Raw genomic sequence first — 115,343 nt, 5'->3', positions numbered from 1 at the left:
TTTACCGTCATCACGAAATGACTGATAAAACCGACGGCATTCAAGGTGGCGAGCGTCTGCGTACCCCGATCAAGTTCCTACTGAGCTACTCAGGCAACATGATCATGAACCAACATGCCGACATCAATAAGCACCGCAAACTGATTGAAGATGAAACCCAAGCGGAATTTATCGTGGTGTGTGATAACCACATGACCTCTTCTGCCCGCTTTGCAGACCTTCTGCTGCCCGACGTGACCACCATCGAAAACAACGAAGTGAGCTCTGACGGTTACTCATCAGGTTCATTGGGCGGCGTGTTCCCGCTGGTGCGCGCTATCGAGCCATTGTACGAAACACGTTGTGCCTACGACATGTGTGTGGGTCTGTCTGAGCGCCTTGGCGTGAAAGAAGCCTTCACCGAAGGCCGTACCCGTGACGGTTGGTTGGAATACCTTTACGACGGTGCGCGTCAAAAAGATGCCAACCTGCCAACGCTCGAAGATCTTCGTAAAAATGGCCCTTACACGTTAGCTGCGCCAAAAGAAGGCCGTATCGCGCTGGAAGATTTCCGTAACGATCCAGAGAAGCATGCCCTAGGCACGCCTTCAGGCAAGATTGAGATCTACTCCACCAAGCTGGAAACCATCGCGAAAGAGTGGACGTTGGCAGACGATGAAATCATCACGCCGATCCCGCAATACGTGACCACGTGGGAAAGCCACTTGGATCCAAAAACCGAGCAGTTCCCGCTGCAGTTCTTTGGCTATCACACCAAAGGGCGCACGCACTCGACGTACCACAACATTCCGTGGCTGCGCGAAGTGGTGTTCGACGGTATTTGGATGAACCCAATTGATGCGAAAACGCGTGGTCTTGAAAGCGGCGATTACGTTCGCGTGTTCAATGATCGTGGCGAAATTCGCGTTGCCATCAAAGTCACGCCGCGCATCATGCCGGGCGTGACGGCATTGGGCCAAGGCGCTTGGTACTCCCCAGACAAAAACGGTATCGATTTGGGCGGTTGTATCAACACGCTGACCTCACAGAAGAACACACCACTGTCGAAGGGGAATCCTCAGCACACCATCCTAGTCCAAGTGGCCAAGGTTTAAGGGGAGATAAATAGATGACTCAATACGGATTCCATGTAGACACCAGCAAGTGTACAGGCTGTAAAACCTGTCAGGTTTCATGTAAAGACCGCAGTGACCTGCCTGTGGGCGTTAACTGGCGTCGTGTTTACGAATACGCCGGCGGTGACTGGGTACAAAACGACGACGGCACAGTGAACCAGAACGTTTACGCCTACTACATGTCGATTTCATGTAACCACTGCTCAAACCCAGCGTGTGTGAAAGCTTGCCCAACGGGCGCGATGCACAAACGTACTGAAGATGGCCTTGTGGTTGTCGATAAAGACGTGTGTGTGGGTTGCCAATACTGTGGCATGGCGTGCCCTTATGGCGCACCTCAATACGACCCTGCGAAAAAACACATGACCAAGTGTGATGGTTGCTACGAGCGCATTGCAGAAGGCCGCAAGCCAGTGTGTGTCGAGTCTTGCCCATTGCGTGCGCTGGATTTCGGTCCAATGGACGAACTGCGCGAAATGTACGGCACGAAAAACGACGTTGCGCCGCTGCCCGATCCACGTTTGACATCGCCAAACCTGATCGTCACCACCTGCCGTAACTCTCGCCCCACTGGCGACACCACAGGCAGCATCCAAAACCCGACAGAGGTATCGCTATGAGTGAATTATCGCTGGTCTTCTTTACCGTATTAGCGCAATCCGCCGTCGGTATGTTTATCGCCCTAGGTTTGGTGGAAATGTTCCTCAAACCCGAGCGTAAAAGCATGAACATCGCGTTTATGGCATCACTGACACTGTTGGGTCTGGGCGCGATTGCGTCAGTGACGCACTTAGGTCAGCCATTTCGCATGTTCAACGTGATGTTCGGTCTTGCACACATGTCTGCACTGAGCATGGAAATCGTCGCATTGTCACTGTTTGGTGGCGCGGCATTTACCTACACCGCACTGCGCGTGTTGAACATTCAACCTACCCTGCAAAAGCTCACGCTACCTGCGGCAATGGCACTGGGTGTTGTGTTCATTCTTGCGATTGTGAACGTGTACCGTTTGCCAACCGTGGTGAGCTGGAACTCGCATTGGACCACGTTCCAGTTTTTGATGACTGCAGGTGTCGTTGGCCCAATTGCAGCCGCATTGGCACTGCGCGTTCAAGCTGCAAAAATTGGTAAGGTTCAACAATGCGCTGACCGTTCACTGGCCATGGCCGCACTGATCACCATGGCAATGTCATTGGTTGGTTTTGGTGGCTACGCAGTCTGGTTAGGTCAGCTAAATGCTTACGCCAACCCCTTCGCGATGGCGAACGCAGAAGCCTTCACCATGGCGCGTATCGGTTTGATGGCATCAGGTGTTGTACTGTTTGCATCTCAAGCATTGCGTGGCAATAACAAAAACGCTGGCATCGCGATTGCGGCGTTTTTGATGGTTGTGATGGCAGAACTGTCTGGTCGTGCGTTCTTCTACGACGCCTTCATCAGCGCTAGCTCTGGTATGTAATATCCCGATTTTTGGGTCAAAAAGGGGCTGGAATGTCAGCCCCTCTTTTTGAATGTTAACGCGTTACCTTTTCTTTTTGTCACCCCTTTTTATTTTTTAAAACACGTTCTTTTTTACCTCATTAATTTTAACCGAATAAGCCCATTGCCATGAATGACTCTCGCTACGAAACGCTTGCAAGCCTGACCATCGCCAGTCACTTTTTCTATCGTGCATTGCATCAAGCGCCAGATGCACACTTCATTAACGCTCTCTATGACGAGCCGATGTTCGATGAATGGCCCGTAGACATGGCGAATGCCAAGGTGGAACAAGGGTTAGCGTTGCTTAAACAACGACCTAATCTACACGCGGCCAGCCGTGATTACGCACAATTGTTTGTCGGACCAAATACCCTGACAGCAGCGCCTTGGGGCTCTGTGTATCTGACGGAGGAACAAACTACCTGTGGCGCTGCTACGCTGGCGATTCGCGCGTTTTACGCGGAGCATGGCATTGCTATCGATACAGGCGAACGTGAACCCGAAGATCATATTGGTTTGGTGTTTTCCTTCATCACTTATTTGCTTGAGACCGCATTTAACGCACAAGTGGTTGAAGCCACTCACAATGAAAGCTTGGCATCATTAAAGGCCTTTTTGAGCGATCATGTGCTGACGTGGGCACCGCGCTTTTTCGCGATCATGCGCGAAGGTGCACAAACCGAGTTTTACCAAGGCATTAGCTATCTTGCGGAAGGCACGCTAGAGCAATTGGCGTCGCAGGTGAACGCGCAATACAACAGCGTAAATCTCTATCGTTAATCGCTAGCGTGAATATCAAACGTTACTCAGAACCGCACATGTTTACCGACAATCAGGGTTAGGCACCATGTCAGACAGAGACGAGCGCTATTACAACGCACAATTGAACATGCAACAGTGCAGTCGCCGGGGGCTTTTTCGCGCCTTGTGGTCTGGTGTCAGTAAGCCTGTAAAAGCGTCTACTCAGATAGCCGCTATTCGCAGCGTTCCCCGCCCGCCCACAGCGGTAGAAGAAGCGTTGTTAAATCGCCTCTGCGATGGGTGCGGAAAATGTGAAGAGGTGTGTCCACAGCACGTCATTAGCATGCTCGAAGAGAAACCCACGCTTACGCTAGATGGCGGTTCGTGCACAGAGTGTGGTGAATGCCAACGCGTTTGCCCAACACTTTCGCTCGCAAATACATCGGCCAATGGCGTGCCATCGACAGGCGCTGTCGCCGCACTTTCAGGCATGTGTGTTCGTCAAATGGGGGCACCTTGCCAATCGTGCGAAGAGGCTTGCCCACATCAAGCGATTGACACTGTAAATCGAAGTGTTTCAATCAAAACGGAGCTTTGCTCTGGCTGTGCGCAATGCCGTGTCGCCTGCCCGTCTCATGCCATTCAGATGGTGATGCGTTAACGCATAGCGATTGTCATCCACCACAAAAACGAAAAAGAGCGGGACTAGCCGCTCTTTGATTGTTCATTTGGCCGTGTATCAACCTAATCGCACTGGCTTCACATTGATATGCTGGCTAAGTACATTGATGGCGGCCGCTTTGTAGCGCGGGTTCGCATCAAGGTTCTCAAATAGCCATTTGCAGCTAAACACCATTTTAATGGCATGCACTTCTGGCACTTTCACTATGGCACTGGCAATGTCTTCCCATGCAAAAGCATCAACGTCACTTCGTGATTCTTCAACAACACTTGGCAAGGCCTCTGGAACGCCTTTTTCAATATAAAGCGCCGTCAACCAAATCCAGTAACGTTGCCAAAGTTCAGCTAACAACGGGCGAAATCTGTCACTGTCACCAAGCACTGTCTGGGTAATGTCCACCAGCGCTTGAAACGCCGTCACGCCATGTAAGGTCGTGAGTGCGGGTTCAAACAGGTACAAGCCAATAGCACGATCACCGATTTCTTGAATTTTCAGCTCGAGATTTTCTTCGGTGATAAAGAAATTCTCCGCCACGGCGATATCGTGAAGCACAGGCTCAGAACACAAACGCTCGCACACATTCAGGCTACCACCTCGAAAACTCAGCTCGGGTTTCGCAGCATGTAATGTCGCCCAATTGTCTTCTGCACTGACCGAGATATTGGTGAAATCAGTGCGCGGCGGCAACATGCGTTTATACAGATCTTCATAACGTATCGCCCAATACGCCAGCGCATCAGCGATCAACCCTTTATCGCCATGCATCATGGCGAAGCTTAATCTGATCAAGGGATGAAACAGTCCCATCGGCAGCGCATATTGCAGCTTATCGAGCGCAGACATGATGTACGCATTTTGATCGTCCGTTGCTTGTAAGCCGTCGAAAAACATACGCTGAAAATCTGCCAGCAGGTTTGCTTGTCCTACATAATCAGGCCAGTTTTCTTGCGTCACCACGCCCTTGTCACGAAGACGCAGATCATCAGTAATTTTTGAGCGATAGCGCGGCCATGCAGCACGAAAATCCCTGATATTTTCATCACTGGCACCCAGTGCTTGCAACGACATAATGGTCATCGGGTAATGATTCGCCATGCCGCCTTTTGTCACACCACCAAGGTTGGGGTGAAACGCGCTGTCTTTCAGCATTTCATCATTTACCAACGCAGATATGTCAGCAGCTGCGTTGAATTGTCGTGTCGCAGTATTTGATGGATTAAATAACATGGTGACTCCTCCTTGCGTTGATAATGTGTTTGTTGCTGTACCTGCCTAGCTAAAATGCTTATCAAAAGTCCACATCTGGTGCGACAGGCACAATGCCGTGCGGATTACGCAACGGACTTTTTGAGTTGTAGCCGCGGCGATACACATCCAGATCGATAGTGCCTCGCACGCCCGGCTGTTTAACCAGTTCTTTCAAATACGCCGAGATATTTGGGTAATCTCGCAGCGCTTTGAGGTTGCATTTGAACGCGGTGAAGTAACCCACATCAAAACGCACCAGCGTCGGCAGCAATCGCCAATCCGCTTCGGTGATCTGATTCCCCAGCAAATACTTGTGATTCCCTAAACGGGTTTCTATTTCCTCCAACGACGCAAACAACGTCGTCACCGCTTCCGTATACGCCTCTTGCGTTCTGGCAAAGCCCGCTTTGTACACGCCGTTATTCACGGTGTTGAAAACCCACTCGTTCATCGCATCAATGCGGTGCGCCAATTTCGACGGATAGAAATTTTGTTTATCACCTGTCACCTCGTTAAACGCACTGTTGAACATACGGATAATCTCAGACGACTCGTTACTCACGATGGTCTGTGTTTTCTTGTCCCACAGCACAGGTACCGTCACGCGACCTGTAAAATCGGGATTGGATTTCACGTAAAGCTGGTGCATCGCATCGAGCCCAAACAGCTCATCAGTAAATCTCGGCGTACTTTTATCAAACACCCAACCTTGATCGGTGCGAAGCGGCGCAACCAGCGACAACCCGACCACATTCTGCAATTGCTTGACGTTGCGATAAATCAAGGTGCGATGCGCCCAAGGGCAATTCAACGCCGCGAACAAATGGTAGCGCCCAGCTTCTGCTTTAAAGCCTGCGTCACCGCTGATGCCTGCCTCTCCCGTTTCCGTGACCCACGAGCGAAATTTCGCCGTGCCGCGTTGAAATCGGCCATTGGCCTTCTCATATTCTTTGGTCTCCAACTCAAGCAATGCATCGTCGGTGAGCCAGCGTCCTTCAACTAATTTCCCCATCACTTCATTCCTTCTCAGCATTGCTTCTCAGCGTTGGCGTATATCACTGGTTGCCAATCTGCTCTCGCCCATGTGGCGTCGTAAAATCCAACGCTGGGCCAATCGGCACAATGCGTGTCGGGTTCACCGTTTCGTGGCTACCGTAGTAATGCGCCTTGATATGGTCGATATGAACCGTGTCAGCAATACCCGGTATTTGATAAAGCTCGCGCAGGTATCCAAACAAATTTGGGTAATCGACAATACGACGGCGACTGCATTTGAAATGCCCAACATAAACAGCATCAAACCGAATCAAGGTGGTGAACAAACGCCAATCGGCCTCGGTTAAAGCGTCACCCAGCAAATAGCGCTGTGTGGCAAGTTTCACTTCCAATGCATCGAGTGCATGGAACACATCTTCTACCGCTTCGTCATACGCTGCTTGTGTGGTTGCAAACCCAGCGCGATATACACCGTTATTGATGTTGGGATAAACATAATCGTTCACCTCGTCGATGGCCTCACGCAGTGCAGTCGGGTAGTAATCGCCTGGCTTGGCGCCCACTTCATCAAATGCGCTGTTCAACATGCGAATGATGTCCGCCGATTCATTGCTCACAATGGTGTGAGTTTTCTTATCCCACAGCACAGGCACAGTCACGCGTCCGGTGTAATCGCTCATCGCCTCGGTATAGATTTGATGCAAATGCGTTTTACCGTTCACGGTATCTGGCACCACATCATCGCCAGGCAAAAACGTCCAACCGTCATCGCCCATAAAGGCACTAACAACCGACACGGAGATCATGTCTTCGAGCCCTTTTAACGCACGAAAAATCAACGTCCGATGCGCCCAAGGACAAGCCAGTGACACATACAGATGGTATCTGCCCGGTTCAGCGTTAAACCCTGCATCACCGCTTGGCCCTGCGCCGCCATCTTGGGTTATCCAGTGACGAAAACTGGGTGCTTTCCGGGTAAAACGTCCGTCTGTCTTGCTGGTGTCATACCAATCGGTTCGCCACTTTCCATCTACTAATAAGCCCATTACCTGTCATCCTTTGCCATCAACTTTCGATGAACAAACAATAATCGACCTCAATACATCAATAAACAGTGAGAACATGAATTGATTATTCTCGATAAGAGAACAATGAGCAGAAAAGAAGGCTCACCTTTTCTCTTGAGTTTTCACATGCCGATGAGGAATACTGGCAGCTATAAAAATCCCCAATAAATGAGCATGCTAGCGATGAAAATTGATTTAACTCGATTGGTCACAGAAAGCCGTAACCCAGCCAGTGCAAACATCGACACACTTTCCACGCTCGATATGCTGGCTGTGATGAATCAGGAAGATCAACAAGTGGCACTCGCTGTCAAAGCACAACTGCCTCACATCGCGAAAGCGGTCGATGCCATTACGACGGCATTTGCCCAAGGTGGCAGGTTGATTTATATGGGGGCGGGCACGTCTGGTCGATTGGGTATTCTAGACGCCAGCGAATGCCCTCCGACATTTGGCAGCAAAGCCGAGCAGGTCGTAGGATTAATTGCAGGGGGTCATCCTGCCATTCTCAAGGCGGTCGAAAATGCAGAAGACAATACAGAACTCGGTGAGCAGGATTTAAAAGATCTTAAGCTCTCAAACAAAGACGTACTTGTCGGTATCGCAGCCAGTGGACGCACCCCGTATGTATTGGGCGGCATGGCGTACGCCAAAACATTAGGTGTCACCGTGGTGGCCATTGCCTGTAACCCACAGTGCGCCATGGTGGATGAAGCGGATATTGCTATCACGCCGATTGTTGGCCCTGAAGTTGTCACCGGATCTTCACGCATGAAAGCAGGAACAGCACAAAAACTTATCCTGAACATGCTCACCACAGGCGCGATGATTCGAAGCGGCAAAGTATATGGCAACTTAATGGTCGATGTAGAAGCCACCAACGCCAAACTGGTTCAGCGCCAAGTCAACATTGTAGTGGAAGCAACAGGCGAATCGTCACAAGCGGCTGAAGCGGCGCTTAATGCCTGCAACCGCCACTGCAAAACCGCCATTCTCATGCTTCTAGCAGGCATTAATGCAGAACAAGCGAAAGCACGATTGGAACAACATGATGGCTTTATCCGCAACGCATTGAACAAACACCAATAACTGCACTCTTTTAGTGCATTCTCGCACTATTTCTGCACAGCTTTGAAGCGAAACGTTTCAAAGCTGTTGTGCCAACTATTCAATCATTCCTTTTTAGTGCAGAACTAAATAACACTATTTCAGTAAGTTATAGAAAAACCGCACTCACTTGGCGCCCCTCTGCCCCTTATTGGAACAATCAGGCATGTTTTGTGCTTTATTGCCCCCAATGGAATTTTGTTCTCATGGAAGTAGAGGAATAACAACGTGGAAAACATCAGCAGCGCGATTCAAACGCTAACAGAAAGCGCGAACACGCTCTTTATCTTGATGGGTGCCATCATGGTACTCGCCATGCACGCAGGCTTTGCCTTTTTGGAAGTCGGCACCGTCAGACATCGTAACCAAGTGAATGCCTTGGTCAAAATCATGTCAGACTTTGGTTTCTCAGCGCTTGCATACTTCTTTATTGGCTACTGGGTAGCCTATGACACCACCTTTTTTAGCAGCGCAGAAACACTCTCCGCCAACAACGGCTATGAACTCGTTAAGTTCTTTTTCTTGATGACATTTGCCGCCGCTATCCCCGCTATTATCTCCGGTGGTGTGGCAGAGCGCGCGAAGTTCACCCCTATGTTAATTGCCGCCGCGGCCATCGTGGCCTTTGTTTATCCTTTCTTCGAAGGCTTAATCTGGAACGGTAACTTTGGCTTCCAAGATTGGCTAGACGCCTCGTTCGGTGCGCCTTTCCATGACTTCGCAGGTTCTGTTGTTGTGCATGCTGTCGGCGGTTGGATTGCCCTCGCTGCCGTTATGATCCTTGGCGTGCGCAAAGGCCGATACCGTGGCGGTAAACTTATCGCTTTCGCACCATCAAACATTCCGTTTCTTGCACTTGGCGCATGGATCCTCACCATCGGTTGGTTCGGCTTTAACGTCATGTCTGCACAAACGCTGGATGGCATCAGCGGTTTAGTAGCGGTCAACACCTTGATGGCGATGGTTGGCGGTATCGTCGCATCACTCATCGTGGGTAAAAATGACCCCGGTTTCCTACACAATGGTCCCCTTGCTGGTCTTGTCGCTGTGTGTGCGGGCTCTGACCTGATGCACCCAATTGGTGCGCTAGTGACGGGTGGTGTTGCTGGCGCCTTGTTCGTTTGGTTATTCACCTTGACCCAAAACCGTTTGAAAATTGATGATGTTTTGGGTGTTTGGCCGTTGCACGGCGTATGTGGTGTTTGGGGTGGTCTCGCCGCCGGTATTTTCGGCTTAGAAGCACTTGGCGGCTTGGGTGGCGTGAGCTTTATGTCTCAGCTTATCGGCACCATTGCAGGTGTTGTGGTGGCCTTCGTGGGCGGTTGGATTGTCTACACCGCCGTCGATAAAGCCGCAGGCATTCGTATGACGGAAGAAGAAGAGTACAACGGCGCAGACTTGGCGATTCACAAAATCGCCTCGACGTCAGAAGACTAATCACGCACCTTGCTGAAGCAGTTTGAAAAGCCCATCTCTGCCTGTGAGATGGGCTTTTTTTGTCGCGGAGAACCCGCGGAAGTAGGAGTACAAACAAGAAACAAATGATTGTGTAGTGAGCTATTTCTGTAAAAAGTGTGATTGATAAAACTTCGGTGTGACGGCGAGTTTCTTTTTGAATTGGCGCTGGAAATGGGCTTGATCAGAAAAACCAAGCTGCAGCGCAACGTCTGAGATGTCTTTGCCCGATTTCAGCATCACTTTGGCGCGCTTAATTTTCTCATCCATCAAATAAGCGTGAGGCGGCAAACCAAATTGACTTTTGAATGCCCGAAGTAGCTGATAGCGACTCATCCCCGCCTCTTCAGCAAGATCATCCAGTTGATGAGTATGATCAATGTCATCGAGCATCTTTTCACGAATGTGAGTCAAATACGGTTGCTGGGCCATTTTCCCAATGTGATCGAGCGCTTGCTTCCCGAGCATCACTTCGATGAACGCGTACAAACAGACCTGCGCCTGCAGTGCACTGGAATCCGCTTGAAGCGCATCGAAAAGAGCTCGGAAGCGTTGTTTGATGAAAGGACTTCGTTCCAAGTCGTTCAAAAATGGTGTGTAATCACTGCTATCGCGTTGAAGGACATCTCGCTGCACATCGCCCATCTTTAACGTATCAACAAACAACATGCTGTAAGACCACGTACCCGCATTGGGGTTACACGCATGGACATCCGCGGGGTTAATCGTCACCACATCACCTTCGCCAATAGGGTGGGTTTGCTGACGATTTCGATAGTACGCATGGCCTTGATTAATGATGCCAAACGAAAACTCATCGTGAGAATGCGCGTCATAACAGGCATGACTTTGGTTGGCGACTCGCAGTTCAACCCAAGGCAACACAGTGCTTTGTTTGAAGCTGGCACTCCCGTCCTTTTTCATCGCAATCCTTTTGCCTGTTTGCCGTTATCACTTAGGTCCATATCATTAGCACAGAAACGGCCAACAACACACCCATCACACGATTAAACTGACGTTGTTGCCTTGGATTCTCGAGACGGCTTGCAAGCACAGTGCCCAGCACAGCCCACACACCCACGCCAATTAAACACAGTACCAATGAGACGCTGGTAAAAATCAGCAAATACAGGTTTTCATCACCACGCCCAAACACAAACAAACTGATTCCTGACATAGCAACTAACCACGCTTTGGGGTTGAGAAGTTGCGTCAATGAACCTATCCACAGTCCCGATCGCGCCGTATGTGAAGCCGCTATTCTTGTCACTGGTGCAGTGAAAATTTTATAGGCTAAGTAAAAAAGATACAGGCTGCCAACGACCTGCATGACCGCTTCAAGTTTAGGTAAAACGTGCAGCAACCCCTGCATCACGTTCCCCGACAGATACACCACAAAGGCATAGGCCAACGATGCGCCCAACACGTGTTTTGCTGCTTCCTTCACGCCCGCGTTTACCGCTGTGCTGGTGGCCAGAATATTCACAGGCCCCGGTGTTACGGCCCCCACAAAGGCGAAGGTCGCCATCGCTAAAATCACACTTCCCATCTACTACTCCCTTTTCAATGAACAGAGAGTATTCGATACCGCAGAAAAGGTATTGAACGATATTGCAGGCGCATACTCACCCGACAGTTATGCCCATTTTTTGAAAAATAATGACTCCATCTATGTTGGCATAAAATGACCTATTTAGTTTATGCATTGAACCGTAAGATTACTTACATCAACTCAATGGAGGCAACATCATGAAACTTAAGCCAATTGCTATCGTATGTTCATCACTCATATTCTCATCGGTTACCTTTGCAGATATCAATCCTGTTGAAAAAGCACTGAGCGTTGAAGGTGCACAAGTCACCTTGCCGGTCCAAGCAGCCAAAGGCGCGTTTTCGCCAGAATTCATCGATGCTGCAAGACAAAACTTGTCCAACTTCCATTGGCAAATGGGTGGCGACCACGCGCTTTACTACAACATGCACATGAGCGAATTTGTGCCGACCGCCGTGTCATCGCCAGCTGAAGAGTACAAGCCATTGGCCCGTAACATTCAGCACCAACTCGACAACTTGCTGGTTCAAACTGATAGTAAAGGCGAACTGACAATGGCGGAGTATCTCGCCGACCCACAGTTTCGCACCCAAGGATTTGTGCTGATCCATGAAGGCAAGCTGGTTTATGAAGCCTATCCCGGCATGAAGCCAACCGATCGTCATATTTGGGCGTCAGCCGCCAAAACGACCGTCGGCACTGTCATCGCCATGATGGTGGAAGAAGGTAAGGTGGACCCTCAAGCGCCGATCACCAACTACGTGCCAGAACTCAAGGGGACGGTATGGGACAAAATCAGCGTGTTGAATGTTTTGAACCATGCCACAGGCCTCGACAATGAAGAAACCGCTGAATCCATCATGAACCCAGATTCCGCCGTTGTTCGTTTCTTTGCCGCAGCATTTGGCTCACCGCGATATGCAACAGGGGAATTGGAAGGCTGGCTTGATGTCGCGAAAGACACAAAAGAGGTAGACGATGAAAATGCCGGCGAGCGTTTCAGCTATGCATCGATGAACACGATGGTATTGACACAACTTATCGAAAACATTGAAGGGGAAACATGGGCGAAAGTCTTTGAAGATCGCGTTTGGTCTAAAGTGACGGCACGGCAGCCTATGTTGACCAACCTTACTCCCGATGGCATGGCCATTTCTGTTGGTCTGATGTCGAGCACCATGGAAGACATGGCACGCTGGGGAGCCCTGTTTACACCAAGCTGGAGTGCGGTCGCCACTGAGCCCGTCGTGTCTCAAGCCGTCATAGATCGCATTCATCAAGGCGGTGACGCCAAGGCATACATCGGCACCACCAAAGAAGCCAGCTCTCAACATGCTTTTAACGAGAAGGCGCAATATAACTCGTATCAATTTGACTACATCTTCGACGATGGTGCGATGGCAAAAAGCGGCAACCTTGGCCAATTCATCTACATCGATCCGGCCAGAGATTTTGTCGGCGTCATGTACTCCAACAACCCTTATCACTCAGGGTTTGGCGAAAACAAAGGTCCAGCACTGATGCGTGCTGCAGCCAAAGCACTCGCTGACAAATAGTCCGTATTCAGGCCACCTTTCCTTTTGCTTCAGGGACGAAGCGCACTTTTAAGAGAAATTAATGATGAAAAAATTTGCGCTAGTCCCTCTCGCTATTCTCCTCGCTGCGCCTGTCTTTGCTCAAGATGGCGACATTATCGACCCAGCAGATGTCACTAAGGTCTACACCCAAGCAGGTGTACTTTTAAGCGGCAACAGTGACATTCAACTTCAAGGCCAAATATCGGGCGGCCTAGAAAATGGTCAACAATTCGCGCTATTGGCCGAAGCGTACTTTAAAGATGAAGACCGAAACGCGAACGATTTTGGCAGTGACTACACAAACTCTCGATTTCAGTACTTCCATGTGTTTGAACCGGGCTTTCACGCTGTCCCCAAGCTTGGGTTTTCCGTTGACTACATCAATACACGCGATGATGCAGCAGGCATGAACAACGATCTGATATCCATTGGAGGTGTCGCGGCGATTAATCCCGCTTACACAGCAGGACTGCTCGTTTTTCCGCGCTTAGGTGTGATCACAGGCGATATCGAATTGACCCAACAAGGCATTGATGATTCCGTCTCCGGCTTCTCGGCGGGGCTCATAACAGCCAAATACCTTGGCGACTCAGGCTCCTACCTTCACTTCACGCCTGAATATCAAAGTGTGTCTGGCGATACGATAGAAATGGACACAGTCTCTTTCAAAGCTGGCATTAATGCGCCCTTAAATAGCGCAAGAACATGGTGGGTAAACACACGTTTTGACTACACCAAAACCTCGCTATCAACGAATAACATAGCCCTACCAAGTGACTGGCAATCTGAAGTTTGGTTTGGTATTCGCAAATACTTTTAAGCTTCCTAATCAATCCGTCAAGGCCTTGCTACTGTCACTCCCATCAGTGGCAGAGGCCTTTTCCTTCTGCTTCTAAGCGGTGCTGGCACTCATTAACATTTGTTGTTGGCGATATTGCGGCGCGGTGAATCCCGTCCACTTTTTGAAAGCACGATTGAAGTTAGCCAGATCGGTATACCCACAATGCCAAGCGATATCGAGCATCGATAGCGATTGATCTTTGAGCAGTTTTTTTGCGGTTTGCTCTCTCGCCGTATCACGCAATTCTCGCATCGTTATGCCATTGTCGCTCAACCTTCTTAACAAGGTTCGCGTTGACATGCCCACCATCTTCGCCAACCAATCCACATGAAAATTAGGCAAGCACGCATAGGTACTCGCCAGCTTTGTCATGCTTTCCATCCAGTGCTCCGACAGCTCTCGATCTTCTACTGCATGAAATCCCTCAGAGACCGGCAATTCAATCGCAGCTATTGGCTGTTGATAGCGAATATCTAATTGCAAGAAAGAGGCTGGAAGCTGATCTTTAGGCGGAGGATTAATACTCATCCACACATGATTGGGTAACCAATTTTCATCAACAAAACGACGACAAAACGCCCCTAGCACAAGTGTTCTAAACCATTCTGTTTGATCAAAACCCGGTGATGTAGGACGATAAGCACTGCGGTGGCAGAGCATCCACTGGTCACCAAATTTTTCTGGCCATACCACCACATGATTACTCAACAGCGGCATCCATGCCATCAAAACATGCACGCCATCATCTATCGAGTCACATGCATCAAGCGCGTCGCTCAACGCCGGAGAAAGCTGGCTAAGGGAAATCAACCGACCCACCTCAATACCAATATGTTCTTTTTGCGATACCACGAGTTTCTGCAAAAAGCGCATCACATTCACCGCAGGCAACCAACATTCTTCGTCAGCAATGCGTTCGGGAATATCGTACTGAGATGCAATCACCTTCCACTCGATCCGGTTTTTGTTGAAATACTCAATAAAAGGCAGCAGATTTTGAGATGACGCTAAGCTCGGTGTTTTAGGCGTTTGATTGGGCATGGTGTGATAAACATCTGGTTAATCGTCTTGTTGGCAATGTGCCATTAGCGAGAAACATTTGAAAGGCAAACTGTCGTCAATTTAACGTTCAGATGGTCAGTCATGCTTTATTGCTGAGTTTCAACGCAGAGCGACTCTGTTTTCAAACCAACGCCGCGGTTGACAGCCAACAACGCTATCTGAACAAGCATCTTGAGGTTGTTTTGGTATAGCGCAAAGCAAAATGTATCCTGACTGACTTATCAGAGCTGGAAATCAACCCATTCCCTGATTTCTCAACTCTTGCTCTGCTCATTGCCCTCAGGGTAATTCCCATTTAACACCCAGAGATATTTAATGTAATCGTCAACATACATTGCGCTTACAAAGCCGAGTGTTGTCTTTCCTTGTTCGTCGGAGAGTTGGAAGCCGTTATCCACTGTTCAGAAGGAACACACACAATCCAGTGTGTTGATACCTCATACCGATAGCGAAGACCTAAAAAACGAAGGACTGAACATGTTGAAAAGAATCGGATACCTATCTCTGCTACTCGCTGCAAGCAACGTAATGGCAGAAACTGCCCCAGCCACCCACCATGCTATTAACTATGAAGGTCGCATAACTAAAGATTATGCCGCTGGCACAGTGCAATTTAATTGGCCAGGTACGACAATAAAAACCCGTTTCATTGGCACGCAGCTTTCCATGAACCTCATTGGCAATGGCGATCATTTCGATGTGCTAATTGATGGTGAGTTCTCACATACACTTATTACCCTCCGCGGCAACACAGAGCAGACGTTTACTTTGCTTGATAGCGATCAGATGAGAGACGTCACCCTAGAAGTGGTCAAACGTACCGAAAACTATGAAACCATGGCGCAGTTAATCTCATTTGATCATGATGGAACACTGAACGGTACGTGGGAAAACCAACCGCATATCTTGTTTATTGGTGATTCTATTAGTGCGGGTTTTGGCAGTGAATCTACCAAACGCGATTGCACATGGGAGGAGGTATATACTTCGTCTAACGCCCGTTTAGCCTTCCCATATCAAACCGGCAAAGCGTTAAATGCAAGCATCACGCAAGTGTCTTTCTCAGGCCTTGGTCTGATTCGTAACTGGGGCGGCAATCAACCGCATCACAACCTCACCGACTATGCCGACAAAGCGGGTGCAATTTTTGGCCGGACATTGGCGTTTGAAGACACCTACCCCAACCTGATTGTGGTGGAAGTGGGAACCAATGATTTCAGTACCGATCCCCAGCCTCATGAACCTTGGAGTGACATCGAAGACGTAAAAGAAGCGTGGACAGATCGCATGGTCGAATTTGTGACGGATCTGAAGTCTCGCTACAACAACACCAGCGTCATTTTGATGCCTCGTCCTGCCTACCCTTACGACGACATTATTCCTGCCACACAAGAAGCCATTGAACGGCTAAATAACCAAGGACAAGACGGCGTGTACAGCCACACCTTTGTTTCGCCACTCGAAGGGTGTATCTGGCACCCAACAGTCAAAGAGCATGCGTCAATTGCGGCGAAGCTAAGTGACTTTATTGCAGCGAATAACCTGCTTTGATGGTGGCATACCATCCATAGGTAAAACCATGGATGAAAGAGCGGCATTGTTGCCGCTCTTTTTTTCCCTTTTTTACATTCACCCGCATCCAATCATTCGATGCCTTCGTCTCTTACTACGAAAACCCTTCCATCAGGCAAGGCTGATCATAATGACAAGGAAATCGAGATGTCTAAATTATCGTTTGCGACACTGCCATTTCTGCTGGCTTCGTGTGCCGTCGCAACTGAAACCGTCAAGCAAACCGATGTTGGTAACGTTTATGTTGATCAAAGCGGCCACACGCTTTACACCTTTTCCAAAGACCCCAATGGCCAATCGGTGTGCAATGGCAATTACGCGATTAACTGGCCTCCGCTATTCGCCGATGAAGCGAACCGATCACTGTTTGGCGACCATGCAGAATTCAGCCAAATCACACGATCTGACGGAACGGAACAATGGGCATTGAACGAAAAGCCTCTTTATCGATGGAAAAATGATACCCAAGCAGGAGACATTGCTTGCGCGGGCACTAAAGGCGTTTGGCCCATTGCGCGCGCTGACGACGTGACGCTGAGGATTTACAATAACGGTAAACAACGCTTTTTAGTGGATAGCGACAACATTACCCTCTATACCTTTGATAAAGATAAAAATGGCACGTCGAACTACTACGGTGAATGTGCAACAAAATGGCCACACGCTATGGTTGCCTCTGCCTTGCTTTCAAAAGGTGTCAATGCGCTTGAACTGACAGGCGGATATGGCATGACTCAGCGTAACGATGGCATCTATCAATGGACTTACAACGACAGCCATTTATACCGATGGTTTAAGGACAAACAGCCCAGAGATATCAGTGGTAATGGTGTGAAAAACGTCTGGCATATCGTGCAACAATGAGGTGAATAGTGAGTGTAGATACAATTGAAATTGGCCACCTACTCTCACGCATTGCGCTTCGAGACCGAAAGGCTTTCGAAGCGCTTTACGTGTTAACTAATGCTCGCTTGTTTTGCCTGCTCAAATCGATAGTTAAAGACGAGCAAATCGCAGCGGATCTATTGCAAGAAGGCTTTTTGAAACTCTGGTTTGGGCGCCCTTCGTACCCCATTAACCATCCTTGGGCATGGCTCTGTCAAAGCATGAGAAACCTTGCCATTGATGAACTTCGACGAGCACGTTACACAAAGGAAGAATTCAGGGCTGAGCCAATGAATGAGACCGATTTTCTGTCTGTCAGGCCCAGTCATAATCCCGACGCTCATTCACAGAAAATGCAAGATTGTTTGCTGGCCCTGTCCGTCGAGAAACGTAACGTGATCGTCCTCGCTTATGAGCATGGCATGAGCCATCAGGAAATCGTAAAACATGTCAGTACGCCGTTGGGAACGGTGAAGTCGTGGATTCGTCGCGGGTTAATGGAGCTGAAAAAATGTCTGAATTGAAGTCAAGTCATCGCTACAACTCACAAGAGCTTCGGGACAAACTGGCGGCAGAATATGTACTCGGCACTCTCCCCCCGCGCGTTCGTCGTAGGTTGGAAACCTTAACGGAAAATGACCCAAGCTGGTGGGAGTACATTGAGATTTGGCAGCAGCACTTTTCTGCCTTTAATCCGGCCATAGATGCCAATACCGATGACAGCCAATTTTCAACGCCCCCCGCTTCCGTATGGAAGAACCTTTCATTGGCGATCTTCCCTTCATCGACAGGCAACAAAGCATCGACAAACACACCCGAAAACATCAAGCCTTCGTTGTTTAGACACCCTTGGTTTGTTCCGGTGGGGTTTGTCTTTTCCTTGATGGTGGGGATATTAATCAGCCCTGTGTTTGTCTCACAGACTCCGATCTCTTCTGTCGCTCAGGTTAAACCAGCATCCTATCTCGCCATGATGTCGTCCGCCGACGAACCCAACCTGTTTGCGCTGGTTGCGTATCAAGGCGCCAAACCCGGTGAATCTAATCTCCGCTTACAGCGAAACTTAAGGGACACAGACCTTCCGATGGAAAACGCGGTTGTATGGATGGTCGACAAAGATACGGGCACCCGAAAAGAAATTGGCTCCCTGCGCAGCATCAATGACACCCGATTTATGACGCCAACAGAATGGAAAGCACTCAAGAACAGTACTGAGTTGATTGTGACAGCCGAAATGTCGCCAACCAGTCAGGTGTTGTACCGCGGACGCTGTGTACAGTTGAGCGACTGGAACGCGATTTAATCTAATCACTCGCGGATTTCACCCAATTCTCAGGCAAAAAAATCCCGGCATCCAAGGAGGAAATGCCGGGTACAGATATCAGAACCGTAAGAGCAGGACTGTTATCAATGGAGTGTGTTCGCGCTAATGCCAACTCGAAAGGCCTTAGCGCAGAAGATCACGACGCAGAAACAGAAAGCCCGTTTGCATCAAAAAAGTGAAGTTTGTTGGCGTGGAACTGAAGACCAACATGATCTCCCGCTTCAACTTCACTTTCTCCGTCAGTGCGAACGGTCAATTTGCCCAATTCGCCGCAATCTACAACTAGATAGATATCCGCACCTAGGTATTCAGTCACATCAATAATGCCTTGGCAGTCACCTTCTTCCGGAGACACCAGATCAATGGCTTCAGGTCGAACACCGATTTGCGTTGCTTCACGCCCATAAGGATACGCACCGCCTTCGCTACCACCCGCAAGCACATACTTATCGCCTTCTGTCATGCAAGGCATCACATTCATTTTTGGACTACCAATAAACTGCGCCACAAACAGGTTTTCAGGGTGGTTGTACAAGGTTTTTGGGCTGCCCACTTGTTCAATGATTCCGCCTTGCAACACCACAATCTTGTCGGCAAGCGTCATAGCTTCAACCTGGTCGTGGGTCACGTAAATCATGGTGGATTTCAGTGATTGGTGCAGCTTGGCAATTTCATAACGCATTTCAACGCGCAAGGAGGCATCAAGGTTAGACAGAGGTTCGTCGAACAAAAACGCGGTGGGATCGCGCACAATGGAACGACCAATCGCAACGCGCTGACGTTGACCGCCCGACAAATTGCGTGGACGCCGATCTAAGTACGTATCTAACTTCAGCACTTGCGCGGCGTAATTCACTTTTTCATCGATTTCCGCTTGAGGACGCCCCTGTGTTTTCAAGCTAAAGCCCATGTTCTCGCGCACCGTCATGTGCGGATACAAGGCATAACTTTGAAACACCATAGTGAGGCCACGTTTCGCGGGAGGCTGATCGGTCATATCAATATCATCTATCAAAATCTGCCCGCGGCTAGTTTCTTCAAGCCCAGCGATCATGCGCAACAAGGTCGATTTACCGCACCCTGATGGCCCAACGAAAATGACGAGTTCGCCCTCTTCAACAGACAAATCGATTCCTTTGATCACTTGCGTGTCGCCATACCACTTCTCGACACGATTGAGTTGAATAGATCCCATGTTCCTAGCCTCCTGCTATATCTGACAACGACCATGACAACCACACTGATGCGGTCCATGTGAAATGACCACCGCCCGCCGGTGTTCCATCGTCTGCGTTGAAATATTCTGCAAATCCAAAATTCGATATCAGCCCTGCGGTTTGTTGTCGCACCGCACGCGCCAAGACGACATGGCCTTGATCTTCCAGCCCCCAGCCAATCAATGCGTTCATGAACCCCCAAACAGGGCCGCGCCAGTAACGCATAGCATCGTATTTATCACCCGCGGGGTCATAGCTCGGCACAATGTAATGTCCGCTCGCCAACAAACGCTCGAGGTGTTCAACCATGCCGGGGCTTTCAATACCTGCAAACCAGCAAAGAAAGGAGGCATTCGACAAACTGCCTGCGAACTTACCATTGCGAAGATTGACACTGTCGAACGCTTTCATTTCTTCGTTCCAAAGCTGCATGCAGCCTTGTTCTAGCGTTGTAATCCATGCTTCCACTTCACTGACATCTTCACCGAGCATTTTGCCTATTTCGGCCAGATCACGATGACCGCGAAGCAATGTGAATGTCAGGGTAGGGTCTGCGACACGCAGTGGCCCATTCTTGGCAATTTCTTCCTCATCCCAGCCCGAGTCTCGCCCAAAATACAGCAGCGCAAGATAGCGATCGTAATCAAGCTTGGTCGGGCGCATGGAAGCATCGACGTGTGACGTATCACGACGTTTGTACTCACCGACAGCGGAGGTATCAATCGCTTCTGAGGCTTCATCCCAATCCGGTGCATTGTCTCGGCCACTTTCCCACGGGTGCGTGCTCGCAATCGCGCCAGACTCACCACGACAGTCCATGTACCAACGGTGCCATTTCACCAATGCAGGATAGAGTTTTCTGAGTTTCTCTTCACCCAAGACGGTATCGCGCTGGTAGATTCTTCTTGCGAAGGTCGCCACCAACGGCGGCTGACTGATCCCCGATGAGGCAATCGGCCCTTTTCCCTGCCACACATCGGGGCCGGGGAAGTAGCCTTCATCGGGCTGATGGAACACAATGTGCGGCACCATGCCGTTGTCCCATTGCGCGGTGAATAGCGTTTCGATTTCCTGCCATGCGCGCGGCAGATCGAAGGTGGAAAAACCCAATGCTGCAAAAGCACTGTCCCAGTTCCACTGATACGGGTAAAGCCCCGCTGTTGGCACTGTGTATCCGCCACGATCATTGTCTTTCAATATATCGATAGCTTGTTGATCTAACTTTTCCATCATCGCTTCCCTAAACAGTTCGTCTCTGCATTTTTCATTTGTTCATCCACGCCGCTACTTCACCGATCCGGCAGTCAGGCCTTTCACCATAAAGCGTTCAAGCCCAAGGAAAATTAGCATGATGGGCACAGTGGCAATCACGGCCCCAGCCATTAAGTGCTGCCTTGGGATCTCGGAGCTATTGAGCATGGCGACGCCGCGAGTCAGGGTGAATTTCGACGGATCGTCCAACAACATGAAAGCGAGCAGGAACTCGTTCCACGCAATCATGAACACGTAAAGCGACACCGAGGCCATGGCAGGCAGGCTAAGCGGTAAGGTGATCTTCCAAATTACTTTCAACCGAGAGAGCCCATCCATCAGCCCCGCTTCTTCCACTTCGGCTGGCAAGCCACGGAAGTAACCTTGCAGCATATAAAGCGCAACAGGGATGGTGGTCACAGGGTAGATAAGCAAAATGCCAAACAGCGAATTGCGCAGGCCAAGCATGCTGAATCCGATGTAAATCGGCAGCGCCAGTACGATCATTGGCACCATATAAATCAGCAAAATGGAACGGGACATTGCCGCTTGTCCGCGAAAACGTAAACGTGCGACGGCATACGCGCCCGGTACACTGAACAACAAAGTAACAATCACCGTCGCGACGGAAACGCCAAAGGACGTCAGCAGATATTCACCGAAGTTAAACTGCTCGAACAATTCGGTGTAGGAACGAAACAAGCCAAACCCTTTGTCGAGGTCGAGACTGAAATCAAGCGGATTAGCGAGCAAGGCTTGCTGACTTTTGAGGCTAGTCATCACCATCACATAAAACGGCACTGCCACAATAATGATGAAGAACAAGTAGCCAAACCAGTAAAGGAAATTGATGATCGCGCCTTCAAACTCATGGCGGTCCAGCCACCCTTGTGGCGCATCAACCAACATGCGTGATAGCGGCCAAACGGTGAACAGTGCCATAACCACAAAAGCGACCGCTTGGGACAAAGTATGCACTTCCAATGGCAGAGAAAACGGCTCTAACCCTGTCATGACCAGAAACAGTAGCAAGAACACTGTCGTGCCACTGACCACCAACGCCGTTCCTTCAAGGCGATGCTGCATTCGCAGTATATACACTGCCGCAACGGCCCCAGCGATGAGCGAAGCCATCATCACGGGTGCGACGGCTGCGCCTGTCATCAGTGCAAGAGCAACAGTAACCGTAACGGCTGAACTCGCGCCCCACGCAGCGCCAATCATCGCGCTTACGAAATCAGATTGGCGATACCAAATGTGTTCGGTAACGGTTCTCATAACCCCTCCTCCCTGCTGACATAACGGAAAAACAAGAACGAGAAAATCAACAAGCACGCGAAGATCACCACAGCAACCGCTGCGCCCGCGCCAATATTCGACAAGGCAAAAGCTTGCTCATACACGTTCACGGTAAGAGTACGTGTGCCTGCATTACCGCCAGTGAGCAGGAAAATGTCGTCAAATTTGTTGAAGGTCCAAATAAAGCGCAACAAGAAAAGCACCGACAGAATGCCCAGTAGTTGCGGAATAGACAGATACCAAAACTGTTGGAACGGTGATGCGCCATCCATACGTGCGGCTTCATACATATCGGCGTCAATGGATTGCATTCGCGCCAAAATGAACAAGAAAGAAAGGGGGAAGTAACGCCAAATCTCAAACACGGTGACGCTAATCAGCGCGAGGGGCTTTTCACCGAAGAAATTGATCGGCGCACTGATCGCTCCCATCTGAATCAACAGCGCATTGGCGGAACCCGAAAAGGGATCAAACAAAGTCACCCAAGTAAACGCCACCGCTATCACGGGTGCGACATACGGGAACAGCATTAAGCCGCGAATAATACCTTGGCCTTTAAAGGTTTTGTTCAACAACAACGCCGCCATCATGCCCACAACAAGCGCGCCTATGGTGCCAAACACGGTGTAAAAAATGGTCACCCACAGCACTTCAGCAAATTCTTCGCTATCAAACACTTTGACGAAGTTATCCAGCGTAAAATTGGCGTTGAATAAGTCTGAGCTGCTCACCCCCGTCATTTCGGCTGGGTAATCACGCATCCCAACAGGGTTGGCAAGATAGGCTTCTTCCACCACGACGGGGATCTGGAATCTCTCTTTGTAACCCGGCGTCCAATTACCCAGATCACAATTCAGTTCACGTGCACTGAGCGTACAATTCTCTGGCACAGACTGAACCGCTAACCCTTCTGGCAACACGTCTTTCAGTGTGACATTGTCAATTGGCTTTTCTCGTGAGCGGTTGGTGAGGCGATATTCAATCTTAATCTCATCGCCGACCGCGGTTGCTTTACCGCGAAAACGCTCGTAAACATTCGGTTCAACCGGACGCAGATCAGCGAGCTGTATCGGTTTTACACTGATCCAAAAAATGGTCAGTAATGGCAGCAGCACAACCAAGGCCACTGAGATTAAAGTGGGTGATAACAGCCCCCACGCTAAACGGGTTTCACGCCGTTGCAGCGGCCCCACCCCCTTGGGCGGTTCAGGCTTGATCGTATTGATTTGTTCGCTCATCCCAATTCCTTGGATAATATCTGCCCATCAGGAGCGGAAGAATCCGCTCCTATGAAGGTGAATGTGAAAGTGACATTATTGGATTTCGGCTAACGCCTTGTTCATGGCATCGACAGTGGATGAAGCATCACGCTTACCGTCGATGTATTCGCGTACCAGTCGGTTGATGGAATGGCTGTTAATCACACGAGACGCCAGCGCTAATTGCCCCTCTGCGACACCCCAACGTTGCGCGTTGTTCAAGCCATTCACTATCTCTTCAATCATTTCAGCTTCGTACAGCTCAGAAAGTGGTGCTTTGCGATCGACGCCAACAGGCAATTTCGACCATGCTTCGGTATAAAGAGTAGGGTTAGTTTCGTCGCCACGGCGAACCGGGAATTTGCCTTCTGGCGCAATCGCCAAGGTATTGGTGTAGCCATCACTCATTGAATAGCGCACAAAGGCCATGGCGTTATCAATGTCAGCATCTGTCGTGATACCGAAGTAACGCACATCACCCCATGCCGCGCCTTCAGGATTAGACGGGCCTGAAAAGCGTGTCACGATACCGGTTTTTGATGCCAGTTCACGGCTGGTTGGATCGCTGTTAATCGTTGGTGGCGCACTGTCTCGCAGGCCTGCTAGCTCATCAAGAATGAAGGGGGACCAAATGATCATGGCTGCCTTGCCTGCAAAATAAAGCTCGCGAGATTGCTTCCAATACAACTCGCCATCTGGCGATGCATTGGCAATTGCTTTGTAGAAATCGAGCACTTCTGTGGTCTTTTTCTTATCCAGCATTTGAATGCCATCTTTGTTGACAGGAGAAACACCGTTCGCGAGGAAAACATGCTCAAGCACTTGGCTCATGAAGTTTTCATCCACTTTGGTAGCGGCGACAAAGCCGAACATTTCAGGCGGGTTGTGAAGTGCTTTCAGCGCCGCAACCACATTCGCGAACGAATCAGGAGCCGCCAATTTCTTCTCGTCGAACAAATCTTTGCGGTAAACGATCATTTGCGTCCAGCCATCGACGGGTATAGCCGCGTAGCCATCAGGCACTGTGGCCATTTGCAACGCACCAGGCGCAAAGGTATCGCCACCCAATTCTTCAATGACTTCCGTGGCGGCATCGGCGTCCAAAATGCCAGCTTCACTCCAGGGCAAGGTGTATTGCAGTGGGTGATAAATCACGTCAGGTAAATCGCCTGCTGAAAACGCGGCCGTTGCTCGCGTTCCAAGATCGCTCTCGGTCACAGGGATCACTTCTACCTTGGTACCTGACAGTTTTTCAAAATCCTGCGCCATCTCTTTTTGTCGCTCAAGACGCTCAGGCTGTTCTTCCGTGGTCCAGAATCTCAACGTCTCGGCAGACACCGATGAAGCGCCAAACAACGCGGTCAACACGATACCCGCTAGCCAACGTCGCTTACCTGCTTGCTGATTGTTCATGGTTTTCTCCTTATGGTGCGCATCAATCACACTTACTACACATTGCTGCTACCGCTCTCTTCATCACGATGATCATGATGACAATGAGAACGGCGTTGTATCAGTTGGGCATCAACAAGCTCTCGTAACGCTTCCGGTTTTTCGCCACTGATTTGGCGCAGCAACAAGGTCGCAAGTTGCTCTCCGGAGTAACGCATATCCACAGAAAACGTCGTCAAAGGGGGTGATGAAAACTCACTTTCCGGTAATCCGTCGTAACCGATCACGGCCAATTCTGAACCGATGTCTAGCCCTTTTTCTGCTGCTGCTCGGTACACACCTAGCGCAGCAATATCTAACGCGCAAACAATCGCTGTCGGGGGAAAAGGCAAATTGAGCAGAGCTGAACCCAATCGATGACCAGCGGCTTTCGTGATGCCTCCAGACACAATCAGCGATTCGTCAATCTCAAAGCCAACACTTGTGACCCCCTGTCGATAGCCATTTTCACGAAGGCGGCTGTAATTGTATTGCTGACCACCGTTAACAAACGCAATGCGTCTGTGGCCTTGTTTCGCCAGTAATTTCACTGATTCGCACATGGCTGACTCACCTCGAATATCGAAGTAGCTGACACCAGTTATGTCGGGGATTCGGCCAAAAATCACGAACGGCACCTTGGCGTCTGTGAGTAACTGAACACGAGGATCTTCAACGCGACTTCTCGGCAAAATGAACCCATCAACTTTGTGCTCGGCAATCAAACGCGTCAGCGTAGCCAGTTCATCGTCTTCACTGTTGGCGGTCGCAACGGTTAACGTCCAGTTTTCGCGGCTCACTGCTCGGCTGATCCCATCAATGAAATTGGTCAAAAAGGGACGGTGCGCGTTGTCGTTGCCTAAATTCAACACCAGCCCAATCGCCCTAACTTGTCCTGTTTTGATCGCTTGTGCGTAGCTCAATGCGCGATACCCCATTTCCTCAGCCTTTGCTCTCACACGTTGTTTGGTTATGGGTGAAATATCAGGATAGTCATTGAGGGCACGCGATACCGTGCCTTTACTCAGGCCAAGAGCACACGCGAGATCATTAATGGTCGGTCGTCTGTTTCGTTGTGCTTTTGCCACATTGGCCGAGCGAGAACTGAAAACCATAAATCACTCATAGTTTGTATCGTTAATTTAAAAACTATTTAACGAAACCGGTTTCGGCAAATAATTAATGTGTCAATATCGAGAAAAAATGCACCAATAAAGGGAGATGTTGTGAGTAGAGAGTATGGCAAGATTTGATAACGGGTTTGAAAGTAGCAGATGGTATCGTCAGCAGGTCACGCGTTGAACACCACAATTGGACATGGGAAAACTCATCATTCCTGATGTGAAATGGCAGGTCGTGACGGCGAAAGCCATCTCCCTCTTCTGCCTAAACGAAAAAAGACCAACTTGCTTGCTGGTCTTTCAATGAATATTTTGAGCGATGCTGTCTGCTAGATAGCGGGCGTTAGCGCGTTAATAACCAACTTACTACAGTTTACGCCCTAGCCTTTTCTCAACCTGTTTCTTTTCCCATTCTGGGCCAAAAAGGTTCAGCACTTCAAAGGCGCTAAGACCGTGGGAAACAATGCCAATCCCCCACCCCATGGCTGGCCACCATGCCCAAATATAATCAGGGCTGATCATAAAGTTCAAAATGAACAATCCCGTAATAACCAACACGTAACTGACAAGGTGTGAGTAGAATCCCTTGATTTCGCGCACTTGGTTGAGAACACGCGTTTCTTCTTCGGTAATTTTAATGTCTGCTGTCATCTCTGGCTCCGGCTCTTTTTGAAGGTCTGATACTTGAAGTTCAAATACAGCAGCCAAAGATTTCAGTGATTCCAATCCCGGTTTGTCTCCACGTTCGATACGTTGAATAGTGCGAACGCTGAGCCCGCTCATCTCTGAAAGCTGCTCTTGAGACCAACCGCGCTGTAACCTGAGTTTTCTGACAATCATTATTGAATCCTTTCTGCTGTGTGCCCTTTCAATCTACAAAAAACCGGAGAACACTGGCTACGACACCGTCGTGACACTTACCTGACAGTTGTTTAAAAACATAGGTTTAGTACTGTATATCACGGGCATCAACTTAGCCCGCCAGCAATGCGACAGAAAACCGACGGCACGACGAATGTAACGAAATAGCCCGGATAGGTGCCATGAAATTACACACCCAAACGCACCGACAGCCACGCTGCAATATCTTTTATCTGCGCCATACAGACTTGATGTTCCATGGGATACGTCGACCAATTTGGCGTAAAGCCCGCAGCGAGCAAGTCGTCTCGTGCTTCTTCTCCCATTGCCGGCAATACCACAGGATCGAAACTGCCATGCATGATTTCTATCGGAAGCGCACGATTTACTGCTGAATACTCAATAGTGTCGGAGGTCGGAAAATAGGTTGATAACGTGAGCAAACCTGCCAGTGGATGGGGAAAGCTCAGCGCCGCTTGATACGCGACAGCGCCGCCTTGAGAAAAGCCTGCCAGAATAATGCGCTCTGAGGCAATGCCACGTGCCATTTCTCGCTCAACCAAATCAGTGACGCTTTTTGCAGATGCCAACAGTTGTTCCGTATTGAGTTTACGCCCCGCCCCCATCTCTAAAATGTCATACCACGCTGGCATGACCATACCGCCATTGACGGTGACAGCAAGGGAGGGTGAATGCGGAAAGATAAATCGCACCGGTGCAGACGCCGGTAAACGCAGTTCGGGTAGGATAGCTTCAAAATCATGACCATTTGACCCAAGACCATGTAACCAAATCACGCTAGCCGTGGCGGCGACTTGGGGTTCCACTTCTACACATTTAAGCATTGTTGTCTGTCCATATAGATATCGTTATGCCTGGTAGACATAACGATACAGCGAAGCATTCCAAATGGCGACTGGCCGTTACCGTTAAACACTGCGCTCATTTTCAATCACCAAGATGTTGGAACAGGCAGGCAGAGGTAGAGGTAGAGGTAGAGGTAGAGGTAGAGGTAGAAGATTGAGAATTGAAGATTGAAGATTGAAAACGATGACCCATATCGCACGTAAATGACTTCACGTGCGAATGCGTGACAGGCTTAAGCGGGTGTCGGCATTTCAGTGCGAAAAACAGTCGCCATCGGAACATTTACCATAATTGAACGGTCAAGCTGTCCCACTTCCATCGCGACCGGACGCTCACCTTCACCGTCAACCAGCAAACCCGTGAGCCCCTTTAGCGGGCCGTTGATAACGGCAACCGTGACACCCTCGACAAGATTGTTGGCGATTGATGTCGATTCATCATAGTGATGAAGAATGGTTTTGATTTTCACAATGTGCGTTTCAGGGATCGCGGCGAGGTAATGACCATTTCTGATCATATGAGAGAAACCTGGCGCTTCCTTCACCTGAGCCAATCCTTCAGGCAGGGTGCGCACGAACACATGAGATTTAAACAATGGCTCATACGTCGTCTTGGTTTTAAAGCCAATCATTTGTCTAATAGCCCGACGCGGCAGATAAACGTCATACCCTTTGGCCAACAAATGTTCGAACAACATGCTCTCAGAATTGGCGTGGGTATAAACTGCATACCAGCGATAGTAATGCAATTCGCGATCTCCTATTTGGGCGAGTGCCAACAAGAAAAATACAAGGTTGGCATTTAAGGCAATGAGGATGGAACAATCAAACACTTACACGGCGGATGCCGATTTTCCGGAGCGATAATATCGCTTCAGCCCCTTACAGAGAAGCGAAAAAAAGCAATGATGAGAGATGGTTTCCTAAAGCAGGTGTGTGGATAGGATTGGTGTCACATCAATCCTTGGTGAAATGTTTAGTCAGGAAGTGCAATTGATGCTCTATGGGGTATTCGTCGAGCGACATTTTGCACTCGTATCCTAACTTTTCATAAAAAGGTTTTGCTTGAAAACTGAAGGTATCAACCATAGAAGAATGACAGCCTTGTTCAATCGCATAGGCTTCCATTTTTTCCATCAGTGTCTGACCAATCCCTTTGCCGCTCAATGATGGCTCGACCCAGAGAAAACGAATGTACATCCAATTCCCCCATAGGCGAGAAACAATACCGCCAACGCGAACGCCCTTATCATCAACCGCATACATGCCGATGTGTGTTTCTTTTATATGATCAACAAACGGGTCGTTGAAGGCGCGAAGTCCAACAAGCACATCATCAATATCTAGCTTGCTGGGGTCGACTACAATCTGATAATTCATCACACCTCCTTGTGCGAAAAGCGAAAGCTTGGAAGACAATCCCGCTAAGCGCTCTGGTGCTCTTCGGCAATGGCCTGCTTCAACTGTTTAATGCGCGTTTCTTTATAGCCAAAAATACCAAACATCGCGATGGTGACGCCCACACAGGTATAAAGCTGAACTTGCGTGTACACATTGAAGTTTGAGATCAGGAAGAACAGCATCAATGCCATCAGAACAACCTGAATGATCCAACGCGATTTGTCATTGAAGTTGAACGTTTTACTTTCTTCGTCGTACTTAACGTGGACACGGCCAACAAGAAAGCCGAGGTTTATCAGCAAACCGTCGTTATCCGTCGCTTCTTTATAATCAATGCGGTTTAACGCCAAGTATTTTTCCAGACCTTTCAGATCCATGAATTCGTTCTCCTTCAAACGCAAAAAGGCAGAAAACAACAACACGGGTTTTCTGCTCGCCCAGATAATACCAGAACGCTACAAGGGCAGCAGTGCCTAATGCGCAGAACAGCCCCGCAGTACTCACACAAAAAAGTGAGAAAATATTTCACCCCTTTCAGAGACTCGCCCGTTTATATCGAAAAACCCACGATAAAAAGGATCGGGATATGAAGCGTAATCAAGTCTCTATTGCTGTTGCAGCAGCACTCACGGTTATCATTGGCTGCTCAGAATCTATCAATGACAACACACCAAACGCTAAAGAAACGCCCACCCCTGCCATTCAGGAAGAAGTCTTGGTGTCGCGAGTGGAAGTGGGAGTGAAAGCAGTAGAAGTAGAAGCCGATGCCATTCAAGTCATGCCATCTTCTCCAACAGCAAAAATCGCCTATCACCGTGCTGCGCATAAACAGTTGGCGGTGATGTCGATGCCAAACCCTGCCCCTTACCTTGCCGATCCATTCTTCGAGCCAGAAAATCGCGATAAGTATCTCGACACCCCGAGCAATAGCACTCATTTGGTCGCGACTACCCCGTTATCGACCTTTTCAGTCGATGTCGACACCGGCAGCTACGCCAATGTGCGCAGCTACCTCAAGATGGGAAATACGCCACCCGCGGATGCCATTCGCGAAGAAGCTTTCATCAACTACTTTGACTACAACTACCCTGCGCCGTCCAGCAAGGTTCAACCGTTTTCAGTCAACACAGAGCTGGCATCAGCGCCATGGAATGCTGAACGTCAACTCTTGCGTATTGCACTCAAAGGCTATGACATTCCTATCAACGAGCGAAAACCCTCAAATCTCGTGTTTCTGGTTGATGTCTCCGGCTCAATGAACGAACTCAACAAACTGCCCCTGCTAGTGCAAAGCCTTTCTCTGATGGTGAAGAACCTCGGCAGCGACGACAAAGTCAGTCTGGTGACATACGCCGGCAACGCGTCCGTGGTGCTTGAACCAACGCAAGGTGATGATCAACAAGCCATCATCAACGCCCTGAAAAGCCTGCAAGCAGATGGTGGCACATATGGTGAAAGTGGCATTAGGCTCGCCTATCAACAAGCAAAGAATGGCTTTATCAAAGACGGGGTTAATCGCGTGATTTTGGCGACCGATGGTGATTTCAACGTCGGCGTCACCAGCCTGGATGCACTGAAAGATTTGGTGGAAGAGGAACGTGAAAACGGCATTTCTCTGACCACGATTGGATTTGGACGCGGAAACTACAACGACGCCATGATGGAGCAACTGGCCAATATCGGTGACGGCAACCATGCCTATATCGATACCCTGCATGAAGCACAGAAAGTGCTATTGCGTCAGATGAGCGGCACACTGCAAAGCATTGCATCAGACGTGAAAATTCAAGTCGAATTTAACCCTAACACCGTCAAAGAATACCGTTTGATCGGCTATCAAAACCGCAAACTACGCGATGAAGATTTTAACAACGACAAGGTTGATGCCGGAGAGATTGGTGCAGGCCATACTGTCACCGCGCTTTATGAGGTGACACTCGTTGGCGACCAAGGCCGCATTGACGATCTCCGTTATCAGGTCAATACATCTGGCAAAGCCGGCTTTGGTGACGAACTGGCGCAAGTCAAAGTCCGATACAAACTGCCGGGCGAAGAACAAAGCAAGCTCGTTGGCGACCAAGGCCGCATTGACGATCTCCGTTATCAGGTCAATACATCTGGCAAAGCCGGCTTTGGTGACGAACTGGCGCAAGTCAAAGTCCGATACAAACTGCCGGGCGAAGAACAAAGCAAGCTCACCACCCAATTGGTGAATAACAACAAAGACAAACGCCAGTTCACAGAAGCAAGTACCGACTTTCAGTTTGCCACCGCCGTTGCTGCCTTTGCGCAGAAACTCAAAGACAATCACTACGTGGATGGTTTAGCCTACAGTCAAATTGCTGATATCGCGCGGGAAAACCGAGGCGACGATCCGCACAACTATCGTGGTGAATTTGTAAGCTTAGTGGAGATAGCTCAGAGCCTGTAATGGACAATCAAAGCCTTTAATGAACAGTCTAACTGACGAACAACTGATGGTGAGTTTCAGCAAGGGCGAACAACGCGCCTTTGCTGAACTGTATCAACGCCATAAGAATCCGTTATATCGCTACTTCGTCAGACAACTGGGCGCGAGCCAGCATGCCCGCGCAGAAGAGCTGTATCAGGATGTTTGGTATCGTGTGATCGATAAGCGCGAAAGCTACGCACACTCGGCTAAGTTCACCACTTGGCTTTATCATATCGCCCACAATTTGGTGATTGATGAGCACCGGAAAAACCTGTCGTCTAACGCTTACGCCAAATCACTGAGCGATGAACAAAAGCACACGCCAGACATGGACGGCGATAAACCGCAAGCCATCAAAGCCTGCATGGCCTTATTGGCACCTTTGCAGCGTGAAGCCTTTCTGCTGCGCCACGAAGCGGGGTTTGAACCCGCACAGATCTGCGAAATTTTGGGGGCAAAAGCCGAAGCCGTGAAAACACGCCTTCGCTATGCGATGGAGCAACTTCGTGAGTGCCTGACGAAAAAACTCGGAGAACGCCAATGACAGCGCCATTCAAAGATGAAGACATCGTCGCGCTGTACAAGGAAAGCGCGACTGAAACCCCAAGTGATGCCTTGGATAATCGTATTCTTGCCCATGCAACATCCGCTACTCGCAAACCCGTTCCTTGGTGGACGTATGCAGGCGTCGCCGCCACGGTCGGATTCATTGCCTTGCTCGCACCGTGGAAGTGGGTCGACCAAAGCCTGCAATCACCGGCTCATATTGAATTGATGGAAGCGCCAATACCAAAGCAGAACCTCCAGCAAGCAGAAAGCCTAGATCTGGAATCCACGATAGAGGCTGAGATAGAAATAGAAGCCGACACTGCGCCGTTGGAAGCGCGATCTCTGCTGAAATCCCAGCCAACCGACGCCTTTAAATCGATAGATAGCCAACGCACACCGCAAGCAAAATCCAACGCGGCCATCAAAGCCAAACTCAATCCATTTGCAGAAGTGGAAAGCTTGCTTGCAGAGGGCGAGAAACAGAAAGCCATTGCATTGTTAAAGCAACAACTGGACGCACAGCCAGCGTTATATGGCTCGCTGCCTGATTACCTTAAACAATTGCTTGAGGAAGAGCCGGCAGAGAGCAGAGAGTGATAGGGCTATCCCTGCGCTATTCAGTCACCTTGAGGGTTTTGCTTCGCACTGATGTCGGCATAGGTGTGAAGAAGCTCTGTCAGGGCGTTAACCCATCCAAATACATCCACAGGTGCATTTTTCAGTGTTGCTTCAACGTGCTCACAATGGGCTTCAAGGGAAATTGCTTGCTCCAATCGAAACGATATTGCATAGAAATGCCACAGGATTAATCGTGTCATCCTTTCACTATTTTGCTTCGCATTGTCTGAGTCATCAAAGGCTTGTTGATTTTCACTCAGTGCGATAGCTGTCATACGTAGCATGGCATCAAGGCGTGCAGACAACAGGCGCTCTTCGCTGTCTATTTCTTCTTGCTCAAACGTGAAGATTTCACTCATCACGTCTTCAGGCACCATTCGGCTTATGATGCGAGCACTAAACTCTTCCAGTTCATGGCGTGGCATGGTGACGAGACAGTCAAAGGTGTAATCGCGAAGCATAAGGTCACTCTAAGTCGTTATAGATTTCAATTGCCGCATTCTAAATGCTGAAGTGTGATTTGCCACGGTTTTATTGGCGCGTCCTCCGCCACTTAATCCTCCCTCCTTCTCAACGCTTGCTCTACATGTTCTGCACAGCAAGGCGAGTAATTGGATTGAGATATTTAGGGACAACAAAGTGCTAGAACTGTTCGGTCTAGCACGAGTATGGACAGAAACGTGTCAGCCCCTTTGCTAAATTAGTTATTAATGAATTACGACAGGTATGGAAAAAGGAAAAGAGCCACTGTCAGGTTCGATAGCAATAGAGAGAACGAAGCCGATCCTACAAGTCCCAGCAAGCAATCCCACAACAAATAGCCCGCATCCAGCGGGCTTTCTGTCGAATCACGAACTAATCGAACTACTTTTTTGCTTTTTGTTTTACATTCCACAAGAAATGACTTGGATTAGCCGTGAGTTTTGATCTGTAGTCGCTATGTGATTTCATTCCACTAAGCCCTGCTATGCCAGTAGCAATCAAACTGGCCCCGCCGGTCATGACACTAAAACCTAAACCCGCTACGGCAATTGCTGCTTCAGCAAGATGGGTATTTCTGATGTGCTTAATTTGAGGTGCGATCTGGCGCATCTGTACTTCGAATAGTTCATGTTGAGTATCTTCGATAATTGCTTTCACACGATTCAGGTTAGTTTCATGCCTCGCTTCACGCAGCCCTTTTTCTAATTCAGCACGGAATGACTGGAATGCTTCACCGTCGTTGTTTCGGATAGACATCAAATCAGCAGAGGACACTTGTTCCAAGAATGGCACGTCCATCTGTAGTGCACAATTTAATGTATTAGCTTGAATATCCGTACTACCGACATCCATGTTAAGCAGATTGCTTTCAAATGGATGTTCCGTACCAAACATGCAGCCAAGGTATTCAGATAATGCTATACGCTTACTTAGGTCAATGAAGTGATTTCGTGCGGTTTGATTTACAGATTGATTTACCCAAGCTTCAAAGTCAGCTTTACTGGGTGGCACAGAGGACATCTTTTGAATGATGGTGAATACGTTTTCTTCATCAGTCGGTTCAAATTTTGTTGGGTTTAATACATAACCCATAGCGAAGCCACTTTCCATGCCTTGAAAATGAATGCTGATGTTTCTACATGGATAAAGATCTCGCATTACAAGCATTCGTCCTTTATCGTTTTGAACACTTCGAACATCTGCACTAGCTTTGTACTGTTTTAAGATGTTTGGCGGTAAGCAATCTTCAAATCCAACATCTGAGTGGAGCACTGGTACTTCAGCACCCTTTTCAAGTTCAAAAGTAACTGGGTACAGTTTGACGTAACCACCTGCTACTAACGGACGTAATTCAATCAGTCGAACCGCTGCTTTGGCTAGTTTCTCGCGGTCTACTTTTGGGGTTGACGCCATGCCCATAAATGACGTCAGAGCTTCTGTAGCTTGGGTTCTAAAGTCCGTTAGTTCAAAGACTGGATCTTCAACTACAACTTCTTCTAGATACAGTGCAGCCTGTTTTAGATGAGAAGTATGAGACAGGGTATCAGTTGCCAAACAACTAACTACACCGTTAGATTTCACTACATCACGTATTTCGGGCAGTACCTTTAAGCAGTATTCACGATACTTGATAAGTTCCTGTTCTAGTACAGCGTCTGACAGACCGCTGTAAAACCTAGTTACGAGTGTACTATCAAGTAGCAATGAATCATTTAAGTAGTCGTATGCGTAGCTTCCCATCGTTTCTAAATCCGTGTTGATAAGGCTTCTATATTCTATCTAGTTTCGAGTGCTAAGTAATTGAGTTGAAGCCTGCACTAGAGATAAAAGTCCATGATCTGACTCGACGAGGTTAGTGTCTACGACAGAGTGCCAAGCACTGAGAGTTTTAACTAGCATTAATTCTTCCCGAACATTAACCAGTGAAATATAAGGCATTATCCCATTGGCTATAGCTACCCCTAAGACATTACACAGATAAGAAAAAGTAGGTCGAATCACATCACTGTGATTAGTCGCGTTGAGCGTTACTAGCAAGGAAAGGGGCAAAAGTGTGTTGGAACATCACCTCGACACTATTCGTTGAAAAACTCATCGGTACTATGTTCTTACCCAACACATAGGCACAAACCTGATGCCATTAAATACCGCTTCGCTGTCGGTGGTGTTGAAACCTTGGGATGCGTAAAAGCTGACTGAATTAACCGATGCCCTTAAACGAACTTCGTCCGCATCCGCTAGCGTTAACAGGTGCTGCAAAAGTAGCTTACCTAAACCCCTTCCTTGATAATCACTGTCGACGAACAAATGCGTTATATAGTCTTTGTCTCTGATCGCGCCAAAGCCGATCACTTTTCCATTATCAGTCATTTTCGCACTCTGAAAGCACGTTCGATCAAACGTCGTTTCTACGTCTGGCAGGACTTTCGTGGCAAAGAACTCCCGCCCTTCTTCACTAAAATGTGGAAGGATATTTGTATTAGCCACACGACCAACCAACTCAACGACTGATGCTAAATCGGCGATTTCCGTTTCTTCGATAATCATTATTCACTCTTCGCTCATATGACGACTGACACCGGATAGTTAATTGGATAATTAGGGCTTACTCACTCACTTCAATTTTTGAAAGTGGACAAAAATAGTAAGTCCCACCAGCGATTAACGCGCCAAGCACGAAAGCGAACAAAACATTGAAGTCAAAACTCAAGGCGACTTGGATCGAAATGACTGAACCAAAACTAGCAATAATGACTGCCGACATAGAAATACGCCAAGCTTTATCACAATGAGAACAACGCTTTGCACGCATCGTCCGTGTAAACAGAGCTTTAGAAAAAGGTATCGTTCTTTCATTGCAGTGGGGGCATTTCAACATACATATTTATCCAAATGACTAAAGTGATAAACATCAGCTAAAACTGACATGACAAGAAGTTGCGGACACGCCTATGTGCCCTTCCCCACCATAAATGTCGGTTTAGCGATCCGGACGTTTTAATGCATTAAACTAAACCATAAAGTCCGATATAGCGGAAACCCTATCGGTCAAATATCGGCAACGAGCTCATTTAATGCGACCATAAACACAACCAAGGATGCCCTATGATTTCCCGCTACGGTTTCATTATCAAATCACCGGATTACCAGAAAGATCAGCATCAGTCTTTGATTGAATCCCCTCTGTTTCGCTCAGAAATTCTCGGCGTGAGTACAGATGAAGAAGCCATTGACGCCGCCAGACAACTCATTGCCAATGGTGCTCAAGTGGTTGAGCTTTGCGGTGGGTTTGCTCAAGAGAGCGCTGAGAAGATAATTGCCAAGCTGGACAGCGACATCCCCATTGGGTTTGTGGCGTTTTCAGAGTGCGAAATGAAAAAACTGGATGGGCAAGCCTAAAACCGATGTGTTATTTACGTGATCCGCTGGGAACAGTGTTACGCCTAGGTTTACTTGAACACCCAATAAACGCCATTTGAGTGTTAATAATACGCAAAAAAACCTCAAATTTTGAAGGCTGAAATGTCGTCTTTTGTTCATAACTCATTCGATTTACGGCAATTTTTGCCAACTACTGTGAGTTTATGCAATCTATTGTAATGGAACGTAAATTCAGTATTCACATGCTGACTCCCCCCGTACTATGCCTGAAAAACAACAACGCCCCACGGTTAATAACACGCGATAAATTATAACGTTACGTCACGCTAACTTATTGCCACGGGTATAAAAACAGACTTTTGGAGCTTGCGCATGTCTACACCAACTCAAAACAAACCCAAAACATCATCCATCAAACGATTGATGACATTTATCGTTAACTTTCCACCGTACTTATATTTCCCTGTTAAACAAAAAGCACCTGAAAAAACCGTCAGCGACAGCGTAAAGGAAAGCGCGTAACCGAGATTGAAAGCACTGAATCACAGCACTTCTCGATCAGGTTTTTATCATGGCTAACCAACAACACGGCGCAGTGCTGTTCCTTTGCTAGCATGATCAAAAGCTCCGTCACTTCTTTGGCAATGATAGGGTCGAGACGAGATGTAGGTTCATCGGCGAACAAGAACACAGGGTCGAGCAGCAGCGCACGAAGAATAGAAAAACGCTGAAGCTCGCCGCCAGACACGGAAGTACTTCGTCGTTCAAGCAGCTCAGGGGCAAGTTTGAGCTTTTTCATCAAGTGCGCAACCTTCTGCCTGTCAATGCTATGAAGCGTGATCAGATCGTCCAGTAGCGTCCCAAGCGTAACGCTTGATGTAACAGCGGATGGTGGGTCTTGAAACAGTTTGAGCCATTGGTAAGGGGTAACGTTTTCACCCAACTTTTCAATTTTTCCCTCTAGGGGCGGGAGTAACCCGAGTAGTGTGTCACCCAGCGTACTTTTACCGCAGCCGCTGTCGCCCACCACACCCATGACTTCACCTGCATGCAAGGTGAAAGAGATGTCTTTCGCGAGGGATTTGTGTTGGCGACCAATGCTTAAATCGCTAACGGTCAACACAGGCTTAGTGAATGCTTGTGGGTACGCACTTTTTTGCCAATGACGAGGGTCTGCGGCGATCAGTGCTTGGGTGTATGCGTGTTGCGGCGTTTCGAGTACTTGTGATGCAGTGCCTTGTTCAACCACGGTGCCTTCTTTCATCACAATGATGTCGCCACCAATTTGGCGAGCAACATCAATGTCATGGGTGATGGTGAGCAAGCCGCCACCTTGGGCGCTTTTCCGCAAAAGGTTGATGATGTCGTCTCTGCGGCTAACATCCAGCCCTTTAGTGGGTTCATCGGCCAGAATTAAGGTCGCGCCGCCTGCTGTCGCGGCTGCCACTGCCAAACGCTGGGCCATACCACCAGAAAGCTCGCCGGGTCGTTTCAACGCACTGGATTTCAACCCCAACTCATCCAAATCATAGATTGCGTTATCAAAGGCTGATTCTGGGGTTTGCTCGTGCACGCACTCATACACTTCTGCCACTTGTTGATAGCTTTGCATCAATGGGTCTAATGCGCGCCAAGGTTCTTGAGGCAACATGATCATTTGTTTGCCCCAGCGTGTTTTCAACGCGGGTATATCATGAGCTTTTCCCAGAACTTCAACCCGACCGTGTTGCTGCAATGTCACGGGTAGCAAGCCGATGATCGCTTGCGCTAACAGGCTTTTTCCTGATCCTGTTTGACCGAGAATGGTTAAGGGTTTGTCCTGAAAGAGCGATAGCGAGAGTGGCTCAAGCAGCGACACATCCCCCGCGGTGATCGACAGATCAGTCAATTGAATTAATGGGGTCATCGCCTGTTCCTGCTAAAAGATGAAAACCTAACACCAGCATTGCGACCACAACCAAAGGTTGCGCCAACACCCAAGGTGCTTCGATATAGAACGGGAAGAGTTCGACACTCATTAACCCAAGTTCAGCGAGCGGCGGCTGAATGCCGACAGCGACAAAGCCGAGCGATGCCATCATGAGGATGGCGTTTGCTCCCCCAAAAGCGGCCATGGTTAATATCGAAGGCAAAATAGCTGGCCAGATATGACGTTTGAATTGATACCACTTTCCAAATCCCATCATGGCGGAGAGTTGTCTTTCTGGGCTATTGATTCTCGTGCGAGTAATGACACGAGTGACGCGATAATACTCAACCCACTGAACCAGTGAAATCGCCAAATAAAGCACAAGGAATGAACCTGGCGCAATGGCGGCAAGCAATAGCACCATGACCAAACCCGGCAAGGCGAGAAGAATGTTCACCAACACATCTAAGGCTTGTTCAACGCGTCCTCCCGCCCACGCAGAGCACACGCCTAGGGCGACACCCAACACCGATGACGTGATCACGCACAGCAAACTTAATGAGAAAGACAGCGTAATGGCACTGGCAAGGCGTGTTGCCATATCCCGACCGAAATGATCAGTCCCTAGCCAGTGCACACTGTCTGGTGGAAGTAAGGTCATGGCGAGATTTTGTTGTTCCATGGTGTAAGGCGATAGCCAGTTAACGCAGAGTGCAAAACCAAACAACACAAACAACACAAACAAAATGGATAATCCGATACGTTTTCGAGGCGTGAGATTTTTTATCATTGTGCTTCTCTCCCTCTCGGATCGATCCAATAACACGCGACGTCGATAACGCTGTTCAGTAACACAAACAAAATGCCCATCGCGAGCGCACACCCTTGGATGACGGGAATGTCACGCGCAAAAATGGCATGCGCTAATCCATGCCCAACACCCGGCCATGAAAACAGTGATTCGATCATCACGATGCCTTCAATCACGCTCACCAGTTGAATGCCGATAAACGCGATGACGGGTACGGCCATGTTTCTCACACCATGACGGAGAAAGGTTTGTACCTCAGACAGCCCTTTGACGCGGGAGAATTGATAGAAAGGTGAATGCAGGACGTTGAGTGTGCTTGCATGCACCACGCGGTTAGACACAGCGGCCAAGCTAATACCAAGTGTGAGGGCGGGCAGCACTAGGTGTTGCCACGTGCCAAACCCTGCGACGGGAAGCAGTTGCCATTCCATCGCAAAGATCAGGATGAGTACCAAACCGAGCACAAATACCGGCAGCGCTTTGGTGCAGGTGGACAGCCAAACAAGCGCACTGTTAATGGCCCCGCCTTTTTTTGCTGACCAAATCCCTAAGGGCACGGCAATCAGCGAAGACAACAAAATCCCAAACACCGCCAGTAGAAGCGAATGACCGAGCTGGTGAGCAACGGCTTCACTCACTGGCAAGCCGCTCACGAGTGAATTGCCAAGGTTGAATTGCATCAGCTCCATCAACCAACTGACATAACTGCTGAACCAGCCTTGGCCGAGGTTGAGTTCTTCGCGCACCAAATCGGCGGCGGCGGTATCTACGTTGTCTTGCCCGTATCGGCTTGCTGCAATGCGATACGCCATATCACCGGGTAAACTTCTCATCATAATAAACGTGAGGGTACCAACCCCCCAAACCACAAGAACCAATTGGAATAACCGCTTTTTAATCAGCAAAAGCATGTTTATTTAAAATCCATTTGGTTGATGAAGTAGTTTCGCTCAAACGGGTCAAACGCGAAGCCTTGAACACGACCGTTTACTGCGGTGTGTTGGCTGTAACTGGAAATAGGCAACACGGGGTAGTCTTCGTGAATGGCTTTTGCGACTTGCTGGCTCAATGCCGTGCTTCTGGCTGTATCGCGGGTTTGAATAAGCTCTGCAATGGCGGCATCCACTTCTGCATTTTCCCAGTTCATGGTGCCCCAATCGCCACCGCCGTTAGAAAAATCGGTGCTGATGATAGGAAGAGGGTCTGCGATGAAGCCAAAGTTACGTGCAATCAGCGCCATCTCGAGCGAACCATCTGCATGTCCTGCTGGGATCATGCTTGAGTTGGTGATATCGACAATCAAATCCACGCCAAGCTCTGCCCACTGCGCTTGAATCGCAGTCGCGACGGTGGCGAGTTCAGGGCGATCTGCGTAGGTGATTAAACGAATTTGAAAAGGCTTGCCATCACGGGTGAGTTTTCCGTTTTCATCGGCTGTCCAGCCCATTTCAGCGAATAGCGCGTTGGCTTCAGCTTGGTCAAATTCGTCGTTCGGCACGTCAGCCACATACCATTGAGACATAGAGCTTGGTAGCAACTGCGCTGTTTCAGAACCTTCTGCACTCAAGACATTTTTGGCAATCGCCGCACGATTGATTGCCATGCTTAGGGCTTTACGAGCGCGCACGTCATCAAGGAAAGGGTGACCGCTGTTGAGTTTGACAAACAAGGTACGTGGGATCAGGTTGCTGTGTACCTTCACATCGCTGGTGTCTGCCAACTGCGGGATCATGGCAGGGGCGAGGGTAAACACGATGTCAGCTTCACCCGATTTTGCTTGAAGAATACGGCTTTCAGGACGGTGCCCTGTCAGGTAGGTTGCGAACGTGATGTTGGCATTGTCTCCCCAATAGTCGCCAAACTTCTTCACCGTCAGCTTGTGGGGTGGTTCGAAGCTTTCCATTTTATACGGCCCTGTTCCATACAGTGTCGCAACCTCTCCCGTTTCGTTATAAGAAGCAGGCGCAACAATGGCCGTCGAATAGTTAGTCAGAAGTGCAGGGAAAGCGACGTAAGGTTCGCGCAAATGAAATTGGATTTGGTTACCGCCAACGGCTTTGATGCTTTCTACTGAGGCTTTTTTCAGCGTACCGTGCTTTTTCAAGGCATTGTTTAGGCTGCCCAAAACCGCATCGACGTTCATGGCTGTGCCATCGTGAAATACGACGCTGTCTTTCAGTGTGAACGTCCAATCCAGTCCATCATCACTGACCTTCCATGCAGACGCTAAACCCGGCGTGATTTCGCCTTTCTCATTCACATTCAACAAGGTTTCGATAACCTGCATGCGAGTGAGAATATAGCCTTGTTTAGACGGGTCTAGGCTTGAGATTTCCCAAGGCCCACTGATGGATAATGTGTTTGATTTTTCAGGGGTTAACTGTACAGGTTGTTTCGTCGAGAACCATACGGCAACACAAGCAAGAATGAGCGCACCATAAACAAACAATCGAACGATTTTCTTCTTTTTCGCCACCGTGGCGTATGAAATTTCAGTCATAAAGATCCCTAACGTATTCCTTGAACGTCATAAAAATGAAGGTGTAATGATTAAATGGAGGGCGCTATGACAACGGTGGCGAGCGAGTGCGTGGACGGAAATTCGCGCTAAGGCGGGCTTCTACACTCTTAAAGGCTTCGTAATGTAAAGGGTCTACAGTCGTTGGTATCGAAACGGTCGCGTAGATCACCGCATGGTGAATCGAATCAAAAACCGTGCATTGGTGTGCTGCGTGAAAGTCTTCAGATGTATCGGCTTCGTGGTACAAGGAAACGGCATTTAACCCCAGAATGAAAAAAAGGAGCAAAAATGCACAGCGCAGTGCTGCTGTAACACAATGAAAAACGGGCACAACACCAACTTCACATGAATACGAATTGTTATAATGTAACAATTTTTATTTCAACTTTAAACGATAATTGTTATCAACTTCGTTTTGTCTAATATTTTATACGCATTTAAAGAAATGAGGCGTTTAAGGCGGAATACCCCCTGACCCAAACCGCGATTATTTCCGTGCGGTCTTAGGATTGAGTAACCCCTGTAAACTGAATTGGGTTAGCGTTAACAATGCGCGTATTGCTTGCTGAGAAAGCGAGTTTGTTCAATGGATTGATAAGGATATCCAGATGTTTGGTGACACGCTTTCAGCTGCGTTTTGGTTTACGTTTCGGCACAAAATGGCGCTTTTACGCATTACCATTATCCCAATTTTGGTGTCAATTTTTCTGCAATTGGTCGCGATTGAATTGCAAAGCGTATCGTTCATTTATGCCGTGATATTCATAGAAGCGATATTAAGCTCAATTATCGCCATAAACGTTCACCGCATTGTGCTTGAAGGGGAAGAGTCGGTACCGAAGTGGGGGCGTTTCAAGATAGGCAAGATAGAGCTGTGGTTTTTGGCACATTATCTCAGTCTTTGGTTCGGGGTTTATGCGATCTTTCTATTAGCGCCGGTGCTTGGTGCGTTTGTTGGTGTGCTTATTATTGTAGGGGGGATTTTTTCATGCCGCCTTTGTCTCGTATTCCCGGCTATCGCTCTCGGCAAAGCGGTATCGTTTCCTTATGCTTGGAAACTGACAGCGCAGCGAACGTTCTACATGCTTTGCGTTGTTGCAATAACGCCGCTGATTTTTAGCTTCTTCTTAATTACTCTAGGATTTCTCGGTGTTCCTGATGCAATCTTTTCCTTTTCTAGCCATTTAATAACCATGCTGGCTGTCATCACCCTTTCATTCGCTTATCAGAAACTGACGGAGGAACCGAAGCATTTGGAAAGAGACTGAGGAATAGAAAAAGAGAAGCAAGGCAGGAGATGAGTCGCATTCTAAATACAATTTGGTGGCGAAATTTCTCTGTCATTTTATGCCCCTATTCCTGAATAGGGAGAGAATAGTAAATGACCGACTCATCTGAATTGGGTTGGTATTCTCTTCCATATGTTTCAATGTCAGGCCCTTGAGTGTGCGTGTAGGTCGCCCCCATCAACCACGTGGAATAAATGAAATTGACGGTGCTGTCTAATTGCGTTGGTTTACCACGATGTGAAAACTTGGCATATCGTGATGCTGCGACTGACACCGCGGTGAGTCCATCAGGAATATTTATGAGTGACGAAACCTCCACTGCTGCGATGTATTCCAACAATTCAGTGTTTTCTGTTGTTGGTTGCACCACACCGTAAGCCACATAAGGATCGTTGCGGCATTGAATTTCTTTGATTCGTGGTAAAAATGCGTCCCACAGTGCTGGCAAGGTTTGGCTGATGTTATTTTTATCTGAGTCAGACCCATAAAACGTGGTTCTCAGTCCGACGAGCATCATGGCTTTCTGTTCAATGATCTCTGGTTTCAATTTAACTTGTTGATTCAAGTGACGCAGGTAATCGGGTGTGAATTGAATCTTTTTCAACCATCTTTTTTTGCCTTCTATCTGCCTATATTGGTTTGGCGTCACGCCGAAAAGAGACTTAAAGGCGCGCGTATAGGCTTCTTGAGATTCAAATCCCGCTTCCAGCGCAATATCCAAAATGCGGTTGTCGTCGACCTCAAGGGAAAGCAATGAGCACGATAACCGGCGATTTCGAATGTAGGTTTTTAACGTCTCACCGGTTAGCGCTTTGAAGATACGTTGGAAATGCCATTGGCTTAACCCCGCTGTTTTCGCGACGTTATTTAACTGAATGTCGTTTCCAAGATTGGCTTCGATAAAATCGACGCCAATCTGAATTTTGTCCAAATAGGTCAATATGCTTACCCTTATTCTGGCAATTCAAAAAAGCCAGTCGCGGATACCAACTGCCCTTCATCATTGTATTCACCGATACTGATCCCCTCTCCGAGTATATGTCCTTCTCGATCGCACATATTCCATTTCGCGAGGCATTTATTGTGGTGTGACATGAAATACGTCGTAACAAAGTGACCACCATCGACTTGTTGATGAAAGTCCAACATATACTGAAGCAAGTCGTCCCACGTCTCTGTTTGAATGAGGGGGTCGGTATACACCACATTTTCATTCATTGACTGCCTAAACAGCGCAATTTTTTCTTCTTTTGATTCAGCCTTCCAAGCGCTTGCGTAGGTTTCCCATATTTTCTGCTTTTCCATCATTACTTACCTTTTGTTTAAAAATGGCAGTTTGACGAATATTGAACATGCAGTTTTGATATTTTGTGCGATTTTCACATTGAACCATCATTGTGATTGGCGAACTGAACGTTGAAACCCGTTCACATTAAGTCAAACCATCTTCTGTAAATCATCAGACTTCCGTTTGGCTTAACTGCGCCGCCATATTCTCGCCACCATTGATCACCACATTGCCAGCCTGTGACTTCGTTGCTTTGGTTTAATGTCCTTTCACACATCATCTCGCCAATCATTCGCAAGGAAGACTCATGACTGATTTAATTTTTGGGCTTCTCGCCCTATTGCTGCTCGCCGTCTTTGGTTTTGGCGCATTCGTGTTAGTAAAAACAGGGCTAAATCGTTTAAACATCAATATTGATTTACCTGAGCTACAAGCGCGCAGCTCCCTGTTATTAAAAGGCGTGCTGGCTTTGGCGCTTTGTTTACTCGCGATTGTGCCACTCTCCATGGTGCATGACATGGCGAACGAGCGAGAGTATTTGTACAAAGACGTGGTGAATGAAATCGGTCAATCGTGGGGGAGTGAGCAAACCTTGGCGGGGCCTGTGCTCGTGCTGCCTTACACCTATGTGGTGATTCAAGAAGTGGCAACGGGTGACGGGGAAGTGAAAGAAGTGAGTGAACGTCGGACACGTCGCTACGACGAAGTTGTGATCTTACCGACAACGCTGGATCTGAAAGCGGGATTAACACATGACTTTCGCACTCGAGGCATTTATCAGTCTCTCGTTTACCAAAGCACGATCGAAGGTAAGGCTGATTTTCAATTTGCGCTACCCAATATTGCCAACCTCGAAACCTTCCATTTTGATGCCGCACGTTTGGTGTTCGGGTTATCCGCAAACAAAGCGATTGATGGCGTAGACATGTTCACGGTGACAGGAGAAGGGCTACCCGCTGAAATGAGTTTGATGTCGGGCACCGGGCTGGACACTGATGCACTGAAACGTGGCTTTCATCGTCCTATCTCGCTGGCGGAAACACCCGTGCCGTTTACGTTGGATTTTAAAATCCGTTTACGTGGTTCGCAAGGAATTGGTTTCTTGCCGTTAGGGGAAAGCTCAACGTTTGAATTAACCACAGACTGGCCGCACCCAAGCTTTGTGGGCGCACTGCCAACGGCGAGAAACATTAACGATAACGGCTTTTCTGCCACGTGGAATATCAGCCATTTAAGCCGAAATTATCCGCAGGTGTTTGTTGATTCTGCCAGCATCAACCTCGACGAGGCGAATGCTTATACCCAGCTATTTGAGCCAAACACTCACTACGGAAAGATTGAGCGCTCATTGAAGTACGGTCTGCTGTTTGTTGCGTTGACGTTTATTGTATTGATGATGTTTGAACTTGGTATGAAGCAAGGCAATGCACAGAGCTTGTCGGCGCTGCAGTACGCCATGGTGGGTGCTGCCATGACGCTGTTTTATCTGGTGCTATTGGCGCTTTCTGAACACATGAGTTTCACCATGGCATTCATGGCGGCAGCGAGTATTCCCTTGATCAGCATTCCCGCGTATGTGGGCAGCGCAACAGGCAGCGTGGGGAGAGGCGTGATCATGCTGTCTATGCTTATCGGTTTGTATGCACTCTTGTACTCCATCCTGCGTCTCGAAGACTACGCCTTGCTCATGGGCAGTGGTTTGTTGGTCACGGTGCTGTTGACCTTGATGTTTATGACGAGGAAGAAAAGGTAGCGTCATCATGGAGGGAGGGCGAATAATGGCTATAACACATAGCTGCCCTCTCCCTCTCTCTCAACACACTTCACCATACATCTTTATTCGGATCATTGGCTTTAACCCAGGCTGCGTTTTCTCGCGCTTCTAAATACAGCTGCAAACCATTGTATGAGGCAAATGCCGCCGCGCCGCCAAGGTGTTGGAAGTCATCAAAATAGTCATCTTCTAGCGGGCACAGTTCAGAGAGTGTGCTCGCCCCTTTTGCTATTGCCCACTGAATGGCAAAGCTCGGCGCAATCGTGCCTGAAACCGAGACATCTTCAATGGATAGCTCAAGATCACTTCGGGCCGCGGCTTCGCGTTTTTCAGCTTCTTCAATGGCAATGTCATCAATGATTTGGGTGCGGCGAGCGGGGGAAATTCGCTTATTCAATTTCGCGATTTTTAACGCGTAATCAAAACGCGCGGGGGTGACAATTTCAACCAGTTGAGTGAGCAGTTCTTTGTCGATATCGCTCGCTTTTTCAAAGAAATCGACACAATTTCTGAGTGACGCATAGCATGTGCCGTTGAATTCAAAACTGCTCGTATCGTCCATCGCATCAAAAGTCAGGCCGTCAACAATAAGTGGCCACCCTTGATACGCCACGCGCTGTTTGGCAATTTCATACATGTGCCAGGCACTTTCACCAAAGCCGCCCAAGATGGACCCTGAAAATTCACTTTCTTCGAGTTCTTCTTTGGTCCAGTTTTCACCGATGGCGAGGTGTTTGGTGTATTTGGAGATGAGCGCCTGTTTAACGTGGGCGCGAAACTGCCAAATGGAATTGATGTCGCGAGAGTGTTTGATGGAATCGCATTCTTTGCATGCCGGTAACGCCAACAATGCATGTTCGACGTTTTTTCGGGCAGTACGTGGAAAATGAAGAATTTCCGATGAGGGTTCACCACAGAACCAGCAAATGTGGCGCTGGTTGAACGGGATATCGATCAATGTATGAGAGTGAGTTTGCATGGCCGCTTTACGCTTATTCTGATGTCCGCAGTTTACTGGGTAAGTGCGTCAATGTATCTCTTCTTGCGACAACAAAATCCGCTTCTTTTTTCTGGCTTGTCTCAACGGATACCATTTGCAACAAAGTATCCCTTAATCAACCCATTGAAAGGTGTATGATTTCAGACAGGCCACGAACATTGGAAAACCCATGCAGTTAATCAAGATCGACAAAACGTTATACCGTTCACGTTTAAACAGGGTGATCGTTGCCTGTATTGCCATTTTGGCGATATCGAGCTTGGCGATTTCTCAGACATTGATACTGATTTTCCCGTCTCAAACGGGATCTCACTTTCATTGGAATTTGCTTGGCGTAGTGGTGAGCGCGATTGGGTTGGTGATGACGCTGATCAAGCTGAAAACTCACCCTAAAATGCGCGAAGTGGCGTATGTGTGGGATCTCAAGCAGGCGCTGAATTTAATCTATCGGAAAAATAGAAAGCTCGTAGCGGCTGCCAAACTGGGCAATCCTGATGCCATGCTGGCGCTTCAGTTCAGCTACGAAGGCTCTCGCCAGTTGTGGCAACTGGACGACAACACCATCACCATGAGCAGCCTCAATGAAGCACAAGCACAGCTTGATGAGTGGGTCCGCGAGTACAATGTGCAGTTAGACATTACACACTATCACTCAGCGTCACTTAAAGCGTTTTAATCCGCGATCCGATAGGGCGTCAGCTTTGTAGCTATGCGCCCTATTACTTCAACTATCAAAATCACTTCGACTTATTTATCACTTCAATTTATCCATCGCTTTCGGCTCTTGCTGAGTCGCACAGTGCACACTGCCACCACCGGCAGCAATCGCATCAAGGTTCAATGCTTCGATTTGACGGTCCGGGAACAACAGTTCGAGGGTTTCCTTGGCTTTTTTGTCTGCGGCTTTGTCGCCAAATTCTTGCATGATCACCGCGCCATTACAGACGTAAAAACCCACATATCCGGCGGCGAAATCGGGATCGTCATATTCCTCCCTTACGCTTGAAGGTGTTTCAAGCGGGTTAACCGTGAGCCTATTACCTTGTGCATCGGTCGCGTTAGCTAAGATATTTGCATGCTCTCGGGTTAAGGCGAACTCGTAAGAATTGGGGTCAGTATCTATGCCCACTACCACATTGCCCGGCGTGGTAAATCGCGCATAGAAATCGGTGTGACCATCGGTAATGTCACGCCCTTTGATACCGGGCAGCCAGATGATTTTCTCAAGCCCGAACAACGGCATGATCAGATCTTCAAACTGCGCTTTTGACATGTTCGGGTTTCGGTTGTTATTGAGGGTGCAACTTTCGGTAATGATCGCTGTGCCGATACCGTCCACTTCAATGCAGCCGCCCTCCATCACCAGAGGGGTATTGATAACAGGTACATTCGCCAACTTGGCAATCTGCGTCGCTACCGTCGCATCTTTCTGATGCATTTGTTTGTCGCCCCAACCATTAAAGTTGAAATCCACCGCGCCAGTATTTCCCACGTTGCTGAGTACAAACGTCGGGGCGGTATCACGCGCCCACAGATCGTCCATGTCACCGACAATCAGATCCACCTTGTCGCCCATCAGTGATTTTGCCAATGCCATGTCTTTTTGGCGCACCAACATCGACACAGGTTCATATTTGGCAATGGTCAGCGCAATATCAGCCAGATTTTCTTGCACGACAGGCAATAGGTCGCTTCCCCAGATCTGCTTGTTGGCGCCGAACGCCAGCCATGTTCGCACGTGCGGTGAGGCTTCATCTGGCATAAACCAACCTTGAGAGAAATTGGTCGCGCCTGTTGTTTTGGCACTAAGACGATGCGTCAGGGGCAGTGTCATGGCGAGCACACTGGCATGTTGGATAAATCGACGACGAGAAATCATGCTTCCCTCCTGAATTCAGGCTGATGATTTAACTATCAGAAAGATAGCAGACACATCATCATAGGGAGCCTTTGCATTATTGAGTGGTGCGTTTTTAAGAGAACAAAGATTGCGCATTACTTTCGACACTCTGCACATTTTCTACTTGAAAGCAGACTCACATGCCTCCATTTTGAGTGGCAGTGAACCTCTGTGCTGCAACGCGGTCTCAAACAGGTCATTTTTCCTTTGTTTTTGATTCACCAAGGACAAGAATTTTATGTTATCGGATACTTTTCAACACCTTAATGATTACCTGCAAAGTCAGGTTATCGGCCAACCACAACTGGTTAAGCAACTGCTGATCGCTTTATTGGCAGACGGTCACATCTTGGTGCAAGGGCCACCGGGTCTCGCGAAAACCCGCGCAGTCAAAATGTTAGCGGACTGTATTGAAGGGGATTTCCACCGCATTCAATTCACCCCTGACTTGCTGCCTGCCGATCTAACGGGTACCGACATTTTCCGTCCTGAAACGGGAGAGTTTACCTTTCAGCCGGGGCCAATTTTCAATTCACTGGTACTGGCGGATGAGATAAACCGCGCCCCCGCCAAAGTGCAGGCCGCCATGCTTGAAGCGATGGCAGAAAAGCAGATCACGGCAGGCAGAAAAACCTATCCGTTACCCGAGCTATTTCTGGTGATGGCGACGCAAAACCCGATCGAGCAAGAAGGCACGTATCCGCTGCCGGAAGCACAGCTCGACCGCTTCTTGCTGCAATTGAACGTTGAATACCCAGATGCCGACAGTGAACTTGAGATCCTTCGTCTTAATCGCGGCGAAGCGCAAGGTCTAGAGAAACAAGAGCCTGTGCATCTAAAACAAGAGAACATTTTTGAAGCGCGTCAGGCTGTGCTTGGCATTCACATGGCAGAAGATGTCGAGAAGTACATCATTCGTTTGATCATGGCTACACGCGATCCGCATCGTTACAGCGACAAATTGGCGGCGTGGCTACAAATGGGTGTGAGCCCTCGCGCCACGTTAGCGTTAGATCGCTGCGCCCGTGCACATGCATGGTTAGCAGGGCGAGATTTCGTGACCCCCGACGATGTGCAAGCCATGGCCTACCCTGTACTGCGCCACCGCCTGCTGTTGAGCTACGAAGCCCAAGCAGAAGGTATCGCGGCGGATAGCGTGGTGAAACACGTGATTGAGCAGGTCGCCAGCGTATGAGCCTGACAGACACCACCGCGGTTTTGCCACCACACAGTGACGGCGTCAACGTGGGTCTGGCTGAACTGCTGCACTACCAGAAACAGGCAGTGCGATGGCTGCCGCCGGCGTTGAGCATTTGGTCGCAATTAAGCGGCCAGCACGGCAGTCGCCAGAAAGGGCGCGGCATGAACTTCTCTGAAGTACGTCCGTATCAATCGGGCGATGACATTCGCGCTATTGATTGGCGGGTGACGGCACGCACCGGAAAAACCCACACCAAGCTGTTCACGGAAGAACGCGAACAGCCTGTGATGCTGATGGTCGATCTCAGTGCCAGCATGAAGTTTGGTTCGCAACTGATGTTGAAATCGGTTCAAGCCACTCACTTTGCCAGCCTGCTCAGTTGGTTGGTGGTGAGCCAACAAGATCGCATTGGTGCGGTGATCTACAACGGCATTCAACTGCGCGAGTGCAAACCGACCGCAAGACGCCAAGGTACCTTGCACATTATTCATGCCTTGATGGAATCGCACAAAGAAATGCTGACGGCAGAGAACCACACGGCCTCCACAGAAGGTTGGCAAGGCGCGCTTAGACACATGCACCATTTGTGTCCCAAGGGCAGTGAAATCGCCATCATCAGCGATTTTTACGCGCTGACCCAAGCGGACAAGCGCAGATTGAGCCAACTTCGCCAACATAACCGCATTCAGTTTGTTCAGATTTCAGACCCGCTTGAGCAGGGACAAACCGACTACCGCGGTCATGAATGGGTATCGGATGATAGCGACACGGCATGGCTGGATTTTTCTGCGCGTAAAACCCGCGAAAGTCTGGCCATTCAGTACCAACGCCACCAGCAATTTATTACCGATATGGCGCGGTCGTTGGCGATTCCCCTGCATACCATTAGCGCCGCACAACCGCTATTGCAGCAGATTGGCAGCACGCGTCGCGGCAGTGCTCACGCTACAAATACGAAATGAGGTCAAACACGATGAAGGCATTGTCATAACCATGACGAACACAGCATCAACAACATTACCACTGGCCGATATTCAGCTTCAGATCGCCCCCGGGATCTGGCCGCTGGCATGGGGCTGGTGGGCATTGATCGCAGCACTTTTGGCAGCCACATTACTTGCCATCTTTTTGCTGCGTCAACGTACTCAAAGCTTACAAGCGCGAAATGAAGCGCTCAATCAGCTAACTCAAGCCAATTCACTGGCTGCCATCAATGCATTGTTAAAGCGCGCGGCACTGAGCTATTTCGACCGCGATTTGGTTGCGGGACTGACTGGCTCAGCGTGGCTAGCATTTCTCGACAGCCAACTGCCTGCCATCAAACAAGGCTTTGTCGCCCAAGACGAGCTTTGGCAGAAAGGGATATTTGCCAACGTCGCACTGTCAGACGCCGAGCTGAATTCCTGTAAAGCATTAGCAGAAACGTGGTTAAAACAAGCATTGCCGCCCAACAGCAAACCCATAGACAGCAACGCTACCAAGGAGGCAAACCATGTTTGAGTTTGTCTGGTGGTGGGCGTTTATTTTACTGCCGTTACCCTTGCTGGTATACAAATTCGCCAAGCCCGTGCCAACCCCAGCGGCTATCCACTTGCCCCGCATTCCAAAAGGCTTGGGTGGTAAACAACAACGCAGCCGTTTACGACAGCTGCTGATGGCGCTGCTGTGGGTGAGCGTAGTGCTCGCCGCTGCCCGTCCGATTTGGTATGGCGACCCTATTCAGATCCAGCCAGAACACAGAGACATGATGCTGGCCGTCGATTTGTCAGGCTCCATGGCGATGGAAGACATGGTGATGACCAATGGCAGCACCACCGATCGCTTATCTGCCGTCAAAGATGTGCTGGCGGATTTCATCACAAAACGCGAAGGCGATCGCGTGGGCTTGGTGCTATTTGCCGATCACGGCTATCTGCAAACGCCGCTCACACTGGATCGCAACACCGTGGCGCAACAGCTTGAACGCGCCGTTCTCGGGCTGATCGGTGAAAGCACCGCCATTGGTGAAGGGCTAGGTGTTGCCACCAAAACCTTTATTGATAGCAAAGCCCCGCAGCGCGTGATCATCTTACTCAGTGACGGTGCGAATACGGCAGGTGTTATCGACCCATTAGAAGCGGCAGAGCTTGCCAAAGAAAACGACGTGACCATTTATACCATTGGCGTCGGTGCAGACAGCATGCTGCAACGCAGCTTGTTTGGCACAAGACGGGTTAACCCTTCGCAAGATTTGGACGAAAGAACCCTGACCAACATCGCCAAAATGACCGGTGGGGAATACTTCCGCGCTCGGGACAGAAAAGAGCTTGAAACCATTTACCAACTCATCGACCAGCTAGAGCCGATCTCAACCGTTCAGCAAACATGGCGGCCACGAGACGAGCTTTTCCGCTTCCCGCTTGGATTCGCGCTGGCGTTGTCTGTCGTCATCGTTGTTTTAAGGAGACGTCATGGCTGATTTTACCTTTATGCACCCCACATGGCTGTTGGCCTTATTGCCACTCGCCGTGCTTCTTCCTTGGGTTCAAGGAAAGGCGCAAAAATCGGGCTTGATCGCACCGCATCTCACCGCGTTACTTTCGAGCAACCAAACAGCTAACCGCAAACCCAAGCGTTGGCCTGTTGCTGTGCTTGCTAGCGCATGGCTAATGTCAGTGATTGCCTTGGCTGGACCAAGCTGGCAGAAAACTGAATTACCTGCGGTTAACCTTGCAGGCGCACGCGTGTTGGTGATGGACATGTCCCGGTCTATGTACGCCACAGACATTGCGCCCAACCGCCTTGCACAAGCGCGATTCAAAGCGCTCGACATGTTACCGGGCTGGAAAGAAGGCAGCACAGGCTTGGTGACGTATGCGGGCGATGGTTATATCGTCAGCCCGTTAACCGAAGATGCCGCAACCCTAAAAACCCTGATCCCGAATTTGTCTCCCGCCATTATGCCAATCCCCGGTAGCAACGCCGCTGCAGGGATAAACCAAGCGATGGATTTGTTGAAACAAGCTGGGTTTGCGCAAGGAGACATCGTGTTAATCACCGATGGATTGAGCAATAGCGAGTCCAACGCCGCGCTTAACGTGCTGGGGGGCAGCGATTATCGCGTCTCTGTTTTGGCGGTCGGCACACAACAAGGTGCGCCAATCAAACTGCCAGACGGCAAATTGCTGGAACAAAATGGCATGCCAGTGATAGCGAAACTTAACCTTAATACCTTGGCGTCTATCACCCAGAAAACAGGCGGCATGCTCCAACAGTGGCAGCCGACCAACCGAGACGTGAATAACCTCGTCGCGTTTACCGCCAAGCCGCTCGACGGCAACGCCGATGGGAAGAGTAAAACCATTGAAGAACGCATCAACGATGGTTTCTGGCTGCTCCTGCCTATCATGTTACTCGCGCTGTTTGGTTTTCGAAAAGGCGTGGTATTAGCCGCCCTGATTGTTGTCATGCCGATTAACCCAGCTTCAGCTGCGGCTTTTAAGACCGACGATCAACAAGCCTACGAGCAGTTTGAATCGGGCAACTATCAAGATGCGGCGAGCGCTTTTGAATCGCCTTCATGGAAAGGAATAGCGCAGTACAAAGCCAAAGATTATCAGGGCGCGATAGAGACCTTGTCGCAATTGGACGATCCAGTTTCTCAATACAACCTCGGCAATGCGTACGCCCAGGCTGGCGATTTAGAGGCTGCTCAGAAAACCTATGAATCTTTGCTGGCGAAAACGCCGGATAACGCCGATGCCAAGCACAATCTGGATGTGGTGAAAAAAGCCCTCGAACAGCAGAAACAGCAACAACAAGAACAGAAAGATCAGCAAAGCAACGACCAACAGCAGGGTGAGGGTGACGAGTCACAGGACAAGTCTCAAAGCCAGCAAGGCAGTCAAGATCAGTCATCGCAGGATCAACAAGGCGATCAGCAACAGCAAAATCCGTCTAAGCAAGAGGGCTCTGGGCAAGAGAGTTCTGAGCAAGAACGTTCGGGCCAAGAAAGCGCAGATCAACAACAAGAGCAATCCTCTGAACAGAGTCAGCCGCAAAGCGCCGACGCCAACAAGCAAGACGGTGCCGAGCAGCAGAGCGAAGCCAAATCTGAGCAAGAGCAAACCAAAGAACAAGACGGACAGCAGAATGAACAAGGTCAGGATGGCGAACAAAATCAGGACGGAGAACAAGGCGAACAGCCAGCGGCAATGGCCTCTGAATCCGGTGAGCCTGCCAACGACAGCGATGCCCTGACCGCCAGCAATCCGGTACTTAAAAAGCTCGAGCAAGTGCAGGATGATACCGCCGCCTTGCTTCGCGCTCAGTTAATCCTTCAGGCGAGGCAAAAAGAGATGCCGCAGCCTACTGAAAATTCATGGTGAACAAAGAATGAACGATCAGAGATTTTCGCTGATGTCACTGTCACAACAGGCCAAAGCCGCCCTGCTAATCGTTGCGATGGTGATGGCGTCTCTACCCAGCGTGGCATTTGCGGCAACCGCCGAAGCCACGGTGTCCAAAAACGTGGTCGCGCTGGGTGACGCATTACAACTGACCATTTCTGTCGATGAAAGCGTGAGTAATGACGCTCTGGATCTCTCGCCACTCGACAAAGATTTCATCTATGGCAGACCGAGCGTCAGCAGCAACACGTCTTACATCAATGGCACATTAACGCGCAGCACCATATGGCGCGTGGCAATCGCAGGCAAACAGGTCGGCAGTTACACGGTTCCAATGTTAACCATTGATGGCATGAGCACTGATCCCATCACCATCAAGGTAGAAGAAGCAGGTCAGGCGACAGCACAAGCTGATACGCAAGCGGTGGACGTGATCGCCACACTTGATCGCCACGATGGCTATGTTGGCGAAACCTTCAACTATCGCGTTCGCTTGATGATCGGCACACGGTTAGATTCCCCTGCCCTGCAAGCGCCGTTCGGTGAAGGCTTTGACGTCACGCAAGTGGGCGAAGATGTGCAAGCCGAGGCCGTGGTGAAAGGTCGTCGATATGTAGTGATCAGTCGTCAATATCAAATCACCCCGACTCAAGCCGGCGAACTCACGATTGAAGGCGCGGTATTCAGTGGCACTGAAGTCAAAGGGAATAGCTGGGGCGCATCGCTGGGGGTACCTCTCAGCCGTCAAGCCAACGGCTTAACCCTGAACATTGAAAACAAACCCGTGGATTTCCAAGGCTTGTGGCTACCAACGCCAAGCCTTGAACTAACTCAAAGCTGGCAACCGGACACGCTAAGTCAACGACTCAGCACCGAGGTGGGTGAGCCGATTAACCGCGTGATCACCCTGAAAATCAAAAACATTGCCCAAAGCGCCATGCCAAATCTCAATCTGGATTATCCCACCAGCGTGAATGTGTATTCTGACAAACCGGAGTACAGCGAGGACGGTGATTACACCGTGATGACCGTGAAACAAGTCATTATTCCTCGTCAGGAAGGGAAAATCACACTGCCGGCTCTGTCGATTAATTGGTTTAATACAAAAGATAAACAACAACAGACTAGCGAGATCGAAGGTCTTTCCTTAACTGTAACGCCGGGAGAAAACACGCCTGATGTTCAGCCCGAGCTATCCGATACAAGCACGAATCAAACACCGTCTTCGCCTTTACAAACCAGTGATACTAAGGTGATCACGCAAGCGGGTTATTGGCCGTGGGCGACAGGTTTCTTTGCCACTTTATGGATCGGCACATTGGGCTTATATTTACGCAGACCAAAGGCTAACCGAGCCTCAACGGCAGAAACGCAGACGTCAAAATCGCCTCACGCTGACAATGTCCTGCTGATGCTGAAAACCGCGGTTAGTGCCAATGATGCCGTCGCGGTTGCGACTCACTATCGCAACTGGCAAACCGGTCATCTACCGCACGATTTACGCGAGAAAATTGGTGCAGAGATTAACGCCATGATGGAAAGCCGATACAGTTCGCACGCCCAAGGTTGGCGCAATAACGAATTGCTTGCGCTGCTCAAACAAGCAGAGAAAGTGAAGCGCCACAAAACCAAAGGCCAATCACTCAGCGAGCTAACCCCTTAGGCTCAGTGAAGCGTTAACAGCCTAGAAACGACAGCATAGATAAACAAAAAAACCGGAGGTCGCCTTCCGGTTTTTTTGTGAATTTAAGGTAGGTGCAGACATCAACGATGCCAGCTAGCTGTATCTATTGCAGTGCCATAAGAACATACTAAAGCTAGTTATGTGATTGCTCGACGATTGAAACAATATACCCGAGCATTACCTAACAAGGTCCTCAGGCAGGCACAAGCTTGCTTTTGGCTTAAGAAGTTACCTCTAAGGAAAGCATCATGAGCAAAGGACAAAACAGCAAAAAGAACCAAAAGAAAAAGCCCCTTCTCACCGCAAAAGAAAAGAAAGCTGAGAAGGTATCCAAGAAAGCTATCACAAACGTTTTCAGTAAATAAGGTTAAGCAGGCCATCGATGTCATTTGATGGCCTCTGTGTGTGCAAGGGCACTGGCTTGTTAGAACGGAATCCACGAACTTAAACATTTAGCGCGATGACCGTTGTAGTTTTGGCGATTTCTCTCTGCTGCGTAGCCACTGTGAAAGCTGAACATAGCTGGAATCGCCAATAGACTGGCCAACCACAAGATCAATTCATTCACGGAATAGAAAAGGCAAAAAAACAGTGATGTGATGCTGATAATGAATACGCCCACATCACACCACATCAGGACTTTCTTGTTCTTCACAAACCCCTCCCAGTCATAGACATACCAATCCATTGAAAACTGGTCACATTGTGGACAAACGCCACTTTGGGGAAGGGTCTTGGTGATCTCTTGGCAATTGGGGCAGCGGGCTTTCATCGTAACCTTTTATTTCACATCAGTAAGTTGCATCAGAGACACAACACGCCTTGATGATTTTGTTACGTGAACACTACTCATTGAAGTCTTTACGCATAGGCTGACCACGGTTTTGATCAGCGTCAGCTGATTTATACCAACCATTTTTTAGATAGAATCTCTCAGCCTGAAAATTACCCGGAATATAGCGCAGCATGGCGCCAACACATTGGTCTTCAATCAGTTTATCTACAACATAGCTATGGATGACTTGGCCCAAGCCCTTACCCCTATAAGCAGGCGCAAGATAAAACAAATTCACGTAGCCAGCTCTCTGGTTATCCGATGTTTCTATTCCGGATTTAAACTCAAGCTGGCCGATAATTTTCTTCTCATGCCATATGTGGAAAAAACCGTCTGGGCTTTCTTCTGACAATGAATAGAACCACCGAATCGCATCGTCCTCCGAGAACCCTTTATCAGAACCGTGGCTGATAAACCACGCATCCCTTCGGAAGGTGACACAGGTACTCAAATCACGCTCTAGGTTTACAGGAATAAATACTATATCCATTGTTAACTCTTCATTGAAACGACATTGATATGTGGTTAGTCCACACTGGGTTGCACTAAAAGGCATTCACCAAACAGCCAGTTAGTACTCAATTCCATTTTTTATCATCGTAACATTTTGCCTAAAAAGCAGTTTTTGAAGTGTCCCGTTTTGAGAGTGAGTAAATATCTCTGAATGTTTCTTCACAGCTCAGGTGGAAAGAATCAGTGCTGCTGGTCATAAGAACGCTGCGGCAAAACGATGGCTCTCATCCCACCAAACTACTGGCACTGATGTAACCATTTCATACGGATTGTTGCGCCCTTGTTACCCCTTAATATTTGAATACAATTCGAGGTAGATCCTCACGTAAACCTCCTATCGTATAAACCCATATATTGATATAGATCAATACATGACACCTTTGCAGACAGTCAGAGCGTCGACTTCACCCGATCACAACTCGCGTTTTTATTTGTACGTGTTCGCACGATACCCCCATTTTCGAGTTGTTCATGATTGAGGTGCCAAAATGTTAGAAACCCTTATGTTGTCGCGGATACAGTTCGCGGCGAACATCAGCTTCCATATCCTTTTCCCGACGATCACCATTGCGTTGGGCTGGATGCTGGTGTTCTTCAAACTCCGTTTTAACCGAACGCAAGATTCAGTCTGGCTGGATCTCTATTACTTTTGGGTAAAGGTGTTCGCGTTAACCTTCGCGCTGGGCGTGGTGTCTGGCATTACCATGAGTTTCCAATTTGGCACCAACTGGCCGGGCTTTATGGAACGCGTGGGCAATGTCGCGGGCCCGTTGCTGGGTTATGAAGTCATGACCGCGTTCTTCATGGAAGCCACCTTCCTTGGTGTCATGTTGTTTGGTCGTGGCAGAGTGGCGGATTGGGTACATACGCTCGCAACAATATTGGTGGCGGTGGGCACAAGCCTCTCGGCATTTTGGATCTTGGTGCTCAACAGCTGGATGCACACGCCCGCGGGTTATGAACTGATTGACGGCATTGTTCACGTTACCAGTTGGAAAGAGGTGATATTGAACCCGTCACTGCCGTATCGACTGGCACACACCTTGTTGGCATCTGGCCTAACTGCCAGTTTCTTGATTGCAGGTATTAGCGCCTATCAATACCTTAAAAAGCCCGATTATCGCGTGGCAAAAACAGGGCTGAAAGTCTCGATACTTGCCGCAGCAGGACTCATTCCGGTGCAGATTTTTGTCGGTGACTTACATGGTTTGAACACCCTTGAGCATCAACCCGAGAAAATCGCCGCAATGGAAGGAGTGTGGGAAACCCAAAATGGCGCGCCGCTTCTGCTGTTTGCGATCCCTGATGAAGATACTCGTAGCAATGCGCTGGAAATTGGTATCCCAAAGTTGGCGAGCCTGATCCTCACCCATGACTTACATGGTGAATTGGTTGGCTTAAATGATTTTGAAGATCACCCGCCTGTGTCACCGCTGTTCTATGGTTTTCGCATCATGGTTGGTATGGGTGTGCTGATGCTTTTGGTCGCCAGCTATGGCGCAGTTAGGATCATTCGTAAGCGCGAATTGCCAAAGCCATATCTATACGGGCTAGTGGCGATGACCTTCTCCGGCTGGATAGCCACTTTGGCTGGCTGGTATGTGACGGAAATTGGTCGTCAGCCTTGGTTGGTGAACGGTGTGCTACGCACTTCAGAGGCTGTCACCACTGTGCCAAGTGGCCATGTCATGATTTCACTGACGATGTATTTGGTGGTCTATGTGGTGTTGCTGGTGGCCTATATTCGCACCTTGTTCTACTTGGCGAGAAAGGCCATCCATGCCGAGCATAACACGCCGACTCCATCCACTCAGGAGGCAATCGTATGATGGATTACTTGCCGGAAATCTACTTGCTGCTATTGGGTTTTTCTGCCTTCATGTACGCCATTCTTGATGGCTACGATCTTGGTGTGGGTATCTTATTGCCCGCTAATCACCAAGCGCAGCGCGACAGAATGATTGCCTCTATTGGCCCGTTCTGGGATGCCAATGAAACCTGGTTGGTACTGGCGATTGGCATCTTGCTGATTGCATTTCCGCCTGCGCACAGCTTGATCCTGACAGAGCTTTATCTGCCTACCGCCGTCATGCTGGTTGCCCTTATCATGCGAGGCGTCGCATTTGATTTTCGCGCCAAAGCGAAAGCCGAGCGCAAAGACACGTGGGATCGCTGTTTTAAAGCTGGCTCGCTGATAGCGTCATTGTCGCAAGGCTACATGATGGGTCGCTACATAATGGGCTTTGAGTCGTCACCGTCTGCATACAGTTTCGCTCTATTAAGTGCGCTATGTGTCACCGCGGCATATGTCTATATTGGCGGGGCATGGCTGGTGCTAAAAACCGAAGGGGAATTGCAAATTCGCGCTGCGAGATGGTCTCGTCGTGCGGGTTGGCTGGCGGCGATTGGCATTGCTTCAGTGAGCATTGTGAACCCTATTGTTAACGAGCAAGTCGCCGATCGATGGTTCAGCTTCCCTGAAATGCTGTTGCTCGCCCCTGTACCATTGGTCGTGATGTCCATCATTTATCTGGTTGACCACTATCTGCGTCAAGTCCCGATGAAAGATGATTTGGGTGCAAGATGGCCTTTCTTCGGCGTAAGCATGATCTTTGCGCTCAGTTTCTTAGGGTTGGCCTATAGCTTCTTCCCGTATGTGGTGCCGGGTATCATGACGGCACAGGATGCCGCTAGCTCTCCCGCCACACTGAAGATTGTCGGTGTCGGCGCAGCGTTCGTCATGCCCATGATCTTACTTTATACCTTTGTGGTTTATCGAATATTCAGAGGGAAGGCAACAGAGCTTAGCTATCAGTAGGTTCTGGCATCAATAGAGCCAATTAACCGTTGATTTAGTTGGAAATAGATAAGAGAAAGGCGCACCGATTGGGGTGCGCCTTTGTGTTTGGATGTTGGCATTTATTTACTTAACAATATTATTTTCTTGAGCATATTGCGCGTAAAGAATGTCCGCAAAGTCGCTTTCTGAAATCTCTTCAAGGACCAAATCTCTCACCGCATCAGCTAATTTGTCATTGTCACTGGTCAGTTCAAAGTCATTCAATGACAAATACTCAAGGGCAACGATTAAACCCGTTCTTTTGTTTGCGTCAGGTAAGGCGTGAGCGACAGCTATGCTAGCAGTGTATTTTGCTGCTATATCAAAGATGTCATCCAAACCATCATAAACAATAGCATTGTCTATTCTCCCCAGAGCACCTTGTAACTTAGGTATATCAACAGAACCCTGCATACCCGGCTCTGTCGCTAATATGAACATATTTATTTCTACAACGCGCTCGAAAGGAAAACAGATAATATCCATTACATATCAGCTAATTTTTCAAACGTTTTACGATGCGTTCTCAAAGCCAACTTAGTTTCAGATTTTACAATTTGCTGCCCATGAACACCTGAAAGATCGAGTTTTTTAGTGGCTTTAATCTTTGGCCTCTCAATAGCACCTACACCATATGATTCGATTTTTTTGTTCATATTTATTACCTCAAAAAACCTAACACTCAAAGTATACTACCAAAAGAAAAAGCAAGTCGAATATGAGAAATACGGCTGACTCTTAAAAGACGTAGCGCCCCCATTACCACATCAAATCGTCAGGGATTTTGAAGTCTGCATATGGGTCATCTTCGTCAATCTCTTGCTCGTTAACAGTGTTGTTAACGATGATCGTCTCTTCGTCTCGTTGGCTAATTTTGTCTGCCACCACGCCGGGTACAATGGAGTAGCCATCAAGGTAGCGTGCAATCGCCAAACGGCCATTTACCAACTGAGCTTGGATGTCTCTATTGACGTAAAGTTTTTTCACCAACGTACCATCGGTGAAGTTGTAACCAATGTCGCCATCTCTACGGTCAATTTTGTTCATTTCGACAAGCTGTTTCACCTGTGCGGCAATCGCTTTCTTCTCAGCTTCAATCTGCTTCTGACGATTAAGCTCTTGGTCTTGTGCGATTTGCGCTGAGCGATTTTCTTCAACAGCGGCTTTAGCTTCTTTCGCCAAGGTACGGGATTTTTTAGACGTCTTCCCGGCTTTCTTCATTGCCTTTTTGTCGATAAGACCAGCTTTCAGCATCTGTTCTTGTAGTGTTAGTTTTGCCATTTTGACTCCGCCACGGGCACAGTATTATTAGTGATGGTTTTAAAAACGAGTATGCCCCGATGATACCATCGCTCACGCCACTTAAAAGAGCGAATAATCAAAGGTGGCTCATCTAAACTCACCATTACGCGTTTGCCAATCTCCCATTTTCGACTTCTCCCCGCCCACATAACGAAAAAGCCTCGGTATTTACCGAGGCCAATGCTTGTTTAAGCACAGAAATATTGACCGCTATTACGGCTGTTGACGTGTCGCCGTTAGCACTATTTCACGTACACATACATTCTGTGGCTGGTTGTATGCGTAGGTCACTGCGTTAGCGATGTCATCCGCCGCTAGAATGCCGCCCATGTCTTCTTTCCAGCTTTCGTAGCCAGCTTTTATTTCATCGCTCGTCGTGTGAGACAAGAGTTCGGTTTCTACCGCGCCAGGAGCGATGGTGATAACACGAACGTTTGCGGCTGCCACTTCTTCACGTACATTTTCAGAGATGGCATGAACTGCGAACTTGGTGCCGCAGTACGCTGCGTGGTTCGGGAATGTTTTACGGCCAGCGACGGAACTGATGTTAATGATGGTGCCACTATTACGCGCAATCATTGGTGCAAGGACGGCTTGCATGCCATTCATCAAACCGACCACGTTCACGTTGAACATGGTTTGCCATTCAGCAGCATCTTGGGTTGCCATGTCGCCCAGCAACATCACACCCGCGTTGTTAACCAGCAGATCGGCTTCGCCGTAAATGGCTTGTGCAGCAGCAACGGCATCATCGAAAGAGGCTTTGTCTGTCACATCCACTTGCTTACACAGGGTGTTTGGTAAGTTCAATGCTTCAAGGCGCTCTACACGACGTGCAAGCAGCAACAGTGGATGACCTTGCGCTGAGAATTGTTTTGCGATGGCTTCACCAATGCCTGAACTTGCACCTGTGATAACAACTAACTTTTTCATGCTCTACCTCGATCGGATTGTTTGTTTTTGTTATTGGGTGTTTCTTATTGAGGCTGCATTCTAAATAAGTCATGATTGTTGATATATATATCACAATAAAACTCAGTGTTACCTTATGAGCACCAATAGAGATCCATTGAACGACAATCTGCACGACATTCGTGCCTTCGTGGCCATTGCCGAATCAGGCAGTTTTTCAAAAGCGGCTGACAAACTCGGGGCTTCACGCGCGCATATGTCACGTCAGCTTAGTCAGCTTGAATCCCGTCTAGGCGTGCAACTCATTATTCGTACGACTCGATCTCAACGATTAACCACAGCAGGCGAAGCATTCTTTACACGTTGCCAAGCAGCACTGATGCAAATTGATGATGCGATCGCTCACGCAAGTGATGATGCCGATCAGATGAAAGGCGCTATCGCGGTGAATTGTGTTGGTGGGATCATTGGAGAATCGCTGATTGGCGACGCTATTCATCAGTTCTGCGCGGCCCACCGCGATATCCATGTTGAACTCGATTTCAGCTCAGAGCGTGTTGATCTGATCCAATCACGGTTTGATCTCGTCCTGCGCATGGGCACACTGCCGGACTCTCTGTTAATTGGCCGTGAAATGGGGAACATAAGAATTGGTACATATGCATCGCCTCGTTATTTGGCACTAAGCGGAAAACCGACACACCCACGCGACCTGCAACAACACGATTGCCTAACTGGCTCTGTGACGAAGTGGAAATACGTGAGTACCAATTCGCCAGTGCAGCACGTCGAGGTAGATGTCACCGGTAATTTACAATGTAAAAATGGACATGTGCTATTAAACGCGGCCTTACAAGGTAACGGGATATGTCGCTTGCCCGATTTGTACTGCAATGAGGCTGTCGCGGAAGGGAAATTAGAAACGGTGTTTACGGATTGGCAAGTTGATAAAGTGCCCCTTTATCTTCTCTATCACAAAGACCGCCACCAGCCTGCAAGGCTTAAAGCCCTGATCTCACATTTGATGGTAACTGTGCCACCGCAACTGCGTGCGAGCACATAAAAAACCACGCCACTCGATTAGCGCTTGGCGTGGTTTTTTGTGCAGTTTGGTGTTTACGCGGGTTCGATAGCTTCTTCTGTCACTTTTTGATTTGCCGCCAATGTTGCCGCTAAACTTGCCGCTTTTTTGGCTTTGCGTGCTTTGTGTTTCTCGCGCCCTGCCAACCAAATCAATGGCACCACGATCAAGGTCGTACCCACGATCATGATCATGTCGGGCACTTCGCCAAACAGCACCAAACCTACACCCACCGCACAGACTAAGCCGCTGTATTCCGCACTGGCGATTTTGTTGCTTTCCGCCGCGCGATACGCAATCACACAGGTGGCGGCATAGACCAAGATGAATGCGGTCGAACCGGCCGCGCGCCAGAATAGATCCAAGCTAAATGGCATGCCTTCATACAAAGCCAGCGCAAACGCGATGGGAATACCAATCAGGTTATGCAGCATCAAGGTCTGAGACACCGTTTGCTCACGTGGGATTTTAGGGATCAACAAGTTGTTGACCGCCAGCGTCACCGCCACAATCAGCGCAGAGGACGCCCCCCAATCAAGTTCTGTCGGACGCACCAAAATGAGCACGCCGATAAACCCAACCACCGCAGCAATAATTGACGGCGCGGACAATTTCTCTCGCAAAAAAATTGCAGCCAATGGCAACATGATCAGTGGTGCCGCATAGAAAATGGCGTTCGCGGTTGCCAGCGGCATGGTCGTCAGCGCAATCACTGAAAAGAACACGCCAAGTAGCCATATATGGGCACGCAATGCATGCCATTTTAAGCCTTTTTTCAGGTTTTTTACGGGCGCCGTCAAACAGAAAGGAAGCAAAATGAGAACGGCAGACACCTGACGAAATAGGGCAAACTGGAAGATGGCCCCATCTGGTCCACCCTCCATGGTTTTCACAAGCGCGTCGGAAAACGTCGCGCTGAGATTGCCAAGAACCAACAATGTCATGGCCAACCCAACAGAAATAGTACGCACGATAAAGGCTCCGGTTCGTGATGGAGGATCAAACATTGATCACAAAAACACATACTAGCGCCGCTTTAGCATGACGTATAATGATGAAAATTCTTCTTTCATGAGTTATTTAGATAATGAAGTTTCCACCACTACGTGCCGTACAATATTTTGAGGTGGTTGCCCGTCTAAATAGCTTCTCTAAAGCGGCTGAACGCTTGAGCGTGACACAAAGCGCGGTGAGTCATCAGATCCGCTTATTGGAAGATTTTTTGGGTGAATCTTTGTTTGATCGCCAAGGTCGTTTACTGCAACTCACTGCTGTCGGTCAGCGCTATTACGATGACGTTGCTGACCCATTGCAAGCCATCGCTCGCGCCAGCCATCAAGTCAGAGAAGGCGTGTCTGGCCAACTTCGACTAGCCGTATTCAGCTCACTGGCGGTGAAATGGCTGATGCCGCAATTATCTGATTTTCGACAAAAACACCCTGAAATCGACCTCGCACTGGAAATGTTTGCCGACCACCCTCACCTCTCTGATAAGCTGGCAGACTGCTTTATTATCGATTTCGAGCCAGGGCGAAACTACCAGTACGATTTGCTTTACAAAGAATATTTATACCCCGTCTGTAGCCACAAAATTTGGCAACAAATCAAAGACAAGCCGTTGCCAGAAGCACTATGGGATTACCCATTATTATCTGTCACTTCATTAATGGAAAACGACTGGGCGCAGTGGTGTAAGTTGGGCGGATTTTCATTGCCAAAAAGCGTAAAAATTCATTCGTTCAGCCACATGCTGCTTGCGACCGAGGCGGCGCGCTATGAACATGGTATTACCTTTTTAAATTACTATTTCATGAACGAAATAGACCGCGAGCAGCTGGTGCGGATCCCCATGCATGAAATGCCCACCGGTGACAGCCTGTACTTTGTGTATAAAAAGCACCGCGCGCGTCAACCTGAAATTCTGCAACTCGGTCGCTGGTTGCAGCAAATTTCCTCCCAAGATGACGTGAATACCTAAACTCAACCACATCCAACAGCCTCAATATTCACCGCTTTTTACTTAACCTGTCTATTTCCTTGCCCCCTTGTTCTGATGGCGTGTTGAAACACGCGTTTACGTGAATTACGTCTAAACTCAAATGTGAGCCAAGGCTAATTTTTGAATCATGTTTCTTATTGTTAATAAAAGATAAGGCAAGGAATGAAGCAATCCATGTTGAATCAACATCACTCAAGTCCGCAATTTACGCTGCGAGGCACGGTAATTAACGGAATGTTGCTTTTCTGTTTTATCTCTTCTTATGGTCTAGCCGCAGAAAGTAATACGACGACAAACCAAACTGAATATGGTTACTCTGACCTATATGGCGAGCTAACTCCGACACAAGTCTATTCCTTGGTCAAAAACATTGATTCAATGGTGATGCACTATGCCTATCGATACAAACCCAAGATCTCAAGCTCTTTGCCACGAAATGTTATCCCGGTAAAAAACTACCGGCCAGAGCAAGTCTTTCTTGCATTGGCAAAATTGGGCGACGATATCGATCTGTTTGCTAAACAAGTGGGCACACCCGTTATCAAGCGTGTGAAACGACAAGGAAGCGAAGCCATTCCCGCAGAAGTCTTTTTGTTAGCGGGTGCCTGTTTAGATTCGTTGTCAACGATCCTCGCAACACTTGAACCACATAACAGTTTTGGTGACTTTTACTCTCATCGTCATTATGAGCGCACCAGAACCCCCTCCGATGTCTACGCCCTTGTCGACTTGATCCACAGAAAACTGACAGTGTTGGTCGGTGAACAGAGCAAACTGGATGAGTGAACAATCAATGAATTATAAACACTTTCGCTACACGATTGGAAAGCGCCTCGCATTAGGCTTTGGTTTGGTCCTCGCCATTTTGGTTGCTGCTGTCACCTTATCCAGCACTCGGCTAACGGACGTTCAACATGTTGAACAAGAGCTCGTCGGATCGACATTTTCGGCCTCCTTGGCGAGCCATCAACTCGTTGCAGAGGTGAATAAATCACTGGCCATCTTGCGTGGGTACTTGGTTTTGGGAAACCCTGAATTCAAGGAGGAACGCCAAGCAGTATGGGAAAGCATAGATAAACAATTAAAAGTGCTTGATTCGGAAATCGAAAGCGAACATCAACAAATGAATGGCTACAAAGAGAAGCTCGCCACGTTGACAGAAAGTCTAAGACAATATCGCGCAGCACAAGATGACGCGGAACGCATTGCCCACACGGTTGACGAACAACCGGCCATGAAAATCTACGCCCAGCAAGGCGAACCGATTGTTGTAGAGCTGATTGACTCGATTAATCGCCTAACTTCGATTGAACGAGGATTACCTGCAACGCCAAAAAGAAAAGAATTGCTCGGGCTGTTCGCCGAGTCCAGTGCTTCATTTTCTCTCGGTCTCGCCTCTATTCAATCCTATTTACTCAGTGGTGACCCAGCCTTTAAATCGACGTTTTCACAACAGTGGACCACAAATACGATCCTCTTCGATACACTCGAAGAACATAAGCACCTGCTAACACGTGAACAAGTGCGATATTACAATGACTATGCTGGTTATCGAGACCAGTTTTCACCCGTCGTAATGCAACTGTTTGCGGTACGAGATTCCGACCAATGGAACATGTCGCAATACCTATTGGGAACCAAGGCCTCCCCGCTTGCCACCCTATCTCTCGTGCTCATCGGCGAAATTGTAGAACTACAAAACGAGGCGTTAAAAAATGAGGTAGAAAAACTCAACTCGCTCAATAAAGAGATTGGAACGGTTCTCAAGCTAACGGGATTTTTTGGTATTATTTTAGGCATATTGGTAGCGTTTTTAATTACGCGATCAGTCACTTCTCCGTTGATCCGTATGACAAAAAGCCTCAAGACCGTATCAAGATGCGGGGATTACTCTCTTCGGCTGGACGTCAAAGGAAACGATGAAATTAGCCAGTCCTCTGAGGCATTTAATTCACTCATGACCGCCACACAAAGTGCCTTGAGTGAAATCAATACCGTGATGGCGAAGATTTCTGAAGGTGATCTTAGCATTCGAATCCAAGGCGATTATCGCGGCGATCTGCTTTCAATCAAAGAAGCAACAAACCGCTCCTTAAACAACGCCGAACTTGCAGAACATGCTAAACGAGAAGCCGAAGAAGCATCAAAAGACATTGCTGAAGAGAATGCGCAGGTCCGTCAGGCACTAGATTGCGTATCAAATAACATCATGCTGGCCAACAGCAGCAATCAAATCATCTATCTCAATGATGCCGCTAAAAATATGCTCATCGATGCCCAGGATGATTTTGGTAAAGAGATAAAGAACTTTAATCCGTCAAAAATTATCGGTGAACATATTGATGTATTCCATCGCGTCCCCTCCAAGCAGCAGAACATTCTTGCGAAACTAACCACGCCATTCAGGAGTGAATTTTTTGTTGGCGATAGAGTCATGTCAATCAATGCGATGCCCATGATTGGTTTAGCCGGTGATCGTATTGGTACTGTGATTGAGTGGAAAGATCGCACCGCCGAAGTCGCCATTGAGCGCGAAATCGCAGAGGTGATTTCGGGCGCCACCCGAGGAGATTTTAGTGGCCGCATCGAAATGGCTGGAAAAGAGGGCTTTTTCTACAACTTGGCGGAAGGTCTCAACGCACTGACAGAGAACGTCGAACTTTCGTTGGCTGACATGCAGCACATTCTCGCTGCCATGGCAAAAGGTGACCTCACTCAGCGCATGCAGAGATCCTACAGCGGCCGACTTGCTCAGCTCAAAAAAGACACCAACCAGACCATCGATAAACTCACGGAGGTTATCCAAAGCATTCGTGACACCGCCTCTACAGTTTCTATCTCCTCGCGCGAGATAGTTGCTGGCAATCAGGATTTAAGCATGCGGACTGAATTGCAGGCCTCTTCTTTGCAGTCAACCGCGGCGAGCATGGAGCAAATGACAGGCACGGTGAAACAAAGTGCCGAGAATGCCTTTTCCACCAAAATGGTGAGCATGAAAGCACGGGCTAAGGCGCGAGAAGGTGGCAATGCGGTTTCAAGAACGATTGCCGCCATGGATGAAATTAGAGATGCAAGCAACGAAATTGCTGAGATCATCGGCGTGATTGATGAAATCGCCTTCCAGACTAATTTATTGGCACTCAATGCAGCGGTTGAGGCGGCAAGAGCCGGTGAACAAGGACGCGGTTTTGCGGTGGTTGCAGGGGAGGTTCGTAACCTGGCACAGCGTTCCGCCAGTGCCGCGAAGGAGATAAAAGAGCTGATTGAAGCGAGTAAAAAGAAAGTCGCCACTGGCTCAGATTTAGTGAGTGAATCTGGAAAAACACTGACGGAAATCGTTTCAATGGTCGAGGATGTTGGCAGTAAAATGGAAGAGATTTCAGATGCGGCGCAAGAACAAAGCGTCGGCATTGAGCAAGTCAATTTGTCCATCACCAAAATGGACAATATGACGCAGCAAAATGCCTCCTTAGTAGAGGAAGCTACCACCGCCAGTGAAGGCATGTGGAATCTTTCTCAGGACATGACTGAAATGGTGGCGTTCTTTAATCTGCCAGAAAACGAAATGCCAACACGCAAAAACAACACCGCCCTCTCTGGCGGCAGCGCTGACCACCTGATCTTCGATGAAGATGAAGGCGACACGGTTTGTATTGACGGCGATAATCAAAGGGAAGAAGTCGAAGAAGACAATAACGGTGAAGACGACGAATAATAGGCGTAGCTAGCCTATCAAGTCTTCACGGAGGGTGTTTCAATACCTCAGCCTTGTCATCAAGCAAACAAAAAGCGGGCTTTCGCCCGCTTCTTTATTTTTCATATGCAGCTTACTAACTTGCACGAGTTTTAAAGAAGGTAACCAGTTCAAGCAAACTTTCCGCCTCAGCGAGTAAGTTCTCACTGGCTGCCGTGGTTTCCTCAGCCAAACCCGCGTTTTGCTGCGTCATATTATCCATTTCAGTCACCGCGCGGTTAATCTCGCCAATGCCTTGTGATTGCTCCTGAGTGGCCGTGCTCATGTCGCCAATCAACTTAGATACACTCTTAATGGCATCAACAATTTCGACCAAATTATTACCCGACTCTCTCACCAAATGTGTGCCGTCTTTGGTTTTATTGACACTGGCATTGATCAGCTCTTTGATTTCAATCGAGGCTTTGGCGCTTCGTTGAGCGAGGTTACGCACCTCTCCAGCAACCACCGCAAAACCGCGTCCTTGCTCGCCGGCACGCGCAGCTTCCACCGCCGCATTCAGCGCCAAAAGGTTTGTCTGGAAGGCGATTTCATTGATAACGCCAATGATGTCAGAAATCTGCTTACTGGATTTTTCGATCTCAGCCATCGCACCGACTGCCTCAAGCACCACTTTACCGCCGCGTTCTGCTTTTTGCGTGGCTTCATTGGCCAACATCACAGCACTTTGAGACGTATCTGCGTTCTGCTGAACCGTAGCAGTGATTTCTTGCATACTCGCTGCCGTTTCCTCCAAGCTGGCTGCTTGAGATTCAGTGCGGTCGCTTAAGTCAGTTGTACCTAACTTTATCTCGCGCGCGCCACTGCCCACAGAGTTAGATCCTCGGACAATATCTGTAACCAACTTGTTGAGGTGGTCAATGGTTGAATTAAGCGCATTACGAACAGGTTCAAATTCTGCATCCAACGTCTCCCCCACCGTGTGATTAAGATCCCCCTTGGAGAGCGACAATAGACAATCACTGATCAAGGACACTGCGCGTTTTTTCGACGTGATATCGGTCGCGTATTTGACGACTTTAATTGGTTTTCCATTCATATCGCGAATGGGGTTGTACGAGGCCTGAATCCACACTTCGCGGCCGCCTTTAGCAATACGTCGAAACTCGGCACTTTCAAATTCACCGCGATTGAGTTTTTCCCAAAAGGCTTTGTATTCACGCGAACCACTTTCCTGTTGATCAACGAAAAGAGAGTGATGACGCCCTTGAACTTCTTTCAGCGTATATCCCATCGCGTTTAAGAAATTATCATTGGCATGGCGAATCGTGCCGTCCATGTCAAATTCAATGACCGCTTGGGATTTTCCAATGGCTTCAATTTGACCTTCAAAGTCTGAGTTTTTTAATTTTTGTGCCGTCACATCAGAGGCATACTTAACAACTTTGAAGGGTCGACCCGATGCATCCAGGATGGGATTGTAAGAGGCTTGTATCCATATTTCTTTGCCTCCTTTACCAATTCGCTTGTACTCGCCAGCCTGAAATTCGCCGCTACCAAGCTTTTTCCAAAAATTCTTATATTCTTGGGAGTCTCGTTGCTCACGGCCAACAAACATAGAATGATGTTTACCTTCGATTTCTTCTAATCGATAACCCACAGCATTAAGGAAATTGTCGTTTGCCTGGCGAATAGTGCCGTCGAGATTAAATTCAATCACCGCCTGTGACTTACCAATTGCTGCAACTTGACCCGCAAAATCAGCGTTTCGCAACTTGTGCACAGTAATGTCAGTGGCGAACTTAACAACTTTAAACGGTTTACCATCCTCATCCAGAATAGGGTTGTAAGATGCGCTAATCCACACCTCTTTACCGCCTTTTCCTAGACGCTTATATTGCGCACTCTGAAACTCACCAGTCGCCAGAAGTTCCCAAAACTGTCGGTATTCTGTTGAACGAGCATAGTCAGACTCCACAAACATCGAATGATGCTTACCAACGATTTCCTCTCGCGTATATCCCACCACACCAAGGAAATTATCATTGGCGTTGAGGATGTTTCCTTTCATATCAAATTCGATGACACCTTGACTACGATTTATGGCATTGATTTGGCCTGAGTAATCAAGATTTTTGTTTTTATCTTGCGTGATATCAGTGACAAATTTCACCACTTTCCTCACGCTACCCTCAGCAGAATAAACCGGCGTATACGATGCCTGAATCCAGACATTCACCCCATTATTCCCCACGCGTTTGTACTCGGAGGAAAACGATTTACCATTCGCCAATTTGGCCCAAAAATCACGATATTCCATGGATTTTGCATAAGCGGGGTCAACGAACATCGAATGATGCTTCCCGACGATTTGCTCAAGGCCGTAACCCATGACTTTGAGAAAATTCTCGTTCGCAAATAGAATATGGCCCGAAGGGTCGAATTCAATGATCGCAATCGACTTATCAAGCGCAGCGATCTTGGCATTGGCATCGCTTCCAACGTCAGTGTGAGAGCCAATCACACTACCCATGGCTCGCTTCAAGTTTGATAAAAATGACTTTTGCATTAATGAGACTCCCGTATCCTCTTATAGAATACTAGTCGACGTCCTACATTCTTCCTCCCTTTACTCGTTTTAAATCAATCTTATTTGCCGACTATCCAAGCAACATCAAAATGCTTGCTCAACAAGAATGTGTGGCGGGTCAAAAAAGCCAGCATTTCGCTGGCTTTTTGTCTCGCGGGCACGTGGTGGCGGAGATTAAATCAGGCCAAGTTCGCGCAGGCGCTCCATCAAATAACGGTGAGCAGTATAGCGCTCAGAAAGCACCACTTCAGGCTTTGGATGCAGGAACAAAGGCAATGAAATGCGAGACTTGCTCATGTCCGCACCTTCTGGGTTCACCACACGGTGTGTGGTTGATGGAAAGTAACCGCCTGATGCTTCCTGCAACATATCGCCAATATTAATAATGATGTTGCCAAAATCACATGGGACATCTAACCATTCCCCTTCTTTACCGAGCACTTGCAGGCCAGGCTCATTGGCGGCAGGCAAGATAGTGAGCAAGTTAATATCTTCATGCGCGGCAGCACGAATTGCGTCAGGTTCTTCATTCCCGAGCATTGGCGGATAGTGCAACACACGGAGCAAGGTTTTATCGCTGCCGTCTATCATGCTCGACAGCGACTGCGAATATCGTACGGATACCTCTTCAGGAGAGTGGGTTTCAACCCACGCAAGTAGCTGTTGTGCAAGCCCATTGGCCTGTTCATAGTAATCTTGCAGCTCGTCCTTAAGTGTTTCAGGACACTGACCCCAAGGGTAATAATGAAAGAACTCTTTGATGTCTTTTTTCTTTTGACCTTTTGCCACTTCAGACACATCTGATGGGAAAAAACCATCTTGGCTTTCAGGTTTAAAACGAAAGTTCGCTTTGTCTTCACTGTCAAAAAATTGCTGCCAATGCTCATAGATTGAAGCCACTAAATCTTGGCTGATAGGGTGGTTTTTGAGTACGCCAAATCCTGTCTCACGGAGGGATTCAACGAAACGCGCAGCGGCATCAGGCGCGTTGAAATCGACGGCTTCCAATTTCATGGTGATTCACTTTCTTTTGAATTGTTATTGTAAGCCGTGATTCTAGCAGTTGGCCTCTCTAGGGCAACATAACGAACATAGAATATTTCTCTGGATTGCCTGTGTAACGGTTATCGGTGAGGGGATTGAGCCAGTACAAGGGAGCAAAAGGTTACTCCCTTTTACAGTGTAAAATCACCCCACACTTCGAAGCCCACAGGCTGATTGTTGCAGAGACTGCCATTCGTCACGCAGTACGCCATAACGCAGTGAATCAAAATACTCCCCTTGGTAGAAACGCACTTTGCGAATGCGCCCTTCTTCTTGCATACCTAATGCACTGGCACATTTCATCATGCGGGGGTTGCCAGACCAAGTGGTGAGGCCGATGCGCTCTACGTCGTAGTATTCAAAAAGATGAGAGATCCACAAGGTCAGTGCTTTACGGCCAATTTGTTTACCCCAATGTGTAGATGCAAAAATGGTAATGCCTACTTCTAACCAACGCGTGGATTGCTCTTCCCAATAGCAAGAAAGATATCCGACCGCCTCTCCTTGATAATCAATCACCATGGCGGTTTTCGCTTCTTTGAGGCGCTTAAACAGATGGCGGCGAAATTGAAATTTTGATTGATGCTCTAAGGGAAAGTAAGGCGCGTCGTGCGCTTTCCACTCATTGTCCACATAGATAAAGTGCCAGAGATGATCCCGCTCTTCGGTTTTGGCGGGACGCAAACGAATGTCGTCAAATGTAAACATGCTGCTCCTTGTCATGTCGCCGCTATCGCGGTCTTTTTTATCAATGTAACGCGAAGCTAGCGCCGATCAGGACAAACCCGTTATTTCCCCCAATGCGCTATTACCGTTAAAACTACTCCCAGTGAATGATACCCGAGCAACCTCAAGAAGCAGGATTCAGAGCCACTGTGTTTTTAAATCAGTAGCGTGCGCAAGCCTACAAACTATCGCTCAACAAACATCTTGAGGTTAGTTGGATATATATAGCTAATAGGAAATTCAATCATCCTACTGAGATCTGATTCTCAATTTTGATTACATGACGTTTGCAATATGGATGAGTCGTTGACGACATGGCTAACAAGTTATTGGACAAAGCGAAATGATTTCCTACCCTTTTGATAGAGCAAGCCACAATTCGCATAATAATTTTATACACAATGCACCATATTTGGGGATATCCGCTATGGCGTTAACAGCTCGGCAAGTCACGTTGATCACGAACAGTTTTCGCAAGGTAGAGCCTATCTCGCTTCAAGCTGCTGAAATATTCTACGACACACTGTTTTCATATGACCCGACACTAAAACCTCTTTTTAAGGGTGACATGAAGCAACAAGGTCGTAAATTGATGGCGATTTTGCATGCAGCAGTGAGCAGCTTGAACGCACCAGAGCAACTGCTTCCTGTATTACAGCAGTTAGCAAAACGCCACGAAGGGTATGGGGTAAAAAAAGCGCACTTTACGCCCGTAGGCAATGCATTGCTGCACACCCTCAAAGTAGGATTAGGTGATGATTTCACGCGAGAAACACGAGATGCTTGGGTCGAACTGATTCACTTTGTCGCAGACACGATGAAAGCAGAGATGGCGGCCTAAATCGCCACACTTGGTTGTTTTTTGCAAAAAAATAGCCGCTAAGCGGCTATTTTTTATGGATTATACACTTATGGCGCCACAACAATAGGACCACTAAACGCGTTCACCGCTGGAGCCTCACCTTTGAATTTCTCGTACTCCACAAGACAAGTATACGCACTGCACGCTTGTGCCAATTCTGACGTACCAATATCCAATGTCATGGTGTTTGGGTCACCATAGGTATCGATAGCACCAATTTCCGAACCTGTTGGACCATACCAAGCGCCCTCTTGTATACGAATCACACCTGATGGGTAATCATCCGACACCACAGCCCCAGCGATAAGCTGACCACGGTCGTTATAGACCCTAATCAAATCACCGTCTTTAATGCCTTTTGCTTTGGCATCAGAAGGGTTGATATAGGCAGGTTCACGTCCCTGCACCGTGTAGGTTTCACGAATGGCTGGCGACTCACACATTTGAGAGTGAAGACGTTTATCTGGATGGCAAGATTGCAGCCAAAATGGGAAGGACTCTGAACCGGGGCCGCCATGTGAACGCTCCGCTTTTTCAAACCACATGGGATGCTCTTGGCAGTATTCATAACCATAACTACCGATCTTCCGACTGGTTATCTCAATGAATCCGGATGGCGTACCCAGAGGGTTCAGTTCGGGATCTTCACGGAATAACGCATGACGAACAAAGGTATGACCTTCACCAAAACTCACGTAGCCATCTTTCCAGAACGTTTTAAAATCTGGCATCTCGAAGTTGCCTTTATTGGCCACCGCGCATTCATTGTAGAGTTTTTCCACCCACTGCATTTCGGTCATGTCTTGTGCAAATTCTTTCTCTTTACCAATGCCAAAGCGCTGAGTCAGCCCTTTGAAAATATCGAAGTCTGAACGAGATTGATAAAGTGGATCCACCAGCTTGTGCATAGCAAGCAATCCTGTGGCGGAATACGCGCCATAGAGATCAATATCGTTGCGTTCAAACTGGGTACAAGCAGGCAACACAATGTCAGAAAAACGGCAGGTGGCTGTCCACGCAAAATCAATGGTTACCGCTGTTTCAATGTTGTAGTAAGCCTTCTTCATTCGGTTGTGATCTTGGTGGTGATGCCAAGGGTTATTACCACTAACGACCACCATCTTGATCGGCGGCAATTTCACTTTACTGCCGTTGTAGTTGATCTCTTTACCCGGCTCTTCAATGGCTTCTATCCAACGCGCCACTGGAATGGTGCTTGAATAGCCTTTGAAGTCACTATTGTTATGAAGCGGCGTCATACCCGGATCAAGGTTCCGAGGGAAGCCACCCGGCCCAGCTGCGCCTGTGGCAGGCTCACCAATACCGCTATAGTGGTGAGCGTATGATACGCCACCACCAGGAAGGCCAATACCGCCCAGCATACTGGCGATAACCGCGCCCATCCAATATGGCTGCTCACCATGTTGCTGGCGCTGCACACACCAGCCAAACATAATCTGTGTGCGTTCGCTGGCAAGCATGCGTGCAAATTCACGGATCTTATCAGCAGGCACACCACAAATTGCAGATGCCCATTCTGGCGTTTTCTCGACTTTGTCTTTGGTTTTACCCGTCACGTAATCAACAAAGGGTTCAAAGCCTAGGCAATACAGTTTAATGAAGTCTTTGTCGTAAAGATCTTCGGTGTAAAGGGTATGTGCGATCCCCAACATGAACGGCACATCGGTTTGCGGATTGATATAGAGATGATCACAGCCGAGATAGTTCTGTGTTTTGCTCACCACAGGATCCACGGAGATCACCTTAATTTCACCTTTCGCGACTTTGTCTTTCAGCTCCGCAAAATAGCCGTACACATCATGGGTAGGACATTGCCATCCCACCTGTGCGTTTTTGACGGGATCGTTCGCCCAGATAATGATCTGTTTGGCGTTTTCCAACACCAACGGCCAAGAGGTTTGCTGTGCATACACTTCGGTAGAACCCAGCACGTAAGGCAAAATGGTTTGCCCTGCACCTGTTGAATAGTCACCGATTTTCTTCACGAAAAAGCCATGCATGGCAATGGCACGTTGCATGTGTGTGGTGCAACTATGGAATTGCCCAGTCTGACGCCAGCCGGTTTGGCCCGCTAATAGCCCTGATGGCCCATAGGTTTTCTGTACCCGCTCTAGTTCGCCATAAAATAGATCCAGTGCTTGATCCCACGTGACACGGATAAAACGATTATCGCCTCGCGTGGTATTCCAGCCCTCGGTTTTCTTCAACCAATCCAATCGTACCATCGGGTATCTAACCCGTGATGGGTTATAGATCAGCCCTTTAATCCCATCGAGCATTTCGGTTGGGTGTTTGTCATGGCTAAACGCCACCACTTCTGCCACTTCACCGCCAACAACGCGGGCACGGAATGCGCCCCAATGCGAGCCAGATGTGCGCCATGCTCCTTCTAACAATTCAGAGTTTGCTTCCGCATCTGTCGCGACAAGAAGGCTAGGTCCAATCGCGACCGTTGCACTGACAGATAACATGCGTTTTAAAAAAGAACGTCGATTCATCGCCATGCCGTTATCCCTCTTAGTGATCAGCAAAGGTGCTGGAATGTTTTTGCAAGTACTTGAGTACCAGCGCCTGGGTTGCTTGATCGAAATTCACAAAGCCCATCATGCCGTCAAACATACCCGGCCAAGTGTTAGCGTCAAAGTGCGCAACATCCGGTTGGGTGTGACACAAACTACAGTTCGTTTCATACGCTTGTTTGGCTTCGGTCCAAATAGGATCAACATTGTCGAGGAAGTTCGATTTTTTCGCCCACAGATCCACTTCTACACGCTGCCATGTTAGGCCGGTCAAATCGTCTTCTTTGGTTTCGAACGTTCTAATATCTGTTTGGCTCTGCGCAACGGCTTTAGACAATGCCGCCGAAGCGATATTCAAACCAAAGTCTTCATAAATTACGCGGCCAAAGCCTTTCATTTTGCGCCAACCTGTTATGGAAATTTTGATGGCGTCTTTGCTATCGTCAAGCACAGTCACTTTACTCGCAGGCTCAAGCACACCACCATCTTGGGTCAGGCCTTCATCGACATACATTTCTAAGAAATTGACGCTATAAACGGGTTTGTCTTTATCGAAACTGGTGCTGTGGGACATAGAAATAAGCTTGCCGAGCATGCCACCTGTTGAGTCCATTTCAGCAGGAAGTTCGTGGGCAATCCCTTTATGACAATCAATACAACTTTGATCCCGTTCGGCTGCTTGTGTCATTTGCAGACGCGCTGCGGGACGCATATTTTCTATCTGCATACTCTCGTACTTATGACATGTTTTACATTCAGCCGAGCCGTTGGCTGAAAATCGTGCCCACTCATGCTGAGCAAGTTCTAGTCGCTTATCGAGGAATTTTTCACGCGTGCCTATCACGCCAAATACTTGGGCGAACACTTCTTTACTTGCCTGCATTTTACGGGCGATTTTATCCGTCCAATTGTGAGGAACATGACAGTCCGGACAAGTCGCACGCACCCCCGATGTGTTAGACCAATGCACGGTGTGCTGCAATTCGGGATACACGTTTTCACGCATGGTGTGGCAGGAAATACAGAATTTTTCCGTGTTCGTCATTTCCAGTGCGGTGTTAAACCCGCCCCAGAAAATCACACCTGCAATAAACCCACCTAGTGTCAGGGCGCCTAAACTGATTTTTGTTGCTGGGCGCCGCATGGTTGCCCAAAGTTTTCTTATAAATTCTTTCATCGATATCTGCTCTTGCTCATCAGGTCACCGAGTAACGTTGGTGCGACGATCTGGGTGATTTTCTTGCGCACTTTCACGCGTCAATTGAATGCAACGTTTGGGTGGGATTTAACCGTGTCCCGGAGGACCAAAAAGAAATATCTGACTCATCCAGATAAGAAAGCCATAACCGCCAATCAATACGACACTTAGGATCGGAAACAAAAAAATGGCGATAAAACAGAACGCCCGCCACTCAAAGCTTCTTTTCTCCGGTTCCTGAACAATATTGTTTTCACTGTGTTCCATAACGATGCCTCGCTCATCTGATGACGTGATCACCCTTCGCCATCAAGGTTTATTGGTATTTATCCAACTAGTCTAGGAGAACCATTTCGATTATGTGTCTCTTTATTGATGCAAATATCAATGCGAAGTCGTTGATTACAGTACGCAAGCAGATAAATCTGAACGGAATATTCAGAGGAGGGAAAAACTGAGAACACATAAATTCTGTCCGCTATACGCCATTTTTTTAATGGACTGTCGCTTTGAGCCTTAAGCTAGGCTATTTGGCCCCTGCTTTGTCAATCAGATACCCTTACAAACCATCCACAATCGAATCTCTCGGCGTTAACCTTAAGATATTGAAAAAACGTGTTTATTTAGTGATATTTGCGTTTTTCGTAGGGCTAGTAGTCAACAACATCTAGGCTCTGCCAATTCCATCACGCATTTACACTGTAAACTTTGTGCTCATTAATGATTCACTGTGCTGGCGATATATTGGTCTATTATTTTTTCATGTAACTCTTTATTTAGTCTAAGAAAAACAATGAAACCAATTGCATCTCCGATTCTCTACCATGTGTATGTTCGCAGCTTCTTTGACAGCAATGGCGATGGCGTCGGCGATCTCGATGGGGTGCGAGAAAAACTAGACTATTTTGTATGGTTAGGCGTTGACGGCATCTTGCTATCCCCTATTTTTGAATCGCCACTGAGTGATTTTGGTTACGACATCACCAATCTTCGCTGTCTGAATGGGGAATATGGGGATATCGAAACATTCACACGACTGGTGAAAGAGGCAAGAGCACGCAATCTTCTGGTCTTCCTTGATTTTGTGGCTAACCACACGTCTAGTAAGCACCCCTGGTTTTTAGAAAGCAGTTCTGGCAACAATACCCCCAAGGCAGATTGGTATGTGTGGACACCAGCACGAAAAGATGGCACCCCACCCAACAATTGGCTCACCATTTTCGGGGAGTCCGCATGGCGCTGGCACCCTACCCGCGGCGAGTACTATTTACACAACACCCTGAGCAATCAACCCGACCTGAATTACCGAAATACCGAGGTGGTTCGACAATTAATGGGTAATGTCCGGTTTTGGCTCGACTTGGACATTGACGGGTTGCGCTTCGATTCGGTGAATCTGTTCCTGCACGACGACAAATTGCGCAGCAATCCTTCACGACATTTGGGGTGGCAAGACGAAGCAAGGGCCGACCCATATCGCTACCAGAGTCAACGCTATAACATCAGTCGGCCTGAGAATATTCATCTGCTTAAACAGCTTCGCGTGATTGCTGATAGCTACGATGAAAGGAAGTGGCTTCTAGGGTCATTGAGCGACCCGTCTCCTTATGCCGTGATTGACCGTTACACCAGCGAAGGCGATGCGCTGGATGCCGCCAATGTATTCGAATCACTTAGCATGTGTCATAACTTTCAGCAGGTTGGTGAGCAACTCAATGCTTTTTTCAATGCTGTGCATCCAGGGATGGGGTGCTGGAGCACGGGCAATCACGATATCGCCCGCACGGTGTCGCGCTGGCAAGACGCAAAAAACCAACCTGAGTCCGCCAAGCTCTTGCTGACCATGTTGTGCAGCTTGCAAGGTGTAATCAGCATTTACCAAGGGGAAGAGTTGGGTTTACCGGAAGCCAATGTGCCGCCTGCGGCACGGAAAGATTTCTTTGGTCAACAAGTCATCGCCAATTATGTTGGCCGCGATGGCTGCCGAACGCCGCTACCATGGTCTCAAACACATGCCCATCTAGGTTTTAGCGATCACACCCCGTGGCTTCCGGCTGCGCAAGAACATGCCCCTCTAGCAATAGACGCTCAAATGGCAAACACTGATTCAGCGCTCCATTTCACCCATGCCTTGTTGAAATGGCGAAAAAACCAACCAGCACTCGTTGAAGGGAGCTGTCGTGTGTTGGCATTCAATGATTCTCTGATGGTGTTGGAACGCCACCACGAATCCCAAACCCTCATCATTGCATTAAACGGTTCAGCCCAAGACGCCACCATTCGGCTAAATTTACCGAATACAGCGGCGACGATTGATGTGCCTCATATGAACAATGTCTCTGCAGAAGCTAACGGTGTATTGAACCTCAAACCTTGGCAAGCATGGGCTGGCGAACTAAATCGCTAATTTTAGTAAATGCTCATATATGAAAAAGAATTCAAGACGTTAACCGCCCATACTGTTGAAACAATGAACGGACAATGGTCGCGTTCTATTAGGGAAGCAACAAAGAAAATAACAAAAACAGCCATGTCGAATAAGGAGCAAGTAATGTCAGATCCCGTCGTGTCAGGTAATCAGCCGATCAAAGTCACCCTCGAGAAAGACAAGGAGTATTACTACTGCCAGTGTGGACGTTCGAAGAATCAACCTTTTTGTGATGGTGCCCATGCGGGTACGTCGTTTACCCCGCTCGCCTACAAGGCAGACAAAGACGGTGATTCATGGTTTTGTGCCTGCAAACACACAGGGAATTCCCCGTTTTGCGATGGTACACATACGCGCTATACAGCAGACGATGTAGGCAAAGAAATGCCTGAAGTACAACACACAGATGCAGCGCCTGCCGCTAAAGCAACACCAGAAGAACCGTTTGTTGAGCTTATCCACCAATTGGCGAAAGATGGCCTGAGCAAATTTGGGCATCATGGTCCAATGACATCGATGGGCGTGCCTCGTTACAAGTTACCTGAATGGGATCAAATCCAAGTCATGGTGGCGCAAATGGCAACCAAGCCGCTGCTTGATGATGTTCCCGTCTCGACAGAGTTGGTGATTGGTCCTCGGGCGAAAAAGCCGCTAACGCTCTCTACCCCACTGTTTGTGTCTGACATGAGCTTCGGCGCTTTGTCGGAAGAGGCCAAAGTGGCGCTGGCAATGGGCGCTGAAAAAGCGGGGACGGGCATTTGTTCAGGTGAAGGCGGCATGTTGCCGGAAGAGCATGCGGCGAACAGTCGCTATTTCTACGAGTTGGCGAGCGCCAAATTCGGTTACAAAGAAGATCTACTCAAAGGCGTTCAAGCGTTCCATTTTAAAGGCGGCCAAGGGGCAAAAACAGGGACTGGCGGGCATCTACCAGGGATCAAAAATCACGGTAAAATCTCTGAAGTTCGCGGCATTCCCGAAGGCACCGACGCTATTTCCCCGTCAACCTTTGTCGATTTGCACACCGCGGCTGATTTTGCCCGCTTTGCCGATGAAGTGCGCGCGGTGACAGGCGGTATTCCTATTGGGTTTAAGCTCAGTGCCAACCATGTGGAAGCGGATATTGGCTTTGCACTTGATGCAGGTGCAGATTACATCATCCTCGATGGTCGTGGCGGCGGCACTGGCGCTGCGCCTACCCTGTTTCGCGATCACATCAGTGTTCCCACCATTCCCGCTTTGGCGCGTGCTCGACGCTTCTTGGATTCACAAGGCGCTAGCGATGTCACCTTGATCATTACAGGTGGCCTTCGTTTGCCGAGTGATTTTGTTAAAGCGCTGGCGTTGGGGGCTGACGGCATTGCTATTTCTAACAGTGCGATGCAAGCCATTGGCTGTATTGGTGCGAGAATGTGTAATTCCAATATGTGTCCCGCGGGTATTGCGACCCAAGATCCAGCGCTGCGAAAACGCCTCAATGTTGAAAAGTCCGCAGAGCAGCTCTATAACTTTTTCACGGCTTCAACACACCTGATGCAAGTGATGGCGAGAGCATGTGGACATGATGATCTGAGTAAATTTAATATCAACGATATCGCCACTTTCCACAAAGAGATGGCAGAGCTTGCTGGTATTCACTACTCAGGCGCAGGCCCAGCTGGACATTAATCTTGTCTAAATACTGAATGCGCTCCACAAAAAAGAGGCAGGGTATTCCTGCCTCTTTGTCGTTTTAAGGTATCGCGGTAAAACGCTACGTCATGGCGTGACCACCAGCAATGGCGTAGTTTCACCCACCACAGAGCGTTTGAACGCCTTTCCGTCTCGATCGAACAAGTGACAATAGTCTTCAGGGAACTCAATACAGCGCTTGTCGCCCGCCCGAATCGTTGTTTGTCCTTCTATTCGGATAACAACAGGGTCAGCGCTTTGCGGCGTATTGAAATACATCAAGCATTCATTACCCAATTGCTCAACCACGCTCAGTTCTACCCCGCCTTCTTGAATTGCGTCTTTCTCGCCAAAGCGAATGTGTTCTGGGCGGATCCCCACCACACAAGGGTCACCAACACTGGCGCCAATCGAATTCGCCGCCACAGAGATTTCCTGCCCTCGGTGAATTTGAACCTGCGTGGTGAACTCACCCACTTCCACAATGTCTGCGGTCAGAAAGTTCATCTTCGGCGAACCAATAAAGCCCGCGACAAAGGTATTGGCGGGATGATTATAAAGCTCTAGCGGAGATCCCACTTGCTCCACTCGCCCAGCATCCAATACCACGATCTTGGTCGCCAATGTCATCGCTTCAACCTGATCATGGGTCACGTAGATCATTGTCGCGCCTAGGCGATCGTGCAATCTGGCAATTTCCATGCGCATTTGAACACGCAACGACGCATCCAAGTTCGACAATGGCTCATCGAACAAAAAGACTTTAGGTTCACGAACGATGGCGCGGCCGATAGCAACACGCTGGCGTTGGCCACCAGAGAGCTCCTTCGGTTTCCGTTCCAGTAGGGGATCTAATTGCAACGCGGCCGCAACTTCACGCACTTTCTCGTCCACAGTCTTAGGCGCTGTTTTTGCCAATTGCAGGCCAAATGCCATGTTGTCGTAAACAGTCATGTGCGGATACAGAGCGTAGGATTGGAACACCATGCCGATCCCACGCTCAGGCGGTGGCAGATCATTACAAACCTCCCCTTCGATCAGCAGTTCACCACTGGTAATATCTTCAAGGCCCGCGATCAAACGCAGTAACGTGGATTTACCGCATCCTGACGGCCCAACGAAAACCACAAAGTCACCGGATTGAATATTCAGATCAACATCTTTAGTGACATGGACTTTGCCAAACTTCTTATTAACTTTCTTTAAAATGACCTCAGCCATAATGCATCCTTACCCGTTTGATTCTGTTGCAAAGGCCGCCTGATAGGGCGGTAGGGTGACCGACCCATTCTCGATTTCAAAGGTGAAACCATGGCCTTCCAATGCTTGCCAACTTCCGGCTGGCAGCGTCATGGTCATCGAAGAATCGGTGAGATTAAACACCAACAGCACACGTTGATTGGCATCGGATCGCACGAAACGCAAGCCTTGAAGGGTTGATGCCAAATCGGTGAGATCACCACTCACCAATGCAGGGAATTGCTTACGCCAACGCAGATATCCACGATAATGAGCAAGCATGCTGTTTGTGTCGGATTCCTGTGTGTTCACGGCTAATGCACTGTGGCGGCGATCAACGGGCAACCAAGGCTCAGCTTGGCTAAATCCCGCATTCTGCTCGTTCGCAATCCAAGGCATCGGTGTTCGACAGCCATCTCGCCCTTTGTATTCAGGCCAGAATGGGATGCCATAGGGATCTTGGATTTTATGGAAAGGAATGTCGGCTTCTGGCAAGCCCAGCTCTTCACCTTGGTACAAACACACGCTGCCTCGCAGGGATGTGAGCAGCGCCAACAACACCTTGCCATACGCGCACGGATCCGATTCTTCCGATCCCCAGCGTGACACACATCGCACCACATCATGGTTGGACAGTGCCCAGCACGCCCAACCGTCACCAATCGCAGATTCAATGTTCTCGATCACCGACGCTAAATAAGCTGGGGAACGATGAACATTGAGCAAGTCGAAGGTATAGGCCATGTGCAGTTTGTCGTTACCACTGGTGTATTGCGCCATCAAAGCCAAGGGGTCATCGTCGCCGATCTCCCCTACAGTGGTAATGTCTTCGTATTGATCCAGTAACACCCGCAATTGCTCGAGAAAGCCAATGTTCTCAGGCTGTGAGATATCGTATTTGTGCTTTTGCATGGAATACGGATTCGTGCCTGGCACGCCCAATGATTTACTGTCTCCGGAAGACAACGGGGGATTGTCACGCAGTTGACGATCATGGGTGTAGAAATTGACGGTATCAAGGCGGAAACCATCGACGCCCAAATCGAGCCAAAACTTCACCGTATCCAGAAGATGCGTCACGACGTCAGGGTTGTGGAAGTTGAGATCCGGTTGACTAACAAGGAAGTTATGAAGGTAATATTGTTGACGACGGCTTTCCCATTGCCATGCGCAGCCACCAAAAATGGATAGCCAGTTATTCGGTGGCGTGCCATCGGGTTTGGGATCCGCCCAGACATACCAATCGGCTTTAGGGTTGTCACGGTTGACGCGACTTTCCTCAAACCACGCGTGCTCGTCAGAGGTATGACTAAGCACCAGATCGATCATCACTTTAAGCCCCAGATCGTGCGCGGTCATGACCAACTGTTTGAAATTATCCAATGAGCCAAACAATGGGTCGACATCGCAGTAATCCGATACGTCATAACCGAAGTCTTTCATGGGTGATTTAAAGAAAGGCGACAACCAAATAGCATCGACCCCTAACGCGGCGACATAAGGAAGCTGTTGGGTGATGCCGGGTAAATCACCGATACCGTCTTGGTTAGCATCATAAAAGCTACGAGGGTAAATTTGGTAAATCACCGCACCGCGCCACCAAGGCAATTGTTGTTGATTCATTTTGTGTGTTATCCCTTAACTGCGCCTGCGGTGAGGCCCGAAACAATGCGGCGCTGGAAGACCAGAACCATAACGATAAGCGGCACGGTAACGATGACCGAGGCGGCCATGATGGTGCCCCAGGGCAATTCGTATTGACCCGCTCCCGAGATCAAAGCAATGGCCACAGGGACCGTGCGCTCTTCGTTGGTGAGGGTGAAGGTCAAGGCGAACAAGAATTCATTCCATGCTGCAATGAACGCAAGCAATCCCGTGGTGACCAGTGCGGGCCAAAGCAAAGGCATCAACACCTTGGTAATGATTTGCCACGGCGTCGCGCCATCAACAATGGCCGCTTCTTCAAGCTCTAATGGCAATTGCTGCATAAAGGTCGTCAATACCCACACCGTGAACGGCAGTGTGAAGATCATGTATGCCAATGCCAGGCCGGGCATGGAGTTGTAAAGCCCAAGTGCACGGATAAGCTCAAACAGACCTGAAAGCACAGCCACCTGCGGGAACATAGAGACCCCAAGAATGGTGAGCAGCACGATGTTGCGACCACGAAAGCGGATACGCCCAAGTGCGTAGGAAGCGGTCACACCGAGCAATAACGAGATTGCCACCACCACGGTTGACACGCCCAGAGAGTTGAGCAAGTTTCGGCCAAACGTTCCACCAGAGAACACGGAGGCGTAGTTACTCCAGTCAAATACTCTTGGGAAATATTCCACTTCAAACAGGGCTGAGCCAGATTTGAATGAGGTGACGATGGCGTAATAGAACGGGAAGACCGAGAACACCACGATCACTGAAACCAAGAGAAAAAACCCGACTCGCCAATACCATTTTTTAGACATATTAGGTTCCCCCATTCATGTTTCTACGCCCGATATAGAGGTAGAAAATGGTGCACAGAGCAACGATCAAGAACAACAAGGTCGATGCCGCTGAGCCGTAGCCAACATCTTGGAAATCCACCAGATTTTGTCGCGCATAGATCGACATCGACATGGTGGCTTCGTTAGAGGGGGTAAGCACGTAGATAAGATCGAAGACCCGCAACGCATCGAGCGCTCGGAATACCACGGCGACCATTACCGCAGGCATGATCAAGGGCAAGGTGACTTTAAAAAATACCCTGACAGGATGGATACCGTCGATTCTCGCCGCTTCATAGCAATCGGATGGCAGCATTTGCAAAGCTGCAAGCACCAAAAGCGCCATAAAGGGCGTGGTTTTCCACACATCAACCGCAATAACCACATTGAGTGACATATCGCTGTCTGCTGTCCATGCCAGTGGCGCAGCGATCACCCCTATCGTCATCAAAAAATCATTCACAATCCCGAATTGATCGTGAAGCATCCAGCCCCACATTTTTGCCGACACAATAGTAGGGATAGCCCAAGGGACTAAAACGGCAGCACGCACCAAGCCCTGCCCTTTAAATTTGGTATTGAGAACCAAAGCCACAATGATGCCAAACACGGTTTCTAGGCTCACGGACACCACCGCGAAATACAGGGTATTCCAAACGGATTGCCACCAGGTGGGATCAAATAATATGCCGTAATATTCACCGTCTTCGTAGACAACGTAGTTATCGAACCCAATGAATTCAGTGACCCCACTGCCATCCAGGGTGGCGTTGGTCATGCTGAACCAGAGGGTTCTTAGCAATGGCCAACCTGCCACCATGATGAGAGTGATGATCATGGGCGCGAGAAACCACCAGGCGGCGCGTACGCGTTTTCGCGTTAAAGCGCTGGTCTGTTCCATAAGATTTCCTTTTGAATGCAACTGTCAGGCGCTGAGCGCGTCTGACAGTGATAGTGACAGCTTACCAACGACCACCGCGGCTAATGCGCTTGAGATCTTTTTGTAATTTCGCCAATGCCACATCGGCATTTTGACTGCCAGACAGCACACTGTGTGTGGCATTCCAAAACGCGTTAGATACTTGGTTGTATTTTGCGCCTGTCGCGGTTGATGGGCGCGGCGTACCATTGGCGAAAGTGTCATAAAGGCTGCCGAAGAACGGCACCGCCGTCAGCACTTCTTCATCTGAATAAAGGGATTCAATGGTGGGATTGTACGAGCCTACAATGGCGCGACGTTTCTGCTCTTCCAGTGAAGTGAGATACATCACGAGGCTTGCGGCAAGCTCAGGGTTCTTCGAGTATTTAGAGACGGCTAATTGCCAGCCACCAAGCGTGCCGGAATGGCTACCATCTTCGCCACCTTTGGGCAGTGCAACGACACCGATTTTGCCTTTGATGGGTGAATCTTCGCTGTTACCCAGTGACCACGCGTAAGGCCAGTTACGCATAAACACCGCGTTACCGGTTTGGAAAACACCGCGCGCTTCTTCTTCGCCATAGTTCAGAACACCAGGAGGGGAAATGGTATCGACCCAGCCTGCTGCGGTCGTCAGCGCTTGTTTCGCATTGTCATTGTTGATGGTGATCTTGCCATCTCCATCAACAATGGTGCCCCCGTTATAAGAGGCAACCCACTCTAACGCATCACAAGTTAAGCCTTCGTAAGCACGCCCCTGCCAAACAAAGCCCCACATTTTGTCATTGCCTGCTTCACGCTCAGCTTTCATGATCTTTTCAGCAGTCGCGGTGAGCGCTTCCCACGTTTCGGGGGCTTTCTCTCCATACTTTTCAAGCAGGTCAGAGCGATAATAAAGCACGCCAGCATCGGTAAACCATGGCATGGCAACCAAGCGATCTTTTACGGTGTTGTTGGAAACAATGGAGGGGAAGTGGCTTGATTCTTCACCGTTTGAGTACGGTTTCAAATCTATAAAATGATTGCCAAGTATACCTGGCCAAATAACATCAATCTGAAACACATCAATGTCGTCTGCACCCGCAGCCAATAGCTGTTGATACAGAGCAAGGCGTTCTGTGGTCGAGTTGGGGGTCGTGATGATTTTTACCGTATGGCCGGTCTCTTGTTCCCATGCAGCCACACCCTGCTGACAAAGCTCCAGCTCTTGGCCTACTGCACCACACGAAATAGAAAGGGTCTCAGCATAAGCGCTAACGCTTAATAAAGTTGAAGCAACGACGGCTGCGAAGATTGAACGTTTCATGAAGAACTCCCTGTCGCGTCATCCCGGTATTACGCCTTATTCTCTGTGTTCCACAATGATGATGGAACCTCAAGCTCAGAAGATGCTGAGCAAATGGGATCATCGCGGTGTACAGATAAATCAGGGTAGGATTTTCGACCGATCAGCCAGCCTATGGGGACAGAGGTGTAGAGTGCATTATCCAAAAGAACACGTTGTGTGTTTGATGCTTCATCTTGCAAGCGTGCTTTTGCGCACATCTCAGCAACTTTCAGCACCTGATGCCAACTGTCGAAACCTTCTAACCGCGCAATCGCCTCCAGCGCCTGCATGTGACTACATTGCAATAGGCGCTTTTGTTGTTTGGCTTGCCGTTTAAAGGCCTTGAGATCTGAGGCGTTCAGGATCTTGGATGTCACAGTGTTCCCTATGGATCATTGACCGGTGAAAATACGCGCACAGTGGCCCACTCACGGCATGCATCCCTTCCGGGTGACAACCAAATTCTAAGAGGTTATTAGGTGGTGGATATTGCGCTCGCTTTGCCTTCGTGGGCGGCAGGCCGATATCTGCGGCACTCACTAAACGCTATCATTGCGTTTACATTTTTGCAATATCTGGAACGTGATAAGAAGGCCACGACGATATATCCTATAGAAGATGCCGAAATATTAGGCAAAAAAAACGAGCCGTCAGGCTCGTTAAAGGGTTAGCAAATCAATGCATCGGGCGAACCCGAATGCCAATAGGACAAAGGTATCTATTCGTCTTTAATCCTAGTAGCTACAGAGGTTTCCAATGTCAGAGTTGTGTCAAAAAATCGTGAGTTTTGTTAACCACCTGCTGCTACCTCATCTAAAACACTCAGTACGGCGCTGTCTAAATGACCGTCATAAACTTGGCGACAGACTTTACGTCGAACAGCAAGACCCGAGATAAGGCGTTCAATGGACAGGTGTTTAACATCCTGTTGCTCGTTGTAGAACTCTATCGTACGACTTAAAGTTGCATAAGGCATGATTTCGCCATCAACACGCAGCCAATCGAGCTTCTCCATAAAGGCCTGGCACTCTTCAGCAATCGTGGTGGCAGGGTGACCTGTCATGGCAGACAAAGCAGTGATACTCCGCTGGAGCGCTTCCGCTGAGGTGTATTTTGACAAGGTAATGGTTAACTCATCAGCATTGATCTCAACCAAATGTTTACGCTGTTTAACACGACGACCTAAACGGCCTCCTCGCTTTTCCTTACGTTGGATCGGTTCAAATTCACCATCAATGATCCCGGAAAGCTGATCAAGGTCTTGCTTCGGCAAGATCTCGTTACGAAGGGGGTTGGGCATGGTAGGCGCAAGTGATCGTTTACCTTCGTTGTACGTTTTCGCACGTGAATAACGGATCACTTCATCCACATTGCACTTGATGTCGATCCTAAAATCCGAATGCTTCTTATCATCATCCATACGAGACACGGTCAGATGATAGCCATACAAGTTAAGCGCAAACACATCTTCCGTTTGCGTTTCCTTTTTTGCCATTTTCCGAAGCTCTCGGATCAGATCACTCGAAAAACGTCGCCATTCGATGTTTCTAGCGATTTTCTGGTTAAGGTCACTCAGGGACATAGAATCTTCCAGTCGACGCGACATACGGCTTCTGAAGAGGCTATAGAGCTGAAATACCAAAGTATGTTGACGTAAGATCTCTGGTGGGAACAAGAAGAAGTAGTCGCGAGTCATTAGCTCTTCAAAAAATGAAGGCTCCCACACCAAAATGTACAGGTTCGGTTTGATACGAATTTCGCCATCTTCACCTTCACGCGGCGCTTCTTCTGAGGCCGTGATCGTTCGAGCAATAAATCGGAAACGATCACTTTTGAAGCCTTCTGGCATGTTTTCACTCAACCATCGACCAGTGAGTTCGTGCAATTGGAAGTCTGTAAATTCAATGCGATCAATGCTTTCGCGAATTGAATCCCGTGCAGGGCCACTGTCTTTCTTACCGCGTAGCGAGAGAATATCAGTGATGTATACAGGGGTTTTATTACCCACCTTCTGTGTTTGCAGTTCATAACTTGGCAAATGATGATCATGATATTGAACAGTCAGCGTAAATAACGCAAACAACGTCATCAGATCGTCAACGGTCATGATCGACTTCGAGGATCGAGTTTCAATGATCGCCTTACTACCACTGATCGCAACCATCGATTTTTGATAGCTTTTCTTGGTCCGAGGTGGTGCCAACGCTTGATCAATAATACCTGCCCAGCTGGTGGGTGATATTAGGATTTGATCTTTCTCATCAGGCATCAACGGCGGCGTGCCTAAACCATGCTCGCTCAACAGTTGTTTGTTTACATGGTTTTGAGCCAAGGCTTTGGAGCGTTTTTGCTTCTCCATGACTTTGGTTCTTTCTGACTGAAGTCCCGACGCTCCCAGTACCGAAATCAATTGGCTTGGATTAACAAAACGATGCAGCATGGTTTTTCCTGCGAGACCTTCCTCGAAACGAACGCCTTGCTGGGTAAATAATCCAATTTGTACCGCAGCACGTAAACGCTGTTGAATAGCAGCACGTGTAAGGTGACCATCTGTGGCTTCAATCAATTCTGTGGTTGATACGTACCCATCTTTTGATGCGAACCCTCGCAATGAAATTAAGTTCAGCAGCTCAAGAATGCTTTTCGTCACGCCTTTGAAATGTTCATACTGCGGTAACCAATCAATCAATTGGCCATGAACTTGAAAAAGGTGCCCATCTTTGTGGGATCGTGGCGCTGTGATCAGTATTTTTTCCGGGGGACTTGAGGCCATTTCGCCACAGCTCCTTGTTAAGCCAATTCGTTATCAGAATACAGATGACCGTAATTAAGCCATCTTTCCGAAAAGATTAATAGAAAAAAAACAAGAAAGAAAGATCTTTTTTTGAAGAGGCTTTTTAACTGATCTTATTGATTAATACTGATCTTATTGATTATATGATCTTATGATCAGGGCGAGAATGTCCCTGTAATCATTTGATATGTAAAGGTAAAAAATATCAACAGATCGTAACGATGATCATGGGAAAGCCGGAACAATGATCATTACTTACTTGAAAGCATGATCATTAATGACATGAAACGATGATCATCGTGATATCGAAAACGTGATCATCAATAGAGCAAAAGAATGATCATGGTATTGTCACAGCTTATCCACAGACGTTTTTATCAAATGTGTGTATAAAGACGTCGTTTGAAGTATTCGTCATGAATCGTCATCAAAATACATCCGGAAAGATGATCATGAATGTGCGCTTTTGAGTCGTTTTATTATGCTTTCCGACCCCTACTCTGCTTTCCAGTTCGATATATCCTCTCTTTAGTATGTTCATTATCGGAATTGAAATGGCAACAAGCGTATTTTAGTCAGCCATGCATATGTGTCCGACGCCCGAAACAATGATCAAGCTGAGTAGCCTGTATTTCAATTGAATCATGCTATCAAGGCTATAATGCTCAAGACGAGTGTGTTTAGTGCCTGATTTTACGTTCGATTCAGTGTTGAAAAGGCATCAGCCGTAATTTAGACGCTATCCACCATCGTTCCGAGTGTTCATTAACATGATCTATCGCTTCACTTTTACTTGATCATTTTTTCGTGAAGCAAAGATCCATCGACACGTAAATATGTTGTTTTGTTGCCCTTAAACACACCTTGATCATCGTTCCTTCACCGTGATTATGGCTTCGGAATGATGATCAAGGATACCGAAGTCATTCATCCCTAAAATGGCATGTATTGTCCACTATCTTGATCATCGTTCCGAAAAGATGATCAAGATAACGGGTTTCGGATGATTTTTGGCATGAGGCTCAGCGTTTTTAGGATATTTATGGATGAAATTACAGGCTTTGATATTCAAAATGCGCTTGCCGTAATCTAGCCACCCTTTTACACCGTTCCGGAAGATGCTTTGTACTAGCCGTTTTAGCTAATGGTTTACAATGTAAAAAGGTGACGCCGTAACACTTTTAAAGTGCGAATATTCTACCGTTGATTAGTCACATTTTTTTGCGCAGTTTTTCATTGATTTTCCATAGAGTGACCATGATCTTAATTATTTAGCAGCCCGTTCAGCTTTTTATTGTAAGTGCTGTAATTTGCTGTACACTTTATTTCAATTCTCTTTTATGGCGAAAAGAAAAATGAATAGGGAAAAGACGATAGAAAACCTGCAGTCGATTGCAGAACAAACTAAGCAAGTGCAGGCGGACAGAATTGAAATCGTGATGGAAGAGCGTCACGACCAATTGTTCCCTCCAATGTCAAAAGCCTTAATGGAAACTCGGTCAGGATTGACGCGTCGTAAACTTGATGAAGCGATCACTCGAATGGAAGAGGCGGGGCATCAGTTTACCAAGAACAACGCCAATCATTATTCTATTACTTTAGATGAAGCACACCAGATCATGGAATCGGCAAAGATGCCGGCTTTCTATCAAGGTAAAGGTGCAAACCACAAGCCTTGGGTGATCAATATTCAGAACCAAAAAGGCGGCACCGGTAAATCAATGAGTGCGGTGCATTTGGCAGCGTGTCTGGCGTTGAATCTGGAAAAGCGATACCGTATTTGCTTGATTGACCTTGACCCACAGGGGTCGCTACGTCTTTTCCTTAATCCGCAGATCAGCGTGACAGAGCAGGAGGGTATCTATTCTGCTGTCGATGTCATGTTGGAGAACACACCACAAGAAGCCGATAAAGAGTTCATGATGAAGAACGTACTGTTATCGACACAGTACCCGAACTTGAAAACGATCGCTGCTTTTCCTGAAGATGCCATGTTCAATGCAGAAGCTTGGCAAAATCTGGCAACCAATGGTTCTTTGGACATTGTCAGACTCCTGCAAGAGAAAGTGATTGATAAGATTGCAGATGAATTTGATGTGATCATGGTAGATACCGGACCACACATTGATCCTCTAGTATGGAATGCAATGTATGCTTCAAATGCATTGCTTATTCCTTGCGCCGCGAAGCGCCTTGACTGGGCATCGACAGTGAATTTCTTCCAGCATTTGCCGACCGTTTACGAGATGTTCCCAGAAGACTGGCCTGGATTGGAGTTTGTTCGACTGGTACCAACCATGTTTGAAGACGACAATAAGAAACAGGTATCGGTATTAACAGAAATGAATTATCTGTTGGGTGATCAAGTGATGATGGCAACGATTCCGCGTAGCCGTGCATTTGAAACCTGTGCAGACACCTACAGCACGGTGTTTGATCTAACTTCACAAGATTTTGAAGGTGGTAAAAAAACGCTGTCTACCGCGCAAGAAGCGGTTCATCGTGCAGGACTGGAGCTTGAGCGTGTGCTTCACAGTCACTGGTCGCAACGCAATCAGGAGTGATTAAATGGCCATTAAAACCTCTGAACTAAATGCTCGTTTGTTTGGCAAGGCTGACAAGCGACGCGCAACCACTGCGCAAGAAGCTCAAAAAGCAGCGTCAGAAAAAGCGACTGTTATTGAATTGTCTGTGGCGGGTGAAGCGACCGTAGAATTTGAATTGGTGCGTGTTGCATCGGCTGACGTGGTATCACGTACATCAGTGTTTGCAGAAAATGCACGCGAACAATCGTTTTTGAACGAACTTGCCCTGTCAGACATTTTGGTGACGCTGAAAGATCGTGGGCAGCAATACCCTGCTGTTGGTCGCTGGCTTGAAGGTAACAAGATTGAAGTCCTCGACGGTAGCCGCCGTCGTATGTCTTGTATTTTGGCGAACCAAGATTTTCTTGTTTATGTCGCCAAAGGCATCAACAGCAAGCATGCGAAGTTCTTGTCTGATGTTGCGAATGCACATAAACCGTTGTCTCTTTTCGAACGTGGTAAAGAAATGCAAACCATGCTTGACCGAGGCGAAGTGCTGGATCAAAAAGAACTCGCTAAGGTCTGTCAATGTAGTGAGGCTTTGGTGAGTGGTGCATTGAAAGCGGCGGCATTGCCTCTTCCGCTTTTGCAGGCCTACCCGAGTGTTGGTGAGCTAGGTCGACCAACCATTGTGAAACTTCACCGTCTGTTTTTCTCGCTAACAGATGAAGAACAAGCAGCGTTCCTAGCGAAACTTGCTGAGTCGCCTGTTTGGCAGACTGTCGATGCAGCAGGTGTTAGTCGTATTACGCGCGAAGTGACGCTGATTCTGGAACAATGGTCTGATGCATTGAAACCTAAAGCCGCTAAGCCAGAAGCGCCATCTACAGAGCTCGTCAAAGGCCGAGCGAGTTACCGCCGTAAAGGTGATTCTCTGGCCATTAATCTCAAAAAGATGAGTGAAGAAGACGCTTCGGCGATACTCGACTTTATTCAATCTCGACTCGCGTAACGTCTTATACGTTTTGACAAAAACGTGCCTTTTGGCACGTTTTTTTTTGAATCCAGCAGTGTTCCGGTATCATGAAACCGTTATCGATGATGAATGGCGACACTGTGGCTTCTGATCCTATCTCTACTCTACTTTCCCTACATGCAATGGCTCAACGCGATTACGTGCGCATTCCTGTCTTTGTAAGTGGCGACCAAAATTTTTTGTCTTTGTTGCTTAACGCGTTGCCAAATATCACTTTGGTTAGCGATGATTGGGATTTTCCTGATCGCCTTTTTTGGCGACAAGCTAAGCAACTATTAGGGCAAGAAACCCACACGCTCGCGCTTGATGTTCGCCAGCACATTGATGTCGAAAAGATATGTGCGATTAGTGGTTGCATCAAAGGTGGGGAACTACTCCTGTTTCTTGTGGGTGATGGTGATGAACCACAAAAAAATGAATCACTTTTCCGCGATCGCTTTCTGTCATTTGCTTCTCATGCAAATGCAGCGACGATCTGCCAATCTGGCTTTATCTCTATGCCTACGTTAACTCTCTCAGACACTCGAGAGATCTTACCGCGATTGGACACCGTCACAACGCCTGATCAGGTTAAGGCAATTGATGCAATCGAACGTGTGTTGTCAGGACATCGGCGTCGTCCCGCGCTTTTGGTTGCTGATAGGGGACGAGGTAAGTCCTCTACAATGGGGATGGCGGCTGCCTCTATCATGCATTGCAGTAAAAAACGCATCGTGGTGACCTCTCCGTCTGTGGCTAACGTCGATACTTTGTTTCAACACGCAGAGCGTCAATCTTCATTGCAAAATACTCCGCTGCTACGCAAAAACAAATATGGCTATGTAGCTGAAAATGGCAGTGAGCTGCTGTTTGTTGCGCCAGACGCTCTACTTCAAGAAACGCCAGAATGCGATCTATTGATGATTGACGAAGCGGCTGCTATTCCCTTACCGATGCTTGGACAAATACTCAAATGTTACAGCCGAATTGTATTTTCGTCGACAGAACACGGCTACGAGGGAACAGGACGGGCGTTCAGTACCCGTTTTAGATCGATGCTGGATGCCAAAGCGAAAGGATGGAAAGAAATCAGGCTCAAAGCACCAGTGCGTTGGGCGGAAAATGATCCGCTTGAAGCGTGGTTATTTGCTACTTTTCTTTTCGATGCCGATCCGTATTTGCCTCTTGTGATTACTGACGTAGTCATTCGCGAAATCTCTAACAGTGAACTCTCTGCTGATGAAGGGCTGTTGCAGCAAGTGTTTTCATTGTTAGTGAGTGCGCATTACCAAACATCACCGAATGACCTGGTTCAATTACTGGATGGTGAGAACCAATCTGTGTTGGTCGCATTCCGAGGAGATGTTGCAGTTGGTGTGGCATTAGCGCAACGAGAAGGCGGCTTTGATGAAGCGTTGGCAAAAGAGGTCGTGAGCGGTAAGCGCCGTCTTCGTGGCCATCTTTTGGCGCAAAGTTTGGCGACACATACGGGAACACTCGATGCTCTTACCGATTCACTGCTTCGTATTACCCGCGTCGCTGTGCTTCCTTCCTGCCGTCAGCAAGGGATCGGACACGCGCTAATTGCTTCAGTAGAGCAGATTGCAAAAAGAAGTGACATTACTATTGTTGGCACCAGTTTTGGGGCGAATAGTGAACTTTGGCAGTTTTGGTCGTCAATGGGGTATCTGCCTGCTCGCTTGGGTGTGCAGAGGGATGCTGCCAGTGGCACATACTCGCTGCAATTGATTAAACCATTGGCTTGTTCGCTTGAATGGATTGGGGACCTGCACTCTTTGTTCAGCACGAATTTTCCGCACCAACTTAACGAGCAGTTTTCCACTATCGAACCTACGCTTGTCGCACAACTTTTGTTTTCTTCGATAGATATTAAGCCGCCCAGTGAGCAGATGCTCAAGCAGGTTGCCCTTTTTGCCAATGGTGCACTAGGTTATGATCTCGTCACTGGGAGCCTGTGGGTGTGGTTTGTTCATTGGTTAGCTACTCGAGATGAACCCGAAACTGATCAAATGCAATGTTGCGCACTCATTATGCGTGTCTTACAACGTCGCTCCTGGAAAGAAGTGGCTGAAGTTTTCGGCTACCAAGGACGGAAAGACACTGAAGCGTCCATTCGTCATTGGGTTGCAACACAACTACCAACTAACGAAAAGGAAATCGAATGAAATTTATCGCCGACACCCACACACATACGCTGGCAAGTGGACACGCTTATAGTACGGTGATAGAAAATGCGCAGGCTGCGGCTGAGGCAGGTTTGCTCTATATGTGTGTCACCGACCATGCGAGCAAAATGCCCGGCGCCCCGCATCATTGGCACTTTGTCAATCAACGCGTGTTACCAGATACGTTAAGTGGTGTGCGACTGTTACGTGGCGTTGAAGCTAACATTCTTAATGTTGATGGTGAGCTCGACATGCCAATCTATGTCTATGGCGAACTAGAGTGGGTAAATGCCAGTTTGCATGAGGCGGTGTTCCGCGCTACAGATTTGAAATCCCATACTCAAGCTATCATTAATGCGATAAAAACAGAGCGTGTTGATGCGATTGCGCATTCGGGAAATCCGTCTTATCCCATTGATGCTGAGGCTGTGGTCCGAGAAGCCGCCAATTCGGGTGTCGCGATTGAATTAAATAATTCGTCATTGAATGGTTCTCGAAAGGGCAGCGAACCAAATTGTCTAATTATCGCTGCGTTAGCAAAAGAATATGGCGCTTGGGTAACAACTGGTTCTGATGCCCATTTTGCTAACAACGTTGGCCAGCTGTCTAGCGTGGCAGAGATGATAAAAACAGTAGGTCTGTCCAAAGATCAGATTATCACTAGCGACGTTACCTTGTTTGAAGAGTACATTGCCAAGCGTCAATCGATCCGAAGAAAGCGTGTATTGGAAAATATGAATCGCTAAGCGATTTACACTGTAAAGCTGAAATTAGGGGGGATGATTTTAAGAACAGATACGTCTAGCTTTCAATACAAACGGTGTAACGAAACGCGAATATACTACAAGATTGCTACTATACGACTTGTTGGGTAGCAGGGTAGAGGCCAGTATGACAAAAGAATATGAAAAACTGTGTGATGTATTAATAGAAAAGTCTGGCGGTGAAAGTGAATGCAAGCGATTCCAAGAACGTGTTGAGTTGGGAAATGGCGGTATTCATGCGCGCTTGCATGTCGCCCCACATCATATAGATATCGAGCATGAAGAAAGTGAGTTTGGACATCGTGTCATCATTCGAGACGTTAGTCGAAGTGGTTTAGGCTTGGTCGCAGATCATGACATTGATTTAGATGCGGTATGTTTTCTCAAAGTCGCCGATGAGCCGCAACTGAAAGGTAGTCTCGTTTATCGTAAAAGTCATGAAGATGGAAAATACCGTTACGGGTTTAGTTTAGATGAGTGGTTATCGGATGAGACCCATCATACCTTGTCACCTTAGCAATAAAACGAAGTCGTTAATAATAAGTAACTTACTGATTTAAATGGCACACTTGAAGAGTGTGCTTTTTTTATGTCTGAATTGCGGCGATTAATGCGTATTCTGTTGCACCACAATGACTAAAACTCTCTATAATTCATTTATATGACATGCGTATCTTAAACGAGTTGTCTGTTATCTTTTTAATGCGATCTGATTCTAACTTGCCCTTAGAGGTGATTCTTTCTAGGTGTTTCATCTTGGTACAATGGGAATGTGATGTTAGTTCGTATTTTTAATGTTCTAATTTAGGGGATTACATGCTGCAGCAGCTTTTGCGGCTATCGAATGATGGTCGCAGGGTATATATGACCGTAGTGCCAAAGGCAGAGGAAGATGCGCCCCGCATAGAGAAGAAACATATTGTTGACTGGCTCAAAGAGAATAGTGTGGCCAGCTTTTTTCGTTTTGACGAAACAATAGATTCTGTTCTCGATAAGATGAATGCGTCTAATGAGGAATGGAAAGGGGAGCCTGATGATGTCGTTGTGGCTGAGCGTCGCGATGCGACGGTGAGTGCGCGCTTTGACGATCAGAAAATGACAGCTTTTTTGCGTGTTAGTGGTGCCTGCGGTGGTAACCCAATTAAAGGGAATGATTTGCTGACTTCTCTGAAGAAAGAGCAGATCGTTCGCGGTGTCAAAAAACAAACGCTGCAGAAGTTGCTGACAGCGTCATCACGCCTCAAACCAGGCGAATTCTTAGAAGTCCCCATTGCAGCAGGTAAATGGCCAACGCCAGGCGAGGATTCGAAGCTTGCTTACCTCGTGCAGGACAGTAAAGCTCGCGTACTGCGTCCGCAGCAGCGCGAGGATGGCACTGTTGATATGCGTGATCTCGGTAAGATGGTCACGGTACAAGAAGGTCAACCTCTTGCGAAGCGTATTCCTTCAACCAAAGGTATTGAAGGGTTCCGTGTCACGGGAGAAATTTTGGCTACAACGCCAGGTAAAAACATCCCCCTTAAGCTCTACCCTGGTAGTAATTACAGCCCAAATGATGAAAATGTGATTGTTTCTGATACCACCGGAATGCCAATATTGCATCCTGATGGTGTAGAAGTGGACAACGCGCTTTGCATGAAGTCGGTAACGGTTGCAACAGGTCACGTCGATTTTGAAGGTAGCGTTGTTATCAATGGCGACGTTAACTCAGGAATGAAAGTTCAAGCCACTGGCTCTATCACTGTGGGGGGTGTTGTAGAATCGGCGATACTTGAAGCGGGTGGTGACATTGTCATTCACAATGGCATTCTGGGAAGGCAAGTACAGTCAGACCAAGAAATCACAACCGTTATTAAGGCAAAAGGGTCAGTTGTAGCGAAATTTGCTCAGTACACAAAAATTGAAGCCAAAGAAGATATCACCATTAGTCAGCATGCGATGCATTGCACCACGATCACCGAGGGCAACCTTATCATTTGTGATCAGATGAAGCGCACGGGAACATTGACAGGCGGCAAGCACGTGGCGTTGGGCGGTGTACAAGTCGTTACGTTAGGCGCCGCTTCCGGTGTCCATACCTACATTCATGCTTTTACAGGATTGGGAGAACTCATGCAGGGAACACTTAACCTGTCAAAAGAGCTCGATCATGAACATGAGCAGTTGATGAAAGTGAAAGACGCTGAAATGAAGTTACTTCAGCAGCCAGCACACAAAAGACCGGATGAATTGATTGAGCGTCTCTCTTGGACTAAAACTCATCACTTTGAACGCATCGCTGAAATCAAAGCACTCATGGATAGCAGTGCGTCAGAGTTAAACACACTCTATCGCCGTTACTCTATTGAGGTGTTTAAAAACAGTTTCCCTGGCGCACATTGCCAAATTGGCGATACCTCTATTGATCTAACCAATGAATATGGTGCTTGCAAGATGGTGACTAACGGAAAAGAAATCAAACTCGAACCGCTATAGAAAATCTTCTTATACCGTCATTTACACTGTAAACAGTAAATGAATTTGTAATAGAGATAAAAAAAGCACCGAAAGGTGCTTTTTTTGATCGCGTGTCTTTTAAAGGAATAGCGTTATCCCGTTTTCTGAACTTTGCCTTCTTTGAGTGCTTGAAGAACGGCGGTCTTGGAGCCATCTGCCACAATGCTACCTTGTTCAATAACGATAATACGGTCAACGATATCGAGCATACCTGTTTTGTGTGTATTGATAATTAACGTTTCGTCTCTACGTAACGAGCCCAATTGCTGTTTGATGTATTGTTCTGAACGGTTATCCATCGCACTAGTGGGTTCATCCATCATTAATACAGGTGGCCGACCGAGCATTGCTCTTGCTAACGCGATAGCTTGACGCTGGCCGCCAGACAATTGATTGCCGCCTTCACCAACCTGACGTTCTAAGCCAGCGGGATCCCGTTGAGTAAAGGTGGTCACACCGGCACGATTGGCTGCATCCAAAATGTCTCTGTCATCAGCTAACGGGCGTCCAAGGGTGATGTTGTCGCGAATGGAACCAAAGAACAGAACTGGGTCTTGAGGAACACAGCCTATATTGCGTCGTATGTCGATATTGTGGATTTGGCTGATGTCTGTGTCATCTATCCTTACAGAACCCTCTGTGGGAAGATACAGACCCATTAACAAGCGGCTTAGCGTTGTCTTACCTGAGCCGATACGACCGATGATTGCGACTTTCTCACCAGGTAATATGCTTATTGAGATATCCCGCAGTGCAGCAACCTCTGAATTGGGATAATTGAAATTCACACGATCAAATTCAATCTTGCCTCTGATAATCGGACGGTGAATATAACGTTTTCCTTCTTCTTGCTCTGAGGGCATTTCCATCAACTGACTGATGATCGCCATTGCGGATCTTGCTTGGTTGTAACGGGTTGATAGCAAGGACAGCTGAACCAATGGACCTACAGCGCGTGAGCTCAGCATAGTCGCCGCAATCAAACCACCCATGGTGAGGTCACCATTGGCAATCAGATATACACCAAAAACAATCATGGCAACGCTGACAAACTGTTGAATAAAGCCTGCCGCATTCTGTATGGAGTCTGTCAGTCTTCGGGTTTTGATGCCCCAGTTAGCCATGTGTGCAACCGCTTCCTCCCAGCGGTATTGAAACTGGCTTTCAGCACCGAACAATTTGATGGTTTCGAGGCCAGCAAGGCTCTCAATCAAATTTGCGTTTTTTTGAGACGAAAGGCGAGACCCTTCTTCAATGGTATGACGCAGTGGTTTTTGAATGATCATGGCATGCACCATCAACACCAGTACTGCGAATATGGGTACAGCAACCAATGGTCCTGCCACTATCCAGATAATAAACAGAAAGAAGAATGCAAAGGGTAGGTCGATTAACGCCGACACGGACGCTGAGGTGAAGAAATCCCGTATCGATTCAAACTCCTGCATGTGTCGGGCAAATGCACCAACGGAAGGCGGACGCGCCTCCATACGAATCCCCATCACTTTTTGGAAAATGCGTGCAGAAATGAGCAGGTCCGATTTTTTACCAGAGATATCGATGAAGTAACTACGTAGCATCTTGAGTACTAAATCGAAGATGAATATGACGAACACACCGCTGGCTAAAACCCAGAGGGATTCAAATGCGAGATTAGGGACAATTTTGTCATAGACGATACGAGAGAAAAGCGGTGTCGCAATGGCAAAGGTGTTAATGAAAACCGACGCGATAAGAACGTCTCTGTATATCGATTTTGATTCCCAAAGCGTACTCCAAAACCAGTGCCCAGTGCGTTCTTTTAATATTTCAGGAGAGCGTTCGTCATATCTAAATCGCTTTTTGAGTAAGAATACTCGGCCAAGGTATTCTTCCTCAAGATCTGAAATTTGGACGACATTAGATGTGGTTTCAGTATGAGGGGCGACAATTTCGGCTTCCCCTTTTTTTTGGTCAATGCCGAGTAACACGCAAGCTTCGTTGCCTTTGAGCAATAAAACGCAAGGGCAAAGAAGTGATGATAAATCGGCAAGTTCCATTCTTGTTTCTTTGGCATCGATTCCAGCGCGCTCTGCCGCACGCGGAAACAAAAATGGCGACAAATAACCATCTGAAATCGGCAAGCCTGAAACTAAGGCATCAGGCGAGTTGGACTGACCGAAGTAACGGCTGACGTAAACCAAAGATTGCAAGAGCGGGTCTTTAACCATGATTCTCTACTTTCTTCTCGAAGATGAAGCCTTGGAAACCGCTAACAAACAGCTCTGAAAGCTTGTTGAGCTGCGCTTCTGTTTCCACACGAGTTGCAATGGTGGTTATGTTCAAGTTATGCGCAGTCCTGCAAATTGATGCTAGTACATGGCTTTGTGCTTCATCGTCAAGATTGCTGGTATAGGCAAAGTCTATCTTCACGTAAGAAGGCTTGAACTTGTTAAGGTAATCGAGTGACTGGAAATTCCGGCCGTAGTTATCGACACCAAATCCAAAATTGAAGCGATGCGCTTGCTCCGTTAGCAAGCTGACGTGATCAGGAAAGCGGACGAATACGCTTTCAGGAATTTCAAAAAACAGGCGACCCGCCAAATTACGGTGCTTTTGCATCGCCGTGCTCATCCAACGAATAAATGAGGCATTGGTGACACTGTTTTGGGTTAAGTTGATGGCGATCGGGCCAAGCGCTGGGTCATCAATTAGGCGCTCAATCATGTGATTCACAACATAGCGGTCAAATGATTCACCCAATTCTAATTGCTCGACGGCCCCCAAGAAGTGCGCTGCACCATAGTAATCTTGCCCTTTTTCTATCGCAGAAAAGACTTCCTGATGGATAACATTTTGGTCGCTTGTCGAAGCGGATTGAAATTTGAATACAAACCACTCGTGTGCGATGGCATCCAAAATCAGGGATTTCCATTGCTGTTTACCCATGGATGAATCGTTTGCAGTTTGATCTATCATCGAAATTGGATGATTCGGGGAATTTCGCGCTTGTGTAAGGGCGTTATCTGCTTGTGCAAGCAGGACACTTGGATCGCGGTTGACGGAGTTATTTACCGCAAGACCTATCGCCACCTTCGGAGGGCTGATACCCATTGGGTCGTGTTGCATGTCATTGACGATGGCCAAAAGACTTTCACCAATGATCATCAATTCTTCACTGCTGCAATTGGGTGCGAGAATAACAAATTCGTCTTTTGATATGCGTGACGCAGTGACATCTGCATCGCTAATCGTCGTATTCAGCTTTTTAGAAAACTGAGTCACGATCATATCACCTTGCTCAAATCCTTGGTTTTGATAGGTGTCACTGATTAAATCGACTTTGGCCATGACTAAGCCGCCCACTGCCGATTCCGTCAACCACGATTTCAACTGGCCCACGAAGAAGCTTCGGTTGCCTAGTCCTGAGACTGTATCTCGATAAGCATGCTCACGCAGCCTGTCCGCTTCTTTTGCCTGTTGGTCAAAATAGGCTTCTAACTGACTACTCATTTGGTTGATGGCTTTCACTACGGTTCTAAGTTCAGTGGTTGGAGGCAGTGGTATTGGGTCTCCGAACTTATTGCGAGCAATTTCTTTGGCACGGTCAGTGATCGTTGCGAGAGGCCGCAATGAACGACTGAGCTGGACAGCAATGATCAGCATCGCTGCGACAAATAATGCGCCAATCCATACACCAAGCTGGATAGTTGAATGCCACATCTCACGATAAGCATAGCCAGGGTGGGACACGACTTTTACCTCGGCAAGCTGAAGCCAACCGCTAGTAAATGTCCGCTCTTCGGTTATCACGGGGAAGAGGTCGAGAGCGATATACCAATTAGGTACCCCTTCAACAGTCACTGGATAGTTACGAATAATTTCGCTGCCGTCAGAGAGCATTTTGAGGCGAACTTCTTGATAGAAACCCCCATCAAACAAGGCATTAATGACGGACTCAGTGGCAACTTTGTCGTCGTCTTCTAGGTACGGTGCGAGCGCGAGCCCCATCGAATTGATTGTGTTGTTTACCTCAGCTGATTGCTGAGTCAGCAGGAAGTTACGAGTGGTGTTTAGTTCAATGCCCGTCACCGCTAAAATAAGCAGGAAGAAGATTGCCAACATCCATGTAAACAATTGCCGGTACAAAGTCATAGACGTTTATCCATCATAGTTTTTTATCGGTTTATTCAGCTTTACAGTACCCATTCGAGCTCTTAGATCGTTCCACAATCCCAAGCGTGATGATTTACCTGCAAGCTCACCTTTACCGCGTTCTTTCATAAGCCATAGCCTGCTACCGTTGAAACTGTAAACTGGGAGCAGATCTCGTCGTTTCGACGCCATTTTAATTTCAGGATCAATATTATCGAGCAAAACCGGCTCTGATGAGGCTGTCGGGTAATAAGCAACAACCATGTGAAATTGGTTGAGCTTAATGGCTTTTACGTAAACAAGCCTGAGCTTCTTGTCATCTATCCCAAGCTCTCTCAATGTAAAGTATTTAGCGATGCTAAAGTCTTCACAATCACCCGCCGCGCTACCCAAAAACTCGAGTGGCGTAGCCCAATAGTCCTTCTTTCCCCAGAGGTCGATATCGTTGACAAAATAGAGTTGGTTGAAAAAGTTGTTAACAGCAGCGAGCTTCTCTTTTTCTGAGAGGTTTGCTGAGTTAGCAACAACATTTCGCCACGCTGTCACACGTTTTCCAGCTCTATCGCCATAAAAATTTGCCACTTTCTCGATCCATTGAGAATCGGAGTCACTCAGCGCAAATGTCATGATCGACGGCAGAAGGAACAATAAAAATAGCGTCGCCCGCTTACGCATTAGGCGACCTCAAAAACTATTGTTCCCTTCGGGTAAAGATGGTCCATGCTTCTTTAATATCTCCTTTCAATCCTTTAACCCGGCCAACGACACGGCGATTAACGAGTTGCGTTGTTTCCGTATTGTCAGCGAGCATTAAGTCGCCTTCACCAAGACCAAGAATGGTGATGCGTTTGGCGTCTACGCCTCTTTCAATAAGTTGTGCTTGTACAGCTTCGGCACGCCGGACAGATAAAGCTGAATTGTAGTCATCCGACCCAATCGAGCTGGTATGTCCTTGAAGTTCAAGAGAGGTTTCAGGATAAAGCTTAAGGAATTCCGTCATTTTGTCCAGCGCTTCTAGGTAAGCAGTTTCGACAATTGCAGCGTCGTTAGCAAACTGAATTCTTAGCGAATTGTCACTTTCATGTAAAAGGTATGTTGGACAGCCGTCATTGTCGATAACAGCAATGTTTGGTGTGTCATCGCATAAGTCGCGAGCATTGATGACGCCATCGTTATCGGCATCAAGTAAATCTGAACGTTGCTCAGCGAGGGGAGGCGCGTCAGCGGATAAAGAGCAACCGCTGATGGCCAAAAGAATGCTGCTGAAAAGCAAAACGTGTTTCATGAATCAACCTTCTTTATCTATGACAGGTTCAAGCCATTCCTCGGGTACATCAATGCGTAGGGCGTCGAGTAAACTGCCCGTGCTGTTGAGTACGCGGTACTTGGCAGTGATATATGCGTAGTGAGCGTCTAGGTATGAGCGACGAGCCTCGAACAGTTCGTTCTCGGTGTTCAACAGATCGAGCAATGTTCTTCGGCCAATCCGAAACTGCTTTTCATAAGCGATCACGGTTTCAGATGCCGCATCAACATGTTGTGCTAGATACTTCTTCTGTTGCTCGGTAAGCTCATAGGCGCTCCACGCAAGACGGGTACTTTCGCCTAAAAGGCGAGACGCATTGTCGAATACGTCTTTGGACTTGTTAAGTTGGTAAGCGCTGCGACGAACATTTGAAAGGTCGCTACCGCCGTTGTAAATGTTAAAACGTAAACGCAACATTGCGCTGAATTCATTGACATCCTCTTCTACACCGTTGGCGTCGTTACTCCAATTTTGGCTAGCTTCAAAGGAGAGTGTCGGATAAAGGTTACCTTTGTTTTGTCTGTACTGTGCTCTTGCTGCATCGATATCGTAGGTTGCTAGTCTGATCACCGGATTTGTTGCATACGCAATCTCTAGGGCTTCAGCTTGGCTAGAAGGCATAAATAGGGTATCGACTTCCGGATCGACGGGTGATTCTAACGAAACACCAACGAGGCGGAAAAATTCAGTATGTGCGTCATCAAGATTACTTTTCGCCGCCAGCATGTTGGTAATTGAACGAGCAACACGGGCCTGTACCTGAGAGAGATCGGCGGTAGAGCCAATGCCTGATTCTGCACGTCGTTCGATATCCGACAGCATCTTCTCATGCACTACGACGTTAGCTTTAGACAGCGACAATAGTTGTTTAGCAAGCAATACGGCGACATAGGCTTCGGTGACTCTCAATGACTTATCTTGGGCATCGGAGAGAAGTTGATAGCGCTGCGCTTCAGCTTCAAACTCTGTGCGCTCTATATTATTGAGCGTTTTACTATCCCAAATGAGCTGCGTCAGGCTGATATTTGCATCTTTACGGTTGAAGTCTTTCTCTCCCGATGCTTGGGTGGAGCTGTTGTCGATGTGTTCGAAACCATAACCCGCATTGACATTGATATCGGGTAAGTATTCTCCTTGAGCGGAGTCAATGTCTTCACGATTACTCATAAAGTCATTAAAGGCACTTTTCAATTCCGGATCGGTGGCAATGGTCGTCGCTACGGCTTGTTCGACAGACATTGACCATGCAGGTGTACACAGCGCACTGATGGCTGAAGCGATAAGTAACTTTTTCCAATTCAAAACACATTCCCCTATAAATGACCGAAATATCAGTCCAACAGTTTTCTGATCAGCTTATTCTCGAAGTGCTGATTTCTGAGCTTGTAATATTGGTTTTAGTAGGTAGTCAAGAACGCTGCGCTTTCCTGTAATGATGTCTGTTGATGCCGTCATGCCAGGTATGATAGGCAGTTCTTTCCCATCTCCGATGTTGTTTGATTCGGTGCGAATTTTTACCAGATAAAAGCTGTTGCCTTCTTCATCCTGAATTGTATCTGCACTGATGGTTTCAAGGATGCCAGTGAGGCCACCATATACCGTGAAGTCATAAGCACTGAATTTTACGATGGCTTCTAACCCCGGACGCAGAAAAGCAATATCTTGCGGGGCAATTTTGGCTTCAATCAAAAGGTTGTCTTCACTGGGGACGATTTCCACTAAATCCATGCCAGGTTGAATAACGCCGCCAACGGTATTGACGTGGAGCTTTTTAATAGTGCCATCAACGGGACTTAGCACCACGGTGCGTTCCACTCTGTCAGCCAGCGTGACACGGGTTTCGGTCATCGCGAGTAACTTGTCTTCTACGTCGTTCAAGCGATCTTGCTGCTCACCACGGAATTTCAACGCGACGTCAATGTGCTTGAATACCATTTCCTGCAATGAAGATGATAAAGAGGGCACGGAAAGCTCTGCAGATGAAAGCTCTCTTTTGGTGTCATTCACTTGTCGTTGTAGTTTTAATAAATCGATTTGAGGAACGACCCCTTCATCGGCAAGCGGTTTGGTTATGTTGTATTCCTCTCGGGCGTAGCTATAGCTTTGTTTGAGGTTTTGAACCCGCGCTTTTACTTCAATCAGTTCTTGTTCTTTTTGTCGTATTTGTTGAGACGTCACTGAGAGCTGATTCTGCAAATTATTGAGTTTATCTCTGTATTCAGCGCGTTGACGAGACACCACTGAGCGGTGTTCTTCGATAAAAACTGGATCAAATTCGAGCGGCGTCCGGGGAAGGGTAACGGCTTGTAGCCAGTTGCCAATATCAGTATTGGGATCGACAACTACCGAATCAACCAGTGCTCGCAGTGTCACTGAATCGCCTCGCAAACTGGTTAACTCTTGGACACGCTCACGAAAATCTGAGCGGAACATAGTGTCATCAATCAACAGCAGCTGTTGCCCTTTGGTGACGACATCACCTTCTCGGATCAGTAACTCTTTGACTAAACCCCCTTCGAGGTTTTGAACCACTTGCAGTTGAGATGAAGGGATCACCTTACCCTGGCCGACAGTGACCTTGTCTAATTCAGCGAATGACGCCCAAAAGACACTGATGGAAAGAAATAGCACGATCACCCACAGCAGAACTCTTGCGCTTCTTGGTGTAGAGAGCAAAAGTGCGGCTGTTTTGTCGTCAATGTAATCAAGGTGTTCACTGGCTGGCAGTCTAGACCCAGACTGATCGCGTTTTGTCATTGTTTTACCAACTATAAAATCAACGAAACTTACTATGTAAGAGTAGTTTATCTATTAGATTCTCACTAATTTGAATCAGTCTACCGACTGTGACTCGTCTCAATACTCTTATGAATGAGAATATTGGAATCAATGTTGATCACAGTAAAAATGCGGGATGTAGAGGAATTGAAGGGGTGAACTCAACCCTTGAAGTTTTCTTTGTCTAGATGATGTTTTTTGAGCTTTTCGTATAGGGTTTTTCGCGCAAGTCCAAGTTCTGTTTGCACTTCTTTGAGCATGCCGTTGTGTCGATTGAGAGAATCAAAAAGTATTGCTCTTTCAACTTTTTGCATTCGCTCGCCCAGTGAGTCGTGTTCTTTTTCATGTTCGCTGCGGCTATCGTTTTCTAGTGATTGCTCACCCATCAATACCCAACGCTCTGCAAAGGTTCTGAGTTCGCGTACATTGCCATTCCAACGATGGTTCATGATCATGGTTTTGTGTTCTAGATCTAAATTCGGTGGGGCAATACCGAAACGCGAAGCTGTGGTTCGGAAAAAATTCTGGCAGAGCGTAATGATATCATCTCCTCGCTCTCTCAATGGTGGGAAGTGCAAAGTGGTCATGGATATAGAATCAAATAGAGGGGGAGAAAACATGTTTTGCTTTGTGCTATTAAGCAGATCAACCCTTGTTGATGCGATAATTCGAGGTCGAGATGACGAAGATAGTAAGGCGCTTATTTTGTCTTGCATACTTGGGGTGAGTGCCTCGATCCCATCGAGAAACAAGGTGCCTTTTCCTGCCGCGGCAATTTTACTGTTTTTGTAGGTGGATAAAGCAGTGAATGCGCTCTGCTCTGTGCCAAACAATTCGATTTCCATCAAGGCTTCGGGTATTTGTCGGCATTTGAATGAGAGGAAGGGTTCATCTTGTCGATTGCCATGATCGTGAAGAAATCGTGCAGCAAGCTCTTTTCCGGTGCCTCTTTCGCCTTGTAACAACACATCCCCTGATTGGTCTTTTAAATGGAATATTGAACGCCTAAGTTGTTTTATCAACTCGCAGTTACCAAGAATACGCGGGCCGGGTGCACTTTGGGTTTCGAGTTCACGTTTTAACTCGCGGTTTTCCATCACCAGGCGGCGTTTTTCGATACCACGGCGCAGCACATCTAGCAGGTGATCCGTTGAAAAAGGCTTTTCGAGGAAGTCATAAGCGCCCTTTCGCATGGCGGAAACGGCAGTAGAGATATCACCATGCCCCGTTAACATGACAACCGACAGTTCTGGATCGACGGACTGCGCTTTAGTTAGAAAGCTCATGCCATCCATGATAGGCATGTTGATGTCAGACACTATGACGCCTTCGAAGGAACTGTTGAGTTGGCTCAATGCCTCGGTGGCAGAGGAAAAGGTACGCGATTGGAACCCTTCAATTTCCAAGGTTTGACTCAATGCTTCTCGGATAGATCGTTCGTCATCGATAATCCATATTTCGTGCGTCATATTGGCGTATCCCCATCGTAAAGCCGTTGCAGGTTGACAATAAACTCAGCGCCACCAGAAGTATGGTCTCGCACTTGTAAACTGCCGCCAAATCCTTCGACGATTCGACGACAAATGGTGAGACCTAAGCCCAGCCCTTCTTTTTTGGTGGTATAGAAGGGCGCAAATATCTGCTTCTTCGTGTTGTTATCCATCCCCGGGCCATTGTCCCAAACGTGCAGTGACACGCGATCGAGGTGAGTTTCGACGGTAATGCCAATCTGCGCAGAAGCTGTGCTGGCGACCGATTGGGACGCATTACTTAGTAGGTTAAGAACCACTTGTTCAAGCTGGACGGTATCGGCATTCACTCGAAGACCTTCTTCTGGCACATTGCATTTGATGTGAATACCATTTTTATTGAAGCTCGCTTCTGAAAGTTGGATTGATGCCATCACCACATCGTCTATAGAGGCTCGAGATTTGCTGCTTTCGTTTTGTTTGCGGGCAAAGATTTTAAATCGCGCCACAATCTCCGCAACGAGCCCTATCAGATCATTTAACGTGGTTAAATTACTATTGACGGCGTCATAGCGTTCTTTTTGCATCAACTTGAGGCTGTTTTCAGTGTAAGTACGCATGGCTGCCAGAGGTTGGTTGATTTCGTGATTAATGCTGGCGGACATTTCTCCCAGCATGGCAAGCTTGGCGGCTTGAATGAGTTCTGACTCGGTTTGGCGCAACGCTTGTTGCGTCTCTTCGTATTGTTGAATACTCAGACGAAGCGCAGAGTTGGTTTCTTCGAGAGTTGCTGTGCGAGAAGCCACTTTTTGCTCTAGTTCATCATTGAGAATAGCGAGTTTTCTTTGTGTTTTAAGCGTTTGCAGCCAAGCGGTGATCACCAATATCAGCAGCGCATAGAAAGTCGCAAAAAGCAGCGTTGCTTGAATGACCACCGGCCAAATATTGCTAGTAGGGATAAAACCATAGATCCGCCATCCTGCGCTTCCCAGGTCGGTACTTGAGAGCAAAACGCTTTCTCTGTCTTGGGCCATAATGCCTAAAGACAGGTCTGACAAAGGCTTGGTTTCTTCTATGTCTTGATAGTCAGTTAGGTTACTGAGCGCCGAGTCGCCGTAGCGACGCGATGCGCGAATTGCATTTTTTTGATTTTCAGTGAGTATCGACAAGGATTGATAGAGCCATTCGTCACGAGAGCTATAAAACACAACACCTAGAGGGTCTGCGATCAGGTAATCAAACTTCTGTTGATCCCAGATACGATCAATGATTGAGAGATCGACTTTGAGCGTCAGTACGCCAGTGATTGTGACGCCATCCCATATTGGGTATGAAAAGTAATAGCCACGCTTATCTGATACCACGCCCAAAGCGTAGTATCGCCCTTTATTACCTTCAATAGCTTGCTGATAGTAAGGACGATAATTGTAGTTGTGACCGACGAAGCTTCCTTCTTCTTGATAATTACTTGAGGCGATGGTTAGCCCGTTACGATCCATCACATAGATGACATCGCTATTTAGGCGTGCATTCCAATCAGCCAGTAATTGGTTCGTGTTGGTGAGAAGACGTGTGCTTTTCGGGACTCGCAACATGCGTTTCAACCGTGGATCGGCAGAGAGAACAACGGGAATTTCACTGTATCTAGCCAATTCCGCCGCGAGTTTCTCTTGCAACTGATACACATCTGTTTTGATGTCGCTATCAAAACGCTTTTCGATGGAATAGTAAGTGAGAACAGCGACGAGAGAAGTCAAAAGCACACCAATGACAGTCACTATTGAAATAAAGAAACGTCGGCGCATAGCATCCCTGATAAATGACGGTTATAAATGGGCGAGTGGACCAGCGTGGCGTTTATGGACCTTACAAACGCGACCAAGACTTAAAGCCATGAAATTCGCTTGAGAAAAGCGTCCAGCCACCTCAAAATGACGAAAACAGAACTCGGAGCACCACAATGGATTTGTATGATATTCGAAGAGAATATAACCAAGGCGGATTGAGACGCAAAGACCTGCCTGAAAACCCTGTTCAATTCTTTGAACATTGGCTCAAACAAGCCATTGAAGCGAAGCTTCCTGACCCTACAGCAATGACGGTTGCCACGGTTGATGAAAACGGTCAGCCTTTTCAACGTATTGTGCTGCTAAAGCATGTGGATGATGGCGGCTTTGTGTTTTATACCAACCTTGGTAGCCGTAAAGCGAAGCAGTTGGCTGATAACGCGCGTATCAGCTTACATTTTCCATGGCACCCGTTGGAGCGTCAGGTACACATTACCGGAACGGCAGAAAAGTTGAGCAAGCTTGAGGTGATGAAGTACTTTCTTGCTCGCCCAAAAGAGAGCCAGCTTGCTGCATGGGCGAGCCGTCAGAGTGAACGCATTACTGCGCGTACCGCACTTGAAAGCAAATACATGGAGCTGAAACAGCAGTTTGAGAAGGGTGAAGTACCGGTACCCACTTTTTGGGGCGGTTTTCGCGTTAAGCCTTCTTCGGTTGAATTTTGGCAAGGCGGTGAGCACCGCCTGCATGACAGGTTTATCTACCAAGAAGAAAATGAGGGTGATTGGGAGATAGAGCGTCTTGCTCCGTAATTGCCTTGCCGTTTAGAAACCTATTTTGAAAAAGCAGCGTAAGCTGCTTTTTTGTCACTGTCTCTCTATTTTCCCTTTTATGCTCTCCTATTCAGAAGTGGTTCATTCTGATATCACCAATGCCATTTGCTGCCTCAGCAAGGTGTCAGGAATACAGGATCCAATGCCTAATTCAAGGGCTTTATCGACTAACTCGGTTTTACTCGAAGCGCCCAGTTTGATCCTGAGATTTGCAAAGTGATTTTCGACCGTTTTTACTGATACGCCCAATATCTTGGCAATGGACTGCGGTTTCTTGCCATAAAGGTGAAGAAAAAGCACCTCTGATTCTCGGGGCGTGAGCGGAGGTTGATGACAATGTTCACTCTCCTTCGTCGGTGGGCAGGGTGGCTCATGCCCTATCGCTTTACATATCCATTGCCCAACTTCCAACATCGCGCTGTTATTCACTGCTTGTCCATGAAATAGAATGCCTTTGATCTGTCCGTTATCGCTATACCACGGCACTTTGGTAAAGATATGGGCTCGCCATTGACCGTCTGGATAAGGATGAACGTTAAGGACACGCATGCAACGCCCTGATTTCATTACCTGTATGTCTTGTTGTTGGAAGATCTTTGCATAAGCAGATAACGGCTGAGACATATCGAAATCTGTTTTTCCGACGAGTGCCTCCGGTGATATCGCGCCGACAAGCTCGGAAAATTCTTTGTTAACGTGCACAAACGTAGAGTCGGTGTTTTTACATCCCCAGCAGCCAGGCATTTGTTCGAAGATGGCATTAAGAGGAGGGAGAGGAGATATTTTCATAACACGATTAGGTGGATACCTTAACTTGCAGTGTATTGTAAGTGTTTACAATTTTTTGTGACTGTATCATATTTTGGACGATTTAGGCGAAAAAAAACCGGCTCGTAGGGAGCCGGTAAAGACAAGAGTTTTGCTCATAAGAGCATCGTCCTGTTCGACGTGTAGAAGAGACCATCAACTCTCGAGTATCTGGGTAAATGTATCGAGAATAAATGGGTCACCGAGGTAAATTCAGTGATGAAACAGCATCATACTGCAATATGTGCTGTTCAGTTATTACTATACGCAGATGCTAGAAAGTCGGGCAGGGGGGGAATGTACTAGTTTTCGATTTATTGACGAGATTGTTTTTTATTGGGGATGTAGATCCCGGTTTGTATGTCTTGTGTTCTATGCATTTTCTGTGATTTTAAATTACCAAAGAAAAAGCCCGTCACGTGATGTGACGGGCTTTAAAAGAACTGAGCAGGAAAACGGTGGTTAAACTAGATGTTTCTTACCACACGGAACCCTAAATAGTTGGCACTTAAATCAGATTTCAGCTCTAAACGTTCAGCAACACGAGCACTGCTTGGTGAAAAGCTCCAAGCTCCGCCGCGTGCAACGGGGGCCTGACTTTCCGCCCATTCCCAAACGTTACCTGCGGTATCGTAAATACCGAAAGGATTAGCAGGAAAACTGGCTACTGGTGACGTACTTTTGTTTGACCAAGTGGTTCCGCTCCAGCCCGTATTGGCATTACCAACACCGATGTCGTTACCCCACCAAAAGTCTGACGCACTGCCTGCACGAGCAGCGACTTCCCACTGTACTTCTGAAGGCAATGTATAGTCGAAACCTGTTTGCTTGCTTAACCATTTTGAATAAGCCAGTGCATCGTCTCGGGTAATGCAAACCACAGGCGCGTTATCAGCTTGTTCAAAGCCTGGCTTGCGCCAGTTATGGTTCAATAGTTGTTTCGGTTCGCCGTTTACTAGGGATGTACAGCCCTGACCTTCTTCAGCTTCTGTCACATAGCCGGTTGTAGCAACAAACTCACCAAATTGTTTCACTGTTACAGGCGTAGCAGCAATGGAGAAAGGTTGGTCGACAAGCACAGGTTGTTTCGCTTCAAAACCTACGTTGTATTGGCCTGCACCAATAACCACCATTTTCGGTGCTTGACGATTGTTCGAGAGTTTGTCAGCGAATTGCTTTCCCGGTTTAGGACGGTTCTCCTGCTCTCTTAAGCTCGCCCAAACGACAGAATCTTTGTTCATGTACATTTGACGGCTATACGCTTCGAACCCTGGCTTTTCGACAGTCAGCTGGTGCTGGCCTGCTGGAAGCATGATTTCTACCGGAGTAGAACCATAAGTGACGCCATTGATCGTAACGTTATCTTCAAAGCGATTTGAGCGGATTTTTACGTTCACCCAGCGTTTAGCTTGCTGCTTTGGCGAAGCCTTGGCAGAAGTGAATGATTTCTCAACACAATAGCGCTCAGCAAAATCGAGTAGCTTACAGGAAGCATTCTCGTCAGGCTGGCTACGCATTTCAGCTTGCATACGGGTGATATAACGGTTGTTTCCACTAAAGCCGCTATCTACCACGTTACTGTTCATCACA

General features: G+C 48.0%; 102 protein-coding genes (2 of these 102 cut by a window edge). 42 read left to right on the top strand and 60 right to left on the bottom strand.

Annotated features, from left to right (window positions below):
- From ACED36_RS08605 to ACED36_RS08585, 5 genes are all read left to right on the top strand, one after another.
- On the top strand, positions 1–1,094 hold the 3' end of the coding sequence (locus ACED36_RS08605; protein WP_371733117.1) for a DMSO/selenate family reductase complex A subunit. It extends 1,336 nt beyond the left edge of the window; the window shows 1,094 of its 2,430 coding nt (coding positions 1,337–2,430); its start codon lies beyond the left edge, outside the window; it ends in the stop codon at positions 1,092–1,094.
- Between the two features lie 14 nt (positions 1,095–1,108).
- Positions 1,109–1,735: a DMSO/selenate family reductase complex B subunit gene (locus tag ACED36_RS08600; RefSeq protein ID WP_016960012.1), complete on the top strand. Its 627-nt coding sequence runs from the start codon at positions 1,109–1,111 to the stop codon at positions 1,733–1,735.
- Entirely contained in the window at positions 1,732–2,574 is an 843-nt protein-coding gene (locus ACED36_RS08595; protein ID WP_016960011.1) for a DmsC/YnfH family molybdoenzyme membrane anchor subunit, read from the top strand. The genes ACED36_RS08600 and ACED36_RS08595 overlap by 4 nt, the downstream gene beginning before the upstream one ends.
- A gap of 149 nt (positions 2,575–2,723) precedes the next feature.
- Positions 2,724–3,377, top strand: coding sequence for a molecular chaperone (locus ACED36_RS08590; RefSeq protein WP_016960010.1), 654 nt, complete (start codon positions 2,724–2,726; stop codon positions 3,375–3,377).
- A gap of 67 nt (positions 3,378–3,444) precedes the next feature.
- Positions 3,445–3,999, top strand: a complete 555-nt coding sequence (locus ACED36_RS08585; protein ID WP_016960009.1) for a 4Fe-4S binding protein — start codon at positions 3,445–3,447, stop codon at positions 3,997–3,999.
- Between the two features lie 78 nt (positions 4,000–4,077).
- Here the strand turns inward: ACED36_RS08585 and ACED36_RS08580 are convergent, their stop codons facing one another.
- The 3 genes from ACED36_RS08580 to ACED36_RS08570 all read right to left on the bottom strand — a co-directional run bounded on the left by ACED36_RS08580 (position 4,078) and on the right by ACED36_RS08570 (position 7,310).
- Complete coding sequence (locus ACED36_RS08580) at positions 4,078–5,247, bottom strand: questin oxidase family protein (RefSeq protein ID WP_017005810.1); 1,170 nt, start codon at positions 5,245–5,247, stop codon at positions 4,078–4,080.
- A gap of 61 nt (positions 5,248–5,308) precedes the next feature.
- A complete protein-coding gene (locus ACED36_RS08575; RefSeq protein ID WP_371733116.1) occupies positions 5,309–6,280 on the bottom strand; it encodes a glutathione S-transferase family protein in 972 nt (323 codons plus the stop codon).
- 43 nt (positions 6,281–6,323) lie between these two features.
- A complete protein-coding gene (locus ACED36_RS08570; protein WP_371733115.1) occupies positions 6,324–7,310 on the bottom strand; it encodes a glutathione S-transferase family protein in 987 nt (328 codons plus the stop codon).
- Positions 7,311–7,514: 204 nt separating this feature from the next.
- On the opposite strand from ACED36_RS08570, the gene murQ reads away from it, so the two are divergent.
- Positions 7,515–8,420: an N-acetylmuramic acid 6-phosphate etherase gene (murQ, locus tag ACED36_RS08565; protein WP_017003131.1), complete on the top strand. Its 906-nt coding sequence runs from the start codon at positions 7,515–7,517 to the stop codon at positions 8,418–8,420.
- A gap of 246 nt (positions 8,421–8,666) precedes the next feature.
- The gene (locus ACED36_RS08560) at positions 8,667–9,875 is read left to right on the top strand and encodes an ammonium transporter (protein ID WP_371733113.1); all 1,209 of its coding nucleotides are present in this window, start codon (positions 8,667–8,669) and stop codon (positions 9,873–9,875) included.
- A 120-nt stretch (positions 9,876–9,995) separates the two neighbouring features.
- Here the strand turns inward: ACED36_RS08560 and ACED36_RS08555 are convergent, their stop codons facing one another.
- Both ACED36_RS08555 and ACED36_RS08550 read right to left on the bottom strand, forming a co-directional pair.
- Positions 9,996–10,817, bottom strand: a complete 822-nt coding sequence (locus ACED36_RS08555; RefSeq protein ID WP_371733112.1) for a helix-turn-helix domain-containing protein — start codon at positions 10,815–10,817, stop codon at positions 9,996–9,998.
- Between the two features lie 31 nt (positions 10,818–10,848).
- Positions 10,849–11,442, bottom strand: coding sequence for a LysE family translocator (locus ACED36_RS08550; protein ID WP_016960002.1), 594 nt, complete (start codon positions 11,440–11,442; stop codon positions 10,849–10,851).
- 200 nt (positions 11,443–11,642) lie between these two features.
- Between ACED36_RS08550 and ACED36_RS08545 the strand changes: the two genes are divergently transcribed.
- Both ACED36_RS08545 and ACED36_RS08540 read left to right on the top strand, forming a co-directional pair.
- The gene (locus ACED36_RS08545) at positions 11,643–13,001 is read left to right on the top strand and encodes a serine hydrolase domain-containing protein (RefSeq protein WP_371733110.1); all 1,359 of its coding nucleotides are present in this window, start codon (positions 11,643–11,645) and stop codon (positions 12,999–13,001) included.
- A 64-nt stretch (positions 13,002–13,065) separates the two neighbouring features.
- On the top strand, positions 13,066–13,842 hold the full coding sequence (locus tag ACED36_RS08540) for a hypothetical protein (RefSeq protein WP_026024272.1): 777 nt from the start codon (positions 13,066–13,068) through the stop codon (positions 13,840–13,842).
- A 72-nt stretch (positions 13,843–13,914) separates the two neighbouring features.
- Here the strand turns inward: ACED36_RS08540 and ACED36_RS08535 are convergent, their stop codons facing one another.
- Positions 13,915–14,904: an AraC family transcriptional regulator gene (locus tag ACED36_RS08535; protein ID WP_016959999.1), complete on the bottom strand. Its 990-nt coding sequence runs from the start codon at positions 14,902–14,904 to the stop codon at positions 13,915–13,917.
- Between the two features lie 498 nt (positions 14,905–15,402).
- On the opposite strand from ACED36_RS08535, the gene ACED36_RS08530 reads away from it, so the two are divergent.
- From ACED36_RS08530 to ACED36_RS08515, 4 genes are all read left to right on the top strand, one after another.
- On the top strand, positions 15,403–16,476 hold the full coding sequence (locus tag ACED36_RS08530) for a GDSL-type esterase/lipase family protein (protein WP_371733109.1): 1,074 nt from the start codon (positions 15,403–15,405) through the stop codon (positions 16,474–16,476).
- A 168-nt stretch (positions 16,477–16,644) separates the two neighbouring features.
- Positions 16,645–17,361, top strand: coding sequence for a hypothetical protein (locus ACED36_RS08525; protein ID WP_371733108.1), 717 nt, complete (start codon positions 16,645–16,647; stop codon positions 17,359–17,361).
- Positions 17,362–17,369: 8 nt separating this feature from the next.
- Positions 17,370–17,906, top strand: a complete 537-nt coding sequence (locus ACED36_RS08520) for an RNA polymerase sigma factor (RefSeq protein WP_016959995.1) — start codon at positions 17,370–17,372, stop codon at positions 17,904–17,906.
- On the top strand, positions 17,894–18,685 hold the full coding sequence (locus ACED36_RS08515; RefSeq protein WP_371733107.1) for a hypothetical protein: 792 nt from the start codon (positions 17,894–17,896) through the stop codon (positions 18,683–18,685). Before ACED36_RS08520 ends, ACED36_RS08515 begins: the two co-directional genes overlap by 13 nt.
- 157 nt (positions 18,686–18,842) lie before the next feature.
- Here ACED36_RS08515 and ACED36_RS08510 read toward each other — a convergent pair whose 3' ends face one another.
- From ACED36_RS08510 to ACED36_RS08460, 11 genes are all read right to left on the bottom strand, one after another.
- Positions 18,843–19,901: an ABC transporter ATP-binding protein gene (locus ACED36_RS08510; RefSeq protein WP_017003121.1), complete on the bottom strand. Its 1,059-nt coding sequence runs from the start codon at positions 19,899–19,901 to the stop codon at positions 18,843–18,845.
- Positions 19,902–19,905: 4 nt separating this feature from the next.
- A complete protein-coding gene (locus tag ACED36_RS08505; RefSeq protein ID WP_371733106.1) occupies positions 19,906–21,153 on the bottom strand; it encodes a hypothetical protein in 1,248 nt (415 codons plus the stop codon).
- Positions 21,154–21,207: 54 nt separating this feature from the next.
- Entirely contained in the window at positions 21,208–22,452 is a 1,245-nt protein-coding gene (locus ACED36_RS08500) for a carbohydrate ABC transporter permease (RefSeq protein WP_371733105.1), read from the bottom strand.
- Complete coding sequence (locus ACED36_RS08495) at positions 22,449–23,711, bottom strand: carbohydrate ABC transporter permease (RefSeq protein ID WP_016959990.1); 1,263 nt, start codon at positions 23,709–23,711, stop codon at positions 22,449–22,451. The genes ACED36_RS08500 and ACED36_RS08495 overlap by 4 nt, the downstream gene beginning before the upstream one ends.
- A 75-nt stretch (positions 23,712–23,786) precedes the next feature.
- The gene (locus ACED36_RS08490; RefSeq protein WP_016959989.1) at positions 23,787–25,145 is read right to left on the bottom strand and encodes an ABC transporter substrate-binding protein; all 1,359 of its coding nucleotides are present in this window, start codon (positions 25,143–25,145) and stop codon (positions 23,787–23,789) included.
- A 35-nt stretch (positions 25,146–25,180) separates the two neighbouring features.
- Positions 25,181–26,278, bottom strand: coding sequence for a substrate-binding domain-containing protein (locus ACED36_RS08485; RefSeq protein WP_016959988.1), 1,098 nt, complete (start codon positions 26,276–26,278; stop codon positions 25,181–25,183).
- Between the two features lie 372 nt (positions 26,279–26,650).
- Positions 26,651–27,124 (bottom strand): 2TM domain-containing protein, encoded by a 474-nt coding sequence (locus tag ACED36_RS08480; RefSeq protein WP_016959987.1) that lies wholly within the window; start codon positions 27,122–27,124, stop codon positions 26,651–26,653.
- A 209-nt stretch (positions 27,125–27,333) separates the two neighbouring features.
- Positions 27,334–27,990: an alpha/beta hydrolase gene (locus ACED36_RS08475; RefSeq protein ID WP_017006599.1), complete on the bottom strand. Its 657-nt coding sequence runs from the start codon at positions 27,988–27,990 to the stop codon at positions 27,334–27,336.
- A 254-nt stretch (positions 27,991–28,244) separates the two neighbouring features.
- Positions 28,245–28,760, bottom strand: a complete 516-nt coding sequence (locus ACED36_RS08470; RefSeq protein WP_241819103.1) for a transcription termination/antitermination NusG family protein — start codon at positions 28,758–28,760, stop codon at positions 28,245–28,247.
- 208 nt (positions 28,761–28,968) lie between these two features.
- Positions 28,969–29,391 (bottom strand): GNAT family N-acetyltransferase, encoded by a 423-nt coding sequence (locus ACED36_RS08465; protein WP_016959984.1) that lies wholly within the window; start codon positions 29,389–29,391, stop codon positions 28,969–28,971.
- A gap of 44 nt (positions 29,392–29,435) precedes the next feature.
- Positions 29,436–29,789, bottom strand: coding sequence for a hypothetical protein (locus tag ACED36_RS08460; RefSeq protein ID WP_016959983.1), 354 nt, complete (start codon positions 29,787–29,789; stop codon positions 29,436–29,438).
- Between the two features lie 209 nt (positions 29,790–29,998).
- On the opposite strand from ACED36_RS08460, the gene ACED36_RS08455 reads away from it, so the two are divergent.
- From ACED36_RS08455 to ACED36_RS08445, 3 genes are read left to right on the top strand one after another with little or no spacing between them, the layout of a single operon-like run.
- A complete protein-coding gene (locus tag ACED36_RS08455) occupies positions 29,999–31,843 on the top strand; it encodes a von Willebrand factor type A domain-containing protein (protein WP_371733104.1) in 1,845 nt (614 codons plus the stop codon).
- A 19-nt stretch (positions 31,844–31,862) separates the two neighbouring features.
- Positions 31,863–32,408, top strand: a complete 546-nt coding sequence (locus ACED36_RS08450) for a sigma-70 family RNA polymerase sigma factor (RefSeq protein WP_371733103.1) — start codon at positions 31,863–31,865, stop codon at positions 32,406–32,408.
- Complete coding sequence (locus ACED36_RS08445; RefSeq protein ID WP_371733102.1) at positions 32,405–33,010, top strand: hypothetical protein; 606 nt, start codon at positions 32,405–32,407, stop codon at positions 33,008–33,010. Before ACED36_RS08450 ends, ACED36_RS08445 begins: the two co-directional genes overlap by 4 nt.
- Before the next feature lie 20 nt (positions 33,011–33,030).
- On the opposite strand, the gene ACED36_RS08440 is transcribed toward ACED36_RS08445, so the two are convergent.
- The 4 genes from ACED36_RS08440 to ACED36_RS08425 form a co-directional block, all read right to left on the bottom strand.
- Positions 33,031–33,492, bottom strand: a complete 462-nt coding sequence (locus ACED36_RS08440; RefSeq protein ID WP_371733101.1) for an exoribonuclease R — start codon at positions 33,490–33,492, stop codon at positions 33,031–33,033.
- 403 nt (positions 33,493–33,895) lie between these two features.
- Positions 33,896–35,254, bottom strand: a complete 1,359-nt coding sequence (locus ACED36_RS08435) for a hypothetical protein (protein ID WP_371733100.1) — start codon at positions 35,252–35,254, stop codon at positions 33,896–33,898.
- A gap of 360 nt (positions 35,255–35,614) precedes the next feature.
- A complete protein-coding gene (locus tag ACED36_RS08430; protein ID WP_371733099.1) occupies positions 35,615–36,061 on the bottom strand; it encodes a GNAT family N-acetyltransferase in 447 nt (148 codons plus the stop codon).
- A gap of 58 nt (positions 36,062–36,119) precedes the next feature.
- On the bottom strand, positions 36,120–36,278 hold the full coding sequence (locus ACED36_RS08425) for a hypothetical protein (protein ID WP_371733098.1): 159 nt from the start codon (positions 36,276–36,278) through the stop codon (positions 36,120–36,122).
- Positions 36,279–36,619: 341 nt separating this feature from the next.
- Here ACED36_RS08425 and ACED36_RS08420 point away from each other — a divergent pair, with 341 nt between their 5' ends.
- Positions 36,620–36,913 (top strand): DUF6506 family protein, encoded by a 294-nt coding sequence (locus tag ACED36_RS08420; protein ID WP_371733097.1) that lies wholly within the window; start codon positions 36,620–36,622, stop codon positions 36,911–36,913.
- 475 nt (positions 36,914–37,388) lie between these two features.
- Here ACED36_RS08420 and ACED36_RS08415 read toward each other — a convergent pair whose 3' ends face one another.
- The 5 genes from ACED36_RS08415 to ACED36_RS08395 all read right to left on the bottom strand — a co-directional run bounded on the left by ACED36_RS08415 (position 37,389) and on the right by ACED36_RS08395 (position 42,467).
- Complete coding sequence (locus ACED36_RS08415; RefSeq protein WP_371733096.1) at positions 37,389–38,801, bottom strand: ABC transporter ATP-binding protein; 1,413 nt, start codon at positions 38,799–38,801, stop codon at positions 37,389–37,391.
- Positions 38,776–39,594, bottom strand: coding sequence for an ABC transporter permease (locus ACED36_RS08410; protein ID WP_017003102.1), 819 nt, complete (start codon positions 39,592–39,594; stop codon positions 38,776–38,778). The genes ACED36_RS08415 and ACED36_RS08410 overlap by 26 nt, the downstream gene beginning before the upstream one ends.
- The gene (locus ACED36_RS08405; protein ID WP_371733095.1) at positions 39,591–40,526 is read right to left on the bottom strand and encodes an ABC transporter permease; all 936 of its coding nucleotides are present in this window, start codon (positions 40,524–40,526) and stop codon (positions 39,591–39,593) included. The genes ACED36_RS08410 and ACED36_RS08405 overlap by 4 nt, the downstream gene beginning before the upstream one ends.
- Positions 40,527–40,528: 2 nt before the next feature.
- Entirely contained in the window at positions 40,529–42,115 is a 1,587-nt protein-coding gene (locus tag ACED36_RS08400; protein ID WP_371733094.1) for an ABC transporter substrate-binding protein, read from the bottom strand.
- Positions 42,116–42,179: 64 nt separating this feature from the next.
- On the bottom strand, positions 42,180–42,467 hold the full coding sequence (locus tag ACED36_RS08395) for a DUF2607 family protein (RefSeq protein ID WP_371733093.1): 288 nt from the start codon (positions 42,465–42,467) through the stop codon (positions 42,180–42,182).
- Positions 42,468–42,744: 277 nt separating this feature from the next.
- Here ACED36_RS08395 and ACED36_RS08390 point away from each other — a divergent pair, with 277 nt between their 5' ends.
- A complete protein-coding gene (locus ACED36_RS08390; RefSeq protein ID WP_017005921.1) occupies positions 42,745–43,404 on the top strand; it encodes a hypothetical protein in 660 nt (219 codons plus the stop codon).
- A gap of 85 nt (positions 43,405–43,489) precedes the next feature.
- Here the strand turns inward: ACED36_RS08390 and ACED36_RS08385 are convergent, their stop codons facing one another.
- Complete coding sequence (locus ACED36_RS08385) at positions 43,490–44,365, bottom strand: GyrI-like domain-containing protein (RefSeq protein WP_017005920.1); 876 nt, start codon at positions 44,363–44,365, stop codon at positions 43,490–43,492.
- A gap of 11 nt (positions 44,366–44,376) precedes the next feature.
- On the bottom strand, positions 44,377–44,733 hold the full coding sequence (locus ACED36_RS08380; protein ID WP_241823340.1) for a nuclear transport factor 2 family protein: 357 nt from the start codon (positions 44,731–44,733) through the stop codon (positions 44,377–44,379).
- Between the two features lie 287 nt (positions 44,734–45,020).
- Between ACED36_RS08380 and creD the strand changes: the two genes are divergently transcribed.
- The gene (gene creD, locus ACED36_RS08375; protein ID WP_371733092.1) at positions 45,021–46,466 is read left to right on the top strand and encodes a cell envelope integrity protein CreD; all 1,446 of its coding nucleotides are present in this window, start codon (positions 45,021–45,023) and stop codon (positions 46,464–46,466) included.
- 70 nt (positions 46,467–46,536) lie between these two features.
- Here the strand turns inward: creD and ACED36_RS08370 are convergent, their stop codons facing one another.
- Positions 46,537–47,466 (bottom strand): hypothetical protein, encoded by a 930-nt coding sequence (locus tag ACED36_RS08370; protein WP_016959963.1) that lies wholly within the window; start codon positions 47,464–47,466, stop codon positions 46,537–46,539.
- Between the two features lie 190 nt (positions 47,467–47,656).
- On the opposite strand from ACED36_RS08370, the gene ACED36_RS08365 reads away from it, so the two are divergent.
- Positions 47,657–48,163, top strand: a complete 507-nt coding sequence (locus tag ACED36_RS08365; RefSeq protein WP_017003096.1) for a DUF3087 domain-containing protein — start codon at positions 47,657–47,659, stop codon at positions 48,161–48,163.
- Between the two features lie 78 nt (positions 48,164–48,241).
- Here the strand turns inward: ACED36_RS08365 and ACED36_RS08360 are convergent, their stop codons facing one another.
- Complete coding sequence (locus ACED36_RS08360) at positions 48,242–49,366, bottom strand: agmatine/peptidylarginine deiminase (protein ID WP_371733091.1); 1,125 nt, start codon at positions 49,364–49,366, stop codon at positions 48,242–48,244.
- 259 nt (positions 49,367–49,625) lie between these two features.
- On the opposite strand from ACED36_RS08360, the gene ACED36_RS08355 reads away from it, so the two are divergent.
- The 6 genes from ACED36_RS08355 to ACED36_RS08330 are packed head-to-tail and all read left to right on the top strand — an operon-like array spanning position 49,626 to position 56,639.
- A complete protein-coding gene (locus tag ACED36_RS08355) occupies positions 49,626–50,582 on the top strand; it encodes an AAA family ATPase (RefSeq protein ID WP_371733090.1) in 957 nt (318 codons plus the stop codon).
- Positions 50,579–51,550: a DUF58 domain-containing protein gene (locus ACED36_RS08350; RefSeq protein ID WP_016959959.1), complete on the top strand. Its 972-nt coding sequence runs from the start codon at positions 50,579–50,581 to the stop codon at positions 51,548–51,550. Before ACED36_RS08355 ends, ACED36_RS08350 begins: the two co-directional genes overlap by 4 nt.
- Positions 51,551–51,581: 31 nt before the next feature.
- On the top strand, positions 51,582–52,088 hold the full coding sequence (locus ACED36_RS08345; RefSeq protein WP_371733089.1) for a DUF4381 domain-containing protein: 507 nt from the start codon (positions 51,582–51,584) through the stop codon (positions 52,086–52,088).
- Complete coding sequence (locus tag ACED36_RS08340) at positions 52,081–53,046, top strand: VWA domain-containing protein (RefSeq protein ID WP_017007087.1); 966 nt, start codon at positions 52,081–52,083, stop codon at positions 53,044–53,046. The genes ACED36_RS08345 and ACED36_RS08340 overlap by 8 nt, the downstream gene beginning before the upstream one ends.
- On the top strand, positions 53,039–54,955 hold the full coding sequence (locus ACED36_RS08335; protein ID WP_371733088.1) for a VWA domain-containing protein: 1,917 nt from the start codon (positions 53,039–53,041) through the stop codon (positions 54,953–54,955). The genes ACED36_RS08340 and ACED36_RS08335 overlap by 8 nt, the downstream gene beginning before the upstream one ends.
- Positions 54,956–54,962: 7 nt before the next feature.
- On the top strand, positions 54,963–56,639 hold the full coding sequence (locus ACED36_RS08330) for a BatD family protein (RefSeq protein ID WP_371733087.1): 1,677 nt from the start codon (positions 54,963–54,965) through the stop codon (positions 56,637–56,639).
- Between the two features lie 445 nt (positions 56,640–57,084).
- Here ACED36_RS08330 and ACED36_RS08325 read toward each other — a convergent pair whose 3' ends face one another.
- Complete coding sequence (locus tag ACED36_RS08325; RefSeq protein WP_371733086.1) at positions 57,085–57,315, bottom strand: hypothetical protein; 231 nt, start codon at positions 57,313–57,315, stop codon at positions 57,085–57,087.
- A gap of 190 nt (positions 57,316–57,505) precedes the next feature.
- Entirely contained in the window at positions 57,506–57,985 is a 480-nt protein-coding gene (locus ACED36_RS08320; protein ID WP_017003087.1) for a GNAT family N-acetyltransferase, read from the bottom strand.
- A gap of 511 nt (positions 57,986–58,496) precedes the next feature.
- Between ACED36_RS08320 and ACED36_RS08315 the strand changes: the two genes are divergently transcribed.
- A complete protein-coding gene (locus ACED36_RS08315) occupies positions 58,497–59,837 on the top strand; it encodes a cytochrome ubiquinol oxidase subunit I (protein ID WP_017003086.1) in 1,341 nt (446 codons plus the stop codon).
- Positions 59,834–60,826, top strand: coding sequence for a cytochrome d ubiquinol oxidase subunit II (cydB, locus tag ACED36_RS08310; protein WP_017003085.1), 993 nt, complete (start codon positions 59,834–59,836; stop codon positions 60,824–60,826). The genes ACED36_RS08315 and cydB overlap by 4 nt, the downstream gene beginning before the upstream one ends.
- Before the next feature lie 105 nt (positions 60,827–60,931).
- On the opposite strand, the gene ACED36_RS08305 is transcribed toward cydB, so the two are convergent.
- The 4 genes from ACED36_RS08305 to ACED36_RS08290 all read right to left on the bottom strand — a co-directional run bounded on the left by ACED36_RS08305 (position 60,932) and on the right by ACED36_RS08290 (position 63,082).
- Positions 60,932–61,333, bottom strand: a complete 402-nt coding sequence (locus ACED36_RS08305) for a type II toxin-antitoxin system death-on-curing family toxin (RefSeq protein WP_016959951.1) — start codon at positions 61,331–61,333, stop codon at positions 60,932–60,934.
- Positions 61,333–61,503, bottom strand: a complete 171-nt coding sequence (locus tag ACED36_RS08300; RefSeq protein ID WP_016959950.1) for a hypothetical protein — start codon at positions 61,501–61,503, stop codon at positions 61,333–61,335. The genes ACED36_RS08305 and ACED36_RS08300 overlap by 1 nt, the downstream gene beginning before the upstream one ends.
- Positions 61,504–61,606: 103 nt before the next feature.
- On the bottom strand, positions 61,607–62,128 hold the full coding sequence (locus ACED36_RS08295; protein WP_017003084.1) for a DUF2058 domain-containing protein: 522 nt from the start codon (positions 62,126–62,128) through the stop codon (positions 61,607–61,609).
- Positions 62,129–62,362: 234 nt separating this feature from the next.
- On the bottom strand, positions 62,363–63,082 hold the full coding sequence (locus ACED36_RS08290; protein WP_017003083.1) for an SDR family oxidoreductase: 720 nt from the start codon (positions 63,080–63,082) through the stop codon (positions 62,363–62,365).
- Positions 63,083–63,197: 115 nt separating this feature from the next.
- Between ACED36_RS08290 and ACED36_RS08285 the strand changes: the two genes are divergently transcribed.
- On the top strand, positions 63,198–64,124 hold the full coding sequence (locus tag ACED36_RS08285) for a LysR family transcriptional regulator (protein ID WP_017006458.1): 927 nt from the start codon (positions 63,198–63,200) through the stop codon (positions 64,122–64,124).
- A 53-nt stretch (positions 64,125–64,177) separates the two neighbouring features.
- Here ACED36_RS08285 and ACED36_RS08280 read toward each other — a convergent pair whose 3' ends face one another.
- On the bottom strand, positions 64,178–65,113 hold the full coding sequence (locus tag ACED36_RS08280; protein WP_371733085.1) for a DMT family transporter: 936 nt from the start codon (positions 65,111–65,113) through the stop codon (positions 64,178–64,180).
- Positions 65,114–65,229: 116 nt separating this feature from the next.
- On the opposite strand from ACED36_RS08280, the gene ACED36_RS08275 reads away from it, so the two are divergent.
- The 3 genes from ACED36_RS08275 (at position 65,230) to ACED36_RS08265 (ending at position 69,856) form a co-directional block, all read left to right on the top strand.
- Entirely contained in the window at positions 65,230–66,120 is an 891-nt protein-coding gene (locus ACED36_RS08275; protein ID WP_017003081.1) for a LysR substrate-binding domain-containing protein, read from the top strand.
- 195 nt (positions 66,121–66,315) lie between these two features.
- Complete coding sequence (locus ACED36_RS08270; RefSeq protein ID WP_016959944.1) at positions 66,316–66,927, top strand: hypothetical protein; 612 nt, start codon at positions 66,316–66,318, stop codon at positions 66,925–66,927.
- A 7-nt stretch (positions 66,928–66,934) separates the two neighbouring features.
- A complete protein-coding gene (locus ACED36_RS08265; protein ID WP_241819097.1) occupies positions 66,935–69,856 on the top strand; it encodes a methyl-accepting chemotaxis protein in 2,922 nt (973 codons plus the stop codon).
- 115 nt (positions 69,857–69,971) lie between these two features.
- Here the strand turns inward: ACED36_RS08265 and ACED36_RS08260 are convergent, their stop codons facing one another.
- From ACED36_RS08260 to ACED36_RS08250, 3 genes are all read right to left on the bottom strand, one after another.
- The gene (locus ACED36_RS08260) at positions 69,972–72,404 is read right to left on the bottom strand and encodes a methyl-accepting chemotaxis protein (protein WP_016959942.1); all 2,433 of its coding nucleotides are present in this window, start codon (positions 72,402–72,404) and stop codon (positions 69,972–69,974) included.
- Between the two features lie 195 nt (positions 72,405–72,599).
- The gene (locus ACED36_RS08255) at positions 72,600–73,439 is read right to left on the bottom strand and encodes an isopenicillin N synthase family dioxygenase (protein ID WP_371733084.1); all 840 of its coding nucleotides are present in this window, start codon (positions 73,437–73,439) and stop codon (positions 72,600–72,602) included.
- 174 nt (positions 73,440–73,613) lie between these two features.
- Positions 73,614–74,177, bottom strand: a complete 564-nt coding sequence (locus tag ACED36_RS08250; RefSeq protein ID WP_016959940.1) for a GNAT family N-acetyltransferase — start codon at positions 74,175–74,177, stop codon at positions 73,614–73,616.
- A gap of 445 nt (positions 74,178–74,622) precedes the next feature.
- Here ACED36_RS08250 and ACED36_RS08245 point away from each other — a divergent pair, with 445 nt between their 5' ends.
- Positions 74,623–75,036 carry a globin family protein gene (locus ACED36_RS08245; protein ID WP_016959939.1) on the top strand — a complete coding sequence of 138 codons (414 nt, stop codon included), beginning with the start codon at positions 74,623–74,625 and terminating at the stop codon, positions 75,034–75,036.
- A 68-nt stretch (positions 75,037–75,104) separates the two neighbouring features.
- On the opposite strand, the gene torA is transcribed toward ACED36_RS08245, so the two are convergent.
- From torA to torE, 3 genes are all read right to left on the bottom strand, one after another.
- Positions 75,105–77,582: a trimethylamine-N-oxide reductase TorA gene (gene torA, locus ACED36_RS08240; protein WP_016959938.1), complete on the bottom strand. Its 2,478-nt coding sequence runs from the start codon at positions 77,580–77,582 to the stop codon at positions 75,105–75,107.
- A 13-nt stretch (positions 77,583–77,595) separates the two neighbouring features.
- The gene (gene torC, locus ACED36_RS08235) at positions 77,596–78,774 is read right to left on the bottom strand and encodes a pentaheme c-type cytochrome TorC (protein WP_371733083.1); all 1,179 of its coding nucleotides are present in this window, start codon (positions 78,772–78,774) and stop codon (positions 77,596–77,598) included.
- A gap of 108 nt (positions 78,775–78,882) precedes the next feature.
- Positions 78,883–79,062, bottom strand: coding sequence for a trimethylamine N-oxide reductase system protein TorE (gene torE / locus ACED36_RS08230; protein ID WP_017003078.1), 180 nt, complete (start codon positions 79,060–79,062; stop codon positions 78,883–78,885).
- A gap of 526 nt (positions 79,063–79,588) precedes the next feature.
- On the opposite strand from torE, the gene ACED36_RS08225 reads away from it, so the two are divergent.
- Both ACED36_RS08225 and ACED36_RS08220 read left to right on the top strand, forming a co-directional pair.
- Entirely contained in the window at positions 79,589–81,202 is a 1,614-nt protein-coding gene (locus tag ACED36_RS08225) for an alpha-amylase family glycosyl hydrolase (RefSeq protein ID WP_371733082.1), read from the top strand.
- A gap of 144 nt (positions 81,203–81,346) precedes the next feature.
- On the top strand, positions 81,347–82,888 hold the full coding sequence (locus ACED36_RS08220) for a glutamate synthase-related protein (protein ID WP_017003076.1): 1,542 nt from the start codon (positions 81,347–81,349) through the stop codon (positions 82,886–82,888).
- 90 nt (positions 82,889–82,978) lie between these two features.
- Here the strand turns inward: ACED36_RS08220 and ACED36_RS08215 are convergent, their stop codons facing one another.
- The 7 genes from ACED36_RS08215 to ACED36_RS08185 all read right to left on the bottom strand — a co-directional run bounded on the left by ACED36_RS08215 (position 82,979) and on the right by ACED36_RS08185 (position 91,632).
- Entirely contained in the window at positions 82,979–84,112 is a 1,134-nt protein-coding gene (locus ACED36_RS08215; RefSeq protein WP_016959933.1) for an ABC transporter ATP-binding protein, read from the bottom strand.
- 9 nt (positions 84,113–84,121) lie between these two features.
- The gene (locus ACED36_RS08210) at positions 84,122–85,753 is read right to left on the bottom strand and encodes an alpha-glucosidase (protein ID WP_371733081.1); all 1,632 of its coding nucleotides are present in this window, start codon (positions 85,751–85,753) and stop codon (positions 84,122–84,124) included.
- A gap of 8 nt (positions 85,754–85,761) precedes the next feature.
- A complete protein-coding gene (locus tag ACED36_RS08205) occupies positions 85,762–86,592 on the bottom strand; it encodes a carbohydrate ABC transporter permease (protein WP_371733080.1) in 831 nt (276 codons plus the stop codon).
- A 1-nt stretch (position 86,593) separates the two neighbouring features.
- The gene (locus ACED36_RS08200) at positions 86,594–87,514 is read right to left on the bottom strand and encodes a carbohydrate ABC transporter permease (RefSeq protein ID WP_016959930.1); all 921 of its coding nucleotides are present in this window, start codon (positions 87,512–87,514) and stop codon (positions 86,594–86,596) included.
- A 61-nt stretch (positions 87,515–87,575) separates the two neighbouring features.
- On the bottom strand, positions 87,576–88,838 hold the full coding sequence (locus ACED36_RS08195) for an ABC transporter substrate-binding protein (protein WP_017003074.1): 1,263 nt from the start codon (positions 88,836–88,838) through the stop codon (positions 87,576–87,578).
- Positions 88,839–88,867: 29 nt separating this feature from the next.
- Positions 88,868–89,236 (bottom strand): Nif11-like leader peptide family natural product precursor, encoded by a 369-nt coding sequence (locus ACED36_RS08190; protein WP_016959928.1) that lies wholly within the window; start codon positions 89,234–89,236, stop codon positions 88,868–88,870.
- 413 nt (positions 89,237–89,649) lie between these two features.
- Positions 89,650–91,632, bottom strand: coding sequence for a replication initiator protein RctB domain-containing protein (locus tag ACED36_RS08185; protein ID WP_016959926.1), 1,983 nt, complete (start codon positions 91,630–91,632; stop codon positions 89,650–89,652).
- A gap of 1,376 nt (positions 91,633–93,008) precedes the next feature.
- Between ACED36_RS08185 and ACED36_RS08180 the strand changes: the two genes are divergently transcribed.
- From ACED36_RS08180 to ACED36_RS08155, 6 genes are all read left to right on the top strand, one after another.
- Positions 93,009–94,217, top strand: coding sequence for an AAA family ATPase (locus ACED36_RS08180; protein WP_016959925.1), 1,209 nt, complete (start codon positions 93,009–93,011; stop codon positions 94,215–94,217).
- 4 nt (positions 94,218–94,221) lie between these two features.
- Positions 94,222–95,190, top strand: coding sequence for a ParB/RepB/Spo0J family partition protein (locus ACED36_RS08175; protein WP_016959924.1), 969 nt, complete (start codon positions 94,222–94,224; stop codon positions 95,188–95,190).
- Positions 95,191–95,261: 71 nt separating this feature from the next.
- A complete protein-coding gene (locus ACED36_RS08170; protein ID WP_371733078.1) occupies positions 95,262–97,379 on the top strand; it encodes a tRNA(Met) cytidine acetyltransferase TmcA in 2,118 nt (705 codons plus the stop codon).
- Positions 97,376–98,125 carry a phosphatase gene (locus ACED36_RS08165; protein WP_016959922.1) on the top strand — a complete coding sequence of 250 codons (750 nt, stop codon included), beginning with the start codon at positions 97,376–97,378 and terminating at the stop codon, positions 98,123–98,125. The genes ACED36_RS08170 and ACED36_RS08165 overlap by 4 nt, the downstream gene beginning before the upstream one ends.
- 145 nt (positions 98,126–98,270) lie before the next feature.
- Positions 98,271–98,660: a PilZ domain-containing protein gene (locus tag ACED36_RS08160; protein WP_016959921.1), complete on the top strand. Its 390-nt coding sequence runs from the start codon at positions 98,271–98,273 to the stop codon at positions 98,658–98,660.
- 299 nt (positions 98,661–98,959) lie between these two features.
- On the top strand, positions 98,960–100,618 hold the full coding sequence (locus ACED36_RS08155) for a DUF342 domain-containing protein (RefSeq protein ID WP_017003072.1): 1,659 nt from the start codon (positions 98,960–98,962) through the stop codon (positions 100,616–100,618).
- 113 nt (positions 100,619–100,731) lie between these two features.
- Here ACED36_RS08155 and ACED36_RS08150 read toward each other — a convergent pair whose 3' ends face one another.
- The 8 genes from ACED36_RS08150 to ACED36_RS08115 form a co-directional block, all read right to left on the bottom strand.
- Positions 100,732–102,849, bottom strand: a complete 2,118-nt coding sequence (locus tag ACED36_RS08150; RefSeq protein WP_016959919.1) for a type I secretion system permease/ATPase — start codon at positions 102,847–102,849, stop codon at positions 100,732–100,734.
- The gene (locus tag ACED36_RS08145) at positions 102,842–104,773 is read right to left on the bottom strand and encodes an EAL domain-containing protein (protein ID WP_016959918.1); all 1,932 of its coding nucleotides are present in this window, start codon (positions 104,771–104,773) and stop codon (positions 102,842–102,844) included. Before ACED36_RS08145 ends, ACED36_RS08150 begins: the two co-directional genes overlap by 8 nt.
- Positions 104,774–104,779: 6 nt before the next feature.
- Positions 104,780–105,448: a transglutaminase-like cysteine peptidase gene (locus tag ACED36_RS08140; protein ID WP_017003071.1), complete on the bottom strand. Its 669-nt coding sequence runs from the start codon at positions 105,446–105,448 to the stop codon at positions 104,780–104,782.
- A 16-nt stretch (positions 105,449–105,464) separates the two neighbouring features.
- Positions 105,465–106,058 (bottom strand): OmpA family protein, encoded by a 594-nt coding sequence (locus ACED36_RS08135; RefSeq protein ID WP_017003070.1) that lies wholly within the window; start codon positions 106,056–106,058, stop codon positions 105,465–105,467.
- 3 nt (positions 106,059–106,061) lie between these two features.
- Positions 106,062–107,381, bottom strand: a complete 1,320-nt coding sequence (locus tag ACED36_RS08130) for a TolC family outer membrane protein (protein WP_017003069.1) — start codon at positions 107,379–107,381, stop codon at positions 106,062–106,064.
- A 54-nt stretch (positions 107,382–107,435) separates the two neighbouring features.
- Positions 107,436–108,836, bottom strand: coding sequence for an HlyD family type I secretion periplasmic adaptor subunit (locus tag ACED36_RS08125; RefSeq protein ID WP_017003068.1), 1,401 nt, complete (start codon positions 108,834–108,836; stop codon positions 107,436–107,438).
- Between the two features lie 182 nt (positions 108,837–109,018).
- On the bottom strand, positions 109,019–110,326 hold the full coding sequence (locus ACED36_RS08120; protein ID WP_017003067.1) for a sigma-54 dependent transcriptional regulator: 1,308 nt from the start codon (positions 110,324–110,326) through the stop codon (positions 109,019–109,021).
- Positions 110,323–112,131 (bottom strand): ATP-binding protein, encoded by a 1,809-nt coding sequence (locus tag ACED36_RS08115; RefSeq protein WP_017003066.1) that lies wholly within the window; start codon positions 112,129–112,131, stop codon positions 110,323–110,325. Before ACED36_RS08115 ends, ACED36_RS08120 begins: the two co-directional genes overlap by 4 nt.
- 155 nt (positions 112,132–112,286) lie before the next feature.
- On the opposite strand from ACED36_RS08115, the gene pdxH reads away from it, so the two are divergent.
- The gene (pdxH, locus tag ACED36_RS08110) at positions 112,287–112,925 is read left to right on the top strand and encodes a pyridoxamine 5'-phosphate oxidase (RefSeq protein WP_016959911.1); all 639 of its coding nucleotides are present in this window, start codon (positions 112,287–112,289) and stop codon (positions 112,923–112,925) included.
- 102 nt (positions 112,926–113,027) lie between these two features.
- Here the strand turns inward: pdxH and ACED36_RS08105 are convergent, their stop codons facing one another.
- Both ACED36_RS08105 and ACED36_RS08100 read right to left on the bottom strand, forming a co-directional pair.
- Positions 113,028–113,735, bottom strand: a complete 708-nt coding sequence (locus tag ACED36_RS08105; RefSeq protein WP_371733077.1) for a PAS domain-containing protein — start codon at positions 113,733–113,735, stop codon at positions 113,028–113,030.
- 485 nt (positions 113,736–114,220) lie between these two features.
- Positions 114,221–115,343: the 3' portion of an SUMF1/EgtB/PvdO family nonheme iron enzyme gene (locus tag ACED36_RS08100; RefSeq protein ID WP_371733076.1), read on the bottom strand. The gene runs 716 nt beyond the window's last position; only the last 1,123 of its 1,839 coding nucleotides appear in the window; the start codon falls outside the window, past its right edge; the stop codon is at positions 114,221–114,223.

The organism is Enterovibrio sp. FF113 (genome assembly GCF_041439165.1).
GTDB lineage: Bacteria > Pseudomonadota > Gammaproteobacteria > Enterobacterales > Vibrionaceae > Enterovibrio > Enterovibrio norvegicus_A.
The sequence above is the reverse complement of the archived record's forward strand: the minus strand, read 5'-3'. Positions and strand labels throughout refer to the sequence as shown.

Excerpts from the sequence above, each read along its gene's own strand:
- ACED36_RS08370 (WP_016959963.1), bottom strand. The coding sequence starts at position 47,466 with ATGCAAACTCACTCTCATACATTGATCGATATCCCGTTCAACCAGCGC.
- ACED36_RS08250 (WP_016959940.1), bottom strand. The coding sequence starts at position 74,177 with ATGTTTACATTTGACGACATTCGTTTGCGTCCCGCCAAAACCGAAGAG.
- ACED36_RS08400 (WP_371733094.1), bottom strand. The coding sequence starts at position 42,115 with ATGACTGAAATTTCATACGCCACGGTGGCGAAAAAGAAGAAAATCGTT.
- ACED36_RS08350 (WP_016959959.1), top strand. The coding sequence starts at position 50,579 with ATGAGCCTGACAGACACCACCGCGGTTTTGCCACCACACAGTGACGGC.
- ACED36_RS08340 (WP_017007087.1), top strand. The coding sequence starts at position 52,081 with ATGTTTGAGTTTGTCTGGTGGTGGGCGTTTATTTTACTGCCGTTACCC.
- ACED36_RS08265 (WP_241819097.1), top strand. The coding sequence starts at position 66,935 with ATGAATTATAAACACTTTCGCTACACGATTGGAAAGCGCCTCGCATTA.
- ACED36_RS08125 (WP_017003068.1), bottom strand. The coding sequence starts at position 108,836 with ATGACAAAACGCGATCAGTCTGGGTCTAGACTGCCAGCCAGTGAACAC.
- ACED36_RS08275 (WP_017003081.1), top strand. The coding sequence starts at position 65,230 with ATGAAGTTTCCACCACTACGTGCCGTACAATATTTTGAGGTGGTTGCC.
- ACED36_RS08440 (WP_371733101.1), bottom strand. The coding sequence starts at position 33,492 with ATGCTTCGCGATTACACCTTTGACTGTCTCGTCACCATGCCACGCCAT.
- ACED36_RS08225 (WP_371733082.1), top strand. The coding sequence starts at position 79,589 with ATGAAACCAATTGCATCTCCGATTCTCTACCATGTGTATGTTCGCAGC.
- ACED36_RS08425 (WP_371733098.1), bottom strand. The coding sequence starts at position 36,278 with ATGTCGGCAGTCATTATTGCTAGTTTTGGTTCAGTCATTTCGATCCAA.
- ACED36_RS08165 (WP_016959922.1), top strand. The coding sequence starts at position 97,376 with ATGAAATTTATCGCCGACACCCACACACATACGCTGGCAAGTGGACAC.
- ACED36_RS08405 (WP_371733095.1), bottom strand. The coding sequence starts at position 40,526 with ATGCTTTTGCTGATTAAAAAGCGGTTATTCCAATTGGTTCTTGTGGTT.
- torC (WP_371733083.1), bottom strand. The coding sequence starts at position 78,774 with ATGAAAGAATTTATAAGAAAACTTTGGGCAACCATGCGGCGCCCAGCA.
- ACED36_RS08415 (WP_371733096.1), bottom strand. The coding sequence starts at position 38,801 with ATGACCCCATTAATTCAATTGACTGATCTGTCGATCACCGCGGGGGAT.
- ACED36_RS08380 (WP_241823340.1), bottom strand. The coding sequence starts at position 44,733 with ATGATGGAAAAGCAGAAAATATGGGAAACCTACGCAAGCGCTTGGAAG.
- ACED36_RS08135 (WP_017003070.1), bottom strand. The coding sequence starts at position 106,058 with ATGAAACACGTTTTGCTTTTCAGCAGCATTCTTTTGGCCATCAGCGGT.
- ACED36_RS08215 (WP_016959933.1), bottom strand. The coding sequence starts at position 84,112 with ATGGCTGAGGTCATTTTAAAGAAAGTTAATAAGAAGTTTGGCAAAGTC.
- ACED36_RS08210 (WP_371733081.1), bottom strand. The coding sequence starts at position 85,753 with ATGAATCAACAACAATTGCCTTGGTGGCGCGGTGCGGTGATTTACCAA.
- ACED36_RS08510 (WP_017003121.1), bottom strand. The coding sequence starts at position 19,901 with ATGGGATCTATTCAACTCAATCGTGTCGAGAAGTGGTATGGCGACACG.
- ACED36_RS08180 (WP_016959925.1), top strand. The coding sequence starts at position 93,009 with ATGAATAGGGAAAAGACGATAGAAAACCTGCAGTCGATTGCAGAACAA.
- ACED36_RS08345 (WP_371733089.1), top strand. The coding sequence starts at position 51,582 with ATGACGAACACAGCATCAACAACATTACCACTGGCCGATATTCAGCTT.
- murQ (WP_017003131.1), top strand. The coding sequence starts at position 7,515 with ATGAAAATTGATTTAACTCGATTGGTCACAGAAAGCCGTAACCCAGCC.
- ACED36_RS08255 (WP_371733084.1), bottom strand. The coding sequence starts at position 73,439 with ATGAAATTGGAAGCCGTCGATTTCAACGCGCCTGATGCCGCTGCGCGT.
- ACED36_RS08530 (WP_371733109.1), top strand. The coding sequence starts at position 15,403 with ATGTTGAAAAGAATCGGATACCTATCTCTGCTACTCGCTGCAAGCAAC.
- ACED36_RS08590 (WP_016960010.1), top strand. The coding sequence starts at position 2,724 with ATGAATGACTCTCGCTACGAAACGCTTGCAAGCCTGACCATCGCCAGT.
- ACED36_RS08460 (WP_016959983.1), bottom strand. The coding sequence starts at position 29,789 with ATGGATCTGAAAGGTCTGGAAAAATACTTGGCGTTAAACCGCATTGAT.
- cydB (WP_017003085.1), top strand. The coding sequence starts at position 59,834 with ATGATGGATTACTTGCCGGAAATCTACTTGCTGCTATTGGGTTTTTCT.
- ACED36_RS08330 (WP_371733087.1), top strand. The coding sequence starts at position 54,963 with ATGAACGATCAGAGATTTTCGCTGATGTCACTGTCACAACAGGCCAAA.
- ACED36_RS08160 (WP_016959921.1), top strand. The coding sequence starts at position 98,271 with ATGACAAAAGAATATGAAAAACTGTGTGATGTATTAATAGAAAAGTCT.
- ACED36_RS08270 (WP_016959944.1), top strand. The coding sequence starts at position 66,316 with ATGTTGAATCAACATCACTCAAGTCCGCAATTTACGCTGCGAGGCACG.
- ACED36_RS08515 (WP_371733107.1), top strand. The coding sequence starts at position 17,894 with ATGTCTGAATTGAAGTCAAGTCATCGCTACAACTCACAAGAGCTTCGG.
- ACED36_RS08525 (WP_371733108.1), top strand. The coding sequence starts at position 16,645 with ATGTCTAAATTATCGTTTGCGACACTGCCATTTCTGCTGGCTTCGTGT.
- ACED36_RS08140 (WP_017003071.1), bottom strand. The coding sequence starts at position 105,448 with ATGCGTAAGCGGGCGACGCTATTTTTATTGTTCCTTCTGCCGTCGATC.
- ACED36_RS08445 (WP_371733102.1), top strand. The coding sequence starts at position 32,405 with ATGACAGCGCCATTCAAAGATGAAGACATCGTCGCGCTGTACAAGGAA.
- ACED36_RS08175 (WP_016959924.1), top strand. The coding sequence starts at position 94,222 with ATGGCCATTAAAACCTCTGAACTAAATGCTCGTTTGTTTGGCAAGGCT.
- ACED36_RS08455 (WP_371733104.1), top strand. The coding sequence starts at position 29,999 with ATGAAGCGTAATCAAGTCTCTATTGCTGTTGCAGCAGCACTCACGGTT.
- ACED36_RS08500 (WP_371733105.1), bottom strand. The coding sequence starts at position 22,452 with ATGAGAACCGTTACCGAACACATTTGGTATCGCCAATCTGATTTCGTA.
- ACED36_RS08575 (WP_371733116.1), bottom strand. The coding sequence starts at position 6,280 with ATGGGGAAATTAGTTGAAGGACGCTGGCTCACCGACGATGCATTGCTT.
- ACED36_RS08355 (WP_371733090.1), top strand. The coding sequence starts at position 49,626 with ATGTTATCGGATACTTTTCAACACCTTAATGATTACCTGCAAAGTCAG.
- ACED36_RS08580 (WP_017005810.1), bottom strand. The coding sequence starts at position 5,247 with ATGTTATTTAATCCATCAAATACTGCGACACGACAATTCAACGCAGCT.
- ACED36_RS08600 (WP_016960012.1), top strand. The coding sequence starts at position 1,109 with ATGACTCAATACGGATTCCATGTAGACACCAGCAAGTGTACAGGCTGT.
- ACED36_RS08490 (WP_016959989.1), bottom strand. The coding sequence starts at position 25,145 with ATGAACAATCAGCAAGCAGGTAAGCGACGTTGGCTAGCGGGTATCGTG.
- pdxH (WP_016959911.1), top strand. The coding sequence starts at position 112,287 with ATGGATTTGTATGATATTCGAAGAGAATATAACCAAGGCGGATTGAGA.
- ACED36_RS08300 (WP_016959950.1), bottom strand. The coding sequence starts at position 61,503 with ATGAACAAAAAAATCGAATCATATGGTGTAGGTGCTATTGAGAGGCCA.
- creD (WP_371733092.1), top strand. The coding sequence starts at position 45,021 with ATGACTGATTTAATTTTTGGGCTTCTCGCCCTATTGCTGCTCGCCGTC.
- ACED36_RS08260 (WP_016959942.1), bottom strand. The coding sequence starts at position 72,404 with ATGCAAAAGTCATTTTTATCAAACTTGAAGCGAGCCATGGGTAGTGTG.
- ACED36_RS08205 (WP_371733080.1), bottom strand. The coding sequence starts at position 86,592 with ATGTCTAAAAAATGGTATTGGCGAGTCGGGTTTTTTCTCTTGGTTTCA.
- ACED36_RS08185 (WP_016959926.1), bottom strand. The coding sequence starts at position 91,632 with ATGGCCTCAAGTCCCCCGGAAAAAATACTGATCACAGCGCCACGATCC.
- ACED36_RS08365 (WP_017003096.1), top strand. The coding sequence starts at position 47,657 with ATGCAGTTAATCAAGATCGACAAAACGTTATACCGTTCACGTTTAAAC.
- ACED36_RS08120 (WP_017003067.1), bottom strand. The coding sequence starts at position 110,326 with ATGACGCACGAAATATGGATTATCGATGACGAACGATCTATCCGAGAA.
- ACED36_RS08320 (WP_017003087.1), bottom strand. The coding sequence starts at position 57,985 with ATGGATATAGTATTTATTCCTGTAAACCTAGAGCGTGATTTGAGTACC.
- ACED36_RS08595 (WP_016960011.1), top strand. The coding sequence starts at position 1,732 with ATGAGTGAATTATCGCTGGTCTTCTTTACCGTATTAGCGCAATCCGCC.
- torA (WP_016959938.1), bottom strand. The coding sequence starts at position 77,582 with ATGGCGATGAATCGACGTTCTTTTTTAAAACGCATGTTATCTGTCAGT.
- ACED36_RS08555 (WP_371733112.1), bottom strand. The coding sequence starts at position 10,817 with ATGAAAAAGGACGGGAGTGCCAGCTTCAAACAAAGCACTGTGTTGCCT.
- ACED36_RS08465 (WP_016959984.1), bottom strand. The coding sequence starts at position 29,391 with ATGAATTATCAGATTGTAGTCGACCCCAGCAAGCTAGATATTGATGAT.
- ACED36_RS08450 (WP_371733103.1), top strand. The coding sequence starts at position 31,863 with ATGAACAGTCTAACTGACGAACAACTGATGGTGAGTTTCAGCAAGGGC.
- ACED36_RS08505 (WP_371733106.1), bottom strand. The coding sequence starts at position 21,153 with ATGGAAAAGTTAGATCAACAAGCTATCGATATATTGAAAGACAATGAT.
- ACED36_RS08220 (WP_017003076.1), top strand. The coding sequence starts at position 81,347 with ATGTCAGATCCCGTCGTGTCAGGTAATCAGCCGATCAAAGTCACCCTC.
- ACED36_RS08485 (WP_016959988.1), bottom strand. The coding sequence starts at position 26,278 with ATGGTTTTCAGTTCTCGCTCGGCCAATGTGGCAAAAGCACAACGAAAC.
- ACED36_RS08295 (WP_017003084.1), bottom strand. The coding sequence starts at position 62,128 with ATGGCAAAACTAACACTACAAGAACAGATGCTGAAAGCTGGTCTTATC.
- ACED36_RS08315 (WP_017003086.1), top strand. The coding sequence starts at position 58,497 with ATGTTAGAAACCCTTATGTTGTCGCGGATACAGTTCGCGGCGAACATC.
- ACED36_RS08335 (WP_371733088.1), top strand. The coding sequence starts at position 53,039 with ATGGCTGATTTTACCTTTATGCACCCCACATGGCTGTTGGCCTTATTG.
- ACED36_RS08495 (WP_016959990.1), bottom strand. The coding sequence starts at position 23,711 with ATGAGCGAACAAATCAATACGATCAAGCCTGAACCGCCCAAGGGGGTG.
- ACED36_RS08585 (WP_016960009.1), top strand. The coding sequence starts at position 3,445 with ATGTCAGACAGAGACGAGCGCTATTACAACGCACAATTGAACATGCAA.
- ACED36_RS08545 (WP_371733110.1), top strand. The coding sequence starts at position 11,643 with ATGAAACTTAAGCCAATTGCTATCGTATGTTCATCACTCATATTCTCA.
- ACED36_RS08540 (WP_026024272.1), top strand. The coding sequence starts at position 13,066 with ATGAAAAAATTTGCGCTAGTCCCTCTCGCTATTCTCCTCGCTGCGCCT.
- ACED36_RS08390 (WP_017005921.1), top strand. The coding sequence starts at position 42,745 with ATGTTTGGTGACACGCTTTCAGCTGCGTTTTGGTTTACGTTTCGGCAC.
- ACED36_RS08435 (WP_371733100.1), bottom strand. The coding sequence starts at position 35,254 with ATGGGAAGCTACGCATACGACTACTTAAATGATTCATTGCTACTTGAT.
- ACED36_RS08285 (WP_017006458.1), top strand. The coding sequence starts at position 63,198 with ATGAGCACCAATAGAGATCCATTGAACGACAATCTGCACGACATTCGT.
- ACED36_RS08115 (WP_017003066.1), bottom strand. The coding sequence starts at position 112,131 with ATGCGCCGACGTTTCTTTATTTCAATAGTGACTGTCATTGGTGTGCTT.
- ACED36_RS08360 (WP_371733091.1), bottom strand. The coding sequence starts at position 49,366 with ATGATTTCTCGTCGTCGATTTATCCAACATGCCAGTGTGCTCGCCATG.
- ACED36_RS08195 (WP_017003074.1), bottom strand. The coding sequence starts at position 88,838 with ATGAAACGTTCAATCTTCGCAGCCGTCGTTGCTTCAACTTTATTAAGC.
- ACED36_RS08155 (WP_017003072.1), top strand. The coding sequence starts at position 98,960 with ATGCTGCAGCAGCTTTTGCGGCTATCGAATGATGGTCGCAGGGTATAT.
- ACED36_RS08535 (WP_016959999.1), bottom strand. The coding sequence starts at position 14,904 with ATGCCCAATCAAACGCCTAAAACACCGAGCTTAGCGTCATCTCAAAAT.
- ACED36_RS08430 (WP_371733099.1), bottom strand. The coding sequence starts at position 36,061 with ATGATTATCGAAGAAACGGAAATCGCCGATTTAGCATCAGTCGTTGAG.
- ACED36_RS08305 (WP_016959951.1), bottom strand. The coding sequence starts at position 61,333 with ATGGATATTATCTGTTTTCCTTTCGAGCGCGTTGTAGAAATAAATATG.
- torE (WP_017003078.1), bottom strand. The coding sequence starts at position 79,062 with ATGGAACACAGTGAAAACAATATTGTTCAGGAACCGGAGAAAAGAAGC.
- ACED36_RS08475 (WP_017006599.1), bottom strand. The coding sequence starts at position 27,990 with ATGCTTAAATGTGTAGAAGTGGAACCCCAAGTCGCCGCCACGGCTAGC.
- ACED36_RS08200 (WP_016959930.1), bottom strand. The coding sequence starts at position 87,514 with ATGGAACAGACCAGCGCTTTAACGCGAAAACGCGTACGCGCCGCCTGG.
- ACED36_RS08170 (WP_371733078.1), top strand. The coding sequence starts at position 95,262 with ATGAAACCGTTATCGATGATGAATGGCGACACTGTGGCTTCTGATCCT.
- ACED36_RS08145 (WP_016959918.1), bottom strand. The coding sequence starts at position 104,773 with ATGACTTTGTACCGGCAATTGTTTACATGGATGTTGGCAATCTTCTTC.
- ACED36_RS08420 (WP_371733097.1), top strand. The coding sequence starts at position 36,620 with ATGATTTCCCGCTACGGTTTCATTATCAAATCACCGGATTACCAGAAA.
- ACED36_RS08245 (WP_016959939.1), top strand. The coding sequence starts at position 74,623 with ATGGCGTTAACAGCTCGGCAAGTCACGTTGATCACGAACAGTTTTCGC.
- ACED36_RS08410 (WP_017003102.1), bottom strand. The coding sequence starts at position 39,594 with ATGATAAAAAATCTCACGCCTCGAAAACGTATCGGATTATCCATTTTG.
- ACED36_RS08480 (WP_016959987.1), bottom strand. The coding sequence starts at position 27,124 with ATGATTGTCAGAAAACTCAGGTTACAGCGCGGTTGGTCTCAAGAGCAG.
- ACED36_RS08570 (WP_371733115.1), bottom strand. The coding sequence starts at position 7,310 with ATGGGCTTATTAGTAGATGGAAAGTGGCGAACCGATTGGTATGACACC.
- ACED36_RS08550 (WP_016960002.1), bottom strand. The coding sequence starts at position 11,442 with ATGGGAAGTGTGATTTTAGCGATGGCGACCTTCGCCTTTGTGGGGGCC.
- ACED36_RS08150 (WP_016959919.1), bottom strand. The coding sequence starts at position 102,849 with ATGGTTAAAGACCCGCTCTTGCAATCTTTGGTTTACGTCAGCCGTTAC.
- ACED36_RS08105 (WP_371733077.1), bottom strand. The coding sequence starts at position 113,735 with ATGAAAATATCTCCTCTCCCTCCTCTTAATGCCATCTTCGAACAAATG.
- ACED36_RS08290 (WP_017003083.1), bottom strand. The coding sequence starts at position 63,082 with ATGAAAAAGTTAGTTGTTATCACAGGTGCAAGTTCAGGCATTGGTGAA.